This window comes from Oceanobacillus saliphilus (genome assembly GCF_023522835.1).
In the GTDB taxonomy this organism is placed as follows: Bacteria; Bacillota; Bacilli; order Bacillales; family Amphibacillaceae; genus Oceanobacillus; species Oceanobacillus saliphilus.
This window is the reverse complement of sequence record NZ_JALCZU010000002.1, coordinates 345,111-460,453: the sequence shown is the minus strand read 5'-3', so window position 1 is coordinate 460,453 and position 115,343 is coordinate 345,111. Positions and strand designations below refer to the sequence as shown.

The window sequence follows — 115,343 nt, the reverse complement described above, 5'->3', positions numbered from 1 at the left end:
TGAAATTACAGTGAGACATGCTGGTCAAAAAATCCTGATTGTTAGTCATGGGGCGTTCATCAGACATATGCTTAGAGTGGTTGTACCTCATTTCAATTTCGGGGAATCCTTGAAAAATACGTCAGTCACTTCTTTGGTGAGAGTTGATGAAAACTGGGATTGCAGTCTATATAATTGCACGAAGCATTTAACTGGAAGCTAGCTATAAGCTCAATTTTTAGAACATACCTACTAATACATTGCTTAAGTTGACTTTGGATTAACTGCTAGGCTTTTATCGTATTTGATATAGAATGCGACGCTGAATAAGCAACTTGTTTCGATCTTAGTGCTCTGGAAATTATATAGCATTTCACATAAACCCAGAGACTTCTAAAGCAACCAATAGTATAAAAGTAGCATTTAGAAAGCTGCTTTACCTATACGAAGGTTAGCAAGGCGATTATTAGCGGCTTACTAAGTTCAACCCAGTTCAACGCTTGAACTTATTTTATTGGTGTGAAAGTTGCGCTATTATAAAACTATAAAAATAAAATAAATGATTTGCTTGTAATTTGTCGGTAAATTTGTTACTATATTATCAAATTTAAAGGTCATGTGTAACTGGCGAAACGCGGATAACCGCGGGGGAGCACATGTATCGAAAAGTCGATCGCCTGGGCAGAGGTAAGGGGAATTATCCCCTTGCCTCTTTATGCTTAGAAGGCGATAGATAAGTAGTCATGTCAGCAAAATTAAATAGTTAGAAGGCTATGATTGTTGTGGGTCACACTATAACAGGAGCAGCTTCTGGAGAGGATGCAGTAATATTGCAACGCCGAAGGGTTCAAAATCTCAGGCAAAAGGACAGAAGATAACAAATGATTATTTGTTATTTTACGTTTAATGAGATTGGGCTACCAGTCTCTTTTTTAGTAGTTAAAAAAGTATAAAAACTTTCTTAACTACATAAGTGCAACTAAGGCTGTCACCGAAAGGCATGGTGACTACCAAGTTTTCTACTATTTCTTTCATGTTAGATAGATAAATTTGAATGAGGATGTGGTGATTAAATGAACAGAGTATTTAATTTCTCAGCGGGTCCATCGATGCTCCCACTGCAAGTATTGGAAAAAGCTCAGGAAGAATTAGTTAATTATAGAAATTCAGGAATGTCTGTTATGGAGTTAAGTCACCGATCTAATTTATTTACAGAGATTATTACCGAAGCCGAACAGCTGCTGCGAGAATTGATGGCTATCCCGGACAATTACAACGTGCTTTTTATTCAGGGCGGGGCTTCCCAGCAATTTGCGATGGTACCGATGAACCTGCTTGGCAATAGTGGAAAAGCAGACTATGTAAATACTGGATCGTGGTCAAAGAAAGCAATCAAAGAAGCGAAGAAATTTGGTGAAATTCGCGTCATCGCTTCCTCAGAGGATGATAACTTTACGTATATACCTGCTATTGATAAAAGTATGATTGATCCGGATGCGGATTATGTGCATATAACAACGAATAACACAATCGAAGGAACTACTTATAATGAGATTCCGGATACTGGTGATGTACCGCTCGTTGCAGATATGTCATCCAATATTTTATCTGAACAAATCGATGTTTCGAAGTTTGGCCTGATTTATGCAGGTGCACAGAAAAATATTGGCCCTGCTGGTCTGACTGTTGTTATTATTCGCGAAGATTTAATCGGACGTGCACTGGATACTTGTCCGACGATGCTAGATTACAAGACACACAGTGAAAGTGGTTCATTGTATAACACGCCTCCTACATATGGGGTTTATGTGGCAAAGCTTGTATTTGAATGGCTGAAAGAAATTGGTGGACTAAAGGAAATGGAAAGTATAAATCGTAAAAAGGCTCAAATCTTGTACGATGCGTTGGAAGAATCGCACATGTTCAGATCACCTGTGCGGAAAGATAGTCGTTCATTAATGAATATCCCATTTGTTTCCGATTCAGATGAACTGAATGCTGCTTTTGTGAAGGAAGCAAAAGCGAAAGGACTTGAGACATTGAAAGGTCATCGTTCGGTGGGAGGCATGCGTGCCAGCATTTATAATGCAATGCCAGTTGAAGGTGTCGAAGCTTTGGTTACATTCATGAGAGATTTTGAGAATAAACATAACTAGAAAAGAGGAGAAGAAATGAACACTCTAACATTGGATAAGGTCAAAACGATAAAAACATTAAACAATATTGCAGAGAGTGGCTTAAACGTTTTTAAGAATGAAAATTATAATATTGATGATGAAAGTGAAAGCCCGGATGCGATTGTTGTTCGCAGTTTTAACATGCATGCAATAGAGTTTGACACTAACTTAAAGGCAATTGCACGAGCTGGAGCAGGTGTTAATAATATTCCGGTTGATAAGTGTACGGAACAGGGGATTGTAGTTTTTAACACACCTGGCGCCAATGCAAATGCTGTTAAAGAAATTGTGTTAACGGCTTTAATGGCATCCTCTCGTAATTTATTTGCCGGAGTTAGTTGGACAAAGACGTTACAAGGAAAAGGAGAGCAAGTGCCAAGTCTAGTAGAAGCTGGAAAGAAACAGTTTGTCGGTAAAGAAATAAAAGGCAAAAAATTAGGTGTTATCGGACTGGGAGCAATTGGTGCACTTGTAGCAAATGATGCACTGAATCTCGATATGGATGTTATAGGCTATGATCCATTCATTTCAATTAATACAGCTTGGGAGCTTTCCCGAAACGTGCAGCGGGCAATGACATTGGAAGAATTGTTTACTGAGTCTGATTACATTACTGTCCATGTTCCTTTAACGGACGATACAGTTGGAATGTTCAATGAGAAAGCATTCAGCATGATGAAGCCTGGAGTACACATTTTAAACTTCTCCAGAGGTGGACTTGTAAATGAAACGGACATGGCAGAAGCGCTTGAAAGGGGCATTGTAGGAAAATATATTACAGATTTCCCTAACGAAAATATACTAAATATGAAAAACGCTGTTCCGGTCCCACATCTTGGTGCTTCCACAAGTGAATCTGAAGAGAACTGTGCAATTATGGCTACTCGTCAGGTGAAAGACTATCTTGAAACTGGAAACATTAAAAACTCAGTGAATTTCCCTAATGCTTCTATTCCATATACAGGGAAACGCCGTATAACTGCTTTCCATCACAACATTCCAAACATGGTTGGTCAGATTAGTTCTGCAATTTCCAACAATAATCTCAACATTGCTGATATGATTAACAGAAGTCGTGGAGAATTTGCGTATACGATGGTGGATATTGATAATAATCTAAATGATAATGTTATTTCTGAATTAGAGGAAGAAATTAAAAAAATCACGGGTATCGTAACAGTTCGTGTAATATAAGCGGCGAGGTTCCTTTTCTCGTTTAATAAACCAAGGCGTCAGCACTCCAATACTCGGAAGCTGGCGCTTTTTGGGGTAGATGAATGGCGCGGAAATTTTGAAAAACGACTTCCTGCTTTCCATTCTTTTTACTAGATGATAAGATTTTATGAGTAATTGTATATAGAGAGGTAGACTTTGGTTTGTGAAGGAGGATATGATGCTTTACGAATATATATTGATATTTATAGGAGCAGCTATCCCTTGGCTGGAAATTGCACTCGTTATCCCAGTGGGAATAATAAGAGGGTTGTCTTCATTCTGGGTCATGATACTGGCCTTTGTTGGAAATTTACTGACAGTCCTTCCTGTTATCATAGGATTTGAGAAAGTGAGAACGTGGTACGAGAAGCGTCAACTGAAAAAAGGGAAGGAACCTTCGAAACGTTCCAATCGTGGTAGAAAAATTTGGGATAAATATGGTTTGCCAGGCCTTGCTATGTTAGGTCCAATATTAACCGGAACACATATCGCCGCATTTATTGGAATGTCCCTTGGCTCGGAGAAAAAGTGGGTCACACTGTGGATGACCATAAGCATCGGCGTGTGGACATTGATTTTTGGAATAGCTACAATCTTAGGTTTAGATATTTTTCTTTAGAATAATAAATAACTATGGAACTATCAGACGATACGATGCTTGCACATGTTAACTTAAAATGCTCAAACAATAATTTGACCAATTGCTGAATGTCCTTTATGATATTCAAGAAGAGAATACCCGTGCAATAACGGGAGAGGTTCATAGCTGATACCCTCTATAAAAAACTATGGATACTTGACGATTGCGCCATGTCCATATTCGGATGTGGCTTTTTAATTTTTATCCGTTTGTTTACATAGATGGCTGATGCTGCTCTCCTGCTAAATTGTGGGTACACATTTTATAAGGGGGATTTTTAATGTCTGGCCGTAATCATAAACAAGGATTGAAGGATTTAACACTACTCGGAAATCAGGAAGTGAACTATTCATTTGATTATGCACCACAAGTTTTGGAGGCAGTCGACAATTTGCATTCAGACCGTGATTATTTCGTCAAATTCAATTGTCCGGAGTTTACCAGTCTTTGTCCAATAACGAAGCAGCCTGATTTTGCGACCATGTATATCTCCTATATTCCGAATAAGAAGATCGTGGAATCTAAATCATTGAAACTATACTTATTCAGTTTTCGAAATCATGGGGATTTTCATGAGGATTGCGTGAATATCATTATGAACGATTTGATCGCGCTACTTGATCCTAAATATATCGAGGTATGGGGAAAATTCACACCTCGTGGTGGGATTTCCATTGACCCGTGGTGTAACTATGGAAAACCAGGAACCAAATATGAGGAGATGGCAAATCATCGTTTAATTAACCATGACCTCTATCCGGAAAAAATTGATAATCGGTAAAGGGGGCCTGGTGAGATGATTTTATATTTAAATGGAATATTCGTTGGACTATTAATTCTATCCAATATTGTGGCTGTGAAGCTTTTTGGTATTGGAGATTTTGCAGTACTGCCAGCCGCCGTCATCATTTATATTTTTACGTATCCGATAACAGATATCATTGTGGAAGTCTACGGGAAGAAAGAAGCAAGAAGGACCGTACAGGCGGGCTTGATCACACAGGTAATGGCACTTATATTTATTGCCATTACGATAAATCTGCCGGCAGCTCCTTTCTTTGAAAATCAAGTGGAATTCGAGACTATTTTAGGAGGCAGTTTTCAAGTAATTGTTGCCAGTCTAATATCATATACGATAAGTCAGCACCTGGATGTTACGGTGTTCAATAAATTGAAGGTGAAACATGGTGAGAAAAAGTTATGGCTGCGAAATAATGCTTCGACCATGCTCAGTCAACTGGTGGACACCACGTTATTTATTACCATTGCTTTCTTTGGGACGATGCCTCTCGCTGCGTTGGGAAACCTGGTTGTAACGCAATATTTATTTAAATTCATGGCTGTCATTGTACTCACTCCGGTTGTATATTTAATAGTAGGAATGATACGGAGACAAAAGCAGGTTGATTCTAGTCCATAATTCTACTTACGCATAGTTAAATTGATAAATAAACCTTAGTAGAATCGATGGTTGAATATATTTTATTCGTACAAAAGTTGAGTCAATAATTATAAAAATATAGAGAATTTCCTTTATTTTGGGAGATGTTTTTAATAATTTTCGTGATTTCTAGTGTAACCCATCTGTAACTGCAATCTCTTACCATTTAAATATTAATGGGAAGGGGTTGTTTTTTTGTTAAAAGCAAAAAGGGTTTGGCTTATGGGGTTATGTCTATTGTTAGCAGGTTCTTTGATTGTTTGGCCTGCTACCACGAATGCTGCAGGGGAAGTTATTTCTGGATCTTATGGCGGGAAGACCTATAATCTATATATTCCGAGTCAATATGAACAAAGTCAAACCTATCCTTTATACGTTATGCTTCACGGTTGTACGCAAGATGCTACTCAATTTGCTACAGGCACAAAAATGAATGCGCTTGCAGAAGAGAAAGGATTTCTTGTTCTCTACCCAGAGCAAAGTTCCAGTGCAAATTCCAGCAAATGTTGGAATTGGTTTGAAACGAGCCATCAATCGCGAGGAAGTGGTGAACCAAGTGTAATTGCTGGTATGGTTCAGTCTGTGAAATCAAACTATGCAATTGTTGATGATCAAGTTTTTGTTGCAGGACTTTCTGCTGGTGGAGCAATGAGTGTAATTATGGGTGCAACTTACCCAGATATTTTTAAAGGTGTTGGTGTTGGATCAGGCTTGGAATATAAAGCTGCAACAAGCGTTATGGGAGCATACACAGCCATGTCCAGCGGTGGGCCAAATCCGGTTCAGCAGGGGAGGTTAGCATACCAGGCAATGGGGAATCGTGCTGAAGTTCTTCCTGTCATCGTTTTTCATGGAACTTCTGATTATACGGTAAACAGTATTAATGGAAACCAGGTTATTTCCCAGTGGGCAGTGACAAATGATCTGGCTGCAACTGGGTCTGAGGATGGCTGGATTGACGATCAGCCCGATTATACAGAAAATCTCCAAGTCCCATCTGGGAAAAGTTATACCGTAAGTGATTATGCCAGTCAAGATGGTCACGTATGGATGAAAAAGGTATTTGTCCAAAACATGGGCCATGCATGGTCTGGGGGCAGTTCACAAGGGAGCTATACAGATCCGAGCGGTCCGGATGCTAGTTTGATGATGTGGGAATTTTTCCAATCCGTGTCAAATGAAGAAGAAGATCCAGATCCAGAACCAGATCCAGATCCAGAAGCTCCTGTAACAACGGCGAATCCGAGTGGTGGAACGTACTATGATGCTGTTGATGTTGAGCTTATTACCGATAAGCCTGCAACAATCTACTATACAACAGATGGAGGAGACCCAACCGTTAACTCTTTTGTTTATAATGGCCCAATAAATATAGCTGAAAATAGAACACTAAAATTCTTTAGTCAAGATAGTGAAGGAAATATGGAATCGATCCGACAAGAAGTATATTTCATCCAAACCGGCACTCCGGAGGAAGAAATAATTCTTGCTTCTAATGGCAATGAAGATGGCTTTGCTGGTCGTTTTATGGCAGATGGGATGAGTAATGCAGTTATTAAGGCTGGAGATAAGGGGATGTATAACACCGATACGTACCGTGGCATTTTATCCTTCGATACGAGTACACTATCTGAACCTATTCAATCTGCAAAGCTTCGTTTATATACGAAGTCGATTCAAGGAACAATTTCGTCAATTAAAATAGATATTAAACAAGGTGTATTTGGAAATAGCTCTATGATTGAACAAGTTGATTATTCAGATCCAGCTACTAAATCCAATATAATCAGTTTTATTCCATCTGGAGGTGACTATATAGACGTAGAGATTCCAGATAACAGCTTATCCCACATAAATCGGAACGGTATAACACAATTCCGTTTAAAAGCAGAAACTACAGCGTCGTTTAATTCGAACATCATCGAGTTTTACGGGGGAGAAACTGTTCCATATGCACCAAAACTTATTATCGGCAGTAATGAGTAGAATAAGCTAATTTAAAACAAGGCTATATTCATTTAACCCTCCATTTTTTGACAGATAGGAAAATATAAAGCTTTCCTATCTGTATAAGTCCAACTCGGCAGTCACCGAAAGGCTCGGTGACTGCCGAGTTTTTCTTTGCTTTGGAAATCTTTTTAAATTATTATATGCGAAGAATGCAGTCATGGCGCTGTTCGAAGTTAAGTGAAAATCAAAATTTTAAAATTTTATGTTTTATTCTTGCTTAAAAAGGTAATAGAGCTTATGTAACCCTAAAATGAAAGGATGAATCAAATGTCTAAGAGCTTAAAGTGGTTAGGAACATTGTTGTTTGCATCTGTAGTACTTGTAGCATGTGGGGATGGTACTGATGAACCAGTAGATACTCCTCCAGCTGAGACTCCTCCAACGGAGACACCAGGTGAGGACCCAAATAATGGTGTAGATGATGGTACTGGAACGGATGGAAATCTGGATGATGGCACTGAAACTGACGACTTTGACACAGATACAGACACAGATACAGATGTAGAAGACGACGACGAATTGTAAATTACCCTACAATTAATAAATCTAGATAAGATAAATAAAAACAGACCTCCACAACAAGAGGTCTGTTTTTATTTGCTTTTGTAAACTAAAGTGAACTTTCACGCACACTATTATAGTTGTAGAAATATTTTAGTGAAAATTAACTGTATACACAGCACTGTTTTATGATAAAATAAGAACATACGTTCAGAACATTAATTCTAATAATCGGAGGTGCAGCATGGAAAGGTTGCTTTTATATTCAATAGAGAATAGAGAGAAGATCGTTATTTTCTACATGGATCGAGATAATAATGTAACACAACGGTTTATTCGGGTGATTGATATCTCTCCAGGTTCTGTCCTTGCCTACTGTTATTACAGAAAGGAAGTAAGGTCGTTCAGGTTAGACAATATCCTCTCATTCGGACCAGTGAAAAGAAGGGTAGGGGCTTAAGGGTGAATGAGAATGACCGCGGAAGTATAAAATGGACTGCCATGATGCTGCCAGAGCATATTCAGCTTCTGAATGATATGTGGAAACAGAAGGAATATAAAGAAAAGCCTGTTCTCGATGAACAGCAGCTTGAAGATATAAATAGGAAGCTCCATCTGGCAATTCACAAAAATGTAACAGTAGAGATCACTTATTATGCTGGACATGATTTTAAAAAGATTACTGGAAAGCTATTTAATATCGAGTCCAGAGAAGGATTTTTAAAAATCGATAATGAAGATCGGACAAAAATTTATTTGAATGATATTTTGGATATTAAAATGGATTAACTACAAAATTAAACATCACAAGTGAAAGACAATTCGATTTATTTAAGTCGAATTGTTTTTTAGTATAAAATTTTGAGAATAATTAATTACTAATTACTCAACTTTCGCACCAATAAAATAGGTTAAACGTAAAAAGCCATTCATAATCTCCTTGCCAACTTGAAAAAGTAAGGCTGGTTTTCGTACTATTTGTTGCTTTTGTAAGCCTAGCATTTTTTGTTAGCTGTGACGTAACATAATAACTATTTGATTTGATAGAAGCTGTGACGCGGGATAGCGGTAACTTGTTTCCATTACCAGCTTAGAGATCTCATTCGAGAAGTTATGTTGCATTTTACAGTGTTTTTCGTCAAAAACAGTATTTTTTCGTGCCATATAATAATAACTATCTTTCTTTTCTTCTTTTCACTGTGCATTATGATGACATGAAATAGCATATTTTACGAGAAGTAAATGCTTTTGTCTATTCATTGTCTGAGTTAGTAACATAAGGTGTAGTAAAGACAGGAAGGGAGGGATTTGAATGTCTATGTATAGAAGCAGACGACGCCGTGATATACTCGATGTGGACAGTGTGAAAATTCGTACAGACAGAGTAAACGTCTTTGAAGATGATAGAAGACGAAGACGTCGATTTCATGATGATCGTGATAGAACGTTAGTAATCAATGTTGACGAAGTGAATGTTTTTGCAGACGAAGTAGTTGTTAGAGATGACCGCCGCAGACGCCGGCGCCGTCATGGCTGTGATTTTGATTAGGAGTTCATGTGATTAAATCCCTATTCTATTAGCCTCGATTTCTATAGATTGTGCTGATGATAATGCCGGCTATTCTTGTGGATGATCTATACCTGGTACTGAAGAATCTTGGAGAAAGCAGTTTTCATAAGGCTGCATGTCACATCCTGTTCATTAAACTAGAAAATGCAGCAGCCAATTTAACGGTTATGTAGGAAATGGAAAGCATCAATATCCGTAAAGCCTGACCTGTATAGTACGACAACCTTACTTCAAAAAAATACCTGAAGTAAGGTTGTCTATTTAACATTTAGGTTAGTGGATGTTAAGAGTACGATAAGAATCTGACAGTGACAATGACACTTGTACTGCGAGGTTTAAATGGATATTATGCTGGAAGAGTTCGGATAAATTGCACGAATTGGAGTTGGTCATATCTCATCGATTATGTTAAGGAATTACCTTTTAAATATTCTCGAGAATATTCCTTTTTTCCGTTTTTCTTCCTGCTTTTTATCCTGAAGCTCACGCATGGCTTCCAGAAGTTTGGCGTCCCGTGTCTTTATACTTTCGTTTATAAAGTTCTGCTGCTCTAATCGCTTTAATAATTCGCGTTGGTTTTCTTCGCGATTTTGCTGATCTGCAGCATGCAGTTTCCGTAATTCCTTTAGTTCTGTCGTTATTTCTTCGTTATGGTGTCGTTGTACCTCCAGAGCTGCAGCGACCTGTTTAAATCCCTCATACATCTGTGCTAACATAGGTGGTTGATTTTCGTTAAAGTCATCATGATCAATTGTAATGATATCGACGGTTTCCGTTAGCATCTTTTCAATCATGGTTGGCGGTTCATTGTCATCCTTCATACGGGCGATAAGTTCAAACAGGGCCAAAGCTTTCTCGTCATAACGAGTCGTTCGCCCATGCGTACCACTGATTGTTGGAAGATACTTTTTGAATTGATCGCGCCACGATTGGACTGTAGTTCGTGGTCGTCCTAACTTTCGTGCGATGTCTGCCAAACTGTAACTACGCTGATATTCATTGTTTGTTGTCATTCGTCGTCTTCCCCTTTCGTAATGTAGTTGTATAATCGTTATTATCTCTAAGCCTATCCGGATGTACTTTCTCGTTATGATTTATATATTCTTTATGAGGACATGAAAATCCTGCTTATTAGACTTTATTTTCTAAAAATTGGATAAAATCATATTGTTGGCAACCTTATTTTGAAAATGGAAGAAACGAATAGTGAATAAAATGAAACAGCCCCCTAAACGGAATCGTTCAAATTAGAGGCTGTTTTGGTTTTAAAATTTAAATTTCTTTAATATCAAAGGAAATAATTCGGTCTGTTATTGGATTATAAATGACGTTTCCCTGAACTCTAATTGTTTCCTGTTGAGATTGCAGAATAAATTCGTATGTTTCTTTCGTTTGAGAAGCAGAAACCACCGTTTTATCTGTTGCAGCATATTCTGTTATATTGAAGCCGGGATATGCAGTCTGTGTAACCTCCAATAAATATTTCCCCCATTTTTCAAGTTCAAGCTCTGGTGACGGAATAATCTCAATATTTAACACTCCTACATCCGGATTTACTCCTAATGCTTGAAATGCTCTTCGATGCAAATTAATCCTGTTTGGCGGGTATCCTACTACTTGATCAACCACCTTTACAAGGATTTCTCTTCCAAGAGGTGCTGATATATTTCTGATTTTGAGTATTTCACCACATTGGTAGGGGGAATCTTCTCCCACGGCTGCTGTCATATACTCATTATCAGACCATGGTATTTCGCACTTTGTTACTTGTCCACCTTCTGTCCAAGTAGCCTGGCCTCTAATTGCTTGTTGGCGATCAAATGAATTGGGTGAGTATAAATTGTAAGTCTGTTGTCCATAAGGGGCTGTAGGATAATGATAATGTTGATTCAAATATCTGATATTGGGTTGATTTGGGTACATCTTTTTTCCTCCTGTCTTAAACTAAGTCTAAATATTCCTGATAATATATGATGATGAAAGGTTGGCTTGTTACAGGGGCCTGATTAATTAACAATCACCTTAAAAAGATTTGATTGGATCATAATTTCATCAGGTAATAGTGAGCAAACGAAAGGGAAGATTTTATATTAATTCATATGTGAAATAAACTAATAAAATTAAATTATAAAAATAAACTGATAAAACCTAAACGCATCAAGGGTTCCGCATAGGTTGAGTTAACATAATTTTTTAAATTTTGAACGATACCTTACTATTCGGTCGTATTCTATAGACATTTGCATCTATTTAAGTTTAAACGTAAATTATCCTGCTTAACTACGCTATATCGCGTTTAATCCATTTTGACGAAATGGACCGTTCCTTATAGGCTATTAAGCGTGATACTTCGTAGTAGAAAGTAAGGGAGGTGTAAACTATCAATATTTCAGAAGTTGCAGATAAGCTAAAAATTAGTAAGACTAAATATTATTTCCGTAAGCCGAATAAAGAGGATGGAGCTGCTGCATGGGATCTCGTGAAACAAACTGGTAATCTTGATTTGAATTCTTCTTACAGTTATCTTATGTGGTGTGAAATCTTCTCAAATACATCTATCGTAGTGAAAAGTAAAGAAACACAAAAGGTTGTTGGCTTTATATCCGGGTTCATTCACCCAGATAAAACAGATACATTATTTATTTGGCAGGTAGCTGTGAGTGAGTCAGAAAGAGGTAATGGATTGGCAACAAAAATGCTTCTTCAACTAATGGATCGTGATGCGTGTGAGGAAGTTCAATTTGTTGAAGCCACGGTATCACCATCCAATACACCATCCAAACGTTTGTTTTTTGGGCTTGCCAGAAAATTTAATACGAATTGGAAAGTGAGTGATTATTTCACAGCTAACGATTTTCCAGATACTGGTCATGAAGATGAGTTGTTATTTAGAATTGGACCGTTAAAATAATAAATTTATTTAAAGGATGAGTTGATGACGACCGCTATCATAAAAGACAATAAAATGAAAACGTTTGAAGAAGTGGAATCCGCAGTTAGAAGCTACAGTCGTAGTTGGCCTACTGTTTTTGAAAAGGCTAAAGGATATAAACTATGGGATGTGGATGGTAAAGAATATATTGATTTTTTTGCTGGAGCAGGAGCATTGAATTACGGACATAATCATGCTGGAATGCAGAATAAGATGATTGACTATATTAAAGAAGATGGGATTTTGCACAGCCTCGACATGGGAACGACACCAAGAAAAGAGTTTCTTGAAAAGTTCCGAGATACGATACTTACACCTCGAAACCTCGACTATAAAATAATGTTTCCCGGACCAACAGGAACCAACACTGTTGAAAGTGCATTGAAAATTGCCAGAAAAGTAACAGGACGTAATACCGTTATTAACTTTACAAATGCGTTCCATGGCATGACAATTGGCTCGTTGTCTGTTACAGGTAATTCATTTAAACGCCATGGAGCAGGGATACCGCTTCATCATACCTCAACGATGCCTTTTGATGAGTATGTGGAAGATCAAGACTCGATAGCATATATTGAAAAATTTCTTGAAGATAACGGTAGTGGGGTTGCACTTCCCGCAGCGATCATCCTGGAAACTGTTCAAGGTGAGGGTGGCATTAATGCTGCAAGGATGGAATGGCTGAAAAAAATTGAAAGTATTTGCAGACGCTGGGATATTCTATTAATTGTTGATGATGTTCAAGCGGGATGTGGCAGAACCGGTACTTTTTTTAGCTTTGAAGATGCTTGCATAAAACCCGATGTTGTTTGTCTTTCCAAATCTATCGGCGGTGCAGGTTTGCCAATGGCAATAACTCTAATTAAGCCTGAATATGATCAGTGGGGCCCAGGTGAACATAATGGGACATTCCGTGGTAATAATTTAGCATTTATCGCTGCAACAGAAGCGTTAAGCTTTTGGGAGACAGATGAATTTTCCAAAGAAATCAATAAGAAAGCAAGCCTATTAAGCGATACGATTGATGCAATTATTACGAAGTATCCTGAATTGAAAGGTGAACCAAGGGGAAGAGGCCTTATGCAGGGCATAGCTGTACATGTTGAGAATCTGGCAGCTGAGATTTGCGCGGAAGCATTCAAACGAGGACTTATTGTGGAAACCTCAGGAGCAAAGGATGAAGTAGTGAAATTTCTGCCACCACTTATTATCGATGAGGAAGGCTTAAATAAAGGTCTTGAGATTTTAATTGATAGTATAGAGCAGGTTCTTGCAAAATAACTATAAAAATTTGTAAAGTAAAGGGGTATACGAATGATCGTAAAAACACTTGATGAAATTATTGGAACCGAAGACCATACAAAAGGAAATACTTGGGAGAGTCGGAGATTTATTTTAAATAAAGATAATGTTGGATTTAGCTTAAATGACACCATTATTAAGGCGGGTACTGAAAGTTTTTTCTGGTACAAAAACCATATTGAAGCGGTATATTGTATTGAAGGGGAAGGTGAAATAGAAAAGACGGATACTGGTGAAGTTTGGCCACTTAAAGCAGGATCAATGTATCTATTGGACGAACATGATAAACATAAGCTTCGTGCAAAAACTCAAATGCGGATGGTTTGCGTATTTAACCCACCTTTAGTTGGAACGGAAACACATAATGAAGAAGGATATTATCCTTTACTGACTAAATAAAGAACAAAAGCGCAAGCGCCTTGATCACCCCCGACAAGCTTAAGTAGAAAAACCAGTGGTGTTCTTTGCCACAGGTAGTTTCTACTTAAGACCTCGAGGGGGTAGGCGCTGGAGCTGGACGTGGCCGTTTATGTAGGGGGAATTAGTTGCTAAGAAAAAATTTATCCTTTCCTATCTGCAAAGGAAAAGGACCAAGGTGATCGAACACATCCCTTGGTCCTTTAAGTTTTCTAATAACCTATCTTGACATACTGTTGACGATTTCTTCTTTACTTTTATAAGGCATTTCCTGTGTGAGCATATCGAGCGAACCGTTCATATACAGGTCACCTTCTAGCCAATCTGCAGCATTGACTTTTTCCGTACCGAATACATAATATTTTGGATTCAAAGTACTGTCTCTGCTTTCAACGATAATATGAGAAATTTTCCAGTATTCATCATTGTATAGGAAATCAACAACTTGTCCTAGTTTCCCATCATGTGCATGAGCACGGAAACCAATTGTATCATCTTCACTTCTTAGTTCATGTTCAGGTTCAATGGGATCTGGAACAACCTTTGCTGCATTTGGTTCAGGTGGTCTTATTACATTTGTCGTTGCAATTTGTCCCCCGCCATACATAACTGGATCTGATAAATTGGATCCCCAGCCATAGTACTCATCTAACCGCTGTTTGGCCTCCCTTGACAGCTGTGCGTCTTCAGGTACGTCCGGACTGTTTCGAACCGTTTCCTTATCATACTCCACTTCTAGTTTTTCGTCCCCTTCATTTATTCTGATGAAAGAAGACGGAGACAGAAGTACTTTTCTACCTGGAAGCCATTTCCTAGTATCTATACTTGCATAACGTATTGCCCAAGTATTTTCATCAAAATATAAATCTCTAATCTTTCCGAGTTCTCCGTCAGTGGCATGAATATTATATTTTTTCAGTTCAGAAGTATAGAACAACATCTTACATTCCCTCCTTCATTTTATATATAGTTTTTTACCCGTCTCATGTCAAAGTAAAACAAATTGAATGAATTCAAAACTTTACATACGGAACGTAAATGATATGATAAATAATTGGATGTGAATTTTTCTAATTAGAAAGAAGTGATTGGTTTTGGGAGACAGTAGTCAAAGTAAGGCATATAAATCTCCTTCTATTTTTAAACAGGCATTATCGGTAAATACGAAACCGTTCCCATGGTTAAAGGCATTTTCAGCAGGATTGGCTGCAAGTCTGCCCGTGATTATCGGATTACTATTGGGAAATCTGGAATATGGATTAATTGCTGGGCTGGGTGGCTTCACCTACCTCTACGTATTTAATATTCCATATGCACAGCTGGCTAAAAAGTTGTTCTTTGTTGTACTTGGTATGACGCTGGTTGCTGCACTTGGGACACTCGCTGCTCCTTACCCTCTTGCGGTAGCTATTTTAATGGGCATTATTGGAGCCACAGCTATTTTTGTATTTGGAGCATTACGAATTACAGGACCATCGGCCATATTTTTTGTACTTGTTTTCTCAATGATTTCGGGTATGCCGGCAGACCCTGATCAGGCCTTATTGCGTGCTGGGCTTGTATTCCTTGGCGGAAGTTTATCTTGGATCATTGCTATGATTGGCTGGTTCTTTGATCCTCATGGACCAGAAACAGATGTTGTAAAGAGAGTCTATCTAGAGCTGGCTGCTTTTCTAGAATCTGTTGGTACCGAACAGACCTTTACTGAGTCCAGACAACGCATGATGGACGTCTTGGCTGAAGCGGAAGAAACTCTCGCTGCAGGGTATATTCCTTGGCGGAAAACATTATTATTTAAACGGTTATTTATATTAAATGAACACGCAAACTCCATATTCATATATGTTATCGATCATTTTTCTGAAAGTAGGGAACCATTACCTTCCGAATTAGGCGATACGGTTCGCGAACTTGCTTTTTCGCTTAACCAAAAGGGAGGAAAGCGGGCATCTAAGAGTATCCTCCAACCAGATGAAATAAATGAGAATGTCCGTCAGTTATTTGCAAAAGTTTACGATGCGGATGCAATTATGAATGAGCCGTCAAACAAAATAAATCAAGTCGTCAAAATATCTAAATTATCTCCGAAGACTATTTTTGGAGGAGCATTTGACAAGAACTCGATTGTTTTCATAACAGCTTTACGTTTTGGTTTTGTAACAATTATCGCTGCAATTATAGCATTTGAATTGGATTTGGCACGTTCTTATTGGGTACCATTATCATGTGTGGCGGTCATGTCAGGTGGAACGATTGTTGCAACCTACCATCGTGCAATTCAAAGAGGAATCGGTACAGTGATAGGCATTGTCATTGCAAGTTTGATTCTTGCTTTGGAACCATCCGGCTACATTATCGCATTCTTTATTTTACTTCTGACCTTTATTACCGAGTTGTTTATCGTGAAAAATTATGGGCTGGCTGCACTGTTTTTCACGCCGAATGCTCTACTTATGGCGGAAAGTACGACAGCGGGAAGCTACAGTTTTTCCTATTTTGCATCAGCCAGAATCATTGATGTTCTAATCGGTATTGCAATTGGTCTTATTGGAGTGTTTTTGATAGGAAGAAAGTCTGCCTCAAGTCGTCTACCACATTTAATAACCAAGACCATACGTAGTCAGGCACAATTTTTAGTAACCCTTTTCTCTAAACAAGGAGAAGATTTTAATGCAAGGGAAAGTAGAGAATTAAGAAAAATGCGTACGAATATAATTAACTTAAAAACATTGTACAGTACGGCATCGGGCGAGATTCCGATTAATCATAAAGCACTGGATTATTATTGGCCGGTGACCTTTTCCATTGTACAATTAGGCTATCTTCTGGAAGGGTGTTCCAAAATGGAAAAACGCCCGGTCGTTTCTGACGAAGATCTTGCACAATTGCTTTATGTTTGTGAGACGATGGCAATTGCCGCAAATCAGAAAAGGTCGCCATCCATCCAAAACATACCAGAAATAGATGGATTTTCCAGTATCCAAAATCAAATAACCAGCCTGCAAAGGGCATTGCAAATTGATAAAGGTGTTACCTTATACTGATTGGAAAACAAAAAATACACGCGCCTATAGTGGGTGTGTGTATTTTTTGTTCTTTTCGATAAGCAGCCATAGTGAGTACTATAAAAGCAAAGAATTGTAGAGGGGCGAATAGTAAACCCTCCACTGGGCAAGGTTCTACATTATCAAACTTCCTTTACCACTGTACCGGAAAATCGGTCATGCGGAAGTATCGCACCTTCCCTACTTTCAAACGCTTTAGGGTTTTTTAAGTAGTCAAAAGTGCTTATGGTATCCCGATAAGTCATACGTTTGATGATTTGACTGGTAGACAGCTCTGAATTCTCTTCATTTTCCAAAACGAGGCCCAGTTTTTTGTAACCGATTGTCTGGCCACTATTTCGCAATTGTGCGTATTCAAGAGACCACATTATGATCGTGGGAGTAACTAAAGCATGGACGGCCTCGTTTTTTACCTTTTTCCGAAGAAAATATTCAGCCCCGGCAATAACGACAGTTGAAATAGCAATGTCTATCATATAAGCTTTCATACGTTTTTTTGTAATGGATTTCATCAGAGTTCCTCCTCCTGTTTTTACCTGCTAATCGTAATACGAATATCCTACAAAATAGTTTCAATAAGTTACATGCGAGATACAACATTAAACTATTTAGAAGATGAATAGAGTGAGTAGGAATTAAGAATGAAATGATTTGTTTGCAGATAGATGCTTTTGTAAACGGAGATGCATCTTTTTTAATTTAACGGGTACATACTTGAATATGGTTTATCTTTAACTTAACATGAAAACTAGCCACAAACCAAATGAATGATATGAATAATACCTTTCAACTAACAAAAAATAGAATGAAATTCACTTTGTTATTAATTCAATAAAAAATATGATGATAGAAGAGGAGATACGATGAAAAATGAAATAAAAGATACAGGATGGAATTTGGACAATAGTTATGCACGTCTACCGGAGTCATTTTATAAAAACCATCATCCAACAGAGGTACGATCACCAAAATTGATTATTTTCAATGACCTTCTTGCAGCATCATTGGGATTAAATGTTCAAGAACTGCGAAGTGAGAATGGGATAGCGGTGTTTGCTGGAAATAGTATACCTGAAGGAGCTTTTCCTCTTGCACAAGCTTACGCGGGGCATCAATTCGGCCATTTTGCGATGCTTGGGGACGGCCGGGCATTGTTACTTGGCGAACAAATCACGCCTTTGGGTGAGCGGTTTGATATTCAGCTTAAAGGATCGGGCAGAACGCCGTACTCCCGCGGTGGTGATGGTCGGGCGACACTTGGTCCGATGCTGCGGGAATACATTATTAGTGAAGCAATGCATGCACTTGGAATTCCGACCACCCGCAGTTTAGCCGTGGTTACAACAGGCGAGTCTGTTATGCGAGAAACGCATTTGCCGGGTGCCATTCTTACCCGTGTCGCAACTAGCCATCTGCGCTTTGGTACTTTCCAATATGTATCTCAATGGGGTACAGCCGATGAACTAAAGGTATTGGCCGACTATGCAATCAAAAGACATTTTCCTGAAATTGAAGCAGATGAAAACAGGTATCTTTCCTTATTGCAGGAAGTAATCAAGCTTCAGGCCGGGTTGATAGCGAAATGGCAATCGGTTGGCTTTATACACGGAGTGATGAACACAGACAATATGACGATCAGTGGAGAAACGATTGATTATGGCCCTTGTGCCTTTATGGATGAATATGACACATCAACAGTATTCAGTTCCATTGACAGACAAGGCCGTTATGCATATGGAAATCAGCCTGTTATAGGAGGTTGGAATCTTGCACGATTTGCGGAATCCCTATTACCGATCCTGCATGAAGATCGGGAGCAGGCTCTTAAATTGGCCCAGGATTCCATATCAGGTTATTTGGATTTGTATCATCAGAATTGGCTCACCGAAATGCGGTCAAAATTGGGTATTTTTGGGGAAGAAACTCAGGATGAAGCACTTATTGAAGAACTTCTCGGTATGATGCAGAAGTATCGTGCTGACTTCACGAATACCTTCCGGGCATTAACTTTTGGCGAGCAAGAGAATACGGACATGTTCGGCACGAAGGAATATGTACAGTGGGAAGAACTTTGGAAGGCTAGACTAGGGAGGCAGCAGGAATCAACGGAGTCCTCTAAGGCGTTGATGAAAAGCAGCAATCCTGCTGTAATTCCTCGTAATCACCGGGTGGAAGAGGCACTGGAAGCGGCGGTGGAAAAAGGTGATTACAGTGTGATGGAGCGGCTGCTGGATGTTCTTTCAGATCCCTATGCACTCGCTGTAGACCATGAAGATTATTGCAAACCACCAGAGCCATCCAACCGTCCTTACCAGACTTTCTGTGGTACATGAGAATAAAATAATGCAAAATAAAACATTCTCTCCCGATTTGGGGAGTTGCTCTCCCGTTTGGTTGGAGCTCTCTCCCGAATTGGGGAGTTGCTCTCCCGTTTGGTTGGGATTCTTTCCCGAGTCGAGTTTGTTGGTTGTACCGATCCTCCCGTCATATAGTCACACGACTTTCCCCTCATAAGCAGACAACTATCTAAGCATTCTATCTCATTTTTACAAATTTTGCAGGAATTTTATAAATATAGACAGAACATATAGACAAAGTATTAAATATAAGGGGGATTTTTCTTGAAGAAAAAATTAATGACGTTTACTGTAGCTGGAACATTAATCTTGGGAGGTATTTCTGTCGGTTCTCCAACCGTCAATGCTGTTGGTAATGGCCCAGAGTATAGGGGGAATGAAACAATTAATACTTCCATTCTCACAACCTATGATGAAATGAAAGATTTCCTCCAAAAACAGGATATCAAGCAAGAACAGATGGAGCTTGAAGTTATCGGGCAATCGGTAAAAGGAAGGGACTTATATTTGGTGAAATATATTTCAGACCCAGATAATCCGACCATTCTTTATTTAACCCAGCAGCATGGGAATGAACAGTTAACAACGGAAGGAACACTGGAATTCATTAAACATCTAGGTACTGGTAAAACAAAAGGGATACTAGATGGAGTGAATATTTTAATTGTACCAATGTTGAATCCAGATGGAGCTATGGGGGATGTTAATTTCTCATTAGATGATTATATTGCCAGTGGCGACCGCAATTTGACACGTTATAATGCAAATGAAGTGGATTTAAACCGTGATCATATTGATAGAATACAGCCGGAAACCCAGGCATTGCACCATAATGTATTAGGCCAATATGATGTTGATTATATGATTGATTTACATCATCAGGGAGCACAAAGTGAGCGCGATGGAGAACTAGTGTCTGGTTCTATTCTTTATCCAACAACAGAAAATGCAGATCCTGAAGTTGTTCATAAATCCAAACAATTAGGCGCAGTTATATTCGATGAGATTGAGCCGACAGGATGGGGACATTTAGGGAAATACAATGGGGGATCTGCAGAAACAATCAGCAGAAATGGAATAGCAGTGGAATATGGAATCTCCACCCTATTGTTTGAAATGCGCGGTATGTCCGATCATTTCTATGAGTCCTATGTACTGGGACAGAAAAGTAATGGATATCTTATCAAACAAACCGTAAACACTCTAACTGCAACAGCTGAGGCAATTTCAGATGGGACAATAGAGGAAAAGGATGTCTCTTTCTGGGATACACTTTCCTTTCAGAACACACGCCCTTCAGAATAAAATCGGCCGTAACCTTAGCATAGAGAATATGTAATTAACGGAACAACCTCCATCAAATAAGGACGGAGGTTGTTTCATTTATAAAACACATAAAGTTTTTGGAGATATCATGATTTTAAAAGGTGTTTCACCTAGAAATTCTCCATCGCCGTGAGCCATCATAGGGGTAGGGGAAGAGATTTCTAATTCCTTTGCTTTTAGAATGGTAACGGATGGATGTTTAATATGTTTCCCTTTGAAAACGGAAGGAAATATGCGTAAAAGCTGCCACCTTGATATTCCTTTGACAATACAAATATCAAATAATTGGTCGTTATTTTTTGCACCAGGACAAATCATCATTCCTCCTGCATAAAAGGGTGAATTAGCGATTGCAATCAACCATACATGTTGATGGTTGGATTGTTCCTGATTCATGATTAAATCGACATTTGTTGGCTGATAATAAAGCAAAACCTTTAATACATTAATAATATAGGAAATCCTCCCCAAGCCTGCCAAACTTAGTATTCTTTTGTTTTGTGATTGATTCGTCTCTCGGGCGACCTTTCCATCAAATCCAATCCCGACTATTGTAGCAAAAAATTCATTGTTAATACTTCCAACATCAATTAACTTTCGCTCATCTTTAAAAATACGTTCCAATGCATGAACATAGTTGAGTGGGATTCCCATACCTCTGCAAAAATCATTTCCAGATCCAGCCGGAATGATTCCTAAAGGTATATCCGAACCAACCATTCCATTAATAATTTCATGTACGGTCCCATCTCCGCCAACAGCAATGATTGCCTTGGTTTCCCTTTTTTGACTAAGTTCTCGAGCTAAATCTGTGGCGTGGTGTTGTCGATTTGTAACATATACTTGGTAGGAGATATCCTTTTCTTTGAGTGTATTTTCCATATGCACCAAAATTTTTGAAGCTTTTCCACCACCCGAAAATCTATTTACAATAAAAGCATACAACTTTATCACCTATTATCGTTTTCTTAAGAATATAGCCTTCGAATCATGCAAATATACGTATATAATTTTTTAAGGTGCGAATACAGCAAGATGATGCGGCAGTACCTTAAACTCCGTACTAGTTACTTCCACTTGTTCTCCATCAAGATTTATATATAATGATTCCGGTACTATAAAGGAACCTGAATCAATCTGCAAATATTCAATCGATGCTATTGTTTCGGTAAGATGAAGCATTTTCGCAAGTAAAGCAATAAATAATTGGATGCGATTCGTTTTTTTGCATGTTAGTAAATGAAAATATCCATAATCAGGGCCATCAGCATTCGTAATCAGTCGTTCCAATGGTCCAACCGAATTTCCATTCATAATAAGGAAAATGGATAAATCCCGTAGTTCCTTCTCCGGGGAGACAATAACCGAAATGTCATTTGGCTGTTTAGCCATGAACAGTGCTTTGATGAAAGCAAGACTATAAGCGAATTCACCAATGTAAGATTTTAATAAAGGAGAAGTCTTATAAGTAATATCCGTTAACCAACCTGCTGCAGCAATGTTTGCGAAATAACGGCCACCAAATTGACCAATATCAACCTTCTTTGTTCCACCTCTTTCGATGACCGATAAGGCTTTCAACGTATTGCATGGCAATCCGATAAATTTGGCAAATTCGTTACTCGTCCCCAATGGGAAAATTCCAATCTTTGGTCGATGTTCTTGTACTGCCAAATGTTGAAGCGTATGGTTGATCGTGCCGTCACCACCAGCAATAAAAATGGCCTCCCATTTTCTTTCACATGCTATTTGAATCAAATTTTCATTGTGTTTTAACTCATCCAAAGAATGAATGGTGATGTGGTAACCTATTTCGGAAAGCTTTTTCAATAGAAGTTCAACCGTTTTATGGTTGTTTTTTTTTCTGCCTGAATAAGGATTATAAATCATCAAAGCTTGTTTTTCCATATCGATACCTCTTTTTCAATCAAGCATCCAGCTATTATTTATACGAAGTTCTCTAATTCTGTTCATCACGAGTAAAGATAAGGAGGAATAGTTTAAATTATAATTGTTCACCTCAATTGCTGAACCAATTATAATTTTTACCGGTGTTCGATATCCTTTCTTTACCCCCACAATGGCAACAGGCAATATGGGGACATTTGCTTTACATGCGAAAAAGGCTACACCTTTCTTAGGTTGAATTATTTCTCCATTCCTGCATCGTTTGCCCTCTGGGAAAATTCCTAACATCTCCCCACGATTAATGATTTTTAGGGCTTTACGAACGGGCCTTATTACAATCCCTGTGTTACGGTCAACTGGAATAGCGTGGACTGCAGAAAAGAAATAATTTAAAAATTTGCAACGGAATAATTCAGCTTTTGCCAAAAAATGAATTTTTCTTGTGAAATTACAAGAAAGCAGCAGAGGATCATAATTGCTACTATGGTTGGCAGCTATAATAAAAACCTGATGATCCGGGATATTTTCTTTTCCAATAACGGTTACTCTAAACCTCGTACCAATTAATAGTTTTACGATGGGTTTTAATGTTGTATATAGCATTGCATGTTACCCACCTTTATCATGAGATTTGTTTGAAATATGATGTTTATTGATTTTTTGTCAGTTCAAGTATCCAATCCTTAAAATCGATTACACGATTATATTCAGGGACTGTGTCAGCACCAGCTATGATTAGTGGTGTAAGAGAATCGTCTTTGTGTAGTGAACCGTGGCCACCTCCACCGACATGGGTAGGAGAATGTTCTCCGATGAATTCATAACCAGGTTTTGTATCGACAATAAGGTAACGTCCTTGATGGGAATGAAGCGCCCCATAGAGCCGTGCAAGTGCATCAGGGTAATCCCAGTACGAAATATTTTTTTGTTCATCCACGTACAGATCCAATACGGAAAAATCTCCATCTAATGTCCAACGTTGCCCGTATTGATCGCTATATTCACCATCCGGTTGAAATGTAAATGGATCTTCTGAACTTGCTGACACAACATGATTTCCTGCATCGTCTTTCCAGGCGATAAAACCTATTCTTGGATCTTTGATAAAATGTGAAATGATCTCTTCGTATGGTATGTTTTCATCCAGTAAATTGATATAAGCCATACGAGAATTTACAGCTAGCACAATCTGATCATCTTTTTGGATAGGATCGCCAAGTTTAGGGATATTGTATATTTCGGATAGTATTTTTAAATCTACAAGGGCTTCCTGTTCGATATCGCCAATCTTAGCTTGTCCACTGTCACCATAAACAATGAACGTTATTTGTTCGAGTGCTTCCTCCCATGAAGGAAATTCATTCAAAATAGTTTGAAGTACCTGATCAACTTGCTCCAGTCCGTCAAGGGTCATTGGGCCCTTCTCATGAACCGGTTTATCAAGCTCTGGAAAATAAGCGAGTGTAAAGGAAGGCAGCGTATCGTTTTGAATAAGATTTCGAATTTCGTTACCGGCAAAATTGTCATTCATTCCAAGACTTTGCCATACGTTATTGTGCTTATTATTTTCTGAACTGAACTGCGATAGCCTGCCTAACGTCAATATGGTTGGTCCTTTTACGTCAATCGTATCTGGCAATAAGTTAAATAACGAAATTACCTTTGGGACATGGAAATTATGCTGGCTATTTCCACGATATAGCATGCCGTTAATAGAAGCAGAATCATCTCCCCTATTATCTAATTCTTCAAAGATGGTACTTGTATCTTTACTCAAATGCTGTTGATTCAAGTTGAAAATAGTGTCATGGAGAACTTGCTCCACTCCCAATTTATAAATTTCCATTGCACTGCTTCCATAGTTTACTAAACGATCTTCTTCTTTATGGAACCATGCAAGTGCCGGAACCTGATGCTGATTGGTGTAGGTACCTGTTAACAATGTGCTGTCGATCGTTACGGACATTGTTGGATAAGAACTAACTATTTCAGGGAGATACTGCCCGTTTTCAGCTAAAAATTCCAGGGCAGGTACGCTTCCCTCATCGATGGCATTCTGCAATGGTTCATCCATAAGCGAGTCGATAAGCAGAAATAAAACAGGCTTGGAGGCAGAGGTGACCTCTACATCTGCCAAGTCCTTTGTTGGTGTCGAAAAACCATACCAAATGAACAAAGCCAAAATCAAAATAAGACCTATTAGTACGATAACCAATTTTTTAATCATTTAATGATCATCCTTTTAGAAAACTTGGGTTGTCATCGTGCAAGCCTTCGTTGCAAGGTAGGTAAGTATATCCGTCTCTACGTGCTAAAGAAGATTGTACGAGTTTTGTTTTTCATTTTAGTCGGTATTAGTCTCGGCTAAAATGGTTCATTTTATTAACTTAGTGTAAATAAATGTTAACTGCCATGTATAGGAACTCTATTTTTTGTGTAATTTAATGACTGAGTACATAGTTGAAAGGAGAATGATGGCATTGATTCAATATATAAAAGGTTTCGGTGCGAACATTTATCAATTAATTGAAGCGCTAGTAGAATTTGATTATGATGAGGCCTTAAAAGAAATGGATCAGACAGAGTCGACTGTTAAAGAAGAACTTCCATATTTAAAAGATTAGAAAATAAGGCATTCGCCTAAGACTTTATGCGAATGCCTCGTCGTTACAGATAGGAATCCAACATGTTTAGGCTTGCGGAGCTACCAATTACAATGAAAACAGCAAAAAGATCATCTTTTATTCGCTTTGGCTGTACGATATTATTTTTTATGCCAAACTAAATTGTTTCATGCAAATATTAGTATTTACTTGTCCGCTACAAAATCACCAACTTTCATTTTTGTGGATAGTAATGAATATTTAGGGACGTATTCGGCTAACATGGTTCTAAAACAGTCAAAGAAAAAAGGTGTTATAGATTGAAAGAGTTGCAGTTCGATTATACGTTACCGCGATATGTTTTCAGTAAAGTAGCAGGGAGGTTCATGCCATCACAATTCTGGAATACAAAGCTTTCCTGTCTACGTTATACGGATGGGCCAGAACCAGAGCTTCCGAATGATCAGTGGGTCAAGGTAAAAGTTAAATTTGGAGGGATTTGTGGCAGTGACCTTAATCTCATCTATCTGCATGACAGTCCAGCGATTTCGTCTTACGCTTCATTCCCTTTTACGATTGGTCATGAAATCGTAGGGGAAATTAAGGAAGTCGGTGCTGATGTTTTGGAATTGGATATTGGTGAGCGGGTAGTGATAGATCCGATTCTTTCATGTGAGCCAAGAGGGTTTTCAGAACCGTGCCCTGCTTGCCGTAAAGGATTTTTCAGTTTATGTATACACAAAACAGAAGGGAATGTAGCACCAGGTTTATTGATAGGTTCCTGCCGTGACACTGGTGGTGGGTGGAGTTCCTATGTGGTTGCACATAAAAGTCAGCTCTTCAAGCTTCCTGATGAAGTGGAAGATTTAAATGGTGTAATGGTGGAACCTTTCAGTTGTGCCTTACATAGTGTCTTGCAAAACCCGCCAAGTAAGGATGATACCATTCTCGTTATTGGAGGAGGGGTTATCGGGATTTGTGTCATTGCAGCTATCCGATCACTCGGTATAGATTGCAAAATTGTCGCTTTAGTTAAACATGATGTCCAAGCCGAGTATGCTTCTCAATATGGTGCAGATGAGATTATCTTTTTGAGGAATTCCATTTACACGCAGGATTTGGCGAAGTCTCTGAGCGGGAAGGTTTTAAAACCAATATTCGGACCGGAAGTTATTCAGGGTGGGGCTGATATTGTCTATGAGTGCGTAGGAAGAAAGCAAAGTATCAATGATGGAATTCGTTTTGCAAAAAGTGGAGGCAAAGTCGTCCTCGTAGGGCTTGCTGGAATTATTGACGGTATTGATTGGTCGATGGTATGGCTCAATGAGTTGGATATTAAAGGAAGCTTTGCTTATAGTACGGAGGATTATCAAGGGGAAAGGGTGAGGACCTTTGATATTGCAATCCAATTAATGCGTCAGGGAAAAGTTGATCTCTCTTCTTTAATTACACACCAATTCTCTCTTGAAAATTATAGAGACGCTCTACTCACAGTATCAAATAAGGGCAGTCGGGCAGCGATGAAAGTAGTATTCGAGCCGTAAAATTTATCTATCAAATGAGGAGGAATAAAGATGGATCCGTTGAACCAGTTTACAGTAACAGGTGAACCAAAAAGTCCTTTTATTACATGGTTTATCGATGGATTAAAGAAGAAGTTTTCCCAGGAAGGATATGCGTATTCTAAGGAAGCGGTAGATAATATAAGGGTAGTATTTAATATCCTTGATGAAGAAAAACCACGTCCGTTTCGCAGGAAAGCACAAGCTACTTTTGTGGTTTCAATCATAGAAAAAAATAGCGTACCAGATAATACATTCGAATCAGCGTATCCCTATTTAATCAGATCTTTATCAAACCATTTAATGTACATTCTTCATCATCCGGATAAAACGGAAATTTATTTTGTAACACCTGAACAAGGTTTTTATAAAATAATTTATGAACCTGATGCTGAGGAGTCCTTTTTCCAGAATGTCTATGAAAGACTTGAACCGATTGCGTCTTCCCAATTAGTTATTAATAATAATTTCCATGATAATCTTCAAAAAAATTTATGGAATGGAAATCAAAAAACCAAAAAAATGTATACATCAGGAAAAAGACTGGATGCGATGAATTTATTGCCTGCACCTTTTCCAATAGATAATTATTTAACTTCCCGTGACATGCGGCAATTGAAAAAACTATATGGGATTGGTGGGTTGAGTTACGGTAATCTCAGTCATAGGGAAGATGAGAATAATTTCTGGATGAGTGCAAGTGGTGTGAACAAAGCGAATTTACAGGTAGTTGGTAAGGATCTGTTATATATAACCGGGTTCAATTCAGAGAATAATGCAATGGAGATTAGTATTCCTTCCAACATTTCACCGCGAAGAGCCTCTGTTGATGCGATTGAACATTGGATGATTTATAGGGAGCATGAGAATGTTGGAGCGATTGTTCATATTCACGCATGGATGGATGGCATAAAAGCAACAGAAATTAATTATCCTTGTGGAACAATTCAATTGGCCGAAACAGTTGCTGAATTAATACGAAAGTCAGAAGATCCATCTAGAGCGATCATTGGACTTAAAAATCATGGTCTTACAATTACAGGCCGAGATTTGGATGATATATTCGAACGAATTGAGGGACGAGTTATTTCGCAGGTGCCAATGTCGAGTTAATTAGGATGAATATTTTTAAAACCCCCTGTCTTATTTTTGGACATGGGGGTTTTTAATTGTTTCAACGAAAGGCATGGGGACAACTAAGTTTCCTATCTGCCTTCGTTTTTTAATAGGATCTCCTTAGGTCTATCATCTATTTTTCTCTGTTGTCCGGTCTCATCAAAGCCATCTTTTCACCTAATGCAATATAACCTTTGTAGAAAATGAAAGATAACCTGAGAAATAGTGAGCATTTGATAAATGTTCGCGTTTACTTGCGGTTTTGGAATTATCCATTTTTGTGATATGATTCGATTTGTTAATAACGGAACTTAACTTTTGTGAGAGTCGAAAGTTACTATATACAAAAATAAATTAGAAAAGGGTGCTAGCTAAATTGAAGGTTGAACAATTAAAACAAGAATGGTTTGGCAATGTTCGAGGGGATGTGATGGCTGGTCTCGTTGTCGCACTGGCTCTTATACCAGAAGCTATTGCCTTCTCGATTATTGCTGGCGTGGACCCGATGGTCGGTCTTTATGCTTCATTCTGTATAGCGGTAGTCATTGCTTTTGTCGGTGGACGACCTGGGATGATTTCTGCTGCAACAGGTGCCATGGCATTGGTAATGGTAAATTTAATAGCGGAGCATGGGCTGCAGTATTTATTGGCTGCAACGATTCTGACAGGAATTATACAAATATTGTTTGGTGTTTTTAAATTGGCCAAGGCTATGAAATTCGTCCCTCGTTCAGTCATGGTTGGATTTGTAAATGCGCTTGCTATCATGATTTTTACAGCACAAATTCCGCATTTTGCAGGCGAATCATGGATTATGTATGCTCTAGTAGGATTGACGTTGGCAATTATCTATTTATTACCAAGAGTCACGAAAGCTATTCCATCCACACTTGTTGCGATCGTCGTAGTTACAGCAATCGTCATATACGGAAATATCAATATTGGAACAGTAGGAGATATGGGAACCATTTCTCAAGCGTTGCCTGTGTTCTTACTACCTGACATTCCATTAACATTTGAAACGTTTATGATTATTCTTCCATATTCTTTGTCCTTGGCAATTGTTGGTCTAATAGAATCGTTATTAACAGCCAATATTGTCGATGATATGACAGATACAGAGAGTAATAAAAATAAAGAAAGCCGCGGTCAGGGAATCGCTAACATTGTATCAGGATTCTTTGGTGGTATGGCTGGTTGTGCGATGATCGGACAATCTGTCATTAATGTAAAATCCGGTGGAAGAGGCCGTTTATCAGCACTTGTGGCCGGAGTATTTTTAATGTTCCTGATCGTTGTTCTGGGTGGTTTGGTTGTTCAGATTCCGCTTGCCGCATTGGCAGGGGTGATGATTATGGTCTCAATCAGCACATTTGACTGGTCATCGGTTAAGAACTTAAATAAACTCCCAAGAACAGATGCAATTGTGATGGTAACTACGGTAATTATCGTACTTGCTACCCACAATTTGGCGATTGGTGTCTTTGCAGGTGTATTATTAAGTGCCATTTTCTTTGCAGCTAAAATATCCAAAGTAAATGTTACAGAAGAATTTGATTTACGTAAACAGAAAAAGGTATATCATGTTCATGGCCAGTTGTTCTTTGCATCGGTCAGCGATTTCCCAGGAAAATTTAACTTCGAGGATTCTGTAAAGGAAGTGGACATTGATTTAACAAATGCCCATCTCTGGGATGATTCTGCTATTGGATCCTTGGATAAAATTGTAATGAAATTTGCTCAGAACAATATCAAAGTGAATTATATTGGATTAAATGAAGAAAGTAAACAACTGAAAAATCGAATGGACGGTCTTTCGAATGCTTCAGGGCATTGATCCGATTTTCGTTCGCAACGAAACAAAATACTGTAAAAAGAGCTTTTCCTGAGGGAAAGCTCTTTTTTTTGAGCAGTGAAATCAACTTGGTAATTGCATAGATAACTGAAATCTGCTAAAGCTAAGGAAAAAATATAGGGAACGAAGAAAGACGGGAAGGAGATTTGGTTTGGAATTACATTTTATTTGGAAAGCTGTCGTGATTATATTTGGCGGCTTACTTATACTGCGTTTGGCTGGAAGAAAATCAATATCACAGCTTACCGTGGCTCAGACTGTATTGATGATTGCAGTTGGTTCCCTGATTATTCAGCCTGTGAGTGATAGAAACATCTGGATAACGATGGTAATTACATTGTTACTTGTACTTACACTAATTATAATTGAGTATCTTGTACTTAAGTCAGACATTCTTGAAAGCTTGTTGTATGGAAAGTCGATCATCGTAATTGAAAATGGAACGATTCAGGAAAAAAATTTAAGGAGAATGCGTTTGACGGTCGATATGCTTGAACTCAGGCTGAGGCAGCAAGGGGTTCAATCTATCGGTGATATACAGTGGGCTACAATTGAATCAAACGGACAGTTAGGATATATGCTGAAGCCTCAGAAACAATATGCAACAAAAGAGGATATTGAACAGCTGAAATTTATAATACAAGGGAAATATTCCACTCCAACAATTCAAACGCCAATTAACCAATCAACCACAGGCAATCATTTATTTACCGAGGTTAAAAATAAACAACATGCAGAAAAACCACCGGAACATTTGGAATGAGGGAATGAACAAAATGAATGAAGAAAGTAAATATAGGAATCTTTTTTTAATTCTATCCAAATGGGTTTTCTTAGGGGCAATTATTGGCGTCATAATAGGTTCGACAACAGCATTTCTGTTAAATACGAATGATTTTCTGGGAAATACGAGAGAAGATAATTCCTGGTTAATATTTTTTCTTCCTCTTGGAGGTCTCGTTATCGGGTACATCTATATGAATTTCGGCATTAAGTCTGGAAATGATGCTGCTCAGGGAAATAATCTAGTTATCGATGGAGTTCATGGGAAGGCTCGGGTACTGCGGAGAATGGGACCAATGGTTTATCTTGGTACATTTATCACAATCCTTTTTGGAGGTTCAACTGGAAGAGAAGGTGCAGCCATCCAAATGGGCGGAAGTGTTGCGGAGACCCTAAATCAGTTTTTTAAAATTAAGCTGATTGATCGAAGAATTATTCTGATGAGCGGAATAAGTGCTGGATTTGGGGCCGCATTTGGCACACCTATCGCTGGGGCAATTATTGGCATGGAAATAGTAGCTTTGGGAAAATTAAAATTTGAAGCAGCGGTAGCTTGTCTTGTATCTAGTTTTATTGGCCATTATATAACAAGCGCAGCATGGGGTGTTGAACATGAAGAATTCATCATTAAAACGGTTCCTGAATTATCTGTCATTTCGTTCACGAAGGTTATCCTAGTATCTGCAGTTTTCGGTCTTGTCAGCCTTTTATATTGCCAGTTGAGGCACGGGATACAACGAATTTCAGAAAAATATACCAACAAAAATCATATGGTAAGGGCTTTTGCAGGAGGAATTATAATTGTAGCGATGACTGTCTTAATCGGTTCTGTAGAATATAATGGTCGCGGACTAGACATGCTGGAACAATCCTTTACGGAAGAAGTTCCTCCTTTAGCGTTTCTTGCCAAGCTGGTTTTTACAGCAGTTACAATGGGAACTGGTTTTGTGGGAGGAGAGGCCATCCCTTTATTTTTTATGGGTTCCACTTTAGGTAATGCATTAACCGATATCATGAATTTACCGATGTCTTTTCTTGCTGCTCTTGGAATGATTGCTGTGTTTTCTGGTGGTACCAATACACCGATAGCAGCATTTCTTCTTTCCATCGAAATGTTTGATGGAAAAGGAATCGAATATTTTTTTGTAGCATGTCTCATTAGTTATATTTTCTCAGGTCAGCATGGAGTGTGGCCATCTCAAACCGTTTATGGTCCGAAGAGTAGATTATATGGAATTAATAACGGGGAAACGATCGAAATAAATGAACGAACGAAGAAGAATGGGAGATGATTTTGATTGCTTCGTTTATAACCCTCGGTGTTGATATATAGTGGGAAATTCTATTTAAGTTAAATCAAGTTTACTGATAATGGAAAATAGTTTCACAGAGCTGGTTAGAAGATTGCTGCAATTATTACCTATACAATAGCTCACCCTCTTTTAGCGCTCCAAAATCAAAATAAGCGCTCGCCAACCGTCTCTGAGCAATCCATATTCAAAATAAACGCTCCAAACCTGTAATCAAATACATTTTTCAAAAATAACACCCCTCAAACACGAATAGTTCAATTCAACTGTTAAACGTTCGACCATTAGGTGATATACATCATTTCATTATTTTTATAGAGTGTCTGGAAATAACGGGTATATTTACATAAGTATTCCGTTATTTTATAATAGCCTTATGGATTTTCCGGAAGGGGAACGTTTTTGTGGAGATGAGTAATTATGAAATCATTCCTGTTATGGTGGATGTTTCATCAAATTTAAAGTCGATTAATTTCTATATAATCAAAATGGAGAATTCTGTCGTCCTAGTTGATGCTGGGTTGGACAATGATGATTGTTGGACAGCACTCCAACATACATTAAGTGAAAATGGTTTTACGGTTCAAGATATAACAGAAATCGTCTTGACCCACAACCATGGTGATCATATTGGGTTAGTAAATCGTATCACTGCAATGCATCCTATACCCGTCTATGCACATGAGGCTGCAGTTCCACGTTTGAAAAGAGACCGTGACTTCTTTAGGATGAGGGTTGAATTTTTTGCTGAAATTTATGAGCAAATGGGTTGTGGAGAAGCAGGCCACAAGCAAGTGGAATATTTAAAGCAAGCAATGTTAAAAGGAAGTAACAGTGCCATACATACAGACATTTCTCCAATCGGCAGAAATCATCTTGGCTTCCAGGTTATTCATGTGCCTGGGCATGCTGAGGACCAAATTGCTTTGTATCATGAAGCAGACCGGATTCTTATAGCGGGTGACTTACTGATTCAACATATTTCAAGCAATGCGTTAATCGAACCTGATATTACAGGGAAGCGTATACCAACTTTAATACAGCACAAGCATTCACTGGAAAAAGTCCGTGATTTACCGCTTGATCTTGTTTATCCGGGACATGGCAAATTAATTGATGAGCCTAAATCATTAGTTGCTCATAGGTTAGCCAGTATGGAAAGGAAGGCAGAAAGGTTTAAGAATCTTATTCGGGACGGTATGACAACGGGAAGTGAGATTGCCCGGAATTATTATAAAAAACTATACACTACACAATTCTCACTCGTTATGTCTGAAGTGATCGGCCATCTGGATTATTTGGAGCAATCACAACAAATAAGAAAAGAAAAACGTAACGGAATCTGGCATTATATGATTGTTGAAAGTAGTAAACACTAAAAAAGCAGCATATACCAAAATTGCGGTATATGCTGCTTTTTAACTATTTATTTCTTTTCAGTTGTTTCCTTGTCTTCATAAAATAGCACGATGTTTGGATCAACTTGACCAATGCCTAAATATCTTGCCTTATAATCATTCAATAAAACAAAAAATTGCTTACTTAAAATCAAAATGACGACGATATTGATGAAAGTGGGGATGGCAGAAGAAATATCTGCAAAATACCATACCGTTTGGCCAGGTAAACCATAGCTTACAGCATAGACGACCATAAGTGTTCCCGGAATCGGATATAACCAGATAAATGATTTCAAAAGCGTATTTTTGACTTTTGGTTTTCTGTTTTTGAATAAGTGACGCAGTAGTATTTCATAGTATAAAAACCAGCCGCTTAGTGTCGTTAAACCGAATAGTAAAATGGATAAAGCAATGATGATTCTTCCTGTTTCACCGATCCCAACTTCAAATGCAGTGAGTGTTAAGTCGGCTCCTGATAAGCCCGAAGACCATACCCCAGTAATGATGATGGTAAAGGCTGTAATTGAACTAACGATAATCGTATCGACAAATACTTCAAAAGCTCCCCAGAGCCCTTGTTTAACCGGATGATCTACTTTAGCTGTTGAATGTACCATCGGGGAAGTACCCCATCCTGCTTCATTACTGTATACAGATCTTGCCATCCCCATACGGATAACCATGGCAACAGCTGCTCCCGCGAAACCACCAACTGCAGCTGTACCGCCAAATGCTCCTGTGAAAATGAGAGAGAAGACGTCGCCGAGTTGACTGAAGTTACTTAGAATAATATAAAGACCAGCCACGATATAAAAAAGTACCATAAACGGAACAATTTTGGCAGCTATTTTTCCAATCCGTTTAATTCCACCAAAGACAACTAAATAAATTAATATGGAAAATAAGATGGACGCAGGAATCATACCGATATTAAACGTTGAACTCATCGCTTCAGAAATAGTATAGTTTTGCATCGTAATAAAGAATGTGGAAAAGATTCCAAATCCAAAAATGACAGCAGGAATCATCCAATATTTAAAATTACGTTCTCCCCCGAGCCCTTTTTCCATGTAATAGGTTGGTCCACCATATGGATCTCCATTTTCATCCGTATTACGATAATAGACGGAAAGGGTAACTTCTACTGCTTTAATTATCATCCCAATTAATGCACAAAGCCACATCCATAAAATTGCCCCGGGTCCACCAACGGCAATTGCTGTGGCAACTCCGCCAATATTAGCTACCCCAACAGATCCTCCAATTGCAGTACTCACCGCTTCAAAAGAGGATAGGATTCCTTTTCCGTTATTATCTTTCTTTTTCTTCCGGAATAGGCTTAGCAATGTTTCTTTTAATATATGCGGTAAATGGACAAATTGGAAAAATCCGCTTCCAATCGTAAAATATAATCCTACAAATACAATTGTCAAGATAAGGGGGAGGCCCCATAAAAATGCTGATAATTCTTCTAGTATTGTTTCCATAGATTTCTCTCCTAGTATGATGCGTAGTTAGTTATTCTGGTATTTAATACTTCCGCCAATGATTGTCATGTCTATCGCTGTAGTCAATAATTCGTCAGCGTCGTCCATTTCAAATGGATTTTTGGAATAGACGGTCATATCTGCTAATTTCCCTCTTGCAATTGTCCCTTTAATTGTTTCTTCATTTGTTGGATACGCACCCATTTCAGTAAATAACTTGAAAGCATCGTACATCGATAACTTCTGTTCAGGATAGACGCCGTTATGGGACTCACCAGGTGTTTTTCTTGTTACGGCCGCATGGATTCCCAGTAATGGATCCACAGGTTCCACTGGGGAATCAGATCCACCGGCACAAAGAACTCCGGCCTGCTGCAATGACTTCCATGCATAGGAAAGCTTCATTCGTTCTTTACCCAGTCTTTCTTCGACCCATGGATAATCACTGGCCAAAAATCGCGGCTGGATATCTGCGATTCTGCCAGGTTGGGCGAGACGCTTGATTAAATCTTCGCGAAGCACCTGGACATGAATCAGCCGGTCTCGATATGAAACAGTAGGGAATTGATCCAATATATCTAGTACATTTTCCAATGCTTTGTCGCCAATGGTATGAACTGCTATTGGCATGGATAAATCACGTGATCGTTTAACGATATCGTAAATCGTAGCTTGATCAAACATTGCTTCCCCATAGTTTTTCGGATCATCACTGTAAGGTTCTGACAACAAAGCAGTTCTTCTTCCAAATGCACCATCTGCAAAAAGTTTTACCGCACCAATTTGCAATGTTTCATTTCCATATCCTGCATACATTCCCATATCTCTTAAGTCATCGAGAAAATCATGGTTGATTAATAGATTTGTTCGTAGACCGAGCTGTTCCTCATTCAGTAATTCATCATAGATTTGGTAAGTTTGACGTAATCCACCTAAATAAAGAGGATCGTTAGAGTGTACGCTCGTTAAGCCCTTTTCCATTGTAAAGTTGATTGTTTGTCGCATGCCGTTTTTCAGCGTTTCATAGGACTTTGCCGGGATATGCTGTTTAATGAGTTCTGAAGCAGATTCCAAAATAAGTCCTGTTGGTTTTTTGGACATTTCATCAAGTACGATTCTTCCGCCTTCTGGAACAGTCATCGATGGATGGTAGTTACTTCTTTCCAAAGCCTTACTGTTTACAATGGCAGCATGCTGACAAATTCTTGATAATAATAAAGGATTGTGGGGTGCGACATGGTCGAGTTCACTGATTGTTGGGATTTTTCCGTCTGTAAACAGGTTTTCATCCCATCCGCCACCAAGCAACCATTCTCCGGGTTGAAGCGTTGCTGCATGTGTCTGTATACGTTGCAGTACTGCCTGTTTCGTTGTAATCCCAGTTACATCCAAGTCGGTGAAATTTTGTGCCAACATGGATAGATGGAGGTGACTATCAACCAGTCCAGGTGTAACCGTTTTTCCTTCCAGATTAATTACTCGATGATCTGAAGTTGCCCAGTGGAGCAACATCGCCTTGGATGACCCCATATCAATAAAACGGCCATTTTCCACTACTACAGATTCAACGATAGGTTTTATTGGATTAAATGTATAAAATTTACCATTCGTAAAGATTTTTCTCATTGGTTAACTATCTCCTCGTTGATAAAGTTTCAGAAAACAATTCGAATAGTTAAGGGTAATGGACTGGTAATTGACATGATGGGAAGTACTGTCTATGGAATATAGTAGATTTAGGAGAAAACAAGCTGAATGAAGGTTTTTTGAGGTATCTATTTAAGCATACAAAAAAACAATGATAGAAAATAACCTATCATTGTTTTCTTACAATATACGTTATCCTCCATTTCGATCAGTAGTTCTCCATGCATTGTTCCATTGCATGACAGTACATTTCCTATTCGAAAACATACCAGCGATAATAAGCTGGACCCTTACTATGCTTCGGCAAATAATCCTTTCAACAATCATCACAGATGTCATACTCCGATTGAATACTCATATTAATTGCGCCTCTACCTCACCGATCTGATAAGGTCTGTTTATTTAATTTACGGTAATCGTATCAAAACATTGAAGATTATACAAGGGGAAATTTTAAATACCCTGAAATTTCGACAAAATTCGGAGAGTGACAGTGAATCGTACCCAGTTACATTTCCATTTATTACCTGAAATATTAGGAGTTTATTACAAGTTTACGAATAGTATTTACATACTTATTCCATATATTTAACCTAAAATAGTACATGGCTTAAAATTCGATTATGGAGTAGTTAATATGAAAAAATCCGTTCTATTAATCACAATAACACTTGCTTTTAATATGATGTTTGGTACACACGCCCTTGCAGAATCCCCTTCACAAGCTCCTCTTACGCACAGTGAGTCAGCTTTTTTAATGGAAGCAAATACAGGGCAGGTTCTCTTTGACAAAAATGCGAATGTACCGATGTATCCGGCGAGTGTAACGAAAATCGCTACAGCCATTTTTGCAATCGAAACTGGGAATCTGGAAGATATTGTAACCATTAGCAATGAGGCAAGTGCGAAAAATGTCGTAGGAACTACTGTTTTCTTGGACGAAGGTGAGAAAGTAACGTTAAGAAAGCTCATTCAGGGATTGCTGATCAATTCTGGCAATGATGCAGGGGTTGCGATTGCCGAGCATTTGAGTGGAAGTATGGAACAGTTCTCAGAAGAAATAAATACCTATTTAGAAGATGTAATCGGTACGGAGAAGACAAACTTTGAAAATCCTCATGGGCTCTTTGACGAAGATCATGTAACAACAGCTGAAGATTTAGCGAAGATAACACAGCATGCAATGAGAAACGATACATTTATGGAAATTTTTGGTGCAAAAGAATTGAAATGGAATGGAAAAACGTGGGACACTATTATTCATTCCCACCATAAAATAGTGAAAGGGGAAATTCCTTACGATGAAGTCACTGGAGGAAAGAATGGATTCGTATCGAAGTCCGGTTTCACGCTTGTAACAACTGCGGAAAAAAATGATTTAAGTTTAATTGCTGTTACTTTAAAAAGCAGTTTTGATAGCGAGGCATATGAAGACACTATAAATCTACTAGACTATGGATTTGAAAATTTCACTATTTCCAGTATTGACGAAGGAACTATTTTTACTGTTGAAGGTCAGGAATACACCGCGCCTGAAAAATTATCTTTTGCACATTCACTAGATGATGAGCTTGATCAAAAAGTGGAGGAAGATGGGATCGTAACTATTTCAAATGAAAATGACACAATTACGTCTTTTCAGCTGGAAAAACTTGATAATGGCAATCCCGCTGAGGGTATGGACAAACCCTCTCTGAATTCACATGAGACATCGATATTGGATGATATTTTTCCTGTTCTGCCTTCGATTACCATCGGGTTTGTATTAGGTGTTCTGTTCATGATAATGATACGTATGATCAAAAGTTATAAAAGGAAATTCGTGAAGAACGATAAGTATTTTTACTAATTAAGAAAACTTAAATTCGGTAACCTATGATCACCTTCCTGATACACATCGGGAAGGTTTTTTTGCATGTAACTTGCAGTAGATACCACCTTAAAAGTCTGACACAGTGTAGTAAGTTGACATTGTTTGAATATTTATTATATACTATATTCAACAATGTTGAATCAAAAGAAACATAATTGAATACACTAATATAAACGTTAAAATCCACGTATAGTGCATCTGAAAGATACAAGAATCAAGAAAGAATAGTCGTGTGTAAGCGCACTTATTACTGATCACTGCTGGCTGCAGGTTTTTCCAAAACGAACGGAGGGTTTAATATGACGCGATTGCCGAGTTTTGTTCAAATTAAAGAAGTTGGACCTCGTGACGGACTGCAGAATGAAAAGAAATGGATTTCAACCGCAGATAAGGTTTCCTGGATCAATATGATTTCTGAGTCAGGAGTGAAAGAGATAGAATATAGTTCTTTTGTTAACCCGAAAATGATCCCAGCCCTATCGGATGCCAGGGAAGTTGGAAAACAAATCAACCGTAATCCCGATGTACTTTATTCAGCACTTGTACCGAATATGAAAGGACTTGAATATGCACTTGAGGCTGGAATTGATGGTGCATCCGTCTTTATGTCGGCCAGTGAAATGCATAACCTGAAAAATATCAATAAAACAATTGAAGAAACCTTTCCAATACTAGATAAAGTAATCCAAGAAGCAAAAAGCGCTGGGAAAAGGGTAACAGGTTATATTTCCACTGTATTTGATTGTCCTTACGAAGGTAAAATCTCTCCCGAACAGGTTTTTAGAGTATGTGAAAAACTGCTTGATTCAGGTGTCGATGATCTTTCCTTGGGAGATACGATCGGAACAGCGGTTCCTACACAGGTAGAGCAACTGCTTGAACTGCTGCTGAAGCACTATCCAAAGGAAAAGCTGATTCTTCATTTTCATGATACGAGAGGAATGGCAATTGCAAATATCATGACATCCATGCAATATGGAATCAATCGTTTCGACAGCACAATCGGTGGCCTCGGAGGCTGTCCGTACGCTCCGGGTGCAGCAGGGAATGTGGCAACAAATGACGTGCTGTATCTCTTGCATGGACTTGGAATTGACACAGGCATTGAAGAGAAAAAAATACAAAATGCCGGAATTTATATCCAAAGCAAGCTTGGCAAAACCCTGCCGAGCAGGTCACTGGCTTATTTTGCAAATGCACAGTAAGCAATTAGAAACCGTCAAATCAGTATTTTAAATTGCTGGTAGGGCGGTTTCTTCGTGTATTTCGTATAAACGGACATATTGACTTTTTTCAAAAAATCGGGAGAAGCAAAAATTGTAGTTGGGGATAATTATTATCGAGACCGAGTGAAGTTTCACTTTATTACATATGCAGTATTGGTTAAAAGAGCAGATAATTTTAATGGACGGGAGCTATGTTGGAAAGTCGATATGCAGTTAATTTTGTAACAGGACATGATTATTGGATTATAACCTTTTCTTGACTCCTACCATCGCCTAATCTATGATTAAAAAACATACAGATGATTTCAGATGGAAGGACTGAGTTCCAATCGATCTTCAACATATTGGAAAAAAGATAAAATTAATTCGTTTAAGAAATAAAAAAACGCAGCAGCAGGTTGCTGATGAATGTGGAATTTCTAAAAGTTTACTATCAAAAATCGAGAATGGACAAACGGCATCAGCGATTGCTACGCTATCAAAAATAAGCGAAGCATTGGGAGTGCAATTGTCCTGGGTTCTGGATGATAAAACGGAAGAAGACCTTGTACTTCAAAGAAAATCAAGCCGGCAGTCCAAAGTAGGGGACGAGAGTATGGGTTATTCTTATGAACTACTGGCAAACAGGTCTAAGTTCAGCGGTATTGAACCTACAATTGTACATGTTACCCCTAGAAAGATGAATCAGCGTCTGAATCAAACATACACCCATTCCCAGGATGAATTTATTTACATACTCGAAGGAAAAATTAATTTGCTTTATGACGGTGAAAAGCATCTTTTGGAAAAAGGAGACAGTGCTTATTTTCAAGGATCAAAACCTCACTTGTTTGTCCCAGTTGATGACGAAGAAGCACAAGTACTGACCTGTTTTATTGATCGAATCTAAAAAAAAGAGAAGGTAGACCCAGCATACATACTGAATGTATGCTATTTTTTTGAAAGAAAACAGAAAATGACAGTCCCTTTCTAAAACTGATTTGTTAAGGATCCTCCAATTTTGAATAAAACAGGGATTAAGCCTAACAACATAACTCCTACTAGAAGTGTCGATAAGATGACCCCATTTAATTCGACATCTCCGTTTTGAAAAAATTTAACAAGGATAAGGCTATTAATAGGAATATTTAGTAAAACACCTGTTAAAAGTCCTGGTGCATATCTTTTTAATACGATTGTTGCAATGAAGTGTGGAAAAATGGCATTGATAATCATGGAACCTAGGAAACCAATCAGAACATATTTAGCGATAGTCGAGTCTGGAAAAAATAAATAAAAGAAAGCTGAAAGATAGGCTAAAGACGTAATGAAAATGGCAGCGAAATAAAATTCATTTTTCCTCACCGGCTTATGGAATTTTGAAATCGAATTTGACCACTCAGGCAACCATAATGCCTCTTCTAAATTATGGAGTGTTATTGCAAATAAAAATAAAATAACCAATCCTTCCAAGTTAAACCCCTCCTTTAAAGCTATTCAAACTAACTTTATCATGGAAAACAGAAGAATGAATTAAAAAGATTTGATTATTTGAGAATTGTGAAATGCATTTCAAGGCATTACCTGTAGATGTTGATGATATAGAAACGATTTATATGCATCCCAAGAGTCAGATTGCTGCGCGCTTGCATAAGAAAAATTATTATCTCAGAAACAGATTGATTCTCGAGGTGTTTTTAATTCAACATAAATCGACAAAAACCGGGGAGTGACAGGCACCTGTTCACTCTTTTGTCATATGTTTTTTGTTTTGTGTTGAAGGTCACAGGCATGTTGTGATTTGCATCACTGGGAGAAAACGGATTCAGGAATAAGATATAAGTAAGAAATAACATGAAAGGGTGATTCTCAAATGGAAACAACAAAGAAAATAGCTCAAGAGGAAAATATAGATACGCATGATGTTGGTTCATTAAAAGGAGCGTTATTTTCCTCAATCGTATTTGTTGGAGGCGGGATTGTCAGCTTTATTTTATTGTTATTCATTACGTATATGGTAAGAATTTAGGGAGGTAATGATATGAAAATGCATCGCTTTGAGGAGATTTGGTTAGTTATTGGTGTTGGAGTCCTTATTCTGTCCATGGTCGTAACAGGGTATCAGACATTCGCAATGGAAATGGGACCACCTAGTAATATGGAAACGATCGATCCTCAGAAAGTAGATGAAACAGCGCCATTTGATGAGCCGGGTGTTTATAAAACAGGTGAAAATGAATATGAAGTAGTGATGACACTACAAATTTTCAGTTTTACTCCTAATAATATTGAAGTACCTGTTGGTTCTAAAGTTACATTTACAATGACTTCGAAAGACGTTATTCATGGTTTTCAAATTGCTGGAACAAATGCAAACGCAATGGTAGTACCAGGTCATATTCAAAAGATCACAGAGACGTTTAATGAACCAGGTGAATATTTAGTTTTATGTAATGAGTATTGTGGTGCCGGCCATCAGGCAATGGCAACAACAATTACCGTTAAATAAGGAAGGAGGCAATAAAATGGAAGCTTTAAAAAATACTATTTTAGAAAAAACGAATAAATCCTTAGGAGTCAATGCAGAAGATGCACGTCTAACATTAACCTATCTTTCACTCGCATTTATCGTATTATTTATTGGCGGAGCTTTAGGACTGCTGCAAGGACTTAATCGTGCCGGGCTTTTAGAATTACCTGTTTGGCTTAATTATTATCAAATTTTAACAGCTCATGGTGTATTATTGGTCCTTGTATTTACAACATTATTTATGATCGGTTATTTCTATGCATCACTTTCCCATACGCTTGGAGGTCTTCTTCCTAAAGTGAGAAAAATGGGGTGGGTTGCTTTTGGACTTCTCGTTACAGGTGTTGTCTTCGTCGTTACAACTATTATTATGGGTGAAGCATCCGTCATGTACACCTTCTACCCACCAATGCAAGCATCACCGTGGTTTTATATCGGATTGGTATTTTTGGTGGCAGGATTATGGGTTTCCGGAATTGGAGTGTTCATTAACGCTGCAAGCTGGAAGAAAAGAAATCGTGGTAAGCATTTACCATTATTGTCATACTTTGCGGTAGGGGCTTTCGTTCTTACATTATTGGGAAGTCTTGGTGTGACAGCAGAAGTGCTTATGTTAATCCCTTGGGCCTTCGGATGGACAGAAACAATAAATGTCATGCTGAGCAGAACATTGTTTTGGAGCTTTGGTCATACAATCGTAAACGTTTGGTATCTCGTAGCAGTTTCAGCATGGTATGTAACTGTTCCAAAGATAATCGGTGGCAGATTATTCAGTGATACATTAGCACGTCTAGTAGTTATTTTATCCGTCGTGTTGAACGTTCCGGGTGGATTTCATCATCAAATCATCGATCCAGGATTCACTCAAGGATTGAAATTCATGCACGTATTTATGAGTTTATCTATCGCATTACCATCCCTTATGACAGCATTCTTCATGTTTGCAGTGTTTGAACGTGCTGGAAGAAAAAAAGGTGCAAAAGGTTTGTTAGGCTGGTTTAAAAAATTACCTTGGAATGACGTAAGATTTCTTGCACCAATGATTGCAATGATCGCCTTTATTCCAGCTGGCGCAGGTGGGATTGCGCAAACAAATAACCAATTGAATCAAGTTGTCCATAATTCATTATGGGTTGTAGGTCACTTTCATTTAACATTAGGTACAACAGTTGTATTAACCTTCTTTGGAGTCATGTATTGGTTAATACCTTATCTGACAAAACGTGAGATGACAACAAAAATAAATAGATTAGGTATCATACAAACAATCGTCTGGGCTGTAGGTATGCTGTTCATGTCTGGAGCAATGCATTGGGTTGGAGTTTTGGGCTCCCCAAGAAGAACTTCCTATACAACCTATGGAGACAATGCAACAGCACTTGGTTGGGATCCATACCTGTTCTTCCTGGCAATAGGTGGTTCGCTCTTATTCTTAGGAGTTATCCTCATGGTATATATTGTTTTCAATCTCATGTTCTTCGCACCAAAAGGGAATACAGCGTTTCCGATTGCTGAACCGGAGGATAATGCTTCGGTAACACCAAGGTGGACGGAACGCTGGGGACTTTGGGTAATCGTAGCAATAGCAGTTATCTCTATGGGTTATGTTATACCATTAGTAGATCTCATCCTAAACGCACCTCCAGGTTCACCACCATTTAAAACTTGGTAAGCGAGAAAGCGTATGGATTTAAACATCACATGAAGGAGATAGTCTCACCCATAGTGACTGACTATCTCTTTCTGCCTAAAAAGTAAACAAATCATATTTAGGACGTGATCATAATGATCAAAAAAAAGTCAAATAGGTTAGCTGTTAGTATCGTTATTCTATTTGGTTTTACTTTATTCTTCATAGGAACGGATGGATTTCAAGCCTACACAGTGGAAACAGCCAGAATCAATAAATTAATGAAAGAAAATCCCGTCTTCCCTGATGTAACGCTGGAAGATAGTAAAGAGAGGGTATATCCATTTACAGCGTTCGAAGGAAAATATGTGATGATAACCTTTATTTATACAGAATGTACAGATGTATGCTTGGAACTGGAAATGAATATGGCGCAAGTCTATAACAATATCCCAGATAAATATATTGGTGAAGATATTGTATTCCTCAGTATCAGCTTTGACCCGGAAAGAGATGATCCAGCCACATTGGAAAAATACCGTTTCTATTTTAATAGTGATGGTGAGACATGGAGGATGGCAAGAATTCAAGACCAGGTGGAACTTGATCATTTACTGGATGAATTTGGTGTTATCGTCATTCCTGACAACAATGGAAACTTCCAGCATAATTCGGCCTTTTATTTAGTAGACCCTAATGGAATTTTAGTTGAAGTCATGGACTATACAGAAATTGAAGCTGCAACAGAAAAAGTAATATCAATCTTGGAAACAGAAGAGGGGGAATAGATTATGAAACAGGCAGCCTATGGTCTCGTATTATATATCTTTCTAATGCTTCCCCCAGTCACTGCACTCGCAGAGTCTATTATGGCGATTCACATGCATATGCAGATGCCTTTGTTTGTTATAGCAGGTATGCTCATGACACCGTTTTTCCAAAAGAAGTTCCCAAACCTTTTTTCAAAGTGGAACAGTAATGGAATTCCTGGAATTATATTATTCATGATTATTGTACTATACTGGATGCTTCCGAGAACAATGGATGAAGCACTGACTATACCGGCAGTAGAAATCTTTAAGTTTGTAAGCCTACCATTTCTTGCTGGGGTACCGTTACGGGATAGTTGGAAAAAACTCGAAACCCGGGTTAAAAATATTATCTATATTAGCTTAAGCGCTATTTTTGGCTTTATGGCTTGGTTATATATAGCTTCACCAAATCAACTATGCAATAATTACCTGATTGTTGAGCAAAAAACACTAGGCTGGGGATTTGTATTCCTCGCAGCATGTATCTTTATCTACTTTATTCAAACGCTATTTATCGATGAAACGGAATACGAATAGCAAACAGATAAAAAGGTGTTTGTGATTGTTATATAGGGGTGGATCGAATGATTAACGAAGGAGGAGCTGGTTTTTTATATTACGATTACGATTTGAAAGAGCCTGAACCAAAACAAATTGTAAAACATCCTACAAACTGGGAGATAGGTGATAACAAATGAATATGCTGAACCTTTCTATCCTCGCTGCCGCTGAAAGTCCATTCGCCAACTTTGCACAGGAATACACGGTTATTTTTTATTTGGCCATCATGACATTCGCACTGTCTATCGTCCTCCGATCAACAAAGTTCTTTCTCACACAACTGGCATTGGTTCTTGTCGTTCTTATCCTAAATGAAACTGCAATTATTGTTTTACAATTCTTGTTTACTGCGATACAAGTGCTGCTAACGGCAACGATTCTCTATAAAATGAAAAAGGCTATCGATTATAATTATGCACTTATTCTTGAAAAGACACACGAGACACCTCGTAGAATAACAACGAGTGGATATAACGGAACGAGATCTACTTTTTAATCATTATGCAAGCGGGTTCATCAATGTCATTAAAAAGGACTAATCAGTCATGCTCTGGGAAATTCGTTAACTGTTATTGAGCATCCATATATTTTTAGCAATCGTACGCTTTGAGGAGATTAGTGGATGAAGTGGATAGGCACACATCATTGGATTGCTTTTTGCTATCGGGTTATGGATAGCAGGTGAATCCTTAAGTAGAAAAACCGCATGATAAGCCACTGTTATCATACGGTTTTTTCAGACGTTAAAACAATTCATCTTGTAATTCCTTTACCTTTACGATGATATTTCCATTTTTATCATTTTTGATTAAATTACTCTTTTTGAGCTGTGTTAATGTCCTGCTTACTGTTTCACGGCTAGATCCTATCATGTTTGCCAAATCTTTATTGGTGAATTGGGTAGTTAAAGAAATCTGATTGGCTGCAGTTCCTTTTCCATTTCCATGACTTTTTGCTAGACGTAATAACAGTAAAATGATTTGCTCATACGTATTATGCAAAATCTTTTCTTCCAGACGTTTCTGTAAATCGACAATTTTATCTCCGAGAACCTTGAATAATTTAACACAAATTTCAGGGTTTGTTATGAGAAAGTCTTCAAATAGATTGATAGGAATATAAATTAATATGGTATCCTCCAATACTTCAGCATGAGCTGGATAATTATCGTTACGGAAAAATCCCTGATGTGGAAACATTTCCCCTTCATTTAGAATATTGACAATCTGCTCTTTTCCATGCATATCTGTTCGATAGATTTTTACCTTCCCTTGATGGATAAAGTATACATTCGTTAAAGGGTCACCTTGCATAAAAATATGGCTGCCTTGACGAAACATTCGATTTTTCGCTAAGTTTACGATTGGTTCCATTTCATAATCTGTTAAATTTTTGAATAATGAAAAGCGCTGCAGTAGTTCTTTTATTGATCCAGGATACATTGGTTCACTCCTCTCAACTATATAACCTGTCATGTAATTCTATCATTTTTGGAAAAGCTCGTAGTGTGATGAAAATCACAGCTATCTATGCTTGCACTCACATACATACTATCATATTAGCATTATGATATAGGTGTAGCAAAAAAGATTACAGGAGGGAATTATAATGAAAAAAGGTCTATTCGTAAGCATTTTCTTAAGCATGGTCTTAATTCTTGCGGCATGTGGAGGAGAAGACAGCAGTGCTGTAGATAACACCGATGAAAACACGGATACAGAGAGCACAGAAGCAGCTTCAGAAACTGGCTCAGAAGTGGCATCAGAAGCAACTAATAATGTTTCTATTACGTTAACAAACTTTGACTTTGACCAGGATCAATATGTTGTTCAGTCTGGTGAAGAAGTTACCATAACGCTTGTGAATGAAGAAGGCAACCATGGAATTTCCATTGATGAATTAGATGTAAATATGCAGGGCGCGGGAGAGGCGACCTTTATACCGGAAGAGCCAGGAGAATATATCATCTATTGTAATATATTCTGTGGTGATGGGCATGACGAAATGACGGCAACATTGGTCGTATTGTAAAAATGATAAAATTTAATTTAATGAAATAGTCACTAACTATATTTCCTCACATCTGTATGATCAGATACCATTCATTTTATAGATGTCAACAAAATGAAAAAGGAGGTAGACATGATGAATGCTATTCAATATACAGTAAAAATACATGCACCTGAAATAGCACCGAGAATCCGTCATCCGCGAATTCTGGAAGCATTTGATAGATTGAAAACAGGTGAGTATATGCATCTTTCCAATGATCATGATCCAAAGCCATTACAATATCAATTTATGATTGAAAGAGAAGGATTATTCACCTGGGAATATCTTGAAAATGGCCCTGAACAATGGCGCGTCGCAATTGGCAAAAAATAAAAACAGAAAAAATCCTTAAATGCAGATTTAAGGATTTTTTCCCTATAACATAGTGAAACCATCACACCTTAGTGGACGATGGAAGAATAATAGACAGATACAGAGTAGGAGGGATCCGATGTTTAACCGAGATTATAACGAAAATCCGTTTATTGCAATTTGGGAACTGACCCGTGCATGTCAGCTGCAATGTTTGCATTGCAGGGCGGAGGCTCAGCATCACCGCCACCCGTTAGAGCTGACCTTTGAAGAAGGCAAGAAACTAATCGATGATATATATGATATGGATAATCCAATGCTTGTTTTTACCGGGGGAGATCCATTGGAGCGTCCGGATGTATTTGATATTGCTGAATACGCTGTTAAAAAAGGTGTTCGTGTTTCCATGACACCATCCGCTACCCCAAATGTTACAAAAGAAGCAATGAAAAAAGCAAAGGATATTGGGTTATCCAGATGGGCATTTAGTATAGACGGACATTGCAAAGAAATACATGATCATTTTCGTGGTACCGATGGATCTTTTGATCTGACGATGAATGCCATTAACTATTTGAATGAATTGGAAATGCCGCTTCAAATAAATACGGTCATATCGAAATATAATTACGAATACCTTGATGAAATGGCCGAAATGGTGGAAAACTTAAACTGTGTGTTATGGAGTGTATTTTTCCTTGTTCCAACAGGAAGAGGCAAAGAATCGGATATGATTTCCCCGGCTGAACACGAAAAGGTTTTCAGATGGCTATATAAACTGTCAAAACGGGTCACATTTGATATTAAGACTACAGCAGGCCAACATTATCGACGTGTCGTCATTCAGCAAAAAATTCGGGAGAACAAAGAAATGAGTGATAAGGAACATATCTTTTATGAAGATGCGATCAACGAAGGAAAAACAGGTCAAATCGACGGACTTGGCCGTGCTCCTAAAGGTGTTAATGATGGAAATGGTTTTGTTTTCATCTCCCACACTGGAGATGTTTATCCTAGTGGCCTCCTGCCCATTAAAGCCGGTAATGTCAGACTTACTCCGTTAAAAGAGATTTACCGGGAGTCTGAAGTATTTAAAAATTTACGTAATCCGGATAAATATAAAGGTAAATGTGGTGTGTGCGAATTCCGGAATGTATGTGGAGGGTCAAGGTCAAGAGCTTATAATGTAACGGGTGACTATATGGAAAGTGAACCATATTGCGTCTATATTCCAAAAGCAATGCGCAAGAAAAAGCAAACTGTATGATCGGATGGGAAAAGCCAAGCGCCTGCAGCTTGGTTTTTTTGGCAGATTGGAAAGTATAAACCTTTCCGATTTGCATAAGTACAACTAAGGCTGTCACCGAAAGGCTTGGTGACACCAATTCTAAACAAGTAAGTCATTCCTCCAAATGCTTTGCGTATGCCAAGTTTTCTAAGCAGATAGGAAACCAACATGGCTATCACCCGTGATTGTCACATCTATAATGAAATAGGCAACCTAGAAAGTAACTAGAATAAATCCGTATTACAATGGTATACTTATAATTTCATTACGGCTTATAAATGTCTGTTTTAAAACAAAAGTATAAAACGTTGCTATTTGTAAAAATACAACTAAGCTGAGTGAAGTTCACTTTATAATTGATGAGGAAGTACGATGTAATTGCTGAAACTTCCAGCTAAATAAAGGTAAAAATACAAAGAACAGTAAGGAACTGCTTTTTTAATTAATGGAGGAAGAAGTATGAGCTATTGGTTTTTTCTTAATTTCATTTTATTGATTTTGGCAATATATAAAGTTGTTACTCATTTTTCATTTCCAGAGCTCCATGTACATATTATTCTTGGATTTATTGGATTTATGTTTTTCCTATTCAACTGGACAAGGAATGCTGTTTTTTCAACCATCCGGAACATTCCAGATCGAAGGAAAAAAATTATGCTGGCAACGATGTCAAAAAAAGTAATGCCGTTTCATCGGTGGACAGGTATGCTGGCACTGTTGTTTATTTTCATGCATGCATGGGTCATTATTTATCGGTACGGGTTTTCAGTACAAAATGAAAAGATGCTTTCTGGACTGTTGGCGATGATTACATTAATGTTATTAGTTGCTACTGGTTGGATGCGGCTAATAAAACCTACAGGCAGGTTGCGAAGATTACATTTACGATTAGGCATGCTTTTGTTTTTGTTACTTGTACTACACATCATCTTGTAAGAGAATGTTCAAAAAGTCCGGTAAACATGACACTTTGAATATCAAACTCTCCTGAAGGTTGCAAACTTAGCTGATCGGCCGTTTGGACCCTCCTTACTTAATACGCACTGTAAGAAAACCTAAAGTTCAGTTGAATTGGCTCTTCAAATAATGAAAGTCGCCAATGGCAGGAAGATATAGTGAACTTCCCTATTTGCATAGTTTAAGCAAAGACTAACCATTTCCCATTTTTCAACAGTTATTAAAGAAATTAATCAGTGAATATGATAAAGTGTAGGTAAATTATAAAATGTTAATATTGGCAAATAGAGACAAAGGTAAGGGGTGATGAGATTGAACAGTAAAGACAGTTATCATTCACAAAAACATCCTGAAATTAATTCTCCGATACAAAATACTACACTGATTAAAGACATAAAATCACTTATCAAATTTCGTGTTTTAATTGCCAACGTGCTGCCAGTGTTTGTTGGTTTTTGGCTTGCGCTTTATTTCTCGGGGGGGTCCTTTTCAGAAAATATCGGAACATTTATCCTAGCCCTGGGAGGAAGTACATTCTTAATGGGTGGTGCACTGATCCTTAATAATTGGTATGATGCAGATATCGATAAAATGATGGAGAGGACCAAGAATCGTCCTACTGTCACGGGGAATTTTCCTCTAAAAAAAGTATTGGTGATCGGAATTATGGCTTCTGCAGCCGGGGGGATCCTGCTGCTCTTTACTACGGTCGAATCAGCGATTTATGGATTCATAGGCTGGTTTACTTATGTCGTATTGTATACGATTTGGTCCAAACGAAGATATACGATGAATACATTGATTGGCAGTGTTTCTGGTGCAGTTACACCTTTAATAGGCTGGGGAGCAGTTGAAACAGCTATTCACCCAGTTCCAATCGTACTGTTTCTCCTCTTATTCATTTGGCAGATTCCGCATACGTTTACGATAGCTATAAAAAAGCATGATGAATATAAGGCTGCCGGTGTTGCGATGCTCCCAGTTGTGCATGGAATAGAAATTACAAAGCGCCAGATGGTCGTGTATATTATTTGCCTACTTCCACTACCATTTCTGCTTGCCTCACTTGGTCTTGTTTTTGTGGTAGCGAGTACGATATTAAATATTACCTGGTTAATCATCGCGGTCAGAGGCTTTTTTACGGATGATAATTGGAAATGGGCACATATGAACTTTTTATACTCGGTAAATTATTTAACGGTAATCTTTCTCATGATGGTACTTGTGACATTACCGATTCTTTGAAACTTATAAAAGGAACAATCATGTCATTCGTCATTCGATTGTTCCTTTTTATAATTGTACTACCATTTAGATTTTATTAGAGACTGTTTCCCGTGTTTACCTGGATAAACAAGGTTAAGAAACATTTAAAAAGGATAGCAGGAGATTGTTAGAATTTGTCAAAGTAGTAAAATAGTAAATGATCTCACCGATGCTCTATCTCAGCTTTATAATCTAGGAAAGCAGAGGGCTGTTAATAATCCAGACAATGGATGTGTCAAACCCTTCGTAAAAGCCTACCAAAGCTCTATTGGTAATTCATGCTCTAAATGAATTGCCCGAAATATTAACTTTATATTGTGAGGCGGTTATAATTTGAGGTCGATTAGAAAGAGAAAATTACTAATGGTTATTGTATTCTTTATTTTTACGGTTGTTTATTTACACTATCAGAATAACTCACTATCGACGACAAAACATACGATACGTTCCAATCGAATCGCACAAGGTTTTGATGGATATCAAATCGTTCAGTTATCAGATGTACATAATAAATCTTTTGGTAAAAATCAGAGCAGGCTGATTAAAAAGGTGAAAGAATTAAATCCTGATTTGGTTGTTGTTACGGGAGATTTGGTAGATCGGAGAAAATACAATGACACTCCAATTCTGGTGCTGATGCAAGAAATGGTGGAGATTGCTCCAGTATATTATGTGACAGGGAACCATGAATGGGGCTCCGGAAAATTTGACAACTTAGAGGAAAAACTGATTCATTTGGGAGTACATGTCATGAGAGATTCGCATGTTGTCATTTCAAAAGGAGAAGAAGAAATTCAAATCCTTGGAATTGATGATCCTTCTATAAATGCCGATGAACATCACGCTGAATATAGTATAGCGAAATGGGCTATTGAGGATTCTCTTAAAGGAATGAAGAATAAAGATAGTTTTAAAATTCTTTTGTCACATCGACCAGAGTTGTTATCATTATATTCACAGTTTGATATGGATTTAATTTTTTCTGGACATGCTCATGGCGGGCAATTTAGAATACCAATGGTTGGTGGATTGGTAGCACCTAATCAGGGCATTTTACCTGAATATACATCCGGTAAGTATTCGGAAGGAAATACTACGATGGTTGTTAGTAGGGGATTAGGCAACAGTATTATACCTCAACGATTATGGAATCGGCCGGAAATAGTCTCCGTAACGCTATCATCATTAGTAGACTAGTGGATTTAATTGTCGAATACGTAAAAAGGAACAATCTCCAATAGATTGTTCCTTTTTCAGCAGATAGGAAAGTATAAAACTTTCCTATCTGCATAATTGCAACTAAGGCTGTAACTGAAAGGCTTGGTGACAAGCAAGTTTTCTAATAAATTCTATCTTTTACTCTCTGCATTGCTTTTTGCTAGTCTGCTATCTTCAACATCCGATTCATACTTAATACGATTGATATCGAGATCATTTGGTAATTGATTTTTACCTGTTATATTTTCCAGTAATTCTTTAACGTCGATTCCTGAAGATGCTTTTAATGATTCCTGCAGCGTGGACATCAGATTTGTTGCATAGCCGGTTACTTTATTGGCTCCACCATCAGGTCCACTGCTTCCAGTATCAACAACTGTAATCTTATCAATATTGGCAAGTGGGCTTGCTACTTCTTTTGCATATTCAGGTAGCATTTTCATGACCATATCAAGGATTGCTGCCTGGCCGAACTGTTCGAATGCCTCTGCGATTTTCTCTTTTGCTTCTGCTTCTGCAAGACCTTTTAAGCGAATGATTTCTGCTTCGGATTCCCCTTGTGCTCTTGTAGAATCTGCTTGTGCAAGACCAGCTGCACGAACTTGTTCAGCCTCGGCACGTGCTTCCGCTTCAATACGATATTGATTTGCATCTGCTGCTGCAAGCTGTTTTGCTTTATCAGCGATAGCAGCCTGTTCGACTGCATAACGGTCGGCATCCGCTTTCTTTTTGACTTCAGAGTCGTATTGTTTCTCGCGACGAAGAATCTCTTTTTCTTCTAATTCAATTTGTTTTTGACGCTCAATGATTTTAATTTGCATTTCCTGTTCGGTAACCTGTTGTTTCGCTCGTGCGGTTTCATAATCATATGCTTGGTCGGCACGGGCTTTTGCAATATCCTGTTCACGTCTATATTCTGCAGTTTTAAGTTGATTTTCTTTTTCTGCTTCGGCAATTTCAGTAGCTCTTTCCAATTCAGACTTTTGAGCTTCTTTTGCTGCTTGAGCACGTTTAATACGTGTTTCTTTATCCGCTTCCGCTGTAGCAATATCAGCATCACGCTTTACTTGAGCAATTCTTGGTTTACCCAATGAATCAAGATAGCCGTTTTTATCCCGTACTTCTTTAATGGTGAAGGATACGATCACAAGTCCCATTTTTGCTAAATCCTGAGACGCTACTCGTTGTACTTCCTGAGAAAATTTATCGCGGTTTTTATAAATTTCTTCGACGGTCATTGACCCAAGGATGGAACGAAGATGACCCTCGAGTACTTCTTTTGCTTCATTTTCACGGTCTGCTTTTGATTTACCTAAAAATTGTTCGGCAGCAGTGGCAATCTCACTGATAGAACCACCAATTTTTATGATTGCAGTTCCGTCGGCCATGACGGGAACACCCTGTTCGGTGTATACTTCCGGGGTTGTTACCTCTAACTTGCTTGATAACAAACTTAATGGCTCTGCCTGCTGGAAAACCGGTAGGACGAAAGTACCTCCACCGCGAATAATCTTAATTTTGTTACCGGATTCATCAACATGAACATTTTTCCCGCCGAGATAGCTTCCTGTAACAATCAATGCTTCATCAGGACCTGCAGTACGATATTTTGTAACAAAAACACCGATAAGTGCAATTAATAAAAATGCTGCAATCCCAATTACAATCCAAAACTCTGTCATTTTGTTTCCCCCTTAACATTTTATTAAAAATACCTATCTTGGATAAGTATCATTAACCAGAATAGTTGTAGTCCAAATCAAATTCATAAGGTACTACGTATAAAATCCCTTTCTCCACTTCAATGACGAGCACGTGCTGTCCTTCATCGATGATCTCATTATCATAGCTCGCGGCGGTCTTTGAAATCATACCGCTTTTGTTTTCAATGACGATTTCTCCAAAACCATCCTTCGGGACAGGAATGATGATTTTCCCGACCCTTCCTTTTAATGACTCTTCAGTATAGCCGAGTGATTCTTCTGCAGACGACATGGGAATAAGGATAAATACATTTAGAAGCGTAACCAGAACGAAAGCAATCAGGATTGAAATGATGATAATCATAATACTTGAAAAAGATGTAATGAATTCCAATACGTATCCTGACGCAGCGAATAATACAATAAATGCCAATATCACCGCAGGATTCAGGAAAAAGACGGATTCACTGATTCCTTCAGCGATATCGCCAAAAAAAATATATAGAACAGTCAATAGTCCCGCAATAACAAGCAGGATTAAATAAAGGCTTTCCATCGGATAACCAAAAATTGTCATATGTATCAGTCCTTTATCACGCATTAACGGGCTGTAAACTCCCAGCTCTAAGCGTGAGAAGATTAAAAATGAGAAGGTGGTGAACAGCCTGTAAACTCCTGATTCTGTTCAAGGGCCTTTAGGTCATACCCTTGTGGCTAACATTCAGGGGGGAAGAAAAACCTCACTGAATGAATTTTCACTTTATGCTTAATCTAAAAGACCTTGTATTCTATATACGAATTACTTATCTAAATGGTTTCATAAGAATCAAAAGATTTATAGTTTTGCTTGAATTATTTTCTCTATGAAGGAAATCGTGATGGGGATGTGATTGTACGTCAATTTTAAAAGTAGTGCATATCAACTATATTCTAAACATTCGATAATATCAATACAAATAAATACATGAAGAAAAAGACACCATAAAATTATATTGTGATGCTGTGAGATGATATTTCTTCATAATAAAAGAGTTACTTAATCAATTTTCGTAAAAGTGAAATTGACAAATAAATCTTTGTACAATTACGAGGGATAGAGAAACACTGCTTAAGATGACTTTGAATTAACTGTTAGGCCTTCATCGCATTTGTTATAAAATGCGACATTACTTCTTTTTATGTTAAACCTAAAACACCTGGCAACGGAAATTAGTTTCTCAGGCCGTCGCTCTGGGAAATACACTGCGCTTTTCGCGGGCGGCTGGCGAGCCAACTTGCGCTAAAGCGCTGCGTTGTCTCACCGATGCCTCTGCTCCCGCAGAAGTCTCCGTGTATTTCCCAGAGCTGGTAAGAAGATTGCTACGTAAAATAGCATTAAACAGCTCCACTAGTCAAGTTGAGTTACATAAATAATAATCTATATGTTTACAATCCCAAACTTCTTCATTTTGTTATACAGGGTTACTCTGGAAATACCTAATCTTTTAGCTGTTTCAGATTTATTTCCATTTGTTTGATTAAGTGTTTTCTCAATAAGCTGCTTTTCCATCATCTCTTTTTCCTTTGGCAAGGAGTTGTTAGTGGTTGTGATAGTGCTTGCCCGTATTGGCGATAAGGTAGGCAGATAGCTTAAGAGATCGTGTTGTGTAATGAAGGATTTTTCAGTAAGGATGATCATTCTTTCCATCAAGTTGCGTAATTCCCGAATATTACCTGGCCAATTATAATGCAGAAGTAATGGGATAGCATCTTTTTCTATTATAGGAACTGGCACCTGATAATGAGATGCGAATTGTCTCAAAAACATTTCTGCCAATTCATTGATGTCGTCAATTCTGTCACGAAGGGGAGGCATGGTCACTTGAATGACATTCAATCGATAATATAAATCCGATCTGAATTTTTTTTCTTCCATCAGTCTTTCCAGATTTTGATTTGTAGCTGCGATAAACCGTACATTAACTTTCCTTCCTCTCGAGTCTCCAATCCGATAAATATTGTTTTCCTGTAGTACACGCAGAAGTTTAACCTGCATCTCCAGAGGAAGCTCACCAACTTCGTCGAGAAAAAGAGTTCCACCATCGGCCATTTCAATTTTACCTGCTTTTCCTTTTTTCTCGGCACCAGTAAATGATCCGCCCTCATAGCCAAAGAGCTCACTTTCAAATAGCGCATTCGGAATAGCACCGCAATTTACAGGTATAAATGGACCGTTATTTCGGTCACTTGCTTCGTGAATAGCGCGTGCGCATATTTCTTTCCCTGTTCCACTTTCTCCCAGCACTAATGTGGTAGCGTCTGTCCTAGCGGCTTTACGGGCAATATGAACTGCCTTCTGTAAGGATGGACTTTTTCCTATTAATTTGGAGAAGGGGCTCTCATCGGTATTTGTGTAAACCTGTTGCCTGAGTTCATTCAATTCAGCAGAAGTTGTTTCCAAGTTATCATTTAATTTGACAATGTGAGTAATATCCCTTTCAACAGATAACGCTCCAATTAGTTGATTTTCTTCATTACGGATAGGAACTGCAGTAACTACCACGTGCTTGTCTCTGCGGGGGCGATGATAGGCATTTTTAACAGGTTCTTTCGTTTCAAGTACGTTGAACACCATTAAATCATCGTTATGAAAAAAATCGTTTATCGGCTTATTGATAATATCTGTGCGGCTGATGTTGTACGTTTCGACAGCTGCATCATTCCAGAAAATTACTTCCATTTTATGATTGACAATCGTAATCGCGTCATCTTCTGCAGCTAATACTGCCTCTAAGTAATGAAGATTATTAATCATCAGGTTCACCTCATCAATCTGTAAAGATCATTTAAATATAGTGTATAGTTTATTAACAATATTGTAAATAAACTATACACTATATTTTCAGATAGTTTCTCCGATTCATTCTATTGATGAAGTCTAAATTATACACAACCTAATGTATACAAGGATTGTGACGCTTTTAAGTAGATTAAGTGAAAAGTTGGCATAAGTTTTGCTTGTAAATAGTGAAGAATGATTTGCAGTTCGAATAATCAAGGAGGTTTTTTATATGGTTTTACCATTTAAACATGAACCATTTACAGATTTTAGTGATGACAGGAACCGCAAAGAATTTGAAGCAGCTTTAGAACTTGTAAAAGGTGAATTGGGGAAGGAATACCCATTGGTAATTAATGGGGAGAGAATCTTCACACAAGATAAACTTATATCCGTCAGCCCTTCCGATAAAAATCAGGTAATAGGTAATGTTTCAAAAGCTACAAAGGAACACGTAGACCAGGCGTTTGAGGCAGCACTGGAAGCTTTTAAAACTTGGAAAAAGTGGACTGCCAAAGAACGTGCTGATGTTCTGTACCGTGCTGCGGCAATGGTTCGTCGTCGTAAACACGAATTCTCTGCTTGGCTCGTATACGATGCCGGCAAACCTTGGGATCAGGCAGATGGTGACACAGCGGAAGGTATAGATTTCCTTGAATATTATGCAAGGCAAATGATTGAACTGGCAGAAGGTAAAAAATTGGTCGACCATGAGGCAGAGCATAATGACTATTTTTATCAGCCAATGGGTCCTGGTGTAACGATTCCACCATGGAACTTCGCATTCGCAATCGTTTGTGGTACTGTGGCGGCACCAATTGTAGCCGGTAACCCTGTGCTATTAAAACCTTCTGAAAATACGCCGGTTATTGCTTATAAACTAGTTGAAGTTCTGGAGGAGGCAGGATTGCCAAAGGGTGTCCTTAACTTCGTCCCTGGGGATCCAACTGAAATAGGAGACTACCTTGTAGACCATAAAGAAACACGCTTTATTAACTTTACTGGCTCACGCGCTACGGGAACACGTATTATTGAAAGAGCAGCGAAAATTCAGGAGGGACAACAGCATCTTAAACGTGTAGTCGCTGAGATGGGTGGTAAAGATACAATTATTGTCGATCATGATGCAGACCTTGATTTGGCTGCCGATGCGATTGTGAACTCCGCGTTTGGTTTCTCTGGCCAGAAATGTTCTGCGTGCTCAAGAGCTGTCATTCATAAAGATGTATATGAAGAAGTATTGGAAAAATCAATTGAACGAACGAAAGAATTAACCATTGGCAACCCATCGGAAGAGAACTATTATATGGGTGCTGTCGTTAACCAGAAACAGTTCGACAAGATCAAAGATTATATTGAGATTGGCAAAAATGAAGGTGAGCTTGTGTACGGCGGGGATGCCGATGATTCAAAGGGTTTCTTCATTTCTCCAACCATCTTCAAGAATCTCGATCCAAAAGCTAGAATTATGCAAGAAGAAATCTTTGGACCAGTTGTTGCGTTTGCGAAAGCGGAAGATTTTGATGAATTATTGGAAATTGCCAACAACACGGAATATGGTCTTACAGGTGCGGTTATTTCCAATAATCGTGAACACCTGAATCGTGCACGCCATGATTTTCATGTAGGTAATCTCTATTTCAATCGTGGATGTACGGCTGCGATTGTTGGGTACCAGCCATTTGGCGGATTCAAAATGTCCGGTACAGATTCAAAAGCTGGCGGGCCGGATTATCTGCAGCATTTCCTTGAAGCAAAAGTTGTTTCTGAAAAATTCTAACGCCATCTTTCGCGGTAAGCAGATTACTTACCGCGAAAATAGATTGCTATTTAAATGGATGGAATGTGATTCAGTTATTTTTTCTAAGAAGTCACATTTTAAAGGGGAAACGAACATGGCAAATCTAACAAAGGATTTTTTTATTGGTTTATCAAATAACAAATTATTGAATGCTCAAGCAAAAAAATGGGGATTCCGTTTAGGAGCAGATAAGTTCGTAGCAGGTACCAACATGGATAGTGTTATTGAAACGATTAGAGAATTGAACAGTCATCATATTAGCTGCACACTTGATAACCTTGGTGAATTTGTCTCTGATCGAGAGGAGGCAAGCACTGCGAAAACGGAAATCATCCAGATTTTAAACAAAATCCATGAAGAAAAACTGGATTGTCATTTGTCGGTAAAACTAACACAGCTTGGTCTCGATATCGACTATGATTTCTGTGTTGAAAATATGAAGGAGATTTTAAAAAAAGCAGATGCCTATCATATTTTCATCAATATCGACATGGAGAAATATATCCATTATGAAAGGACATTGGATGTCCTGAAAGAGCTTCGCAACCAATACAGTCATGTCGGAACGGTTATTCAATCGTATCTTTATCGTGCCGAGGATGATCTTGAGGAATTGAAGGGTGTTCGATTACGGCTTGTAAAGGGTGCATATAAAGAAAATGTATCCGTCGCTTTTCAATCCAAACAAGACATCGACCGTAATTTTATCGAACTTTCCAAAAAACGGCTGCTTGGGGATGCGTTTACTTCCATCGCTACACATGATCATCATATTATTCATGTGCTAAAAGAATTTGTAAAAGAGAACAATATAAGCAGAGATAAATTTGAATTCCAAATGCTTTATGGCTTCCGGACAGAAATGCATGATGACCTGGTAAAGGAAGGATATAATTTTTGTACGTATATTCCGTTTGGAACGGACTGGTTTGGTTACTTCATGCGCCGTCTTGCAGAACGTCCGCAAAATATGAACTTGATTGTGAAAGATGCTTTCCTTAGTAAGGACAATAAATTGAAAAAAGAACCGATTATACTCGGTACATTGGCAATCACTTCATTAGTGGTATGGAGAAAAAAGAAAAATAAAAAAGAAAAAGTTAGTTGATTATCCAGTGAACTGCTGTTTGAATGCTAGTAAAGAATGAAGCGACACCTGCTGTTGGCAAGTAGTCGCTTTTTATGTTGTAACAAAATTAATGTCCAGCTACATCTCTTTTTGTAAAGAATAACCATGAAAAAAGTAAAAACAGAATATAGTAGACGATTAAAACGGTTATGGAAAAGCCTAACGTCATTCCCTCAATCCATGGTGTATTTCCGTTAGTATATTGACTCAAGTCCGTATTGGCAAATAGAATATATTTTGCCCAAGAACGCTCCATGAAGAAAAATACAATTTGGTTTCCGACCATCATAAGGAAAATGGCTGTTCCAATTGCAAGAGCACTATTGCGAAAAACGGTGGAAATCATGAAGGCAAAGGTTGCCATCATTACAAGTGTGACGATCTGAAACCCATAGCCAGTTATGATTTCTCCTATAATCGATACATATTCGAGTCCAGTATGCTTCTCCAGAACAATATAAGGATTTACTCCTTCGATACCAAAGAAAACTGCACCGACAAGCCAGGAAAACAGTAATACAAAAAATAGAGTGAACAACGAAAATAATAAAACTGCTGTATATTTTGATGCCAAGATCTTAGTTCTTGAAATAGGGCGGATGAGTAAAAGCTTGATTGTCCCCCATCTGAACTCATTGGCTACGATACCGGCAGCAACAATTATCGTAAGTAAACTGACAATGGATAATAGCATTTCATTTTCCATGACGAATTGCCAAGCGTCGTATCCAGCCGGTTGAATATCGTTTTCCAGGTAATAATTATTGATTTCAATAAAACTATTATTAAAGTCTTGAAAAAATGGATCTTGTTCCGACTCTCTTGTCAATTCCGCATTCTCTTCCTGCAATGCCTCCCGCCAACTATTCTGTTCATAGCCTTCATTCACTTCCCCATAAATGTTTACCATGATTGCTAGTCCAAGAATTATTACGCCTAGCAGGATATACATAATCCAGGTTGATTTTCTGAAATATATTTTTAGTGATTCATTATAAATAAGTTTAAAAAAGTTATTCAATTGTATTCTCTCCAATCAAATCAAAGAATTTATCTTCCAGAGTAGATGTTGCTATTCCGACCTGAAATACGGAAACATTATGACCTACCAAGGTTTGAATGAGGGCAGGGATGTTTTCTTTTTCACTTTTAAAGGAAATTTGCTCCTTTTCTTGAACAGCATGTATGTCATGCTCTGTTTTTAAGAGCTGAATGGCTTGTTCAATTGGTGTTGCTTCGATTTGAACCTGTTTCAAATGGTTGTGCTCCGTTTTTTCATTAACTTGTTGAATGGCGACAAGCTCGCCATTTTTTATGACACCAATGCGATCACACATCAGTTCAATTTCAGATAAAAGATGGCTTGAGATGATTACGGCCACATTCTTCTCTATTGCAAGTCTTCTAATATACATGCGAATTTCCCTAATTCCAGCAGGGTCCAGACCATTCGTAGGTTCGTCCAGAATTAATACAGAAGGCTGATGTAATAGAGCCTGAGCGATACCTAGCCGTTGGCGCATGCCTAATGAATATCTGCCCACTTTTTCTTTCATAGCTTTTTCAAGGCCGACAAGCTGTACAACTTCCCTTAATCGTTCATTCGTTATTCCGGGTATCATGCGGGCATACTGATTCAGATTCTGGGAACCTGTCATAAATGGGTACATTTCGGGATTCTCAACAATCGCTCCAACTTCGCGTACTGCTGCTTTATAGTCTGATTTTATGCTTTTCCCAAGAATTCTTACATCCCCTTCAGTGAGTTGCATTAACCCAACCATCATCCGGATGGTCGTTGTCTTGCCGGCGCCGTTTGGTCCAATAAGACCGAAGACTTCTCCTTTATGAATGGAGAATGACAATCCCTTAATGATTTCCTTCTTGCCAATTTTTTTCCTGACATTGATCAATTCCATTGCCAATTCTTTAGACATATGTAGTAACCTCCATTATTAGACTGTATTCATACTTACGGATGGAGGATTGGAAATGTTTCATATATTTCATACTATTAGCTCTTGTAAAAAATGTTTAATCTATAGTTCAACGGGAAAATACACACTAACTTAGTAAATGAGTTTTAAAAATTGAAAGGAGTTTTTACATTGGAAACTACTCTACAAAAACAGAAAAAGGCGAAAACAGGTTTAATCGTGGCAGGGGTTCTTGCAAGTACGTCGCTGATTTTGCTGAACAGTAATGCACGTACAAAGGTAAAAGATACATCAAAATCAATGAAGGACTCCGTGAATAAGTATACGGCATCGATTAAGGAAGATCCGAATGGAACAAAAGAAGCGCTGATTACACGTGTTCAAAATGCAACTGAAATTTCAAAAGAAGCTATCAATAAAATACAGGCAATCCTGGATACGCAAGCAAAAGAAATGAAAGATACGACAAAAAAAATTGCGGATGATTCCAAAGAGGTGGTATCTTCAGCAAAGGACGCAAAGGGAGATATCAAGGATGTAAAAGATAAAGCTTTAGAAGCAAAAAATGAATTGCTTTCAGCGAAGGAAGATGTAAAGTCAACATCTCCATCTAGTAAAAACAGTAAATCAAAACCAACAACAGATCATACCATTACAAGCACACCAGTTAATTAAGAAAGCATAAAGCTGCTTCAACTCCCCCAGATCAATTCGGGCTGTTGAAGCAGCTTTTTTAAGCTAATTTGATAGATGATTATGTCCCTTAAATATTTAAAAACCATTTTTTAAAGCGTATAGACACCTTCTAGAAGCGACTCAATGGTGGCCAGTTCCATTCGTATATTTATGATATCCTCTTCTTTTATTGCTGCAATCAGTCTCCGAATGCTTTCATCAATACCTTCATACTCTCCTTCATCACCTATTAATTGTACTTTCCATTTATTTTTATCATACATGTCCTTTAACGCTTCCACTTGTGTAGCTATTTTCTTCCAATCAGGATTCTCCAGGGACTGCTCGAGCATATTAATTTGTTTGAAGAAGTAATCCCCACCGACTTTGTTCGTGCAACCTGAAAGCAGGATTAATAACGCCATAAAAATAAAAAGAAATTTCTTCATGAATGCTCCGACCTCCTGAAATATGAATGCTTAAACTTAGATTGTCCAATAATAAAGAAAGCTTACATACCAAAACGAAGAAGGGGGAGTTTGTCCATGTCAGAAACAGTATTAATTCTGATTCGCTCGGTAGGTGCATTTCTATTATTGTTTCTTATGGCCCGCATAATGGGGAAGAAACAAATATCACAGCTTACTTTTTTTGACTATTGTGTTGGTATTACAATAGGTTCCATCGCTGCAACCTTGTCAGTTGACCAGAATGTGAAAATTTCCAACGGATTAATGGCATTGCTTATTTGGGGGCTATTTCCACTTATTCTGGCTTATGGAGGTATTAAGTCAAGAGTTTTCTCGAATCTAACAGATGGTAAAGCAGCGATATTGATCCAAAATGGTAAAATTCAGGAGAAAGAACTGAAAAAGAATTTAATAACGATTAACGAATTAATCCTGTTATTAAGAGAGAAAGATGTTTTTAAGTTTTCCGATGTGGAGCTGGCTGTACTGGAAACGAACGGTGACCTTAGCGTTATGCTCAAAACAGATCAGCAGCCAATTACACCTCATTCAATAGGACTGAAAGTAGAACAGGAACATTCACCATCCATCCTGATTATGGATGGAGAAATACTTGAAAAAGGCCTTGAAGATAAAGGGTATTCTAAAGAGTGGCTATTAGGTGAGGTGCAAAAACAAGGAGCAGAGGATTTTAAAGATGTATTTGCAGCACAAATTGATTCGCGTGGCAACCTGTATGTCGACCTATATGACGATGCAAGTAAGCGGCAAACTTTAGAGGAAAAACCCCTGCTGGGAGCTACATTAAAGAAAATACAAGCAGATTTGGAGAGCTTTTCTCTGCAGACAGACAATCCTGATGCGAAGAAACTCTACGCAGAACAAGCATCCGAATTGAAGAAAACGCTTGACTCTATTTTGCCTTATTTAAAATAATCAAAGCATTTTACATTTGGCTTTGATGAAGGCTTCAAGTGACGATTCTGTTTTCATTGAGGTTGTAAAACTATCATCTATTTAAAAATATTGCTCTTTTTGAAACCTTTAGAATGGATAGGTCGTATATAAAAGTGAGATTAATTTTAGGAGGAAGTTATGATGAGAAAGTGGATGTTATCATTTGTATTCGTACTAACGGTAAGTTTGGCAGCGTGCAACAATGATGATATGGAGGATGTGTTTACGAAGGCAATGGAAGTTTCAGAGGGGATGGAAAGTGCAGAAGTAGTTATGGACATTAGTCAGCTATTGTCATCGGGTGAATCAATGAATCTGGAGATGCAAAGTGAAATGAAAGCTGAAATGATTGTAGATCCAATTGCTATGTATCAATCTGGAACGATGCATATGGAGATGGATGGTTTCCCTATGGATATGGAAACAGAAATGTATATGACAGAAGAGGGACTGTTTACATATGATTCCATGTCTCAAAGTTGGATACGACTGGATAATGAGATGTATGCTGATTTGGCTAATTTGGAGCAACAGGATCCTTCCGCTCAACTCGAGTTGCTGGAGCCGTTTATGGATGATGTGGAATTCGAGGAAACAGCTGATGGGTATATCTTTAGGTTTGCTGGTGAAGGTGAATCACTTAACCAGTTTTCCGAAAAAGTACTTGCAGAGTATATGGATACTGAAATGTTTGCTGATTTTGGAGCTGACATCACGGAGATACTTGAGAGCATGACAGTGAACAAGTTGAACTATGAGATGGTAATAGACAAACAAACGTATGAAACGAAGACCTTTACGATGGATCTAGATATGACTGTAGCAGCAGAAGGTGAAGAATTGTCAATTTCCCAGCAAGTTAATGCCGAATATACTGGTATTAACACAGTGGACTCGATTGAGGTACCACAGGAAGTGTTGGATAATGCAGTAGACATGAGTTACTAGATTGTCAGCATTGTAGGAACAAAAGTGCAGGGCGCCCGTTTAGGGACGTACGGACTGCGCCCCGAACTGTGGGGTGGTTCGACTTGTCGAACATTCCTACGTAGGAGATAAAGGAAACATGCCCCTTGGACTTTAGGGGTATGCCGACGTTGGCGTAGCCTGTTCTTAGTCGGCCCTCCTTATACACCCGAGTCGATGTTGATTTAGATTGTCATGAGGTGAAGGAAGTCTCGCTAGTCCCTGGGCGCTGGAGCTATACGTGGCCATTTAGGTGTAAGTATTAATTGCAGCCAAAATTTTATACTTTCCTACTCCTGAACAATAGAAGCCCGGATGATTCGTCATTCGGGCTTCTTTCATGCTGATTTCTCGGGTATACGGAAAAATTACTGAATAACAACCGACCTTTGCTGAATAATTAGTTTGGTTTCTCGGATAAATTATTCAAATTGTCGGATAAACCACTGAGATTCGTATAAATATATATATATTCAAAATATTCCCTGCTATAATTGAGGGTAAGCTTTTTGTTTACAAGATAGAAAACCTTATGTGAATAGAGGGATATATGATGAATGAATTGAACTGGGATACTCCGTTGAAGTTGCGTGCTTTACTTGATGAACTAGTAAGCTGGAAAAGTATGACATTGTCAGAAGGGGAGAGGCAATTTCCTGCAAAATTACGTGCCAAGCTTCAGGATTTGGAATATTTTCGGCAGTTTCCAAACCATTTAACAACCCATGAAGCTGATTTAAGAAGGAAATTTCTAACGGCATTCTATAAACATCCTGATGCAAAAGAAACAATCTGTCTCATTAGCCATTTTGATACTGTCAATACAGAAGAATATGGTGTTCTCGAACCTTTGGCAACCCAGCCCGAGGAGCTTACGAAGGTGCTAAAGGAAAAGTTGGATGAATTTCAGGAAGAAGTACGAGAGGATATTGAATCAGGAGAATTTCTTTTCGGACGTGGTACGATGGATATGAAAATGGGGCTCGTCATGCATATGAGTCTAATAGAAAAAGCCAGTGTGGAAAAGTGGCCAATCAATTTACTATTATTGACTGTACCAGATGAAGAAGTAAACTCGGCAGGAATGCGTTTTGCTGTGCCTGTTCTTCTGGAACTTCAAAAAAAGCATCAATTTACATATAAACTATTTCTGAACAGTGAACCTACTTTTCGACAAGATCCTACAGATGTATCCCATTATATGTATACTGGATCGATTGGGAAAATGCTCGCTGCTTCGTTATTTTATGGGAAAGAAACCCATGCAGGTGAGCCACTCAGCGGGATGACGTCACCTTATATTTCCTCATTCATGACGAGGGAAATGGAATGGAATGATTTATTTAAGGAAACGGTTTTTGGAGAGACGACACCCCTCCCAATAACATTGCAGCAGACTGATTTGCGACTGCATTACTCAACACAGACTCCGTATCGCTCATCAGCACTGTATAATATATTTCTTATGGAGAGAAGTGTTTCAGAGGCCTTTCATTTATTTGAAAAGGTAGCGGAAACTGCAGCCCAAAAATGTAATGCATCCTATGAACTTATTTGCAGAAAGCATCATGTGGAACCGATAGGAAAAGTGAAGGTTATACGTTATAAAGATTTATTAACCTATGCGACCAACAAGCTTGGTGAAGCGTATATTCATGAAGTGAAAGCAGATATTCATTATAATGAATCATGGGATAATCGGGAAAAGTCACTTCGGATTACCGATAAACTGATGATTCAATGCCAGGAACTTGCCCCTGCAATTATAATCTTGTTGGCACCTCCATTTTATCCAGCGGTCAATTCTACCGGTAATGAACTGGTTGAAGCATGTACTTCTTTTATAACAGATTTTGCACAGAAGAAATTTAACTTACCAATAAAACGAATTCATTATTTTAATGGAATCTGTGATCTTAGCTATGTAAGCTATTCAGGCTCAGCAGACGGCTGGAGTGCGTTTGAGGAAAACACACCAGTATGGGGGGATAGTTATATCCTACCTTTTCATGAAATGCAAGAGCTGAATGCCCCTGTAATGAATGTTGGTCCATTTGGATACGATGCACATAAACGTACGGAGCGTTTGAATATTAAAAATGCTTTTGAGGAGTTTCCTGTTATTATGGAAGAATTAATTCATATGGTCAGTAAAGCTTAGGAAACGAATAAAACAAAGAACAGCCCCTTTTCTATGGAGAGAAAAGGGGCTTCCTACCTGCATAAGTGCAAGTTTGTTTTCTAAGCAATATCAAAAGTATAAACTTTTGGCAGCCATTAATTTTTACACTACAACAGCCACGTCTGCTTTTGTCTTTTACTTTGATTTTAAAATTTTATTTGGATTTAAGATGGTATTCGGGTCCAGAACTTTTTTTATCTTTTCCATTACTTTCAGAGCTTCACCGTGTTCTTTTTCCTGATATTTTTGCTTTCCGATTCCTACACCGTGTTCACCGGTACACGTACCACCGCGGGAGAGAGCATATTCAACAATTTGTTCATTTAAATCCTTCGACTTTTCAACTTCTATCGGATCATTCATATCGATCATCAGGATAATATGATAGTTCCCATCCCCGACATGGCCCGTGATACCTCCAGGAAGCCCGAGCCTGTCGACTACTGTTCTTGCATGGTGAATCGCTCCTGATAGTTCTGAGATTGGAAGGCATACATCGGTTACCATCATCTTTCTTCCTGGATAACTATGAATAAAGGCATATGCCAAGTTATGTCTAGCATCCCAAAGTTGATTGCGTGCGGCTGTATCCGTTTCAAACTGGATATTCAGGCAATTGTAGTCTTCAAAAATTTCCTTGGTAAATTCAATATCCTGCTTTAATCCTGCTTCGTTTCCATGAAATTCAAGGAAAAGTGTTGGGACTTCTTCATAGGTTGACTCACTAAACTGGTTGACTTGTCTTACAGAAGTTTCATCCACAATTTCAATTCTTGCTATCGGTATCCCTGCCTGCAAAACGGCGACAACGGATTCAACTGCATCATCGACTGTTTTGAAAGTTGCCCTGGCAGCAGATATAAACTCAGGTATTCCAAAAACTTTCAAAGTCAATTCTGTAATGAAACCTAACGTACCTTCCGAACCAACAAAAAGTCCATTCAAATGATAGCCAGAGGATGATTTTGCCGCTAATGTACCAGTATGAATCGTTGTGCCGTCAGCCAATATAACTTCCATATCTCTAACATTATCCCTCATTGTCCCATATTTTACAGAGAGTGTACCACTGGCATTTGTTGCTGCCATCCCGCCCAATGTTGCATCCGCACCTGGATCGACTGGGAAGAAAAGTCCATATTTTTTTAACTCTTTATTCAGCTCTGTGCGGGTCACTCCAGGTTCAATTTTGACAAGAAAGTCCTTTTCTTTTATCTCAATAATCTTATTCATTAAAGAAAAATCAATCGTAATTCCGTTGTCATATGGAATCACATGGCCCTCAAGACTTGTCCCCATCCCAAAAGCTTGAACAGGAACTTTATTGTCGTTAGCAAGCTTTGCAATTTTGCTGACCTCTTCGGAAGTTTCGGGATAAACAACGACATCAGGCTTGCTTGGTATATGATACGATTCATCTTTGCTGTGCAATTCAAGAATTGTATCGTTGGTACTAATTTGACGCTCGTTCAATATTTTATGTAATTCCGCCACTACATTTGACACGGCTGCATCCAATTTAATCGCCCCTTAATAAAATAATTTCTACTATTTAAATTATTAGAATTTACAATGTAGTATATCGGATTTTTTGCTGGAAGTCCATGATATCCGATGAAGAAAGCGCGAACATGGTGATGTGTTCCTAAAAACATTCAATCATACTGTATATTTATACGAATATATTTAGAATAGGTAGTCCAAAAGAAATAGAGGGGGTTTAAAATGCCAGAAAAACATGAATCTGAAAAAAATAAGATTGTATCCAGGCGCTCGTTTCTTAAGAATACAGGGATGGTAACAGGGGGAGTTGTTGGTGGTGCAGTGCTTGGTGGTTTATTGGGAAATCCATTTAAAACAGAAACGCCTCAAGGAGATCCTGAGAAAAAAACAGATTTCCATGAACAAACTCCTGTTGATTACAGTGAAACAAGGCAATTCTTTAAAAGAAAGGAAGACTTCGATGTACTAAGCATGGCAACGGAACGGATATTTCCTGAGGACGAGCACGGTCCAGGAGCAATCGGTTTAGGTGTTCCTTATTTCATTGATAAGCAGTTGGCTGGACCTTGGGGCATTAATGCAGATGACTATATGAAGAGACCGTTTCTAACGCCAGAACTTAATCAGTTGCCACAAGTTCCACTAAATAGAGCTGATATTTTTATTCTTGGTGTCCGTATGTTAAATGAAGTGAGCAAGACTGACTACGGTGATGCTTTTTACAATTTGGAAGAGGAAAGACAGATAGAAATTTTGCAAGCATTTGAAAGTGGAGAAGTGAAAATGAATAAGGTATCTTCCGCATTCTTTTTTGGTCTTTTAAGACAGAGTACATTAGAAGGTGCCTATTCCGATCCAATGTACGGGGGAAACAAGAATATGGAAGGCTGGAAAATGAAGGAATTTCCAGGAGCGCAGATGTCGTATACCAATGTCGTTGAAGAAGAAGAATTTCTTCTGATAGATCCAGTAAGTCTTAAAGGTCACCATTAATATTTTATAAAGGGGGGGTCACATATGGTTACGAAATTACCAAAAGTTGATGTTGTAACAGTTGGTGTTGGTTGGGCAGGGGGAATTGTAGCTGCTGAGCTCTCGAAAGCTGGCTATCAAGTAGTTGGTTTGGAGCGTGGAGGAGAGAAGGCTACTGAGGATTTCCTTCATGCCCATGATCATTTAAAATATGAACAAAGGCAAGAAGTAATGCAGAAATTAACAAATAATACGATAACAATCCGAAATAATCTTCAGATGACTGCTTTACCAGTTCGTAGCGAAATGAACTATACAATCGGAACAGGTGTTGGTGGTGGCGGGAGTCATTGGGCAGCACAAACACATCGATATTTTCCTTATGATTTTGAAATCCGTAGTAAAACAATTGAACGGTACGGTGGAGAAAAAATTCCGAAAGACATGACGATCCAAGATTGGGGTATCACTTACGATGAGCTGGAACCTTATTATGATAAGTTTGAGAAAATGGCAGGAATTTCTGGAGAGGAAGATCCGTTAGCTGCAAAACGTTCCAATCCTTATCCAAATCCTCCCTTAAAAAGAACTCCAGCAATGAAATTATTTCATGACGCAGCAGAAAAACTTGGTTACCATCCATATGTTATTCCTGGTGGTAATATGTCACAAACTTATACAAACCCAGATGGTGAGACATTGAATGCTTGTCATTATTGTTCATTCTGTTCAGGAAATGGTTGTGAAATAGGCGCTAAGTCCGACCCAGTTGTAACTGTAGTTCCAACAGCTTTAAAGACTGGAAATTTTGAACTTCGTACGTATGCTTACGTAAAACGGGTTATATATGATGGAGATAAGGCGACAGGAGTCTTATACGTCGATACACAGACAGGTGAAGAATTCGAACAACCAGCAGAATTGGTAGCATTGACAAGTTTTACCTTAAATAATGTTCGATTACTGTTATTATCAAATATCGGTGTTCCCTATAATCCTGAAACTGGTGAAGGGGTAATCGGAAAAAACTATACTGACCATCATAATTATCTTGGGGCAACCGGTTTTTTCAATGAAGAAAAGTTTAATCTTTATGTAGGGTCGGGAATACTTGGGGAAACGTTCTCTGATTTCGTAGCAGATAATTTTGATCACTCCGATGTTGATTTTATTCACGGTGGTCAAGTGGAGATAAGACAATTGGGACTATCACCTATTGTTAATAATAATGTCCCAAGCGGTACTCCAATGTGGGGCAAAGAGTTTAAAAAGCAATCACTGTTTTATTTTAATCGTACACCATTAGTGATGACACAAAAAGCCTCGCTTCCTTGGAAACAGCATTATTTAGATTTAGATCCAACTTATAATGATGATCATGGTGATCCACTTTTACGGGTGACATTAGATTACACGGACCAGGACCGTAACTTGAATAAATTTTTAACAGGAAAGTGTGCAGAAGTATTGAAAGAGATGGGAGCAGATATTATCGAGGAACATGTCATGCCAGATCACTTTTCAGGTGCTGCCAATTCAGAACACAGTGGAGGAGGAGCCATTATGGGAGCAGATCCAGAAACTTCTGCACTTAATAATTATCTTCAAATGTGGGATATGAATAACTTATTTGTCTGTGGTTCTAATGCATTTCCACATTTTGGGGCGGCAAATCCCACCTTAACAATGGGAGCTTTAACTTATAGAGCGACTGAAGGAATGATAAAGTATCTACAAGAGGGTGATGGATTATTAGTGAAAGCTAAATCAACCAAACAAAATTCATAAAATGTAAGCGTTATTAAATTTGCGTTGGAGGTGTTACTTATGGGATTATCCAATATCGGTATTCCAGGTTTAATCTTAATTCTAATTTTAGCATTAATTATTTTCGGACCAAAAAAATTACCCGAAATTGGAAGGGCTTTTGGGCAGACGCTTCGAGAATTTAAGAGATCGACTAGTGAATTGTTGGAAGATGAACCTTCCAAGGCAGAGGAGGAGAGTACTCAATCAAAAAGCACCTAGCCATTTAGTGTGCAAATAGTTTTGAACAATCAATAATAGTTTTCGCATATTAAACTTGGCTGTCACCGAAAGGCTTGGTGACAGCCAAATTTTCAAATAAATAAGTTTCTACTCGTTACGTTCTCATTTCTGATTTTATTCTGACCATGGTGAATGTAAAATACATTGACAGAAATTTTTATTTCTATATTCAGGTTGAAAATGTTGAATAACATCTTCTTTCATATTGCCAAAGGTCGTTTCTGGTTTATGCTTAAACCCTTCATAAAATGCTGGAATAATATCCTTTTTGAAATTGTTTCGTGGAAAAGCTTTTATAATCTCTTCACGCAAGTCGGCAGGGAATTGCTCAAAGCCATCTCCCATTACATCTAAGCCAACACCATGGAATAATAGTGCTACTTCTGACTCTTTATGTTCTGCAATTCCTGGCGTTGTATGTAAGGCAATCGCATCCCATACAAGACGAACAGATTCATCCGGAATTTTATAATGCTTGAGGAAGCTTCTTGCTGCATTTGCACCGTCTACTTCAAATCGTAAATCTGGACTACTGAACTTTTTCGTTAAGCCTAAATCATGGAATAATGCACTAACATAGAGCAACTCTAAATCATAATTCTGCTTTGCTTCTATTCCATTGACTGCACCGAATAGAAACACACGATTGGAATGATTCCACAACAAGTCATTCCCATGCTCACGTAAAATATCCGCTGCATCCTTAGCCAATTTAGAATCTGGAATTTTAATACCCGCTATTTCTTGTATCATCATTCAAAATCCCCTTTACAATTTGATAGATCTTCATGATCTTGGTCCCATTGTATATAAGACTCTATCATTTATCAATGAAATCAATTCAATGATAATGATAGATGAAATCTATGATAAAGCGTTTTGTAAAGAAGCTATTGCATCTTCTTCTGTATGATATCGCAGCCTTTCAATTTTACCTAGTAATAACTGAATAAATTTAAAAATAGTAGAGGCTCATTCGTTTAAGCAAAAGAAATAATTCAAAATGCTTAAAATTGTTATTAAAGTAGCGTATAATTAATAGAGCATGGAGGTGACACCTAATGGGTTTTGCAAATATAGGAATTCCTGGTTTAATTCTTATCGTAATTTTAGCCTTAATCATTTTTGGTCCAAAAAAATTGCCAGAGATTGGTAGAGCTGCTGGACAGACGCTTCGTGAATTCAAGACCTCTGCTAATAGTTTGATGGATGATGATACTTCAGACGTCGATAAAGATAGAGAAAAAACCAAAAAAGAAACAGAAAAGGTATAAAGAAAAAACACCAGAATCTATTACGGATTCTGGTGTTTTTTAACCATTATTGACGGAACAATTCGGTGATTTTATTGTTTTCGATTGGTTTGCTGAAATAATACCCTTGTCCTTCATGGCATTTTTGCCTTTTTAGGTAGTCGAGCTGTTCTTCACTTTCTATCCCCTCGGCTATGACTCTGAAATTTAAATTTTTGCCCATGCTGATAATCGTATTTGCAATAATTTCTCCATCTCTATCAAGATCGTCGATAAATGACTTATCGATTTTTAGTGTATCAATCGGCAGCTGTTTTAGGTAGCTTAAAGATGAATATCCTGTTCCAAAATCATCAATGGATACTTTAACACCTAAATCTTTCAGTTCATTGATAGTTTGTGAAGATGTCTTAATATCGAGAATCGTTCCTTCAGTAATTTCAATTTCCAAATAAGATGCATCCAGCATTGTTTCATTCAAAATTTCCTTCAGGTCCCGAATGAAGTTTTCGTCTTTGAATTGAATCGGAGAAACATTGACACATATTCGCTGCATGAATATCTTTTTCTCCTGCCAGAATTTCATTTGGCTGCATACTGTCGCCAAAATCCATTTTCCTACAGGGACAATTAAGCCATTCTTCTCAAGGATTGGAATGAATTCATTAGGCCCAACCGCTCCCAATTTCCGATTATTCCAACGGAGGAGGGCTTCAACTCCAACAATTTTATTGTTCTTCAGATTTACGATAGGCTGATAAACGACCTTAAATTCGTTTCTAATCAGTGCTTCTTTTATTTCTGAATCCAATTGATAGTTGCGCTCGAGGACTATATTTTGATGATCATTATTAAAACAATACTGATTTCCGCCTTGTCTTTTTGCGTGAAACATAGCAGTGTCTGCATTTTTAATTAACTTCTTTAGAAAAACATCATAGGAATCGTTTTCAGAAGGAATGGAATCTCTGCTAATACCTATGCTTGCAGTTGTGAACACTTGTTTATCATTTACTTTATAAGGTATACAGAGCTGCTCTAGAATAGCAGAGGCAATAGTCATGATCGCTTCTTCGTTGTCATTATTTTTCAATAGGATAATGAACTCGTCTCCTCCTTGCCGGGAAACAAAGTCTGTCTCGCGCAGGCAATTCTTTAGCCTCTTTGCTACAGTCTTCAGCACAATGTCACCTACATCATGGCCAAAATTATCATTGATAGCTTTAAATCGGTCGAGATCGAGAAATAGCGCGGTTACTATTTCGTCCGTCTTTTTCGGCTGGCTTCTAACCCATTTAGTGAATTGGTTTCTGTTTGGCAATTTGGTTAATGGGTCTGTATAGGCCATCATTTCGATTACCTCTTCGTATTTTTTTCGGGTCGTGATATTATATCGGATTGCTATGTATTGATATGGCTTACCTGCTTCATTCAGGAAAGGGACAATGGTCGTATCCACCCAATAATAGCTGCCATCTTTTGTCTTGTTTTTAATTTCACCATGCCACACATTTCCTGTCTCAATTGTTTTCCACATTTCTTTAAAGAAAGACTTTGGATGGTGTCCAGAGTTAACGATATTTTGATTACGTCCTATTAATTCTTCACTGCTGTATTTTGATATCTCGCAAAATTTTTCGTTTGCATAGGTTATAATCCCTTTGTTATCCGTTATCGCAACGATAGATGATGCATCAAGGGCAAATTCGATGTCTTTCAGTTTTTGATATGCCTGGTCCAACTCAGTTGTATCGTTCATCGGGAATCCCTCTCTCACAAACTTATGACCTGATACCATTTTACTCGATTTTTATGATACTATCTATGACAAATATCGCAATTATTTACAAAGTTTATAAAATATATGCTTCAATGGAGAGAAAAGAAAGCCCCATTGAATCAAGTTCACTTTATCTTTCTTGCTTGTCAAAAAAAAAAGAAACCGGCACAGGGCACGGTTTTCCTTTAGTTATTGATTTTATTTGGTTCCGGATAATCGTATCCTTTTGTGTCTACTTCAACAGTTTTCATGATTTGATCTTCCAATGGCTTTTCTCCTGCAGTTTCTTGAGCAACAATGGCATCTACTACTTCCATGCCCTCTGTTACTTTTCCAAAGGCCGCATACTCGCCATCAAGATGCGGGGAGTTGTCCACCATAATAAAGAATTGGGATCCTGCTGAATCGGGATGTCCTGATCTTGCCATAGAAATGACGCCACGTTCATGTATCAGCTCATTTTCAAAGCCATTGGAATTGAATTCCCCAGCGATTGAATACCCGGGACCGCCAGTACCATCTCCTTCAGGGTCTCCACCTTGAATCATAAATGCTGGGATAACCCGATGGAAAATCAATCCATCATAATAGCCGTCCTCAATTAAGTTAATGAAGTTAGCTACAGTATTTTGGGCAACCTCCGGATAAAGCTCAATCAATATTTGTTCATCATTATCCATGGTTATCGTAACAATTGGATTTTCTTCTACCTCCGGATATGACGTTTCCTCACTTGATGTTTCACTGGATTGTTCTGCCGGTTCATTTTCCTGTTCGGTTCCACATCCATTTAAAACAATAATTAGAAATATTAATACAGCAACTCTTGCAAAGGTTTTTAAATTTAAACCCATGTTTCTCACCCCCAAAAATTAAAAAATGAAGCAAAATCATTATAGCATGTCTATTGGATGAACTACCATTATATAAATTCGCTATGCAGTTGCGAAAATCCTTCTCTATATGATTTTGTGAGGAGATAAGGGGTGGTATGTCAGCTTCATCATGCATAGTGACCACCAATCTTCTTACTTCTATCCAATGTAACACCTGCATCGGTATAGCTGGAGGCACGGAGTATTGCGGTAGAACCGTATTTATCACGAATAGCGTCCATGACATAGCCGATATCATTTTTCTTTGCACGGTCTTCAAATAAATCGAGTTGCGTTTCTCCTTTTTCCACTAAATTAGTGAGGGTAACGTATACATGCCGTATATTACTCTTTCCATCATAAAATTCTTTGAATAATTGCATGCATACATGATAGACATCCATTGTTACATTGGTAGGAATATCAATGGATCTAGAGCGGGAAAAACCACCACCGGTTTCCTTTGCATAGGAAATTCCAAGATGAATTGTTCTTCCCGTTTGATTTGCTGTTCGTGCTCTGCGACATACTTCCTCACAAAGATCGAGAATACAATAAGCAACCTCATCTTTTGTATAATCCCGAAGCAGAGAAATTCCATGTCCGAATCCCTTTTGTTCTGTCTTTGTAAAATTTCCGAATACGGGACTTAAATCCACACCCCATGCATGCCAATATAATTGTTCACCCATTATCCCAAATCGTTTTTTCAGGTGTTCCAGTTTATAATTGGCAAGCTGTCCTAGCGTAACAATCCCCATACGATTAAGGTTGCGCTTCATTCTACTGCCGATTCCCCAAATGTCTTCAATCGGAAATGGCCAGAGCTTTTCCTCCACATCCTCATAGGTGCATTCGGCAATTCCAACCTTTTTGGCATGCAGGTCCATCACAACTTTTGCAAGAAATTTATTATCGCCAATACCGATGGATGAGGTGATTCCAAAGCTTTCCTGAATATCATGTTTGATTTTCTTTGCAACTTCCCAGCGATTTCCGAAAAGCTTTTGCAATCCATTTACTGTTACCCAAACCTCGTCTACCGAATACTGATGAATTGCTTCTTGAGGTACATATTGATTGATCAGTTTTGTTATTTCCACGGAAACATGGAGGTAATCAGCCATATGGGCAGGGACGATATGAATATCGGGATCGTCCGGCAACTCAAAAAAGCGACTGACATTACTGATGCCGTGTTTTCGTTTTAGTTCAGGAGAGGCTGCTAGAACAATACTTCCAGACCTATTGGGATCGCCAACTACCGCAAGCAGTGTTTTCATAGGATCCAGCCCCAGCTTCACAGCTTCCACACTTGCATAAAATGAACGCATATCGATGCAAAGTACATCATTACGAGGGTAAGAAGAATAATCCACAGAGACACACCACCTAATAGAACGTTTGTTCCTATTATATGCAGTTTCCTAAAAAATATCAATGGAAATTTCTCCCCGCATGAACGGATATTTTCCTTCACTTCAACTATGAGAGAGAAGCAAAGAATGAAGAAGCGGGCATGAAAGAAGCTCATAGCCTTGAGTCGAGGTTCACTTTATCATACATATAACACTTGCAATAAGACACTGCCCTCAGGAAGACCGGGAATCCGATAGTTTTATTTATGTAACCCATATTGGAATTGGTAATAGAAAGGGGATGCCCAGTGGCATCCCTTAAAGAATTCCGTTATCAGTGAGAGGAGGAAAGACGCTGCGGTGAGAAAAGATTTCACCTAAATAGGTTTTACCATTTAACGAAAGCAGTTCCAACAATAATTAACAAGATGAATAGAACGACAATCAAAGCAAAGTCGCTGTCGCGTTTTTTACTAATACCACCAACAAAAGCACTCATAATTTCACCCCCTATGTTCTCGTATACAAACATTATATGGAGGTTGATTCATTTAGGAAGGGCGCTAATCTAAAAAATAGAAAAAATGGAGCAAATATGGTTAAAAATAATCCAGTTAAAAAAGGAGTTTTCTAAGGTTCTGCAGAATTAAGTTAATTAAGAAAAGAGTATGGGTTAAGTACGGGAGGAAGCGGAATGATGAAAGAAAAACTAGAAGCGTACATAAAAAATGATGAAAAACTAAAAGGTGGATTAATTGGCATCAGTATCCGATCTGTATCTACAGGAAAGGTTATCTATGAACATAACGGTGATATCCGCCTGCATCCAGCTTCGAATATGAAGCTTCTGACTGGTGCTGCAGCACTGGAAGTACTCGGAACAGAATACAAATTTGAAACGGAAGTTAGAACTCATGGTGTAATAAACGAAGGTAAACTGGTAGGAGATATTTATTTGATTGGAAAAGGGGATCCGACCTTATTAGTTAAAGATTTTGATGCATTTGCGGAAAAACTAAAAGAGGAAGGAATCCATACGATAACAGGGGACATTGTTGGTGATGATACATGGTATGATGATGTCAGACTTTCCAGTGATTTGGTATGGACGGATGAACAATATTATTACGGAGCTGAGGTGTCCGCGCTCACAGTATCTCCCAATGAGGATTATGATACGGGGTCTGTGATGATTGAGGTTAAACCCGTAGCTATTGGAGAGAAACCATCCGTTGAATTTTTCCCAAACAATGACTATATAACTATCCGAAACGAAGCAGTAACAGTTAGTGAGGTTGTAGAGGATGAGTTGATTATAGAAAGGGAGCATGGAAGCAATCTTATAACAATCAAAGGAAAGATTTCCTACCATTCAGAGTCAATTAAAGAATGGATGGCAGTTTGGGGGATTAGTGAATTTGCAACCATTATTTTTGGTCAGTCACTTAAGAATAAAGGAATAACCTGGAACGGAGAAATGAAACAGGGACAGTCTCCAAAAGATGCGAATTTACTAGTTTCCAGAAGTTCCATTTCACTTTCGGTACTGCTGATACCGCTTATGAAATTAAGCAATAATGGTATTGCTGAAATTCTAGTGAAGGAAATGGGGAAAAAAATCCATGGTGAAGGAAGCTGGGAAAAAGGGCTGGACGTTTTAGAACGGGAGATGGATAAATTTGGGATAGATAGGACGAGCATCGGAATCAAAGATGGTTCAGGTATATCCCATAGTAACCTCATTCCTAGCAATGAAATTACCCATCTATTATACGAGGTTCAGACAAAAGAATGGTTTCACGCATACTTGCATTCACTTCCAATTGCAGGAAAAGAGGACCGAATGATAGGTGGTACGCTTCGTGAACGGATGAACGGCCTTCTAGTTAAAGCGAAAACGGGAACGATTGAAGGGGTCAGTACACTATCAGGGTATATGGAGACTGTCGGTGGAGACGAGCTGATCATTTCCATTATGGTAAACAACATGCTTGATGAAGAAACAGGAAAAGTGATTGAGGATGAACTAGTAGCTATTATAGCGGCAGGTTGACAGGAATGGATAAATTAAAGTAAAAGAATAAAAGCAATCATCCTTTTTAGAATGATCGCTATTCCGTTTTACTTTTTCCCATCGTTCAATCTTCTGGCCTCTTCAGGGCTTGACATTTTTGTTGCCCCTTTATAGCGAAGACCTACATCTCGGTCTGACTCCACGCGTCCACTTTGTCTCAGCTTTTTTTCTTGACGGTCATTTCCCATTTTTTAGCACCTCCTAATATTAACATGAGTCTTAGATGAAAGATTATTCATATAAGAAAGCGTAAATGTAAAATGCTTAGCGAAAAATGGTAAGATGAGCTCACGAAGAAAAGGAAAACAATTGCCACAGGATTCCCATAAATTTACCACATTTAAATGTTAAGGTTACCATATGAAGTGACACAGCGTCGTCAAATTCTTTGACAAGTGACAAGGTGTCATATAATATCATTATATAGATAAATGACACCTTGTCACTTCATGAGAATTTGGAGGAAGAACATTGCCAAAACAAACATTTTTTAACCTTCCTGTTCATAAAAGAAAAACATTGATGAAAGCTGCCGAGAAAGAGTTTGCAAGGGTACCTCTATCAAAAGCATCCATTGCCAGTATTATAAGAACAGCTGAAATTCCAAGAGGGAGTTTTTACCAGTATTTTGAAAATAAAGAGGATCTCTATTACTACATATTAGGGGAACAGACAAAAGAAAGGAAATTGAATTTAATTTCCTTATTGAAGAAGCATAATGGGGATATTATTGAAGCGACAATCGATATGTATTATGACTTCCTCGTACAAATGCCTGATGAGGAAGAACAAAATTTTTTAAAAAATGCGATGCTTCATGTCACCCATAAAGTCGAGAATGTATTCACCGATCTGTTTAATCCCGGTGAAAGCGAGCAGTTAAAAGAAATTACAGCATTAATCAACAAGGAATACCTAAATATTAAAGAAGATAAAGACTTGTTCCATATTATGCAAATAGTCACTGCTGTAGCTTTTCGCAATTTTGTAGAGAAGTTTTCAAAGGAATTGTCCGATGAGGAAGCATTGGAAAGTTTTACGATTGAGATGAATCTTTTAAAAAATGGCTTGTATAAACGAGAGTGAAGCAAAAGGATATGATCAATCAATTATAGGAAGGAGAATGTCTATTATGACGGTTAGAATATATGGAGCGGCCTGTGCATCAACGAGAAAAGCAAAAAAATGGTTCGTTAGAAATGAAGTACCATATGCGGAGCGGAATATATTAAAAGAACCATTGACTGTAAGTGAACTCCAAGGCATTCTGCGTATGACGGTAGAAGGTACAGATGAAATTATTTCCACCCGATCAAAGATTTACAAAGACCTTGACTTAAATGTTGATAATCTGTCACTCCCTGAGTTGCTTGAATTATTTCAAAAACATCCCCGATTACTCAGAAGTCCAATTATTGTAGATGAAAAAAGACTTCTGGTTGGGTACCATGAGGATGATATTCGTCAATTTCTGCCAAGAAAAACGCGAGAATATCAATGGTTGAAATGGCGATTGAATCATCTAAGTTTGGCTGAAGGCTAGTCAGGTCAGATGCAATGTGAAAATCTATGTAATCCCTTAGTATCTCTAACCTGAATTGGTAGAATAGGCACGTTCGACAGATAGCTGTTATCAGCATTTGCTGAACGTGCTTTTTTACTTTCTCAAGTTAATACATACAGCTTTGTTTCATACGAAACCAACACGGGAAGTAACCAGTAAAACGGGAGGGAGAGACAACATTGAGCGTTCACCAAGTATGGATTTTATTGGTTATTGGTTACATTATTTTTTCCGTAGATAAAAAGCAAAAATTCTTTCCAGTTCCAGTTGTTTTGGTGCTTTTGGGATTAGTTCTAACTATCATTCCTTATTTTGATGATATAGCAATCACTAAAGAGATGATATTTAATGTTTTCATACCTGCGTTGATGTTTGTTTCTGCATATCGTTTTCCACTTGGACATTTTAAAAAATATAAATGGATTATTTGCACATTAGGGACGTTTGGATTGCTCCTTACAGTATTAATACTTGGGACAACTATCTATTTAGCAGGAAATTTGTTTATACAGTTACCCTTTATAGCAGCATTGCTAATTGCTTCGATTCTTGCTCCTACAGATCCAGTTTCAGTCGTTTCCATTTTGAAACAATCATTAAGTGACGAGAAAATTGCGGATATTGTAGAGGGGGAATCGCTAATCAATGACGGGACAAGTATCGTAGTATTCACTGTATTACTGGAAATGTTTACTCATCATAAAAGCTTTTCATTTGGTTACTTTATTGCTGAATTTTTATATGTCACGATTGGAGGAATTATCCTTGGCATACTATTTGGCTGGATTTTGAGTAAAGCGGTACACTACTCCAAGCATCGAGAATATCAAGTGATGCTGAGTATTATTGTCGCATATGGGAGCTTTTATCTGGGGGAAGGGATAGGTGTCTCCGGAGTACTGTCCACAGTAACCGCGGGTTTCATGTTATCATTTGAGTTTGGCAGAAATATCAAAGAAGACCATTTCCGGGATTCGCTCGATGGGTTTTGGAATGTAGTTGAACCTTCTGTATTATCACTCATTTTTTTGCTGATCGGGATTCAGGCTGCAGATTATTTATTGTTTTCTGAATGGATATTAGCTATTATTATTTTCATTTTCTCATTAATAGCGAGGCTTATTGTACTAAAGGGACTTACGGTGGCAGTCCCAGTCTGGAGACATAACATTTCATCAAAAGACACTGCGCTGGTTACATGGTCTGGCATTAAAGGTACGATGTCTGTGGCACTGCTACTTGGATTTGAAGCTGTAGCTGATCATGATGCTATTCTTGTTTCATTAACCTTTGCCGCAGTGCTCTTATCATTGGTTATACAAAGTCTGGGTGTCTACCCACTCGCCAAAAAATTAAAGCAATAATAATGCTCTTGTCCTATTGCAGTAAAAAGTAAACTTACAGAGATAGATGCTATTTTCATAGATAAGCAATCGAACGAATGTTTGTAACGGAGTAAAGTTATGCAGAATATTAAAGGAAAGTCACTCCTCTGCCATAACTATTTTCCTCCTCCATATCTCAAGTAGAATTGGTGATTACCAAATGAAACTAATACTCGCAGAAAAACCATCCGTTGCAAAAAAAAAATTGCAGACGCATTGAAAATTAAAACGAAAAAAGATGGCTATTTTGAAGGGAACGGCCATATTATTACAAAGGCATTCGGCAACCTTGTTGAACTGTATGATGCCAAAGACTATGACAGTAAATTGAAAAGCTGGAAAATGGATAACTTTCCTTTTATCCCTTCAGAATTCAAATATAAAGTGAAAAGCAACCCCCGAAATAGAGCACAATCAGATTCAGGGGCAGCGAAGCAGTTGCAGACAATTCAATTTCTCATGAAACGAAATGATGCAATGAATCACTTCTGCATGTGATTATAATCGTTAAGTTATCATTAGTTAGATAACTGTGTAACTAATTGTTGTTGTTGCTATAAAATCCTAAAAAACACTAGACTTTCAAGCTATTTTTACGATTTTCTTTATTAACCGTATGTCTAACATAATTGTAAGGTACAAATAAGAGAGATAGAATAAATTTGGTCTTCTATTTGCATTAATAAAATTTATGGGATATTGTTCATAAAGCAGATAACAGTTATCCGCTTTAGTTATTTGATTGGCACTTAAGAAAGTTTTGATATACTTCTTTCTTAATAAGTGCAACTAAGGCATTCACCCAAAAGCATGGCGAATGCTAATGTCTCGTCAACACTTCTTGTTTGGTGCTACAACTGGGGATCGGCCCATTGAATTTCCGGCATTTAAAGTGGACCGTGATGACAGGGCGGCATAATTTCGTGCTTGTATTATTGTCCGAATTATTATAAAATATCAACAACCTCATAACTCCCTATAAATAGACCTTCAATGAAATCTTCTCTTTTGAAAGTGATCAGTGGAAATCCCCATTTTTTTGAATCTTATTTTCTAATTCCTAAAAATATTAAAAGGAGCGAATGCAATGGCATCTACTTATTCAGCAATCTCCTGTCCCCATTGTAATTGTTGTGCGACGAAAGATGATTATTATAAAACAGGTGAAAAATTCATTTTATGTTATCGTTGTGGCTACTCTTGTAGTAGAACATTTGATTACTTGAATGGAAATGAACCAGTATATCAGGAAAATGAATATAAAGGTCATGGTGTATGTCTAGTGAGAAAACAGGACGGAACAGGAACGCGCAATTTTTTTCAGCGTCACTTATCAAGCGAAGAAATAACTAAAAATATTGAAGCACTTTCTGAGGAAGGTGTCGATATAGAAAATAGTTATTTTGTACTTTTTAAGAATGGTGTTTTTAAAACTCTTGCCGGCAATCCTCCGGAAGATTTCTATCTTTCATTTGAGGATTATAAAAAGAAAAGAGAAGAGAACAATCAACAGCTTGAAGTAATCGTACCGTTTAATTAAAATTTCAGGTGTTTACTTGTAAAGCGTATTAATCGGTCGGAAAACGAAGGTAGTAACTTGGTTGATAATATAATAGTGTCGCCCTTTCTGGAGAAAATGCCACATAAAATAGGGAGTTATGGAGTTATTATTGATACCACTAATGCCCATGGTACCTTTAGAGTAAAAAGTATTATAACCGAATATTTTTAAAGTGCAATGCGTAAAAAAGGCAGTGGCTGTGGGGGATTTCCTGCATGTAAGCTAAGACAAAGAGGTCTTGAACAATGATGTAGCAAATATACCCTGTTACACCACACCCCTATAATTATGCATTCTCCGCACTTCCCTTCCCAAGCAAATCAGATTAGAAAAGATTCCACATATATGAGAATGAAAGAACAAACGTTTTAATTGATGAAAAAGAAGGGTTATCATGAAAACGATAATATTATTGTGAGTCTATTGTTTAGCATTTTTCTCCTAAACGAGAGGAATATAGTTGATTGAGTAAAAGAAATATAGGGAAATGCTGTTTCAAAAACACACGCCATCGTTTATAATTAAATAAACGAACGTGCGTTTTTTATTTGGAGGTTGACTTATGAAACTAATACTCGCAGAAAAACCATCCGTTGCAAAAAATATTGCAGACGCATTAAAAATTAAAACAAAAAAAGATGGCTATTTTGAAGGGAACGGCCACATTATTACATGGGCATTCGGCCACCTTGTTGAACTGTATGATGCCAAAGACTATGATAGCAAAATGAAAAGCTGGAAAATGGATAACTTTCCATTTATCCCTTCAGAATTCAAATATAAAGTAAAAAGCAATCCTCGAAATCGAGCCCAGTCAGATTCAGGAGCAGCGAAGCAGTTGAAGACAATTCAATTTCTTATGAAACGAAATGATGTCGATGCGATCATTTCTGCATGTGATTATGATCGTGAAGGTCAGTTGATCGGGGATAGCATTATTTACCGTGGTGGGTTAAAACCAAAGGCCGAAGTGTATCGTCTTCTGTTAAATGAATGGACGCAAACGGAAGTCTTACAAGGACTGGAAACAATAAAATCAAATACGTCGATGAAACCATTGCGGGATGCGGGAATCAGTAGGCAGTGGGCCGATTGGGTGATTGGTATTAATTTAACTTCAGTAGCTACCTTGAAATATCAAAAAGGAAAGGGGAAAGCTTTGAACATCGGCAGGGTCTTATTGCCAACGTTAAAAATAATCTATGACCGGGATAAGGAAATTGAAAATTTTAAGCCGGAGGATTATTTTAAGTTAAAAGCTACCTTTCAGACAGAGAACAATAAGGAATACGAAGGTACCTATATAGAAGACAAAGAAGAAAAATTCAAGAAACGTGCCATACTCGATGATATTCATGAAATCATTCAAAACAGGCAGGCACAGATCACCGATAAACAGGTGGAGAAAAAGAAAGAATTTCCGCCGTTCTTATTTAATCTTTCTAACCTGCAGGGATATATAACCAATAAATTTAAGGGATGGACATCGGACAAAGTATTGAAAGTGGCACAATCACTTTATGAGAAAAAGTTGATCACATACCCAAGGACTTCGAGTATGGCCCTGGAAGAAAGCCTTGTTGGTAAGACAGCGAATGTTTTGAAAACCCATACGGAAGATTTGCCTTACAAAGATGAAATAAAATTTATGAAATCAAAAAGAATCTTTAACAATGCAAAAGTGGAGAGCCATAGTGCCATTATTCCGACTTACATAAAGCCGAAACGGCTTGCCGCTGATGAAAATATCGTTTATACAGCCATTAAGAATCGTTTTATTATGCAATTTATGCCAATTGCCGAATATGAAGAAACAAAGCTGATTACTAAAATGGAAGGTGACGAGCTGCGGGGTGTTTTTGTTTCAAAAGGAAAAGTGCAGCTTATAGAAGGATGGAAAAAGGTCGAAAAAATTCAGTCAAAAGATACATTATTACCACTCGTTGAAGTGGATGACAATGTCAGTTTGATAGATTCAGAAGTCACGTCTCATGTAACAAAACCCCCAAAGCACCATACGGAACGAACACTGCTTCGAGTTATGGAAACATGCGGGAAGAGCTATAAGGAAGATGATAACGAAGACTTAATGGGTAGTATTTTAACCGGATTCAGTATCGGCACTCCTGCAACAAGAGCAGAGACAATCAAAAAACTCAAGGATGTTGGCTATATTGATACAGAATCTAAAAATCTATTATGCACGGATCTTGGAAAACGGCTTGTAGAGACATTCCCTGTAAAGGATTTATTTGATTTGGAATTTACCGGGCGTCTGGAAAAAGCACTGTCAGATATCCAAAAAGGAAAAGCAAGCAAAAAAGAATTTTTAAATCTAGTTTTCCAATTTACAACGAAGTCTGTGGAAACAATCAAAAATGGTGAAACTATTACTATTAAAGAGGTCAAATCGACTAGAACAACCAATGAAGTACTTGGAACTTGTCCGCAATGTGGTGGTAAAATAACAGATGGATATAAAAGCTTTGGCTGCAGTAATTGGAAAAACGGCTGTAAATTTGTAGTATGGAAGAATGATAAATTCCTTGCAACAATGCGGAAGAAGCCGACAAAAACAATGGTTAAGGATCTGTTGAAAAATAATAAAGCATATGTTAAGGGATTAACAAGCAAAAACGGTAAAAAATTTAATGCTTACTTAAGCTATGAGAAAAATTCCGAAAATGATTATTATAGTTGGAAAATGGATTTTTCTAAATGATTATCTAGTGTAATGAAAGTGTATCGGGAAAGTTTTTAAGTTTTTACTTTGAAATTGGTGTATACTTAATAGTAGAGGTAGCATAATTCAATAAACGGATATCTTGAAGAATTATATTTACGATGCTAATTCTCCTCAAAATAAGGATGATACATTCATGAAGAAAGTTATCGTAAGTACGAAGGAAAACTTAGTTTATGGTACATTGATTTGGATCTATGCAAGTAACAAAAAAGTATATCACAGTAGTAAGTGCATCGATAGCGATGCTGCATTCGGAGATTACAATTCAAATTATATGGGAAAAGTCCACGAGCTGTACCGAAATCAGGATAAGCAGCCTGCAATTTTTGATCGTATGCTTTCAAAATCAGATAGAATCTTTGGCGTCTGCTTAAATAATAGACGTATGGATGACGGCTCGAAAGAAGTAAAGGTTCTCTTTTTTTCTAACTGGGAAAAAGTTCAGGATTTTGCTGAAAATGATTTTCCTGCCCTTGCTGAAACAGAGTTAAACAGAAGGAAAGAAGCAAAGCAGAAATGGATGGAAAGAGGAAAAGCATTTTCCAACAAGAAAAAGACGGTGTAAGCATAAATCTTTCCATAGTCTAATAATGAAATGCACCAGCAAGTGTAAATTTGCTGGTGCATTTTTTTGGCAACTAAGGCATTCGCCCAAAGCTTGGCGGATGCCTTAGTTTTCTAGCATATAGAGAGGGATAGATTTTTTCCTATAGGATAAGTGACATTTAATCTATTTAATTTTATAAATTTACTTAGAAGGACGATTATCTATGAAAAAGGATTGAAATATATGTCGAGTAATGCTTACAATAGAGTAAATGGTAAATTTTGATAGTAACTGATAAAATAATTATATAGGAGCGGCGAGATGAAAAATAAAAAACTGATCATTATTAATCTGTTAACACTAACTGCATTCCTTTTTGTCGTCAGTGCAGGTATTCAACATGCTGAAGCTACAAAGGATGAGTATGGGGAAAACGATAAGAAAGTGGGAGAAGAAGAGGATGTAGTGTTAACCGAAGAGAACGTGGAGACGTTGGAAATCACGCCATACGATGAAAATATGAAAATACATACACCCACAGCTTTTGTAAAAAGAGGGAATGCTGGGGCCTTAGCACTTAAGAATTTGGATATGCTTTCAATAGAAGTAGAAGCCACAGATCAGGATGCAATCATAGAAGAATTAACGGAAGTAATGGAAAACGACGAGGATACAACTGATTTTTCCATCGATATTCCCGAAAGTACGACTACTTGGAAGCCAGGCAATAAATCGACGGGCACTAATGAAACCGCCAGAGAACCGGTAACATCTCAAGATTCAAAAGGAGATAAGAAGAAAGAAACAACGAAACAAGAGTCGGCTAAGAAACCAAACGCAGAAAAGCCGCGAGAGGAAGAGTCAACCGAAAAGAAACAAACAGTGGAGAATTCAAAAGAAGATAAGGAAACAGAAGAGAATAAGGCAGAGGAAAAACTGGATGATCACGAACAACCAACTAAACCGACTAATCCGGAACCGGAACCTGTGCCCACACCTGAACCAGAACCTGAAACCGAATCCGAATCTAATGTGCCACCCGCGGTAGGATAAAATGCTTTAAAATCCAGAGAATAAAGGAGGATGAACGATGCCAAAACTGAGCGGGAAAACAGCAATCATAACCGGGGCAAGCAGTGGGATTGGATCTGCAATTGCCAGGCATTTAGCAGAAGAAGGTGCCAATGTTATTCTTGCGGCACGCAGAGAAGAGAAGCTGATTGAAATAGCCAACATGATCAACAAATCTGGTAAAGGAAAAGCATATGCAATAGCAACAGATGTATCTGTCCAGGCAGATGTAGATTCCATGGTAAAGAAGGCGTTGGAAACTTTTGGGGACATTGATATATACGTCAATAATGCTGGCATAGTAGGAAATGGGGAAGTAAGAAATGGGAAAGTGGAAGAATGGGGTCAAATGATTGATGTGAATGTTAAGGGTGTATTATATGGGGTAAATGCTGTTTTGCCTCGGATGCTTGAAAAGTCTGAAGGCCATATTATTAATATTGCATCTGTTTCCGGCATGGAAGTTACAAAATCAAGCACCGTATACAGCGCTACTAAATTCGCCGTTCGTGCAATTTCAATGGGACTGGAAAAAGAATTAGCGAGAACAGGGGTCCGAGTAACCAATATATCTCCAGGATTGGTGGAAACGGAAAGGAATTCTGATAGACTTCCGACCGATCGGGCTCCATTACAAACGGATGATATAGCGAGAGCCGTTGTCTATGCAGTGACACAGCCTGATTATGTTAATGTAAATGAAATCACTGTGCGACCACTATAACGAATTTCTTGAGAATGTAAACTCGATAGATTTTTGGAGAAAAAAGTTGTGATTATTAGCGTATTCACACAAAGTTTGATATTATATTGATGTAAACACTATACTAATATGGTTTAAGCGATTTTTATACTTATTTTAAATATCTTTACGAGTTGAAAACGCTTGTAATCCTTACAATTACCGATCAGTATAAAAATGGAAGGTGGAAAATGATTTATGAGTAAACCAAAAATCGTTGTTCTTGGTGCTGGTTATGCAGGCCTTGTTACAACAAGAAAACTATCGCAAAAACTATCACCTGAAGAAGCGGAAATCGTACTAATCAACAAACATAATTACCACTATGAAAGTACATGGTTACATGAAGTGGCTGCAGGGACAATTAATCCAAATCAGGCACGTTTCATGCTTACAGATGCAGTTAATCCTAAGAAGGTCCGTTTAATCTATGATAGCGTACTTGAAGTGAAGCGAGACGAACAGCGTGTTGTCCTAGAGAATAGTGAAGTTACTTATGACTATTTAGTAGTCGCTCTTGGATTCGTATCAAACACTTTTGGAATTCCGGGAATGGAAGAACATGCTTTTGCAATTACGGATATTGAGTCAAGCCGTCTGATTGCAGAGCATATTGAATATCAGTTTGCTAAATATGCTTCAGAAGAAAATCCAAGTGATGACAGCCTCACAATTCTTGTTGGCGGCGGTGGATTCACTGGTATTGAATTCGTAGGTGAATTAGCTGAAAAAGTTCCTCAACTTTGCAAGAAATATGATATCGATCGTAGTAAAGCACGTATTATCAATGTGGAAGCAGCTCCATCTATCTTACCAGTGTTTGATGATGATCTTGTTACATATGCGAAAAAATCGCTTGAAGATCGTGGAGTGGAATTCAGAATTGGAACTCCAATTAAAGAATGTACTGCTGAAGGATTTATTGTTGGTGATGACAAAGAACTGATCAAAGCTGGAACAGTTGTGTGGACAGGCGGTGTAACTGGTAACCCAGTACTTGCAAAATCAGGCTTTGAATTGGTAAAAGGTAAAGTGAACGTTGACGCTGACCTACGCGTACCAGGCGAAGAAAACATCTTCATTCTTGGAGACTGTTCATGGGTTATGGATAAAGAAGCTGGAAGACCATATCCTCCAACAGGCCAATTGGCTACACAAGAAGGTGCCGTAGCTGCAGATAACATCGCTGCACTGATTCGCAATCAACCTTTGAAAGATTTTGTATTCCACAACAAAGGAACTGTTGCATCTCTTGGAATTAAAGATGGAATCGGTAATATCCTTGATGGTAATAAAATACGTGGAAAAGCAGCAGCTGCTATGAAAAAAGTGGTTGATGACCGTTCCCTATTTATGGTTGGTGGACCAAAAATCGTACTTAAAAAAGGTAAATTCCGTCCTTTCTAATATACAATAGAAGCAAATTTGTAATTAAAAAATAAGCTCCAGACCAGGGAGGTAACTATTAATGAAAAATTTTTTCTGCGCAGTGTTACTTGTATTGGCATCGATTGTAGGATATCGTCTTGCAAGTGATTATTTAGAAGACAATCGGGAATTTAGATAACAGAAGAGCACGTACGACAAGGTGTTTGCACCCCAGCAGTTCGAGTGATATCGGACTGTTGGGGTGTTTTTTATTGCTTAGGAAACTATAAAATTTTAATGATGTGGATAACTTAGTTACCGAAACAGCCACGTCCAGCTCCAGCGCCCAGGGACTAGCGAGACTTCCCTCACCTCATGACAATCTAAATCAACATCGGCTCTGGTCCTTAAGGAGGGCCGACTAAGAACCGGCTTACGCCAACGTCGGCATACCCCTAAAGTGCAAGGGGCATGTTTCCTTTATCTCCTACGTAGGAATGTTCGACAAGTCGAACCACCCCACAGTTCGGGGCGCAGTCCGTTCGTCTCTAACCGGGCGCTTGCACTTTTGTTCTGCTTTTAGAATTGTTCAGCATAAGTATCCTCTTATGGAATGAAACATCAAGTTTGATTCATACTAGTATGAGGAGGTGTCTTATTGCTTATGTTCTTATCCATTTTACTTATGATGGCATTACATGTGAATGCACAGACAGACAATGTTCAGATTTATAATAAGGAAATTACACTCGATAAAGTTGAAATAAAGCAGTATGGATTATCATTAATCGATACGGCATTCATTGATACATTTAAATTGAATAATCTAATGGACAATCTGGAAGATACCATCTATCAGGATGCACAGGATGCCCACTTCGATGAAAATGGTACCATCGTGGAGGAGAAGCCTGGTATCACATTAGATAGACAAGCGTTTGTACATTTATTCAGAAATTTATATTATAGTGAAGATAAAGGGAAGCTAAAAGTTCCTGAAGCATCCGTCTATCCTAAGGTAGATAGTGGTCTGCTAAAAGAAATCAGTGTGTATGAGCTTGGAAGGTATGTTACATTTTATAAAAAAAGTAATGCTGAAAGATCTCACAATATATATCTCGCTGCGGAAGCTATCAATAATACGGTGATTTTTCCTGGAGAAACATTCTCATTTAATGATGTGGTTGGCGAAAGAACAACTGAGAGAGGGTACAAACGGGCACCAGTCATTGTTAAAGGGGAGTTGTCTGAAGATATAGGAGGTGGAATCTGCCAGGTTTCCTCGACACTCTATAATGCAGTGGACCTTAAAGGAGTTCAGATAGTTGAAAGATATGCACATAGCAGACGGGTACCCTATGTTCCCCCGGGGAGAGATGCAACAGTAAGCTGGTGGGGGCCGGACTTTGTATTTAAAAACCTTTACAATGAGCCGATTTTAATTCGTGCTAAATCAGCAAATGGACAAATGGTTGTTACAATCCACTCTTCAGAAACAGTTGAATATTTTAGCGGGAACGGGGATTAATCTGACATGATTCTCCCTCTGAACAATGGTTGACAGGTACGAGTTTTCTATTTTTAGCTACCAATTTATAGATGAAGTCTCCAAATCCAATGAGTTTAAACAAATACAGGAGCGGTACGAACACCCATAGTAATGGAAGCATTTTTGCAATCTGGATTATTGCTGAATATCCCTTATACCAACGATGATTATGGAACACATGAAGACTTTTCTCCATTTCGGGTGGATAATCCTTTATATTGCGAAACGAATCGAAGGTAAGCTTGTTTTTCCAGTCTAGTTTCTTCCAAATGGTTGAGGAATTGGTACAAATCTTACAGTAACTATCGTAATAAATAATCATGCTTAAATACCTCCTTGTATCAGTATATGATAACATTAAAAAAAGCTGTATTCCACTAGGAAACACAGCTTTTGATTAGGTTAATTATGCTTGTTTATGAAGTTCAAGTTCGAAATGGATTTTAACATCTTCACCAACAAGTACGCCACCAGTTTCGACTGCTGCGTTCCATGTAAGGCCAAAGTCTTTACGGTTGATGGACGTTTTACCACTGAATCCCGCTACAATATTTCCGCCCATTGGATCTTTACTTTGTCCTTCAAATGTTACGTCAAGTGTTACAGGTTTTGAAGTGCCTTTAATTGTTAGATCCCCATTTACTTCATACTCATTAGCTGACTTTTTCTTGATATCAGTAGCAGCAAAATTCATGGTAGGGTATGTTTCAGAATCAAAGAAATCTGCAGAGCGTAAATGATTGTCGCGGTCTTCGTTACGCGTATTAACGCTAGCTGTTTCAATCGTTACTTCTACTTTAGCATCTGTTAAATCCTCTACATTTGTTTCGATTACTGCATCAAACTTGTCAAAAGTACCTTTAGCTTTTGAAATCATCATATGTTTTACTGAAAATCCAACTTCACTGTGTACCGGGTCAACTGTCCATAATGTTTTTGTCATTAAAATCCCTCCAATTAATTTAGTACGGTAGTTACTTTCTGTTACCTAGTATAGATGGATAAAATTTTTATGTCAAGTGTTTTTAATTAAAAATAAATGAATTAAAATAAATAAACTTTACATATAGTTTATATTCCCACGGCAGTGAGAATTAAACCTGTTATTCTCAAAATAGGTAATTGATCACCGGATTATTGATGAATATTTTCCAATATTTAGATATAATGTAAAGATAGGGTAAAATTTAAAACATTTATTTAAGGAGCGATTTGATGCAAGTAGCGTACAATCCAACATGGGATTTAGACGTATTATTTCCTGGGGGTAGTGAGTCAGAGGCATACCAACTATTTGTTACTAATTTAAAAGGTGAAATGGACAAACTATCATTATCGGTGGGAAATTTAGATCCGAAAGCAGAATCACTGGATTCCATGTTACTAAATATTGTCAGCCAGCTAGAAAGTGCAATGAAGAAATTACGTGAGGCTTCAGCGTTTGTAAGTTGTTTGAGTGCACAGGATGTTAAAGATGAAAGAGCAGATTTATTAGTGGGCGAGCGTAGTACCTTATCAGCTGAAATGGGGGTCATCCGTACACATTTTCAACAAAAATTAGTTTCGATAGATGATGATGTATGGGAAGAACTTTTAAAACATCCCAAACTGCAGGAAGTATCTTTTGTTCTAAATGAAAATAGAGAAGAAGCAAAGGAATTGCTGTCTGGTGAACAGGAAATTTTAATAAATGATTTGGCAGTTGATGGATACCATGCATGGAACCAAATGTACAGTACAATTGTAGGAAGAATGAGCGTGGATATAGAAGCGGATGGACAAGTGAGATCTTATTCTGTAGGCCAGGCTTCAAATAAATTAAGCGATCCTGATCGGACAGTCCGTAAACATGTTTTTGAGAAATTAAGTGAAGCATGGAGTGATCAGTCGGATCTTTTTGGGCAGACACTCAATCATCTAGCTGGTTTCCGATTACAGAAATATAAACATCGTCAATGGGAAAATGTTTTAAAGGAACCATTGGAAATAAACAGAATGAAGCAAGAAACGCTCGATGCTATGTGGGAAGCCATTACGAATCATAAAAAACATTTTGTTGCTTATTTGCAAAAGAAAGCAAACATTTTGGGCTTGGAAAAACTAAGCATCTATGATATTGGGGCACCATTGACCAATCAAGTAAAAAAATCGAGTTACACAGAAGCTGCAGATTTTATTGTCGACCACTTCCGTGAATTCAGTCCGAAGATGGCTGACTTTGCACAGATGGCCTTTGATAAACGTTGGATTGAGGCTGAGGATCGTGCTGGAAAACGTCCAGGTGGATTTTGCACAAGTTTCCCGGACAGTGAACAGACACGTATATTTATGACATATTCCGGTACATCATCAAACATTTCTACATTGGCACATGAACTAGGGCATGCGTACCACCAGCATGTTATGAATGATGTAAATGGATTAAATCAAGGATATGCAATGAATGTTGCGGAAACTGCCTCAACATTTGCTGAAATGATTGTTGCAGATGCTTCTGTAAAAAGTTCCCAAAACAAGGAAGAAAAGTTGGCATTGCTCGAAGAAAAAATACAACGCAGTGTTGCATTTTTTATGAATATACACGCACGTTTTCTTTTTGAAACACGTTTTTATGAAGAACGTAAAAAGGGGATGGTATCGGCAAACCGTTTAAATGAATTGATGGTAGATGCTCAAAAAGAGGCTTATTGCAATAGTCTGGAAGATTATGACCAGAATTTCTGGTCATCCAAACTTCACTTCCATATTACCGGGGTTCCTTTTTATAATTTCCCTTATACGTTTGGATACCTTTTCAGCCTTGGTATATATGCTTACGCAAAGAAAAAAGATGGAAGCTTTGAGGATGATTATATTGCGTTGCTGCGTGACACAGGTCGAATGAGTGTCGAGGACCTGGCTAGGAAACATTTAAATGTAGATTTAACGCAACCTGATTTCTGGGAGAATGCGATTTCCCTGTGTGTACAGGACGTTAAAGAGTTTGTCGCTCTATAAGTTTTGTTATTATATGAATAATCAGGTACAATACAGGTAGCAAATAAGTAAATAGAAAAAGCCTACAGGGGGAGTCATATTGGCTGAGAGTGGACATTAATTGGTCCAGACCCTTTGAACCTGTTAGTTAATTCTAGCGTAGGGATGGTAGACTTTTTGATGGAAAAGTAATGTGAGCGAAGCAGGCTGCAGTGATGCAGTCCCATCAAGAAGCTTCCCCTTGGCATTGCTTTTTTGTGTTGTTGTAAAATATTTTATAGCTTAAAAAGGGGAGGTACCACAATTGAGATCAAAACGTATTTTATTTTTAGTTGAAGTATCTATATTTACTGCATTGGCATTACTTTTGGATATATTACCATTATCTTTTAAAATTTGGGCGCAGGGTGGATCTATCTCATTTGCGATGATTCCAATATTCATTGTGGCATTCCGCTGGGGATTAAAAGGTGGACTGCTTTCAGGGTTCCTATGGGGTCTATTGCAGGTTGCTACAGGAACAGCATATATCCTGACACCTTTGCAGGGATTTATTGATTATGCTGTTGCCTTTACGGTGATTGGCTGTGCAGGTATTTTTGCAAAGCAGATCCAGCAAGCTGTTAAGGCTGGGGAAACGAATAAATATCTGACATATATTACACTTGGTGTATTTGTGGGGTCAACATTGCGATTTTTTGCACATTATATAGCAGGAATCGTATTCTTTGGTTCTGCAGTAGAAGGACAGCCTGCCTGGCTTTATTCCTTACTCTATAATGGGTCATATATGCTGCCGTCCTTTATTTTATGTACGGTAGCTGTGTTCTTCTTGTTCCATAAACAACCTAGAACGTTACTGAACGCTGCATAAAATTAAATTTATATTTTTCGCTCACAAAAAAGGGTAAACTTACTAATCTGTATTAGTAAGAGAAAGGCTATCACCGAAAGTTTGGTGATAGCCTTTTTTTCGAATATAACTCGTTCAACAAAGTAAATGAAGGGGGATAAGAAGTCATTTGAAATTATCTACAATGATTAAAATGAACCGTGAGCGAAAAAATACTAGAGCCCATGTAACTCGGGGAGCTCTAGTATTTTGATTACATTAAATAATGATTTACTTGCTCATCGTTCGTAACCATTAAAAGAATTTTACCGTCATCGAGGTCTTCCTCGTAATTTTCTGCCTCCGCTTTGGAAAAGCCCATTTCCTCAAGTTTGTTTCGAAGTTCATCACCTTGGCTGTTGAACATATTTCCAACGGCACTTGAAAAATCCATTTCCTTCATGCCTATTGTATTTGTGTCCGCGCTATCGGCCAGACGGCCAGTTCTTTCATCATCGTGAGTTAGAATATAAATATCATCTTTAGGAACTCCTTTGGCTTGTAATTTATTTACATCCGTTTTAAGTTGTTGTTCATTTACATATTCTCTAATAAAAGGTTTCATATGTGATTCCTCCTTTGTTGTTACTTTTTTTATTCCCGCTCATTAAAGAAATAAACATCTCGTCTTTTGTAGCGTTTCTCCTCTTGGGTGCATAGGCTATAGCACAATCGAAGAGAGGAAGTGGACTAATGGAACTAACAATTCCCCATCTTCTATACGGAGTGTTTACATTAATCATCATTGTGACGATGATTTTCCGTAAAGGTGTGGTTTTCCCGACGCTGCTTGGCACATTCGTCATTGCGTTTGTTTATAAAGGAAATATGGTAGATGGGTTTACAGCAATATTTAACGCGAATTTGGTTGCAGCCCAGGAGCTCTTTAGCATTTTTCTAATCATTACATTCATGCTGGCTCTTTTGCATTCATTACGTGATTTAGGAGCAGATGTAAGAATGATTCAGCCAATCCAGAAAATGATGGTGAATGGGCATGTGTCTTTTTTTGTATTAATAGGAATAACATATGTTATTTCATTATTCTTCTGGCCAACTCCTGCGGTTCCTTTAATCTGCGCATTGCTTGTTCCAGCAGCGGTAAAAGCAGGATTACCTGCAATGACTGCAGCGGTCGCGATAGCCATAGCCGGACAGGGAATGGCACTATCATCAGATTATATCGTCCAGGTAGCGCCGAGTTTATCTGCAGCATCAGCAGGTGTCGATGTTGCTTCAGTTGCGGATAAAGCGTTGGTCTTATCGCTTATCGCTGGTGGGGTTGCGATTCTTTTAGCCTATTTATTTTACCGGAAATCAATCCGTTCAAAGGATGATCCGTTAAATGAGGCTGAGCTGCAATTATTGCAGACAGCAGACAGCTCGACAAACAAAGTGAGAACGACCAATCTAGGTACCTGGAGTAAAGTGTTTGCGATTGTTGTTCCATTGTCACTTCTTGGAGTTGTAATTTTTATGATGTACAGTAAGCTCTTTTCCGGCAGCGGTGACCTCGTTGGTGGAGATGGGGCAGCATTTATCGGTGGAGTCGCGGTAATTTTATTATTACTATCGACAGTGGCTTTTGGAAGGCAGCACGCGTTAGACTATGTAAGTAATCATATTACAGATGGTTTTGTATTCGCTTTCAAGGCCATGGGTCCTGTTATTCCAATTGCTGGTTTCTTCTTTTTGGGAAGCTCTGAGTTCTCTGGATCAATTTTAGGTGTTGAAGAAGGACCTGCCTTGCTCTTTGACCTTGTTGCATCAACACAGGAGTTCTTGCCGCAGAGCGCATTGTTTGCCGCATTGAGTGTGCTGATCATCGGAATTATTACAGGGCTTGATGGCTCCGGATTTTCAGGGTTGCCACTTACAGGTGCACTTGCCGCATCATTGGAAACTGCTTCCATTGATGCCGCTACCCTTGCAGCAATTGGCCAAATGGGAGCTATTTGGACAGGTGGAGGTACGATAGTGGCCTGGTCGTCTTTAATTGCCATCGCAGGTTTCTGTGGCGTATCGGTTATGGACTTAGTAAGAAAGAATTTCCTCCCAGTCATCGCTGGTTTAATTATAGCAACACTAATTGCTGTATTTGCACTATAAGAAATGCTGTTTTCTAGAAGATAATAGTTATTGGCCACTATCTCTAGACTGCGACGAAAGAAACATCCTATTCGATATAAAATGTGGCGCGTAATATCCGCTTCGGCTACCGAAGTAATTTTTCATTAGCAACCCCTACAGATTTACCATCGATTTATTTAGTTCATATTTTATATCTACTACGAAGGTTGAAAAGCAACATAACATACGAAGAGAATCTAGGAAATTGATTGGAAACGTTGATTCATCTGGAAAGTGTATGAGAAAAGGCAAAATTGCCTTTTCTATTTATGTGAATCAAGGTAATATTCCGCACATTAAAAGACATATTGTGACACTTTAAGAAGTCGGGTAAGTAAAGGATTGGATGTGATAGATGAGTTCCATCCTGACTTGAGTTAATATTCGACTTTATATTATAAGATTCTTAATATTTTACTTTTTTCTGCAAAGTGTATAAAATGTAATTGTGCTAAAATGAAGCGTTTTCACATAGCTTGTAGAGAAGAAAAAAGGGGAGGTATAGAAAATGAGTGGTATTTTGGTAGCACTGGTAGGTATGGTTGTTTTCGCTTTAGGCTATCGCTATTATTCTAAATTTGTAGCAGAAAAGATTTATAGACTGGATCCAAACTATGTGACACCGGCACATAGGTATAATGATGGTGTTGATTTTGTGCCAACGAACAAATTCGTTCTTTGGGGGCACCATTTCACATCAGTAGCAGGGGCTGCTCCTATTCTGGGGCCTGCAATCGCAGTATATTGGGGATGGCTTCCTGCTTTTCTTTGGGTTATTATCGGAACAGTCTTCGCAGCAGGTGTCCATGATTTTGGAACGCTTGCTTTGTCTGTCAGAAATAAAGGGCAGTCAGTAGGAACAATTGCTGATAAACTGATAGGGAATCGTGCAAAGCTTTTATTTTTATTTATTATTTTAATTCTTGTACTTATGGTAAATGCTGTGTTTGCATGGGTTATCGCAAATCTTTTCATTAATTATCCAGCAAGTGTTCTCCCGGTATTTATTCAAATTCCGCTGGCAATCTGGATTGGATATGCAGCATATAAACGCAAGATGAAGATGCTGATTCCTTCGATAATTGCATTGGCAATTATGTATTTGACAGCAATATTTGCCAGTAGGTTTGAATTTTTGCAGATTAATTTGGTACAGTATATGGGAGGAGCCGATGGTGCAGGTTTATTCGGCTTAGGAGCAGTTTCCACCGCCTTTTTAATTTGGATTGTTATATTAATGGTTTATGTATACATTGCATCCACGTTGCCGGTCTGGAAACTGTTGCAACCGAGAGATTTCATTAACTCACATCAGCTTGTAGTAGGACTTGCTATTTTATATCTTGGTCTAATCTTCTTGAATCCTGAAATGACAGCACCATTGGTAAATGAAAATCCAGATCGGAATTGGCTGCCACTTTTGTTCATTACCATTGCATGTGGGGCAATTTCAGGTTTCCATGGTTTGGTGTCATCGGGAACCACTTCCAAACAATTGGATAAAGAAACCGATGCAAGATTTGTTGGTTACTTTGGTGCAGTTGGTGAAGGTATTTTAGCTTTGGTATCCATTATTGCTGTAGCTACTTTTTTTGCAAATACAGATGCATTCCTAGCAACTTATACAAGTTTTACACAAGCGAATGCAGTAGGTTTAGGAACATTTGTTGAAGGTGCAGCAAAACTTGCAGAGGGGATAGCGATTCCAGCTGACATAGCCAGAACAATAGTATCCATCATTGTAGTGAGTTTTGCGGCTACAACCTTAGATACGTCAGTAAGGTTAATGCGCTATATTATCGCTGAACTTGGTGTTGAATACAATGTTCCAGTAATTACAAAGAAACATGTGGCAACTTCAATTGCTGTTGTCTCCAGTTCCGCATTGGTACTGATTCCTGAAGGTCCTAATGGGTTTGGTTCAGGGGGTTACTTAATATGGCCACTTTTTGGAACAGCAAATCAATTACTGGCCGGAATCAGTTTAATGCTGATTGCGATCTGGCTCAAACGGCTCGGAAGGAATTATGCAGTCGCGCTTATTCCGATGATTTTCCTTATGTTCATGACAATGTATGCCATGTTCCAACAGGTCTTTTTTGAATGGTCATGGTTTGGAAGTAATTCCAATACCCTCTTATTTGTACTTGGTGCAATTATATTCGTCTTTGCGATATGGATAGCATTGACTGCTTTCTCAACATTGACGAAAAAGTATGATGAACCACTTGATAAAGATAATTAAGCTAACGAGAGGGGTCCTGATTTCGGTGACCCCTTCTCTACATATTTGTCAACAGAAGGTGAGATGGGATATGCTTGAAAAATTAAAGCAATTGATTGCATTTTATGAAGAGGTATTGAGTATGCCGCACCGTCAGGAAATAGCCAGGGAACTCAGAAATGAGGATGATTTCTTTCTTTTGTTGCTATATTCAGAAATGATAGGAATTCCCAATCCAGTTTATTATTACACCCTTGAATTATACCCTTACATGATTGAAAGATTCCACGATTGGCATTTGAGGATGGGGATGGAAAAGTCGCCGATGACAGGAATTCGCTGTTGCTAGCAATATGGTAACAGAAAGGATGTGAATACAATGCAGGATTTAGAAAAGAAGATACTTTTTATAGGAGGTAAGGGAGGTGTAGGTAAATCCACATCTGCTGCTGCAATTGCCTGGGAATCTGCCAAAAAAGGCTATAAAACATTATTGATTTCAACAGATCCGGCTCATAATATCGGAGACATCTTTGAACAGGAAATCGGTGGAACCACAAAGCAGGTTACGGAGAAACTGTTTGCGCTTGAAATAGATCCCGATCTGGAAACAGAAAAATATATTAATAGTGTGAAAGAAAATATTAAGGGAATTGTACAGTCAAGTATGATGGAAGAAGTCCATCGTCAACTCGATACTGCCAAAGCTTCTCCTGGAGCTGATGAAGCTGCTTTATTCGATAAATTGATAGCAATTATTCTGGAAGAGAGAAGTAATTTTGATAAACTTATATTTGATACGGCTCCTACAGGCCATACAATCAGACTGTTGACGCTTCCTGAACTAATGGGTATATGGATAGAAGGGCTATTGCAGAAACGGAAGAAAACGAATGACAACTACACCCAGTTGTTAAATGATGGAGAGCCGATTGAAGACCCTATTTATGATGTACTGAGGGAAAGGCAGGAGAGATTCTCAAAAGCAAGAGAAGTACTGCTTGATAATCATCAGACAGGCTTTATTTTTGTTTTGAATCCAGAACGCCTTCCCATTCTGGAAACGAAAAAAGCGATTGAATTGCTCGATAACTATCATTTACATGTCAAAACACTGATTGTAAATAAAGTTTTGCCTGACAATGCTGATGGAACATTTTTCGAAAAAAGAAAAAAACATGAGAAACAGTATATCACGATGATTGAAGAAATGTTCAAGAAGCAGAAACTAGTTTACGTGCCATTGTTTTCCGGGGATATAACAAGCAAACAGCAATTGGAAAAGATGAGTCACTATTACACGGAAGGATGAATAAAATGAAGGCATTTGTATTGGAATATGGAGAGTTGAAAATGAAAGAAATGGAAGAGCCTGTTGCAGGACCACATGACGTGGTTGTTGCATTGCGCACTGCCGGTTTAAATAGAAGGGATCTATCGATTCCTAAAAGAGTGGGAAATGATAAAAAAGCATTGATACTTGGTTCTGATGGAGCTGGAGTCATTGAAGCGATAGGAGAAGGCGTCAGCAGATTTCAGGTAGGTGATGAAGTAATCATTAATCCTTCCTTGCGCTGGTATGATAATAGCGATGCTCCACCAGAAGGGTTTGATATTTTGGGTATGCCCGATCATGGCACATTTGCAGAGAAAATTGCTTTGTCGGAAGAACAAGTGGAGAAAAAACCTGAGCATTTATCATGGGAAGAAGCCGGTGTATTTACCTTGGCGGCATTGACCGGATATCGTGCACTTTTTACAAAAGGTCAGATTAAAAGGGGAGAGACACTGTTTATTCCAGGGGCTGGAAGTGGGGTGGCAACCTATCTGATTACTTTTGCGAAAAACGTAGGTGCACGCGTCATTGTAACATCCCGAAGTGAAGAAAAGCGGAAGCAGGCGAGAGAACTTGGAGCTGATTTAGTACTGGATACGAATAGTGACTGGGATGAAGAATTGAAGCATGAAACAGTTGATTTGGTTATTGACAGTGTAGGAGAAGCCACCTTTAATCGTTCATTGGGTGTTTTGAAGAAGGGCGGCCGGATTGTAATATTTGGCGCAACTACAGATGACAATGTAGATCTTGATTTACGTAATTTCTTCTATGGGCAATATCAGTTAATTGGAACAACGATGGGGAGCAGACAAGAATTACATGCAGTACTTGATCATGTTAACAATTTTGGCATGCGTCCGGTTGTAGATCGTACCTATACACTTGATCATGCGCAGTCAGCTTTTGATTACTTAAAAGAAGGGAAGCAATTCGGAAAGGTTGCAATCCGTTTGTAAAGGTCAGCCAGCATTTCTATGCTGGCTGACTCTGTTTAAAAGATAAGAAACCAACACGGATCTGCTATGCATAGCTTTTTGTACAGATGCAACACGTGTTAACCGAATCTTCACTAAGTAGCTCTCTTTCTTCTGTATAAGAGGACAATATAAAAGGCCTCACCATAATAAGTGAGACCTGGTTTATAATTCTTAGTTAGCTTCAGCCATCTCCATCCAATCCTTGCCTTCCATATGTCTGGTGACAAGCATACTGGATACGGTGTCTCCTGTAGCGTTAACCATTGTTGCTGGAGGGTCAACGACAACACCGATTGCAGATATGATAGGTAGTGCTTCTATAGGCAGGCCATATAGAGTAATAATCATTAATTCACCTATAAAGCCACCGCCGGGAATGCCACTCATGACGATCCCTGATAATAAGCATACACCGATTGCTGTTAAAAATGTATCAATTCCCGAGAAATCCATATTGAACACGCCAAAAACAAAAGCAATCTTTAACATTGCTGACAGGCAGGATCCATCCATATGAATCGTTGCTCCAAGTGGCAGCACTGTCTCACGTATGTCTTTTGGTACCCCAATTCTTTTAGCAGCCTGTAAATTAACAGGAAGTGATGCTACACTGCTTCCGGTTCCCAGCGCAGTTGCGGCAGGAGAAAGGATATTTTTCCAAAATCGGGTAACCCCTCTTTTCCCACCAGCTATAAATGCATATAGAGTAAACCCGATGGCAAAGTATATTACAGCGACAGGGTAGTAAATTATAATTGCTCTGGCATAATCGCCAATCAATGCTGTGCCAAATTCACCAATCAATGATGCAAAGTAAGCTCCTAATCCGATCGGTGCATAATACATAACAAGCTGAATGATTTTCATAAATACTTCTGAAGCACTTGTCAAAAATCTGGTGAATGGACGCCCTTGCTCACCAGTTAATCCAGTAGCCACCCCTACTAATATTGAAAAGATGATCAATGCAAGCATGTTCGATCTCGATAATAAATCGGGGAAGTCGGAAACTGTAAATGTATTGACCAATTGGTCCCCCAGGCTTATTTCGTCAACTTGTTCAGGTGTCGTTAATGGAATATCCACACCTGATCCGGGTTCGAAAATAACTGTTGCAGTTAACATAAATACAGATGCTATAAGTCCCGTAACAACAAAAACAGTCATCATCGAACCCATTATTTTCCCAAGCCGCTTCATACTGTTCATATTTGCAATCGCTGATGAAATCGTAAAGAAAACAAGTGGGACAACGATCATAAATAACAGATTTATGAAAATATCGCCAAGAGGTTTAATTATAGTTGCTTGTTCACCAAAAATTATTCCAATAATAGAGCCCAGAATAATAGATAAAAGAAGCAGAATCGGGAATCGATAGGCTTTAAGTTTTTCTTTCACTGCAATTCATTCCTTTTCGTGTTTTATTTTATAATAACTTCATTATAGTACACGAAATAGGAAAAATTTAAAAGAAAATTATTTTAGATAGGGAGTAATTGAATCGATTGCATGCTGTAGTTTTTTGCTGTTTCTTTCGTACATTTCCTTGGATTCGCTATTTTCCGTAGAGAGAGAGAACAGCTCCAAATCAGCTTGGCATTTTTTCATTGTTGCAAGAATCAGCGGTTTTTCTACCGGTTCAGCAACTGCTATCTTATCGTCGTATAAGTCAACGGTTAGTTGCCCATCACTATCTACTTGTCCCAGGAAAACATTTTCTATGCTGATATTCATTTTATCCAATTCGGTCTCAAGCCAATTCGTATTCAGGGACAAATTGGCTAAAGGTTCCAACAATACTTTTCCGTCCATAACAACTGTTTGTGGTTCCTTTGTTGGTGCTAGTTTAATGCCCAGATCCTTAGCAGTCAATGGTCGGTTTTCCCGTTTTGGGAGTACACTCAATGTTCCGGATGGCTCCAGCACTGCAAATTCCACATCAGATGCAAGGTATACGTTATTGTCCCGTAGCTTTTCCAATAACTCGTCTGTTGAGTATCCTTCTTTTTTTAAGTTATCTTCCATGATTTTCCCGTCTTGAATAAAAACGGTACTTTTTCCCTCTGTAAAGTCACGAAAAGCTTTGCTCTTTAATGAGATTTTTTCGACTCCGAAAGGGACTATGAACCAGATTGCCATAGCGATGATAGCATAACCGAAATTAGTGGTCGGATCCATTGTATGAATGGCAGCAATACCTCCAAGTACAATTCCGGAAATCGTTTCGAAAATATTCAATTGGGATAATTGTTTTGTTCCCAGCCATTTTACTAGGAAAAATAGGAATACTATCAATGTGAGGGATCTAACAATAACGTTAATCCATTCCGGCACCTAGATCAATCCTCTCTATTTGTATTGCGGTTCTTGTTTGGAAAGTTCGATTACTTGTTTTTGCAGGTCGTTCTTAATTTGCGAAATTATTTGTTCGACATTTACAAAAGCCTGTCTTGATTCTGCATCCTGGGTTTTATGTGCCAGTATACCAAGACCCGCTTCAATACTTTTAATGGATGAATAGCATCCTTTAACTTGAGAACCGACTGTCATTTAATCATCTCCAGTTATCCTTTTGGTTTGAAAATGAGCGCTCCAATTACTCCAAAAATAATTGCAGAAGAGATACCTGAACTGGTAACTTCAAACATGCCAGTGACTACCCCGATAAGCCCGTGTTTCTCGGCTTCCTGCATGGCACCGTGAACCAATGAATTCCCAAAGCTGGTTATTGGTACGGTCGCACCTGCCCCTGCAAAGTCTATCAATGGCTCATACAAACCCAATCCATCAAGTACTGCACCGCTTACTACGAGTATGGTCAACGTATGTGCAGGTGATAGTTTGAAGACATCAAACATAATCTGGCCAATCACACAAATAAGCCCGCCTACTACAAATGCCCAAAAAAATATCATACATTATCACTTCCTGATTCAATTGATACAGCATGTGCGATACATGGTATTGGATCACTTTGCTGTATACTTAATGTTGAATGCAGTGATCCGGTTGCAACGACCAGTATTCGTTTCAGTTCACCTTTGGCCATCTGCTTCAAGAAGTGACCATAAGTTACTACTGCAGAACATGCGGAACCGCTTGCGCCCGCTAAAACTGGCTGGCCCTCTCGATAAATAGTAAGACCGCAATCAACATAGTTTTTTTCCTCTAATGAAATATTTCGTTTATGCATGTAATCTAAGGAGACTTCTCTACCGACATGCCCAAGATCCCCTGTAATGATCAAGTCATAATAAGAAGGATCAACATTTCTCTCCTTTAAATGAGTTTCAATCGTATCTGCCGCAGCCGCAGCCATCGCACCCCCCATATTGAAAGGGTCGGTCATACCCATGTCCACCACTTTTCCGATTGTAGCAGACGTTATTTTGGGACCATTACCCTCTTTTGCTACAAGGGCACAACCTGCACCAGTTACCGTCCATTGAGACGTAGGAGGCTTCTGTCCACCATACTCAGTAGGATAACGGAACTGTTTTTCCGTCGCTGCATTATGGCTTGATGATCCGCTTAGGATATAGTTTGCTCCATTTCCATTGATAATTGCCGCTGATAAAGCAAGGCTTTCCATCGATGTGGCACAGGCACTAAATAACCCGAAGAAAGGAAGACCCATTGTACTTGCAGCAAAACTAGTTGGTGTAATTTGATTTATTAGATCACCGCTGATGAAAAATTGAACTTGTTCTATTTCAATAGAGCTTTTCTTGATGGCTATTTGACATGCTTCCTCCATCATTTTCTGTTGTGCTTTCTCAAAGGAGGCTTGTTTCAGCCACATATCATCATGCAGCGTGTCGAACGCTTCCGGTATATTTCCTTTGGCTTCGAAGGGACCACCAACGGTACCAGTAGTGAGAATGACCGGGCTATTATTAAATATCCAAGTTTGATGTCCAGCAAGCATTAGAAGCCACCCCACTGAACGAGAATTGTTTTTATTATAGCTATTACAAATGCTGCAAATACACCATACACAATGACAGGACCTGCAAGTTTTAACATGTTACTTCCAACACCAAGGATAAACCCCTCTGTACGGTACTCAATGGCTGATGCGATAACGGCATTACCGAAGCCAGTTACAGGCACTGCGGAACCGGCTCCGGCAAATTGTCCTATCCGATCATAGAATCCGAAACCAGTTAATAGCATGGTAATGAAAATAAGTGTTGCCACAGTAGGGTTACCAGCTGTTTGTTCTGTGAAATTAAAGTTGTATATATAAAAGGTAGTAATGATTTGCCCGATAAAACAAATGAATCCACCAACAAGAAAAGCCTTTAGGCAGTTTTTCAGTAAGGGTCTTTTAACTTCTCTCTTTGATTGAAATTCCTGATACTCTTGTGCCTCAGGTGGTAAGTTTTTCTTTTTCTCATCTGCCATAACTTATTCACTCTTTCTTTTAGGTCTGTTCCTTTGTCAGTTTTATTATTTGCTTTACTTTCTTTTCCAATTCTTTTTTTGTGATGGTATTGTTAGTTATATCCTGCTCGAGTTTTTCCAATTCAAGAACGATTTTTTTGTCGGTGGAAAATTCGACTTTCTTATCCTTGAATTTATCTTCCATTTCCTTTTTATATTTTTTTCTTGTTTCCGCCAATGTGAACCGTTCATGATGTTCAACCTCTATTGCAATTACAATGCTGTCCTCTGTATTCACAGCTCTTACTGCTGTTATTTCCTCATGTTTCCTTAACATCTCTTTTGCTTGGTTGGAAGGCTTCTGACTTATTAAATATTCATTAGATATTTTGGTTATATCAGCAAAATCATCCGTATTTTGCCCAGTATCCATTGGTTGCACATTACCACAAGCAACCAATAATAGCGTGGTACAAAAGTAAATAATACTAGTTGTTTTTCGCATGTCTCACACCCGTCTCTTCCGTTAGAGGTATGTAAGAGGCAATATTGCAGCCCCTTTTATTCGTACCTGTACAGTCGCTATGCTCGGTTTCTAAAACTGTCGCCTGTGCTTTAATTGGTTCGTTTATTGTTTGTATTGTGGTTCCTCTTGTTCTATTTGGGTAACTCGTGGTTCTACATTTTGCAGGATAGCCATCGTTTGTTGTGCTGCATCCTGATAAAGTTGTTTTGCCTGTTTATTTTCAGTCTGAAGTGCAAACTGTTCAAAGCTCGCTTGAGCACTTTTTAAACCAGCTATTGTTTGTTTAACTTGAGCTGCTACAGTCATTTCATCCCTCCTCATATATTTACACTATATATATTGCAATTAAATTGGGATAAATATACGGTTCTATTTATCCCATATATTGTTAATATAAATAAATATTGGTATTTTTGAATCTTTTTACCATGCTATTACGTCTTAATAAATAGGGATTAATAGTATACGGGGGAGGGGCGATTATTAAGAGGAAGCGTGTCATTTTTACAATCATTTTAGCAATTAGTTTTATTGGACTGTTTTATTTTATGGAAGTAAAAGGAAAAGAGACACTTGTAACTGCTACGTCCACGATCAATGGGGCTGAAGATTTTCTGCTCCATTTACGTGTCGAAGAAGCTAATAAAGGTATTCAAATTCAACGTTCCCTTCAATATATTGGCAAAGAGAAGGTCTTAATTGAACACCGAACACCATTAGTATCTGTATCATACAATAAAAGTAATCATGATTTTACAGGTAGTTTTATTTCAAAGGAACTGAACAAAGGGGATATTTATGATGCGCATGATGTCACATTGCCATATCCTGAATCTAAAGATAACAACATTTACATTCATGCAAGCTTTATATCAAATGGCAAACAAATAAACATAGATCACGTAGAACAATTAACATTCCAATAGAAAAAGGAGTTTTTTAGATAGAAGTTAAAAAAACTGGTTTTGATGCAAATTATAAAAATAAAGCCGCATGAAATCAAGGTTTAAAATTGATTTCATGCGGTTTATTCGTTTTTATAGCTTTTTGCCCAGCCCGGTTAATCATCTCTTATTTAAATTTTTGCTTTTTATAAATGGTGTGACATCCATGCGTGTCGGATTGCTGAATTTGCGGACCATCTGATCAGACCATGTGTCCGCTTTTGTGTTGGAAGACCTGGTTTTATAATAATTGCTCATTTCATTATCATATGCTTCAATAAATTTCTGCTGTTTTGCAAATGGCTTGTACTTATCTTCGTGATAAATTGTTTCAAGTGGAAGTCGTGGTTTAATATCCGGCATATGATCTGGATAACCTACAACTAATCCGAACAGTGGGATAACATATTCAGGAAGCTCAAGTAATTCATTTACCCGATTAATATCATTCCGCAGGCTTCCTATGTAGCAGATACCCAAACCCATTGATTCTGCGGCAATGGATGCGTTTTGGGCGGCAAGAGCGGCGTCAACAGTTGCTACAATTAATTGCTCTGTACTCTCCAGATTCTCCTGTATGTGCTGATTGTGCTCTGGGTTGTCCAGGTGATTGATTCGGTGGAGATCACCACAAAAGATAAACATGTGTGCATTATCTTTAACATGTTGATGACCTGATACGTTATAGAGTTCTTCTTTTAAATGTTCATCCTTTACCCCAATAATGGTATATGCCATTACATTGCTAGAAGTGGATGCTTGCTGTGCTGCTTTTACAATCGTATGAATTTGTTCTTCTGTTAATTTCTTATCTTTAAATTTTCGTATGGATCGGTGATCAAGTAGTGCCTCAATAATTTGGTTCATTCGTTAACGTACCTCCTCATTTATCTTCTTTCTGTTAAGTAGGTATTGATAATTACATTACCGCCCACCTCATTCCACTCAGAAATATGTTGGCTCGTTGGTTCGATTATGTCAGGAACACTGACTGTCAGCGTTTCGTCATCCATCCATTGAACGCCAACATATGGCCACGTATAATTCAAAAAATTGTCCTCGCTTGTTTCATTATTCAAAGATAAGACTTTCCATTCTATTAAATCTATAACGACAATATTGTCCAATTCCAGATTTTGTTTCCCATTACGACTGAACTGTATGGCAACTTTGGATTGGTCAGGAGAAATTAATATATTTTTTGACTTGGCTAAATCAGCTATAAGGTAAGCGGCGTTATTTCCAGACTGATTAAATAATAAATAAGAACAGGAATCATGGAAGCAGGAAAACTCCAGTAAATAAATTTGATGATCTTCTAAAGGTAATCTGTCTAATTTCATATCATTAATTGCAGATTGACGATGTTTACTTCCACTTAAATATTCCTTCAGGATAGGTACCATTTGCAGATTGACGAGTACTTGTTCATCGTCTAGAAAAAACTCTATGTATTGCTCCATTTCCTCCTCTTCATGTTGTTCAATCAATGCAGGTTCTTTTTCGGTCTCGATTGGAACCGTATCCACTTTTTCTATAACGTTGGACGAACTAGTAGAGCAACCAGCAATAATAAGGAATAAGCTTATCACCCTTAATTTTTTAATCATGCATAACGCTCCAATTTGAAATTTCATGGGAATATATTTAATTATACAATAATGAAGGAAAATTTATTAGTAATTTGCCAAGTTAAAAACTTCGCTGGCACCGAACGACTTGTTGACAACCAAGTTTTCTAAAACAAAAAGAGACTGCAATGCAGCCTCTTAGATATCTTCTCGATCTTTTCTATTATCCTTTGTGCCGTGGGATAGATAATCTTCATCCAATGCTGTTTTTTCCTCCATTGTTACTGATGCATCATGGTTTGGGTCTCTTCCTTTCCTTTTGAAAAAGAGCAGTATGGTTGCTAAAATAAAGATAACAATAGCTATATAAATCCAATTCACTGCTATTCGCCCCTTATCGGATTTCCCCTGGTATGGTACATAACACTTAGAATAATGGGAAAATGTAATTAATCAGGAACCATAGTATTCCAAAAAATATGATTAAATATGTTACGTATTTAATTACTGCCACGCCTACCTTACTAGGATCCGATTTTTTTTCAGTTCTTTCAATTTCTTTATGTTCATCCATGATTAATTTCACCTCGTTGATTTAGTTAGATTACAATCGACTCATTATCACTTGCTTGATAATCAACTTTCAATAGTACATTCAGTGATTCATGATCAAGAAAATCCATGATTTTTGCTGGATTCTCTTCCGGGGGGACGTCATTGAGTAATGTAAAGATTTCGTCATTCTTGATAGTAAGGAAGAAGGATAATAGTTTTGGTAAATTTTCTGCATCTGCTATCATATGGTTGCGATATAAATAGATAGATGAGCTGCTGTTTGAAGCAATTTGATGTAAATTCAGTAAGTCTTTCATATGCAATTTGTCCCTAAGCTGAACTTTATAGGATTCAATGATTCCCATTTTATCACCTCATCATTGTCAATTTTATTGTTTGGTATTAAATACCCGGAGGATATAAGCGCTAAACATTTTTGCATAATCGAAGAGATACATATTAATTATGTACTTTTTTTGATAAACTCTATTTAGCTGATTAAAAAAGAGGGGGCGAATGCAATGAAAACATTTAAACTGAAGAAGTTAAAAATTGTTGATCATAACGAAGAAGTAGACCAGAAAGAAATTCATTTACTCGACGGTTTGATTATAAATAGAGAAGATGATAATAGTCAGTGGCTTATAGAAGCATACATAGAGAAGTCCCATTACGATTATTTCAATACGTTTTATGAGAACAAAGAAGAAATCATGCTACAAGCTACAATCACAAAAGAAAGCAATGAACCGGCCACGTTTATTACTGTAGTCCTTGGTGTAAACGAGATTGGTGACCATATGAATGTGTTGTTTATTGGAAAGATTATTGACAGAAGAAAAAATATCGTCGAAGAATTACTAACGAATTTAATAAATCAGGGCTATCAGGGGAAGGAATTACTTGAAAAATTTAAAGAATTGGCGTAATGAAAAGGTAGATTAAATTAGCAATTAGGAGCAAAGATATGAAAATGTTTTTTTCAAAGTACCGCATAATGAATCAATTGACACCAGTGCAAATGTTATTTATTTTCTATTTTATTGCAGTTATTATATCAACCATTATTCTGTCGTTGCCAGTGGCCCATCAGGATGGTGTTGATATACCCTTCATAGATATTTTGTTCACTGCGGTAAGTGCAATAAGTGTAACAGGTTTAAGTACGATTACGATAGCGGATTCGCTAAGTACAACTGGGATTATTCTACTCGCTCTGATTATGCAATTGGGTGCAGTCGGAATCATGTCAATGGGTACTTTAATCTGGCTTATACTCGGTAAGAAAATTGGACTGAAAGAAAGAAGCCTCATTATGACTGATCAAAATCAGACCAGTTTCCAGGGCATGGTTCGGCTTATAAAAGAGATTGTATATGTACTATTGGTTATAGAACTGATTGGTTTTCTTGTTTTGGGAACTTATTTTCTACAATATTTCCCTACAGCAGGTGAAGCGTACTTACATGGTTTTTTTGGTACGATCAGTGCAATCACGAATGGTGGATTTGACATTACTGGTGCATCTTTAATACCGTTTCGAAATGATTATTTCGTGCAGTTTATTAATATACTGTTAATCATTTTCGGGGCAATCGGTTTCCCGGTATTGATTGAGGTTAAAGAATATTTGTTTCAAAATAATGAGTCGCGACAGCTTTTTCGCTTTAGTTTATTCACAAAGGTAACTACCACAACTTTTTTTATTCTGGTAGCTATTGGGACAATCATGATTTTCCTGCTGGATATGAATCGTTTCTTTGCTGATAAGTCCTGGCATGAATCCTTTTTTTACGCATTATTTCAATCCGTAACAACGAGAAGTGGTGGATTATCTACAATGGACGTCAGCTTGCTCTCTGAACCGAACCATCTGTTTATGTCATTTCTAATGTTTATCGGAGCTTCTCCAAGCAGTGCGGGAGGGGGAATTCGCACGACGACTTTCGCTCTTGCCTTTATTTACATTTATACTTATATCCGGGGAAGCAAAGGTATACGGATTTTTAAAAGGGAAATATATGATGAAGATTTGGCCAAGGCGGTTGCAGTGACGTTGGTTGCATTGACAATCGTCTTCAGTTCCGTATTAGTTATGACTGTTGTAGAACCTTTTTCATTGGGTCAAATTCTCTTTGAAGTAACATCAGCTTTTGGAACTGTAGGACTATCCCTCGGAATAACAGGAGAATTAACTACGTTTAGCAAGATTTTGCTTATGTTACTTATGTTTATTGGTAGGGTTGGAATTATAACAATTCTGCTTATCTTTAAGAGCAAGAAACATAAGAGGAATTACCATTATCCAAAAGAAAAAATTATTATTGGTTAAGATAGTTAGTGAAAACTGAAAAACGGCTTGTGCTACATTACTAGCACAAGCCTGTTTTGTTAGCAGTGAAATGCTGCACCTACAATAATCAATAAGATAAAAAGCACAACAATCAGTGCAAAGTTGTGTCTATATCCTCGGACCGGTGCAGTGTATCCACAGTCGTATCCGCCATATCCATAGCCATAGCCCATGCTTTTTCACCTCCCGAATGGTACAGTATTACTTTATGCAACTGGTGATATTGTGTATAGACGTTTGCACTAGAAAATCATGGAATGCATAGAAAAACTGTCCCCCAAAATATTGATGGGTGACAGTTTAAGTTCTACAAGGGATTCCCCTCCCTATGGAAGTTCACTTGATCAGCTGTCGGCTACGGAATAGTCAAGAATTTTTAACTGATCATTTTCATAGCCAATCGTAAATTGGAATGATAATGTTTCTTTCATCGTTTCTAGTTCATTTGGGACATTTCGCTCTACAGTAACTTCAGTGGTTGTTTTTAGTCGATTGTTTTCAATGACGGAACTGTCTAACTCTGCAAATTCAAGGTTAATAATGTTGATATATTTATTTCTGAATTCCTTATAGGTCAACTCCAACTGTAGTGAGCTGCCTAAAAGGGTATATGCTCCAACATAATCCCTTACAGATATGCTTTCAAGAAAATAAGAAGTTAAGTATTCAGCAGCTTCTATAGCCTGATCGGGATCTGAAAAGCTAATTAGGTCTGTAACACTTGGAAAATCCAATTGTTCATTTTGTGCTTCATTGGACCAACGGGTTATCTGATCGAATACTTCTACGATTGGAATGCTGAATCCAATCGTGCCATCTTGTGTTCCAACGGAGTTGATCCCAATAATTTCACCTGTGTCTCTCTTAATAAGTGGTCCACCGCTGTTGCCTTGTGATATTTGTGCGGATATCTGATAAACATTTGAGTAATTAAAACCATCAATCGAAAAATTACGATCTGTTCCTGAAATAATTCCCAATGTCACTGTATTTTGAAACCCATGGGGACTACCGAGGGCAATTACTTCATCTCCGATTTCCGCAATGGATTCTTCTGCAATAGGGAGAGAAGACAGCCCGGCAAGCTGAGGAACCCTTATTACTGCAATATCCACTTCTTCACTAATTCCTATCACAGCTGCTGGATAAATTTCGGCATTTGATGTTCTGACGTTAATGGCGTCTGCGTTCTGAATTACATGTGCATTTGTAATGATGTCACCTTTATCATTATAAAGAAACCCTGATCCGGTGATGTTACTAAAATCATTTTGTCCTTCAATTTGAATGACGCTTTTTTCAGCATCATGAATAATTGATTTTAAATCGAGTGAAGTATTTTCCATAGTTACTTCGTGAACGATAGGATTATTTATAGTTATTTCCTCTGACTTCCAATTATCATATATATTTAATACTACAATGAAACCTATTATCAATATAAGGATAGAAATGATAATCGGAGGATAACGTCTGATGCGCAAGTTCTCCACCTCTTTAATGCAACCATTTCTGATTACTATTCTGCTGTATACCAAGTAATTTTGTTGACTTCCAGTGTGAGTTCTTTAGGTTCTCTTACTAAATCGTAATGTGTAAACTCAAATTTACCTATTTCTTCCGGATAAAGCATATCAGGAAATATTACTACCTCATTGGTCAATATTTCTGTTCCATTAGCAGAAAGAATCGAATATTCGACTACTACAGAGTCGATAGGTATGGTAGCAACACTCTTCACTTTACCGTTAACAATTATGTTTCCTTGATCGTTTTTATCAAGACTTGCAGATACGAGATCAACAGCATCATTTTCATTTAACTCCTGTTCCTCAGCTGCACTATTGATTGCTTGTTCAATTCGTTGCTGCTGAGCAGTTTCAAATGATAGCTTCTCTTTATCAATTGTAGCTTGAAGACTTTCAAGTTTTTCTGAAAGTGGCGCATATTTCAAACCATCCTCAACTAATAGTTGGGCATCGTTAAACTGTTTCTGGTTTAGTTGTTCGCTCGCCTTAGAAAAAGAAAAATCTATTATTTGATTACGAATGTTCTCTGTAATTTCTTCCGCCTCTTCATGATTAATAGATTCCGCTTCCCATAACATTACTTTCAATTCTTCAATTGCTGGTTCCTGCTCCAGAATATATTTTAGTTCATCAACTTTTATATTGCTTCGCAGTTCTTCCATTTCTGATATCAGTTGGTCGACCGCAGTTCCATCATAATTTCTTAATGCTTGAGAAGCTTCATTTATTATGGAAGCCGCTTCCTGGAAATTTTGTTCTTCTTTTAATTGGCGTGCTTTATTTAAGGAGACTTCGATTGAAATTGCCAAATCGACAAACTCGACTGAAGTTGCCGCTAAAGTAAAATTGCTATGATGGTCCAACGCTTGAGAAAATAAATCTCTGGCTGATTCGTAATGATTATCCATCAATTGCTGTTCGCCCTGACTGTAAAGGTCTTTTGCCTCGGCGGATTCATTCTTTAGAAAAAGATGAAACACACCTGCAACGGAGGCAATAATTACTGCTGAAACAAAAGGAAAATACCATAATTTGTTAAAATTTTTTTTATTGTATATACGAGACATGAAGTCTTTAGGTAATTGTTTACCACACTTTATGCAATATTGTTCATTTTCTTTTACGCCTGTCCCGCAATAAGGGCAGTGAAACATAATCATAACCTCCAAAACCTTTTTCGATCCCTAAAATCCGTTTCGGAACTAACGCGATCGTCTTTTTTCTGTGTCGCTTGGTGAGCCAACTATACATTTCTTTGTCCAGCTTTGGCTCCTAGAAGCGGACGCATAAGCAATGGACTCTCCAAGCACCAGACCCATGCGCTTTACGGTCCCTTGCTTATGCGTCCGCTTCTGAACAGTCGCCGCAGCATTTCTTTGTCCAGTGTCGCGTGGGCTAGCGACTCCAGTCATAAGCATGAGACACTCCGAGCGCAAAACCCATGCGCTCTGCGGCCTCCTGCATATGCCCTACGTCGCTGGACAAGCCCGCTATACTTTTCTTTGTCCAGTGTCGCGTGGGCTAGCGACTCCAGTCATAAGCATGAGACACTCCGAGCGCAAAACCCATGCGCTCTGCGGCCTCCTGCATATGCCC

General features: G+C 38.1%; 113 protein-coding genes, 1 pseudogene and 5 riboswitches (1 of these 119 only partly in view). Of the genes and pseudogenes, 71 read left to right on the top strand and 43 right to left on the bottom strand.

The window, feature by feature from the left end:
• From MN204_RS05365 to MN204_RS05315, 11 genes are all read left to right on the top strand, one after another.
• On the top strand, positions 1–202 hold the 3' portion of the coding sequence (locus tag MN204_RS05365; RefSeq protein ID WP_249870045.1) for a histidine phosphatase family protein. The gene continues 377 nt to the left of window position 1, outside the view; 202 of the gene's 579 nt are visible here — the last part of the coding sequence; its start codon lies off the left edge, out of view; its stop codon occupies positions 200–202.
• 387 nt (positions 203–589) lie between these two features.
• Positions 590–669, top strand: a riboswitch (ZMP/ZTP riboswitch).
• A gap of 110 nt (positions 670–779) precedes the next feature.
• Positions 780–860: riboswitch (glycine riboswitch) on the top strand.
• A gap of 192 nt (positions 861–1,052) precedes the next feature.
• Positions 1,053–2,135, top strand: coding sequence for a 3-phosphoserine/phosphohydroxythreonine transaminase (gene serC / locus MN204_RS05360; RefSeq protein ID WP_249870044.1), 1,083 nt, complete (start codon positions 1,053–1,055; stop codon positions 2,133–2,135).
• 15 nt (positions 2,136–2,150) lie between these two features.
• Complete coding sequence (locus tag MN204_RS05355; protein ID WP_249870043.1) at positions 2,151–3,350, top strand: phosphoglycerate dehydrogenase; 1,200 nt, start codon at positions 2,151–2,153, stop codon at positions 3,348–3,350.
• Positions 3,351–3,549: 199 nt separating this feature from the next.
• Complete coding sequence (locus tag MN204_RS05350; protein ID WP_249870042.1) at positions 3,550–3,990, top strand: small multi-drug export protein; 441 nt, start codon at positions 3,550–3,552, stop codon at positions 3,988–3,990.
• A 130-nt stretch (positions 3,991–4,120) separates the two neighbouring features.
• Positions 4,121–4,167: riboswitch (PreQ1 riboswitch) on the top strand.
• A 124-nt stretch (positions 4,168–4,291) separates the two neighbouring features.
• Positions 4,292–4,792 carry a preQ(1) synthase gene (gene queF / locus MN204_RS05345; protein ID WP_249870041.1) on the top strand — a complete coding sequence of 167 codons (501 nt, stop codon included), beginning with the start codon at positions 4,292–4,294 and terminating at the stop codon, positions 4,790–4,792.
• A 15-nt stretch (positions 4,793–4,807) separates the two neighbouring features.
• Complete coding sequence (locus MN204_RS05340; RefSeq protein WP_249870040.1) at positions 4,808–5,431, top strand: queuosine precursor transporter; 624 nt, start codon at positions 4,808–4,810, stop codon at positions 5,429–5,431.
• A gap of 216 nt (positions 5,432–5,647) precedes the next feature.
• Positions 5,648–7,438, top strand: a complete 1,791-nt coding sequence (locus MN204_RS05335) for an extracellular catalytic domain type 1 short-chain-length polyhydroxyalkanoate depolymerase (protein ID WP_249870039.1) — start codon at positions 5,648–5,650, stop codon at positions 7,436–7,438.
• A gap of 291 nt (positions 7,439–7,729) precedes the next feature.
• Positions 7,730–7,987 carry a DNA primase gene (locus MN204_RS05330; protein ID WP_249870038.1) on the top strand — a complete coding sequence of 86 codons (258 nt, stop codon included), beginning with the start codon at positions 7,730–7,732 and terminating at the stop codon, positions 7,985–7,987.
• Between the two features lie 220 nt (positions 7,988–8,207).
• Positions 8,208–8,423, top strand: coding sequence for a hypothetical protein (locus tag MN204_RS05325; RefSeq protein ID WP_249870037.1), 216 nt, complete (start codon positions 8,208–8,210; stop codon positions 8,421–8,423).
• 2 nt (positions 8,424–8,425) lie between these two features.
• Complete coding sequence (locus MN204_RS05320; protein WP_249870036.1) at positions 8,426–8,752, top strand: YolD-like family protein; 327 nt, start codon at positions 8,426–8,428, stop codon at positions 8,750–8,752.
• A gap of 523 nt (positions 8,753–9,275) precedes the next feature.
• Positions 9,276–9,512, top strand: coding sequence for a hypothetical protein (locus MN204_RS05315; RefSeq protein WP_249870035.1), 237 nt, complete (start codon positions 9,276–9,278; stop codon positions 9,510–9,512).
• Positions 9,513–9,949: 437 nt separating this feature from the next.
• Here the strand turns inward: MN204_RS05315 and MN204_RS05310 are convergent, their stop codons facing one another.
• Both MN204_RS05310 and MN204_RS05305 read right to left on the bottom strand, forming a co-directional pair.
• Positions 9,950–10,546 (bottom strand): MerR family transcriptional regulator, encoded by a 597-nt coding sequence (locus MN204_RS05310; protein ID WP_249870034.1) that lies wholly within the window; start codon positions 10,544–10,546, stop codon positions 9,950–9,952.
• Between the two features lie 259 nt (positions 10,547–10,805).
• Positions 10,806–11,456: a DUF3889 domain-containing protein gene (locus MN204_RS05305; RefSeq protein ID WP_249870033.1), complete on the bottom strand. Its 651-nt coding sequence runs from the start codon at positions 11,454–11,456 to the stop codon at positions 10,806–10,808.
• 457 nt (positions 11,457–11,913) lie between these two features.
• Between MN204_RS05305 and ectA the strand changes: the two genes are divergently transcribed.
• The 3 genes from ectA to MN204_RS05290 are packed head-to-tail and all read left to right on the top strand — an operon-like array spanning position 11,914 to position 14,166.
• On the top strand, positions 11,914–12,444 hold the full coding sequence (ectA, locus tag MN204_RS05300; protein ID WP_368858650.1) for a diaminobutyrate acetyltransferase: 531 nt from the start codon (positions 11,914–11,916) through the stop codon (positions 12,442–12,444).
• Between the two features lie 24 nt (positions 12,445–12,468).
• A complete protein-coding gene (gene ectB, locus MN204_RS05295; RefSeq protein WP_249870031.1) occupies positions 12,469–13,746 on the top strand; it encodes a diaminobutyrate--2-oxoglutarate transaminase in 1,278 nt (425 codons plus the stop codon).
• A gap of 33 nt (positions 13,747–13,779) precedes the next feature.
• Positions 13,780–14,166, top strand: coding sequence for an ectoine synthase (locus MN204_RS05290; RefSeq protein ID WP_249870030.1), 387 nt, complete (start codon positions 13,780–13,782; stop codon positions 14,164–14,166).
• A 238-nt stretch (positions 14,167–14,404) separates the two neighbouring features.
• On the opposite strand, the gene MN204_RS05285 is transcribed toward MN204_RS05290, so the two are convergent.
• Positions 14,405–15,124, bottom strand: a complete 720-nt coding sequence (locus tag MN204_RS05285; RefSeq protein ID WP_249870029.1) for a PRC-barrel domain-containing protein — start codon at positions 15,122–15,124, stop codon at positions 14,405–14,407.
• A gap of 154 nt (positions 15,125–15,278) precedes the next feature.
• Between MN204_RS05285 and MN204_RS05280 the strand changes: the two genes are divergently transcribed.
• Positions 15,279–17,228, top strand: coding sequence for an FUSC family protein (locus MN204_RS05280; protein WP_249870028.1), 1,950 nt, complete (start codon positions 15,279–15,281; stop codon positions 17,226–17,228).
• A gap of 143 nt (positions 17,229–17,371) precedes the next feature.
• On the opposite strand, the gene MN204_RS05275 is transcribed toward MN204_RS05280, so the two are convergent.
• Positions 17,372–17,761: an RDD family protein gene (locus tag MN204_RS05275; protein WP_249870027.1), complete on the bottom strand. Its 390-nt coding sequence runs from the start codon at positions 17,759–17,761 to the stop codon at positions 17,372–17,374.
• A 351-nt stretch (positions 17,762–18,112) separates the two neighbouring features.
• On the opposite strand from MN204_RS05275, the gene MN204_RS05270 reads away from it, so the two are divergent.
• Together MN204_RS05270 and MN204_RS05265 are read left to right on the top strand one after the other, a co-directional pair.
• The gene (locus MN204_RS05270) at positions 18,113–19,582 is read left to right on the top strand and encodes a protein adenylyltransferase SelO (RefSeq protein ID WP_249870026.1); all 1,470 of its coding nucleotides are present in this window, start codon (positions 18,113–18,115) and stop codon (positions 19,580–19,582) included.
• Positions 19,583–19,870: 288 nt separating this feature from the next.
• On the top strand, positions 19,871–20,911 hold the full coding sequence (locus tag MN204_RS05265) for a M14 family zinc carboxypeptidase (RefSeq protein ID WP_249870025.1): 1,041 nt from the start codon (positions 19,871–19,873) through the stop codon (positions 20,909–20,911).
• 78 nt (positions 20,912–20,989) lie between these two features.
• Here the strand turns inward: MN204_RS05265 and MN204_RS05260 are convergent, their stop codons facing one another.
• Genes MN204_RS05260 through MN204_RS05245 form a run of 4 tightly spaced genes read right to left on the bottom strand, consistent with a single transcriptional unit; the run spans position 20,990 to position 25,067 of the window.
• Complete coding sequence (locus tag MN204_RS05260; protein ID WP_249870024.1) at positions 20,990–21,886, bottom strand: diacylglycerol/lipid kinase family protein; 897 nt, start codon at positions 21,884–21,886, stop codon at positions 20,990–20,992.
• 60 nt (positions 21,887–21,946) lie between these two features.
• Positions 21,947–22,840, bottom strand: coding sequence for a diacylglycerol/lipid kinase family protein (locus tag MN204_RS05255; RefSeq protein WP_249870023.1), 894 nt, complete (start codon positions 22,838–22,840; stop codon positions 21,947–21,949).
• Between the two features lie 15 nt (positions 22,841–22,855).
• The gene (locus tag MN204_RS05250) at positions 22,856–23,443 is read right to left on the bottom strand and encodes a lysophospholipid acyltransferase family protein (protein ID WP_249870022.1); all 588 of its coding nucleotides are present in this window, start codon (positions 23,441–23,443) and stop codon (positions 22,856–22,858) included.
• A 46-nt stretch (positions 23,444–23,489) separates the two neighbouring features.
• Positions 23,490–25,067, bottom strand: coding sequence for an alkaline phosphatase family protein (locus MN204_RS05245; protein ID WP_249870021.1), 1,578 nt, complete (start codon positions 25,065–25,067; stop codon positions 23,490–23,492).
• 253 nt (positions 25,068–25,320) lie between these two features.
• Here MN204_RS05245 and MN204_RS05240 point away from each other — a divergent pair, with 253 nt between their 5' ends.
• The 7 genes from MN204_RS05240 (at position 25,321) to MN204_RS05210 (ending at position 33,448) form a co-directional block, all read left to right on the top strand.
• A complete protein-coding gene (locus tag MN204_RS05240) occupies positions 25,321–25,464 on the top strand; it encodes a hypothetical protein (protein ID WP_249870020.1) in 144 nt (47 codons plus the stop codon).
• A 299-nt stretch (positions 25,465–25,763) separates the two neighbouring features.
• A complete protein-coding gene (locus MN204_RS05235) occupies positions 25,764–26,987 on the top strand; it encodes a zinc-dependent alcohol dehydrogenase (RefSeq protein ID WP_249870019.1) in 1,224 nt (407 codons plus the stop codon).
• A 39-nt stretch (positions 26,988–27,026) separates the two neighbouring features.
• Positions 27,027–28,118: a class II aldolase/adducin family protein gene (locus tag MN204_RS05230; RefSeq protein ID WP_249870249.1), complete on the top strand. Its 1,092-nt coding sequence runs from the start codon at positions 27,027–27,029 to the stop codon at positions 28,116–28,118.
• Between the two features lie 379 nt (positions 28,119–28,497).
• Positions 28,498–29,958, top strand: a complete 1,461-nt coding sequence (locus MN204_RS05225) for a SulP family inorganic anion transporter (protein WP_249870018.1) — start codon at positions 28,498–28,500, stop codon at positions 29,956–29,958.
• 169 nt (positions 29,959–30,127) lie between these two features.
• The gene (locus MN204_RS05220) at positions 30,128–30,739 is read left to right on the top strand and encodes a DUF421 domain-containing protein (RefSeq protein WP_249870017.1); all 612 of its coding nucleotides are present in this window, start codon (positions 30,128–30,130) and stop codon (positions 30,737–30,739) included.
• A gap of 4 nt (positions 30,740–30,743) precedes the next feature.
• Entirely contained in the window at positions 30,744–32,051 is a 1,308-nt protein-coding gene (locus MN204_RS05215; protein ID WP_249870016.1) for a voltage-gated chloride channel family protein, read from the top strand.
• A 428-nt stretch (positions 32,052–32,479) separates the two neighbouring features.
• The gene (locus tag MN204_RS05210) at positions 32,480–33,448 is read left to right on the top strand and encodes an MBL fold metallo-hydrolase (RefSeq protein ID WP_249870248.1); all 969 of its coding nucleotides are present in this window, start codon (positions 32,480–32,482) and stop codon (positions 33,446–33,448) included.
• Between the two features lie 47 nt (positions 33,449–33,495).
• On the opposite strand, the gene MN204_RS05205 is transcribed toward MN204_RS05210, so the two are convergent.
• Entirely contained in the window at positions 33,496–34,956 is a 1,461-nt protein-coding gene (locus MN204_RS05205; protein ID WP_249870015.1) for an alanine/glycine:cation symporter family protein, read from the bottom strand.
• Between the two features lie 27 nt (positions 34,957–34,983).
• Positions 34,984–36,582, bottom strand: coding sequence for an amidohydrolase (locus MN204_RS05200; protein ID WP_249870014.1), 1,599 nt, complete (start codon positions 36,580–36,582; stop codon positions 34,984–34,986).
• A gap of 225 nt (positions 36,583–36,807) precedes the next feature.
• A riboswitch (Lysine riboswitch) is annotated at positions 36,808–36,985 on the bottom strand.
• Positions 36,986–37,240: 255 nt separating this feature from the next.
• On the opposite strand from MN204_RS05200, the gene MN204_RS05195 reads away from it, so the two are divergent.
• The 3 genes from MN204_RS05195 (at position 37,241) to MN204_RS21450 (ending at position 40,591) form a co-directional block, all read left to right on the top strand.
• Positions 37,241–38,452, top strand: coding sequence for a D-alanyl-D-alanine carboxypeptidase family protein (locus MN204_RS05195; protein WP_249870013.1), 1,212 nt, complete (start codon positions 37,241–37,243; stop codon positions 38,450–38,452).
• A 323-nt stretch (positions 38,453–38,775) separates the two neighbouring features.
• Positions 38,776–39,681, top strand: coding sequence for a hydroxymethylglutaryl-CoA lyase (locus tag MN204_RS05190; protein WP_249870012.1), 906 nt, complete (start codon positions 38,776–38,778; stop codon positions 39,679–39,681).
• Between the two features lie 349 nt (positions 39,682–40,030).
• Positions 40,031–40,591 (top strand): helix-turn-helix domain-containing protein, encoded by a 561-nt coding sequence (locus MN204_RS21450; protein ID WP_368858649.1) that lies wholly within the window; start codon positions 40,031–40,033, stop codon positions 40,589–40,591.
• A gap of 80 nt (positions 40,592–40,671) precedes the next feature.
• Here MN204_RS21450 and MN204_RS05175 read toward each other — a convergent pair whose 3' ends face one another.
• Complete coding sequence (locus tag MN204_RS05175) at positions 40,672–41,154, bottom strand: HXXEE domain-containing protein (protein ID WP_249870010.1); 483 nt, start codon at positions 41,152–41,154, stop codon at positions 40,672–40,674.
• Positions 41,155–41,554: 400 nt separating this feature from the next.
• Here MN204_RS05175 and MN204_RS05170 point away from each other — a divergent pair, with 400 nt between their 5' ends.
• The 6 genes from MN204_RS05170 to MN204_RS05145 all read left to right on the top strand — a co-directional run bounded on the left by MN204_RS05170 (position 41,555) and on the right by MN204_RS05145 (position 45,710).
• The gene (locus tag MN204_RS05170) at positions 41,555–41,710 is read left to right on the top strand and encodes a hypothetical protein (protein WP_249870009.1); all 156 of its coding nucleotides are present in this window, start codon (positions 41,555–41,557) and stop codon (positions 41,708–41,710) included.
• Between the two features lie 12 nt (positions 41,711–41,722).
• Positions 41,723–42,190 (top strand): cytochrome c oxidase subunit II, encoded by a 468-nt coding sequence (locus MN204_RS05165; RefSeq protein WP_249870008.1) that lies wholly within the window; start codon positions 41,723–41,725, stop codon positions 42,188–42,190.
• Positions 42,191–42,206: 16 nt separating this feature from the next.
• Positions 42,207–43,883 carry a cbb3-type cytochrome c oxidase subunit I gene (locus MN204_RS05160; protein WP_249870007.1) on the top strand — a complete coding sequence of 559 codons (1,677 nt, stop codon included), beginning with the start codon at positions 42,207–42,209 and terminating at the stop codon, positions 43,881–43,883.
• Positions 43,884–43,996: 113 nt separating this feature from the next.
• A complete protein-coding gene (locus MN204_RS05155) occupies positions 43,997–44,629 on the top strand; it encodes an SCO family protein (protein ID WP_249870006.1) in 633 nt (210 codons plus the stop codon).
• A gap of 3 nt (positions 44,630–44,632) precedes the next feature.
• Positions 44,633–45,190, top strand: coding sequence for a hypothetical protein (locus MN204_RS05150; RefSeq protein ID WP_249870005.1), 558 nt, complete (start codon positions 44,633–44,635; stop codon positions 45,188–45,190).
• Between the two features lie 157 nt (positions 45,191–45,347).
• Positions 45,348–45,710 carry a hypothetical protein gene (locus tag MN204_RS05145; protein WP_249870004.1) on the top strand — a complete coding sequence of 121 codons (363 nt, stop codon included), beginning with the start codon at positions 45,348–45,350 and terminating at the stop codon, positions 45,708–45,710.
• 247 nt (positions 45,711–45,957) lie between these two features.
• Here the strand turns inward: MN204_RS05145 and MN204_RS05140 are convergent, their stop codons facing one another.
• Positions 45,958–46,656, bottom strand: a complete 699-nt coding sequence (locus MN204_RS05140) for a Crp/Fnr family transcriptional regulator (protein WP_249870003.1) — start codon at positions 46,654–46,656, stop codon at positions 45,958–45,960.
• A 166-nt stretch (positions 46,657–46,822) separates the two neighbouring features.
• Here MN204_RS05140 and MN204_RS05135 point away from each other — a divergent pair, with 166 nt between their 5' ends.
• From MN204_RS05135 to MN204_RS05110, 6 genes are all read left to right on the top strand, one after another.
• The gene (locus tag MN204_RS05135) at positions 46,823–47,245 is read left to right on the top strand and encodes a cupredoxin domain-containing protein (protein ID WP_249870002.1); all 423 of its coding nucleotides are present in this window, start codon (positions 46,823–46,825) and stop codon (positions 47,243–47,245) included.
• Positions 47,246–47,359: 114 nt separating this feature from the next.
• Positions 47,360–47,599: a DUF2249 domain-containing protein gene (locus tag MN204_RS05130; RefSeq protein WP_249870001.1), complete on the top strand. Its 240-nt coding sequence runs from the start codon at positions 47,360–47,362 to the stop codon at positions 47,597–47,599.
• 118 nt (positions 47,600–47,717) lie between these two features.
• The gene (locus tag MN204_RS05125) at positions 47,718–48,845 is read left to right on the top strand and encodes a TIGR04053 family radical SAM/SPASM domain-containing protein (RefSeq protein WP_249870000.1); all 1,128 of its coding nucleotides are present in this window, start codon (positions 47,718–47,720) and stop codon (positions 48,843–48,845) included.
• A gap of 480 nt (positions 48,846–49,325) precedes the next feature.
• Positions 49,326–49,802, top strand: a complete 477-nt coding sequence (locus MN204_RS05120) for a hypothetical protein (protein ID WP_249869999.1) — start codon at positions 49,326–49,328, stop codon at positions 49,800–49,802.
• 333 nt (positions 49,803–50,135) lie between these two features.
• Positions 50,136–51,068 carry a heme o synthase gene (cyoE, locus tag MN204_RS05115; protein ID WP_306798587.1) on the top strand — a complete coding sequence of 311 codons (933 nt, stop codon included), beginning with the start codon at positions 50,136–50,138 and terminating at the stop codon, positions 51,066–51,068.
• A 384-nt stretch (positions 51,069–51,452) separates the two neighbouring features.
• A complete protein-coding gene (locus tag MN204_RS05110; RefSeq protein ID WP_306798602.1) occupies positions 51,453–52,286 on the top strand; it encodes a metallophosphoesterase in 834 nt (277 codons plus the stop codon).
• A 152-nt stretch (positions 52,287–52,438) separates the two neighbouring features.
• Here the strand turns inward: MN204_RS05110 and floT are convergent, their stop codons facing one another.
• From floT to MN204_RS05095, 3 genes are all read right to left on the bottom strand, one after another.
• Positions 52,439–53,989, bottom strand: coding sequence for a flotillin lipid rafts scaffold protein FloT (gene floT / locus MN204_RS05105; protein WP_249869998.1), 1,551 nt, complete (start codon positions 53,987–53,989; stop codon positions 52,439–52,441).
• 52 nt (positions 53,990–54,041) lie between these two features.
• Complete coding sequence (locus tag MN204_RS05100) at positions 54,042–54,587, bottom strand: NfeD family membrane protein (protein ID WP_249870245.1); 546 nt, start codon at positions 54,585–54,587, stop codon at positions 54,042–54,044.
• Positions 54,588–55,427: 840 nt separating this feature from the next.
• Positions 55,428–56,804 (bottom strand): sigma-54 interaction domain-containing protein, encoded by a 1,377-nt coding sequence (locus tag MN204_RS05095; protein ID WP_249869997.1) that lies wholly within the window; start codon positions 56,802–56,804, stop codon positions 55,428–55,430.
• Between the two features lie 256 nt (positions 56,805–57,060).
• On the opposite strand from MN204_RS05095, the gene pruA reads away from it, so the two are divergent.
• On the top strand, positions 57,061–58,608 hold the full coding sequence (pruA, locus tag MN204_RS05090) for an L-glutamate gamma-semialdehyde dehydrogenase (protein ID WP_249869996.1): 1,548 nt from the start codon (positions 57,061–57,063) through the stop codon (positions 58,606–58,608).
• A 115-nt stretch (positions 58,609–58,723) separates the two neighbouring features.
• A complete protein-coding gene (locus MN204_RS05085; RefSeq protein ID WP_249869995.1) occupies positions 58,724–59,737 on the top strand; it encodes a proline dehydrogenase family protein in 1,014 nt (337 codons plus the stop codon).
• 88 nt (positions 59,738–59,825) lie between these two features.
• On the opposite strand, the gene MN204_RS05080 is transcribed toward MN204_RS05085, so the two are convergent.
• Together MN204_RS05080 and MN204_RS05075 are read right to left on the bottom strand one after the other, a co-directional pair.
• On the bottom strand, positions 59,826–60,779 hold the full coding sequence (locus MN204_RS05080; RefSeq protein ID WP_249869994.1) for an ABC transporter permease: 954 nt from the start codon (positions 60,777–60,779) through the stop codon (positions 59,826–59,828).
• Complete coding sequence (locus MN204_RS05075) at positions 60,772–61,695, bottom strand: ABC transporter ATP-binding protein (protein ID WP_249869993.1); 924 nt, start codon at positions 61,693–61,695, stop codon at positions 60,772–60,774. Before MN204_RS05075 ends, MN204_RS05080 begins: the two co-directional genes overlap by 8 nt.
• Before the next feature lie 171 nt (positions 61,696–61,866).
• Between MN204_RS05075 and MN204_RS05070 the strand changes: the two genes are divergently transcribed.
• A complete protein-coding gene (locus MN204_RS05070; RefSeq protein ID WP_249869992.1) occupies positions 61,867–62,370 on the top strand; it encodes a hypothetical protein in 504 nt (167 codons plus the stop codon).
• A gap of 110 nt (positions 62,371–62,480) precedes the next feature.
• Here MN204_RS05070 and MN204_RS05065 read toward each other — a convergent pair whose 3' ends face one another.
• Complete coding sequence (locus MN204_RS05065) at positions 62,481–62,819, bottom strand: DUF4363 family protein (protein WP_249869991.1); 339 nt, start codon at positions 62,817–62,819, stop codon at positions 62,481–62,483.
• 96 nt (positions 62,820–62,915) lie between these two features.
• On the opposite strand from MN204_RS05065, the gene MN204_RS05060 reads away from it, so the two are divergent.
• From MN204_RS05060 to MN204_RS05050, 3 genes are all read left to right on the top strand, one after another.
• Positions 62,916–63,776, top strand: a complete 861-nt coding sequence (locus MN204_RS05060; protein ID WP_249869990.1) for a DUF421 domain-containing protein — start codon at positions 62,916–62,918, stop codon at positions 63,774–63,776.
• Positions 63,777–63,938: 162 nt separating this feature from the next.
• Positions 63,939–64,745 carry a DUF6612 family protein gene (locus MN204_RS05055; protein WP_249869989.1) on the top strand — a complete coding sequence of 269 codons (807 nt, stop codon included), beginning with the start codon at positions 63,939–63,941 and terminating at the stop codon, positions 64,743–64,745.
• A 571-nt stretch (positions 64,746–65,316) separates the two neighbouring features.
• Positions 65,317–66,924, top strand: a complete 1,608-nt coding sequence (locus tag MN204_RS05050; protein ID WP_249869988.1) for a M20/M25/M40 family metallo-hydrolase — start codon at positions 65,317–65,319, stop codon at positions 66,922–66,924.
• 156 nt (positions 66,925–67,080) lie between these two features.
• On the opposite strand, the gene MN204_RS05045 is transcribed toward MN204_RS05050, so the two are convergent.
• Positions 67,081–68,463 (bottom strand): FAD-binding oxidoreductase, encoded by a 1,383-nt coding sequence (locus MN204_RS05045; protein WP_249869987.1) that lies wholly within the window; start codon positions 68,461–68,463, stop codon positions 67,081–67,083.
• 207 nt (positions 68,464–68,670) lie between these two features.
• Here MN204_RS05045 and MN204_RS05040 point away from each other — a divergent pair, with 207 nt between their 5' ends.
• Genes MN204_RS05040 through tatA (MN204_RS05030) form a run of 3 tightly spaced genes read left to right on the top strand, consistent with a single transcriptional unit; the run spans position 68,671 to position 71,448 of the window.
• Positions 68,671–69,441, top strand: coding sequence for a gluconate 2-dehydrogenase subunit 3 family protein (locus MN204_RS05040; protein ID WP_249869986.1), 771 nt, complete (start codon positions 68,671–68,673; stop codon positions 69,439–69,441).
• 24 nt (positions 69,442–69,465) lie between these two features.
• Positions 69,466–71,208, top strand: a complete 1,743-nt coding sequence (locus MN204_RS05035; protein ID WP_249869985.1) for a GMC family oxidoreductase — start codon at positions 69,466–69,468, stop codon at positions 71,206–71,208.
• A gap of 39 nt (positions 71,209–71,247) precedes the next feature.
• Positions 71,248–71,448: a twin-arginine translocase TatA/TatE family subunit gene (gene tatA / locus MN204_RS05030; protein ID WP_249869984.1), complete on the top strand. Its 201-nt coding sequence runs from the start codon at positions 71,248–71,250 to the stop codon at positions 71,446–71,448.
• Positions 71,449–71,583: 135 nt separating this feature from the next.
• Here the strand turns inward: tatA (MN204_RS05030) and MN204_RS05025 are convergent, their stop codons facing one another.
• Complete coding sequence (locus MN204_RS05025; RefSeq protein ID WP_249870244.1) at positions 71,584–72,222, bottom strand: HD domain-containing protein; 639 nt, start codon at positions 72,220–72,222, stop codon at positions 71,584–71,586.
• A 308-nt stretch (positions 72,223–72,530) separates the two neighbouring features.
• Between MN204_RS05025 and tatA (MN204_RS05020) the strand changes: the two genes are divergently transcribed.
• Positions 72,531–72,743 carry a twin-arginine translocase TatA/TatE family subunit gene (tatA, locus tag MN204_RS05020; RefSeq protein ID WP_249869983.1) on the top strand — a complete coding sequence of 71 codons (213 nt, stop codon included), beginning with the start codon at positions 72,531–72,533 and terminating at the stop codon, positions 72,741–72,743.
• Positions 72,744–72,789: 46 nt separating this feature from the next.
• Here the strand turns inward: tatA (MN204_RS05020) and MN204_RS05015 are convergent, their stop codons facing one another.
• From MN204_RS05015 to MN204_RS05000, 4 genes are all read right to left on the bottom strand, one after another.
• The gene (locus MN204_RS05015; protein WP_249869982.1) at positions 72,790–74,481 is read right to left on the bottom strand and encodes a sensor domain-containing protein; all 1,692 of its coding nucleotides are present in this window, start codon (positions 74,479–74,481) and stop codon (positions 72,790–72,792) included.
• A 206-nt stretch (positions 74,482–74,687) separates the two neighbouring features.
• A complete protein-coding gene (locus tag MN204_RS05010) occupies positions 74,688–75,356 on the bottom strand; it encodes a peptidylprolyl isomerase (RefSeq protein ID WP_249869981.1) in 669 nt (222 codons plus the stop codon).
• Positions 75,357–75,505: 149 nt separating this feature from the next.
• Positions 75,506–76,756, bottom strand: a complete 1,251-nt coding sequence (locus MN204_RS05005) for a DNA polymerase IV (protein WP_249869980.1) — start codon at positions 76,754–76,756, stop codon at positions 75,506–75,508.
• A gap of 367 nt (positions 76,757–77,123) precedes the next feature.
• The gene (locus MN204_RS05000; protein WP_249869979.1) at positions 77,124–77,234 is read right to left on the bottom strand and encodes a YjcZ family sporulation protein; all 111 of its coding nucleotides are present in this window, start codon (positions 77,232–77,234) and stop codon (positions 77,124–77,126) included.
• Positions 77,235–77,429: 195 nt separating this feature from the next.
• Here MN204_RS05000 and dacB point away from each other — a divergent pair, with 195 nt between their 5' ends.
• On the top strand, positions 77,430–78,788 hold the full coding sequence (gene dacB / locus MN204_RS04995; protein WP_249869978.1) for a D-alanyl-D-alanine carboxypeptidase/D-alanyl-D-alanine endopeptidase: 1,359 nt from the start codon (positions 77,430–77,432) through the stop codon (positions 78,786–78,788).
• Positions 78,789–78,856: 68 nt separating this feature from the next.
• Here the strand turns inward: dacB and MN204_RS04990 are convergent, their stop codons facing one another.
• Positions 78,857–78,997: a YpzI family protein gene (locus MN204_RS04990; RefSeq protein ID WP_249869977.1), complete on the bottom strand. Its 141-nt coding sequence runs from the start codon at positions 78,995–78,997 to the stop codon at positions 78,857–78,859.
• A 283-nt stretch (positions 78,998–79,280) separates the two neighbouring features.
• Between MN204_RS04990 and MN204_RS04985 the strand changes: the two genes are divergently transcribed.
• From MN204_RS04985 to MN204_RS04935, 11 genes and pseudogenes are all read left to right on the top strand, one after another.
• Positions 79,281–79,895 carry a TetR/AcrR family transcriptional regulator gene (locus MN204_RS04985; RefSeq protein ID WP_249869976.1) on the top strand — a complete coding sequence of 205 codons (615 nt, stop codon included), beginning with the start codon at positions 79,281–79,283 and terminating at the stop codon, positions 79,893–79,895.
• A gap of 46 nt (positions 79,896–79,941) precedes the next feature.
• Positions 79,942–80,352, top strand: a complete 411-nt coding sequence (locus MN204_RS04980; protein WP_249869975.1) for a Spx/MgsR family RNA polymerase-binding regulatory protein — start codon at positions 79,942–79,944, stop codon at positions 80,350–80,352.
• A 200-nt stretch (positions 80,353–80,552) separates the two neighbouring features.
• Positions 80,553–81,737 carry a cation:proton antiporter gene (locus tag MN204_RS04975; RefSeq protein WP_249869974.1) on the top strand — a complete coding sequence of 395 codons (1,185 nt, stop codon included), beginning with the start codon at positions 80,553–80,555 and terminating at the stop codon, positions 81,735–81,737.
• Positions 81,738–81,918: 181 nt separating this feature from the next.
• A pseudogene (locus tag MN204_RS04970) lies at positions 81,919–82,266 on the top strand (type IA DNA topoisomerase); the annotation flags it as partial.
• Between the two features lie 579 nt (positions 82,267–82,845).
• The gene (locus MN204_RS04965) at positions 82,846–83,298 is read left to right on the top strand and encodes a hypothetical protein (RefSeq protein WP_249869973.1); all 453 of its coding nucleotides are present in this window, start codon (positions 82,846–82,848) and stop codon (positions 83,296–83,298) included.
• A gap of 583 nt (positions 83,299–83,881) precedes the next feature.
• Positions 83,882–86,041: a type IA DNA topoisomerase gene (locus MN204_RS04960; RefSeq protein ID WP_249869972.1), complete on the top strand. Its 2,160-nt coding sequence runs from the start codon at positions 83,882–83,884 to the stop codon at positions 86,039–86,041.
• A gap of 157 nt (positions 86,042–86,198) precedes the next feature.
• Entirely contained in the window at positions 86,199–86,630 is a 432-nt protein-coding gene (locus tag MN204_RS04955) for a hypothetical protein (RefSeq protein ID WP_249869971.1), read from the top strand.
• Positions 86,631–86,933: 303 nt separating this feature from the next.
• Entirely contained in the window at positions 86,934–87,665 is a 732-nt protein-coding gene (locus MN204_RS04950) for a hypothetical protein (RefSeq protein ID WP_249869970.1), read from the top strand.
• A gap of 37 nt (positions 87,666–87,702) precedes the next feature.
• Positions 87,703–88,407 carry an SDR family oxidoreductase gene (locus tag MN204_RS04945; RefSeq protein ID WP_249869969.1) on the top strand — a complete coding sequence of 235 codons (705 nt, stop codon included), beginning with the start codon at positions 87,703–87,705 and terminating at the stop codon, positions 88,405–88,407.
• A gap of 216 nt (positions 88,408–88,623) precedes the next feature.
• On the top strand, positions 88,624–89,832 hold the full coding sequence (locus MN204_RS04940) for an NAD(P)/FAD-dependent oxidoreductase (RefSeq protein WP_249869968.1): 1,209 nt from the start codon (positions 88,624–88,626) through the stop codon (positions 89,830–89,832).
• 625 nt (positions 89,833–90,457) lie between these two features.
• On the top strand, positions 90,458–91,321 hold the full coding sequence (locus tag MN204_RS04935) for a VanW family protein (RefSeq protein ID WP_249870243.1): 864 nt from the start codon (positions 90,458–90,460) through the stop codon (positions 91,319–91,321).
• On the opposite strand, the gene MN204_RS04930 is transcribed toward MN204_RS04935, so the two are convergent.
• Both MN204_RS04930 and MN204_RS04925 read right to left on the bottom strand, forming a co-directional pair.
• A complete protein-coding gene (locus MN204_RS04930) occupies positions 91,302–91,664 on the bottom strand; it encodes a thiol-disulfide oxidoreductase DCC family protein (protein WP_249869967.1) in 363 nt (120 codons plus the stop codon). The genes MN204_RS04935 and MN204_RS04930 overlap by 20 nt on opposite strands.
• Before the next feature lie 84 nt (positions 91,665–91,748).
• On the bottom strand, positions 91,749–92,285 hold the full coding sequence (locus MN204_RS04925; protein ID WP_249869966.1) for a YceI family protein: 537 nt from the start codon (positions 92,283–92,285) through the stop codon (positions 91,749–91,751).
• Positions 92,286–92,557: 272 nt separating this feature from the next.
• On the opposite strand from MN204_RS04925, the gene MN204_RS04920 reads away from it, so the two are divergent.
• Complete coding sequence (locus MN204_RS04920) at positions 92,558–94,339, top strand: M3 family oligoendopeptidase (protein WP_249869965.1); 1,782 nt, start codon at positions 92,558–92,560, stop codon at positions 94,337–94,339.
• Between the two features lie 57 nt (positions 94,340–94,396).
• A riboswitch (TPP riboswitch) is annotated at positions 94,397–94,502 on the top strand.
• Positions 94,503–94,622: 120 nt separating this feature from the next.
• On the top strand, positions 94,623–95,192 hold the full coding sequence (gene thiT / locus MN204_RS04915; RefSeq protein WP_249869964.1) for an energy-coupled thiamine transporter ThiT: 570 nt from the start codon (positions 94,623–94,625) through the stop codon (positions 95,190–95,192).
• Between the two features lie 232 nt (positions 95,193–95,424).
• Here thiT and MN204_RS04910 read toward each other — a convergent pair whose 3' ends face one another.
• The gene (locus tag MN204_RS04910; protein ID WP_249869963.1) at positions 95,425–95,775 is read right to left on the bottom strand and encodes a YflT domain-containing protein; all 351 of its coding nucleotides are present in this window, start codon (positions 95,773–95,775) and stop codon (positions 95,425–95,427) included.
• A 128-nt stretch (positions 95,776–95,903) separates the two neighbouring features.
• Between MN204_RS04910 and MN204_RS04905 the strand changes: the two genes are divergently transcribed.
• From MN204_RS04905 to MN204_RS04885, 5 genes are all read left to right on the top strand, one after another.
• Entirely contained in the window at positions 95,904–97,319 is a 1,416-nt protein-coding gene (locus tag MN204_RS04905) for a hypothetical protein (RefSeq protein WP_249869962.1), read from the top strand.
• 529 nt (positions 97,320–97,848) lie between these two features.
• The gene (locus MN204_RS04900) at positions 97,849–99,585 is read left to right on the top strand and encodes a carbon starvation CstA family protein (protein ID WP_249869961.1); all 1,737 of its coding nucleotides are present in this window, start codon (positions 97,849–97,851) and stop codon (positions 99,583–99,585) included.
• Positions 99,586–99,655: 70 nt separating this feature from the next.
• A complete protein-coding gene (locus MN204_RS04895; RefSeq protein ID WP_067730122.1) occupies positions 99,656–99,913 on the top strand; it encodes a cory-CC-star protein in 258 nt (85 codons plus the stop codon).
• A 30-nt stretch (positions 99,914–99,943) separates the two neighbouring features.
• A complete protein-coding gene (locus tag MN204_RS04890; RefSeq protein ID WP_249869960.1) occupies positions 99,944–100,876 on the top strand; it encodes an ArsA family ATPase in 933 nt (310 codons plus the stop codon).
• A 5-nt stretch (positions 100,877–100,881) separates the two neighbouring features.
• Complete coding sequence (locus tag MN204_RS04885) at positions 100,882–101,859, top strand: zinc-binding dehydrogenase (protein WP_249869959.1); 978 nt, start codon at positions 100,882–100,884, stop codon at positions 101,857–101,859.
• 192 nt (positions 101,860–102,051) lie between these two features.
• Here the strand turns inward: MN204_RS04885 and MN204_RS04880 are convergent, their stop codons facing one another.
• From MN204_RS04880 to MN204_RS04845, 8 genes are all read right to left on the bottom strand, one after another.
• A complete protein-coding gene (locus MN204_RS04880) occupies positions 102,052–103,281 on the bottom strand; it encodes a dicarboxylate/amino acid:cation symporter (RefSeq protein ID WP_249869958.1) in 1,230 nt (409 codons plus the stop codon).
• Between the two features lie 78 nt (positions 103,282–103,359).
• On the bottom strand, positions 103,360–104,217 hold the full coding sequence (locus tag MN204_RS04875; protein WP_249869957.1) for a DUF421 domain-containing protein: 858 nt from the start codon (positions 104,215–104,217) through the stop codon (positions 103,360–103,362).
• Between the two features lie 15 nt (positions 104,218–104,232).
• Positions 104,233–104,433, bottom strand: coding sequence for a DUF1657 domain-containing protein (locus MN204_RS04870; RefSeq protein WP_249869956.1), 201 nt, complete (start codon positions 104,431–104,433; stop codon positions 104,233–104,235).
• 14 nt (positions 104,434–104,447) lie between these two features.
• Positions 104,448–104,798, bottom strand: coding sequence for a stage V sporulation protein AE (gene spoVAE / locus MN204_RS04865; protein WP_249869955.1), 351 nt, complete (start codon positions 104,796–104,798; stop codon positions 104,448–104,450).
• Positions 104,795–105,811 (bottom strand): stage V sporulation protein AD, encoded by a 1,017-nt coding sequence (spoVAD, locus tag MN204_RS04860; RefSeq protein WP_249869954.1) that lies wholly within the window; start codon positions 105,809–105,811, stop codon positions 104,795–104,797. The genes spoVAE and spoVAD overlap by 4 nt, the downstream gene beginning before the upstream one ends.
• A complete protein-coding gene (gene spoVAC, locus MN204_RS04855) occupies positions 105,811–106,290 on the bottom strand; it encodes a stage V sporulation protein AC (protein WP_249869953.1) in 480 nt (159 codons plus the stop codon). Before spoVAC ends, spoVAD begins: the two co-directional genes overlap by 1 nt.
• Before the next feature lie 19 nt (positions 106,291–106,309).
• Complete coding sequence (locus MN204_RS04850) at positions 106,310–106,774, bottom strand: hypothetical protein (RefSeq protein ID WP_249869952.1); 465 nt, start codon at positions 106,772–106,774, stop codon at positions 106,310–106,312.
• Between the two features lie 123 nt (positions 106,775–106,897).
• The gene (locus MN204_RS04845; protein ID WP_249869951.1) at positions 106,898–107,101 is read right to left on the bottom strand and encodes a DUF1657 domain-containing protein; all 204 of its coding nucleotides are present in this window, start codon (positions 107,099–107,101) and stop codon (positions 106,898–106,900) included.
• A gap of 242 nt (positions 107,102–107,343) precedes the next feature.
• Here MN204_RS04845 and MN204_RS04840 point away from each other — a divergent pair, with 242 nt between their 5' ends.
• Positions 107,344–107,721: a hypothetical protein gene (locus MN204_RS04840; protein ID WP_249869950.1), complete on the top strand. Its 378-nt coding sequence runs from the start codon at positions 107,344–107,346 to the stop codon at positions 107,719–107,721.
• Between the two features lie 138 nt (positions 107,722–107,859).
• On the opposite strand, the gene nfsA is transcribed toward MN204_RS04840, so the two are convergent.
• From nfsA to MN204_RS04820, 4 genes are all read right to left on the bottom strand, one after another.
• Positions 107,860–108,606: an oxygen-insensitive NADPH nitroreductase gene (gene nfsA, locus MN204_RS04835; RefSeq protein ID WP_249869949.1), complete on the bottom strand. Its 747-nt coding sequence runs from the start codon at positions 108,604–108,606 to the stop codon at positions 107,860–107,862.
• 20 nt (positions 108,607–108,626) lie between these two features.
• Positions 108,627–109,349: a hypothetical protein gene (locus MN204_RS04830; RefSeq protein WP_249869948.1), complete on the bottom strand. Its 723-nt coding sequence runs from the start codon at positions 109,347–109,349 to the stop codon at positions 108,627–108,629.
• Between the two features lie 159 nt (positions 109,350–109,508).
• Positions 109,509–109,691: a hypothetical protein gene (locus MN204_RS04825; protein ID WP_249869947.1), complete on the bottom strand. Its 183-nt coding sequence runs from the start codon at positions 109,689–109,691 to the stop codon at positions 109,509–109,511.
• Positions 109,692–109,909: 218 nt separating this feature from the next.
• Positions 109,910–110,230 (bottom strand): hypothetical protein, encoded by a 321-nt coding sequence (locus MN204_RS04820; protein ID WP_249869946.1) that lies wholly within the window; start codon positions 110,228–110,230, stop codon positions 109,910–109,912.
• A 156-nt stretch (positions 110,231–110,386) separates the two neighbouring features.
• On the opposite strand from MN204_RS04820, the gene MN204_RS04815 reads away from it, so the two are divergent.
• The gene (locus MN204_RS04815; RefSeq protein WP_249869945.1) at positions 110,387–110,794 is read left to right on the top strand and encodes a YwpF-like family protein; all 408 of its coding nucleotides are present in this window, start codon (positions 110,387–110,389) and stop codon (positions 110,792–110,794) included.
• Between the two features lie 44 nt (positions 110,795–110,838).
• Entirely contained in the window at positions 110,839–112,197 is a 1,359-nt protein-coding gene (locus tag MN204_RS04810; protein WP_306798599.1) for a TrkH family potassium uptake protein, read from the top strand.
• Between the two features lie 59 nt (positions 112,198–112,256).
• Here MN204_RS04810 and MN204_RS04805 read toward each other — a convergent pair whose 3' ends face one another.
• From MN204_RS04805 to MN204_RS04795, 3 genes are all read right to left on the bottom strand, one after another.
• Positions 112,257–112,391 carry a YjcZ family sporulation protein gene (locus MN204_RS04805; RefSeq protein ID WP_249869943.1) on the bottom strand — a complete coding sequence of 45 codons (135 nt, stop codon included), beginning with the start codon at positions 112,389–112,391 and terminating at the stop codon, positions 112,257–112,259.
• A 171-nt stretch (positions 112,392–112,562) separates the two neighbouring features.
• On the bottom strand, positions 112,563–113,702 hold the full coding sequence (locus MN204_RS04800; RefSeq protein WP_249869942.1) for a S1C family serine protease: 1,140 nt from the start codon (positions 113,700–113,702) through the stop codon (positions 112,563–112,565).
• Between the two features lie 35 nt (positions 113,703–113,737).
• Positions 113,738–114,901, bottom strand: coding sequence for a zinc-ribbon domain-containing protein (locus MN204_RS04795; protein WP_249869941.1), 1,164 nt, complete (start codon positions 114,899–114,901; stop codon positions 113,738–113,740).
• Between the last annotated feature and the right edge of the window lie 442 nt (positions 114,902–115,343).

Bases quoted from the DNA above. Each gene is read 5' to 3' on its own strand.
- serC (WP_249870044.1), top strand. From the start codon at position 1,053: ATGAACAGAGTATTTAATTTCTCAGCGGGTCCATCGATGCTCCCACTG.
- MN204_RS05355 (WP_249870043.1), top strand. From the start codon at position 2,151: ATGAACACTCTAACATTGGATAAGGTCAAAACGATAAAAACATTAAAC.
- MN204_RS05350 (WP_249870042.1), top strand. From the start codon at position 3,550: ATGCTTTACGAATATATATTGATATTTATAGGAGCAGCTATCCCTTGG.
- queF (WP_249870041.1), top strand. From the start codon at position 4,292: ATGTCTGGCCGTAATCATAAACAAGGATTGAAGGATTTAACACTACTC.
- MN204_RS05340 (WP_249870040.1), top strand. From the start codon at position 4,808: ATGATTTTATATTTAAATGGAATATTCGTTGGACTATTAATTCTATCC.
- MN204_RS05330 (WP_249870038.1), top strand. From the start codon at position 7,730: ATGTCTAAGAGCTTAAAGTGGTTAGGAACATTGTTGTTTGCATCTGTA.
- MN204_RS05325 (WP_249870037.1), top strand. From the start codon at position 8,208: ATGGAAAGGTTGCTTTTATATTCAATAGAGAATAGAGAGAAGATCGTT.
- MN204_RS05315 (WP_249870035.1), top strand. From the start codon at position 9,276: ATGTCTATGTATAGAAGCAGACGACGCCGTGATATACTCGATGTGGAC.
- MN204_RS05310 (WP_249870034.1), bottom strand. From the start codon at position 10,546: ATGACAACAAACAATGAATATCAGCGTAGTTACAGTTTGGCAGACATC.
- MN204_RS05305 (WP_249870033.1), bottom strand. From the start codon at position 11,456: ATGTACCCAAATCAACCCAATATCAGATATTTGAATCAACATTATCAT.
- ectB (WP_249870031.1), top strand. From the start codon at position 12,469: ATGACGACCGCTATCATAAAAGACAATAAAATGAAAACGTTTGAAGAA.
- MN204_RS05290 (WP_249870030.1), top strand. From the start codon at position 13,780: ATGATCGTAAAAACACTTGATGAAATTATTGGAACCGAAGACCATACA.
- MN204_RS05285 (WP_249870029.1), bottom strand. From the start codon at position 15,124: ATGTTGTTCTATACTTCTGAACTGAAAAAATATAATATTCATGCCACT.
- MN204_RS05275 (WP_249870027.1), bottom strand. From the start codon at position 17,761: ATGAAATCCATTACAAAAAAACGTATGAAAGCTTATATGATAGACATT.
- MN204_RS05270 (WP_249870026.1), top strand. From the start codon at position 18,113: ATGAAAAATGAAATAAAAGATACAGGATGGAATTTGGACAATAGTTAT.
- MN204_RS05255 (WP_249870023.1), bottom strand. From the start codon at position 22,840: ATGGAAAAACAAGCTTTGATGATTTATAATCCTTATTCAGGCAGAAAA.
- MN204_RS05250 (WP_249870022.1), bottom strand. From the start codon at position 23,443: ATGCTATATACAACATTAAAACCCATCGTAAAACTATTAATTGGTACG.
- MN204_RS05245 (WP_249870021.1), bottom strand. From the start codon at position 25,067: ATGATTAAAAAATTGGTTATCGTACTAATAGGTCTTATTTTGATTTTG.
- MN204_RS05215 (WP_249870016.1), top strand. From the start codon at position 30,744: ATGAACAAAATGAATGAAGAAAGTAAATATAGGAATCTTTTTTTAATT.
- MN204_RS05210 (WP_249870248.1), top strand. From the start codon at position 32,480: ATGAGTAATTATGAAATCATTCCTGTTATGGTGGATGTTTCATCAAAT.
- MN204_RS05205 (WP_249870015.1), bottom strand. From the start codon at position 34,956: ATGGAAACAATACTAGAAGAATTATCAGCATTTTTATGGGGCCTCCCC.
- MN204_RS05200 (WP_249870014.1), bottom strand. From the start codon at position 36,582: ATGAGAAAAATCTTTACGAATGGTAAATTTTATACATTTAATCCAATA.
- MN204_RS05195 (WP_249870013.1), top strand. From the start codon at position 37,241: ATGAAAAAATCCGTTCTATTAATCACAATAACACTTGCTTTTAATATG.
- MN204_RS05190 (WP_249870012.1), top strand. From the start codon at position 38,776: ATGACGCGATTGCCGAGTTTTGTTCAAATTAAAGAAGTTGGACCTCGT.
- MN204_RS05170 (WP_249870009.1), top strand. From the start codon at position 41,555: ATGGAAACAACAAAGAAAATAGCTCAAGAGGAAAATATAGATACGCAT.
- MN204_RS05165 (WP_249870008.1), top strand. From the start codon at position 41,723: ATGAAAATGCATCGCTTTGAGGAGATTTGGTTAGTTATTGGTGTTGGA.
- MN204_RS05160 (WP_249870007.1), top strand. From the start codon at position 42,207: ATGGAAGCTTTAAAAAATACTATTTTAGAAAAAACGAATAAATCCTTA.
- MN204_RS05155 (WP_249870006.1), top strand. From the start codon at position 43,997: ATGATCAAAAAAAAGTCAAATAGGTTAGCTGTTAGTATCGTTATTCTA.
- MN204_RS05150 (WP_249870005.1), top strand. From the start codon at position 44,633: ATGAAACAGGCAGCCTATGGTCTCGTATTATATATCTTTCTAATGCTT.
- MN204_RS05145 (WP_249870004.1), top strand. From the start codon at position 45,348: ATGAATATGCTGAACCTTTCTATCCTCGCTGCCGCTGAAAGTCCATTC.
- MN204_RS05140 (WP_249870003.1), bottom strand. From the start codon at position 46,656: ATGTATCCTGGATCAATAAAAGAACTACTGCAGCGCTTTTCATTATTC.
- MN204_RS05135 (WP_249870002.1), top strand. From the start codon at position 46,823: ATGAAAAAAGGTCTATTCGTAAGCATTTTCTTAAGCATGGTCTTAATT.
- MN204_RS05130 (WP_249870001.1), top strand. From the start codon at position 47,360: ATGAATGCTATTCAATATACAGTAAAAATACATGCACCTGAAATAGCA.
- MN204_RS05125 (WP_249870000.1), top strand. From the start codon at position 47,718: ATGTTTAACCGAGATTATAACGAAAATCCGTTTATTGCAATTTGGGAA.
- MN204_RS05120 (WP_249869999.1), top strand. From the start codon at position 49,326: ATGAGCTATTGGTTTTTTCTTAATTTCATTTTATTGATTTTGGCAATA.
- MN204_RS05110 (WP_306798602.1), top strand. From the start codon at position 51,453: ATGGTTATTGTATTCTTTATTTTTACGGTTGTTTATTTACACTATCAG.
- floT (WP_249869998.1), bottom strand. From the start codon at position 53,989: ATGACAGAGTTTTGGATTGTAATTGGGATTGCAGCATTTTTATTAATT.
- MN204_RS05100 (WP_249870245.1), bottom strand. From the start codon at position 54,587: ATGACAATTTTTGGTTATCCGATGGAAAGCCTTTATTTAATCCTGCTT.
- MN204_RS05095 (WP_249869997.1), bottom strand. From the start codon at position 56,804: ATGATTAATAATCTTCATTACTTAGAGGCAGTATTAGCTGCAGAAGAT.
- pruA (WP_249869996.1), top strand. From the start codon at position 57,061: ATGGTTTTACCATTTAAACATGAACCATTTACAGATTTTAGTGATGAC.
- MN204_RS05085 (WP_249869995.1), top strand. From the start codon at position 58,724: ATGGCAAATCTAACAAAGGATTTTTTTATTGGTTTATCAAATAACAAA.
- MN204_RS05075 (WP_249869993.1), bottom strand. From the start codon at position 61,695: ATGTCTAAAGAATTGGCAATGGAATTGATCAATGTCAGGAAAAAAATT.
- MN204_RS05065 (WP_249869991.1), bottom strand. From the start codon at position 62,819: ATGAAGAAATTTCTTTTTATTTTTATGGCGTTATTAATCCTGCTTTCA.
- MN204_RS05060 (WP_249869990.1), top strand. From the start codon at position 62,916: ATGTCAGAAACAGTATTAATTCTGATTCGCTCGGTAGGTGCATTTCTA.
- MN204_RS05055 (WP_249869989.1), top strand. From the start codon at position 63,939: ATGAGAAAGTGGATGTTATCATTTGTATTCGTACTAACGGTAAGTTTG.
- MN204_RS05050 (WP_249869988.1), top strand. From the start codon at position 65,317: ATGAATGAATTGAACTGGGATACTCCGTTGAAGTTGCGTGCTTTACTT.
- MN204_RS05040 (WP_249869986.1), top strand. From the start codon at position 68,671: ATGCCAGAAAAACATGAATCTGAAAAAAATAAGATTGTATCCAGGCGC.
- MN204_RS05035 (WP_249869985.1), top strand. From the start codon at position 69,466: ATGGTTACGAAATTACCAAAAGTTGATGTTGTAACAGTTGGTGTTGGT.
- tatA (WP_249869984.1), top strand. From the start codon at position 71,248: ATGGGATTATCCAATATCGGTATTCCAGGTTTAATCTTAATTCTAATT.
- MN204_RS05025 (WP_249870244.1), bottom strand. From the start codon at position 72,222: ATGATACAAGAAATAGCGGGTATTAAAATTCCAGATTCTAAATTGGCT.
- tatA (WP_249869983.1), top strand. From the start codon at position 72,531: ATGGGTTTTGCAAATATAGGAATTCCTGGTTTAATTCTTATCGTAATT.
- MN204_RS05015 (WP_249869982.1), bottom strand. From the start codon at position 74,481: ATGAACGATACAACTGAGTTGGACCAGGCATATCAAAAACTGAAAGAC.
- MN204_RS05010 (WP_249869981.1), bottom strand. From the start codon at position 75,356: ATGGGTTTAAATTTAAAAACCTTTGCAAGAGTTGCTGTATTAATATTT.
- MN204_RS05000 (WP_249869979.1), bottom strand. From the start codon at position 77,234: ATGAGTGCTTTTGTTGGTGGTATTAGTAAAAAACGCGACAGCGACTTT.
- dacB (WP_249869978.1), top strand. From the start codon at position 77,430: ATGATGAAAGAAAAACTAGAAGCGTACATAAAAAATGATGAAAAACTA.
- MN204_RS04990 (WP_249869977.1), bottom strand. From the start codon at position 78,997: ATGGGAAATGACCGTCAAGAAAAAAAGCTGAGACAAAGTGGACGCGTG.
- MN204_RS04980 (WP_249869975.1), top strand. From the start codon at position 79,942: ATGACGGTTAGAATATATGGAGCGGCCTGTGCATCAACGAGAAAAGCA.
- MN204_RS04965 (WP_249869973.1), top strand. From the start codon at position 82,846: ATGGCATCTACTTATTCAGCAATCTCCTGTCCCCATTGTAATTGTTGT.
- MN204_RS04960 (WP_249869972.1), top strand. From the start codon at position 83,882: ATGAAACTAATACTCGCAGAAAAACCATCCGTTGCAAAAAATATTGCA.
- MN204_RS04955 (WP_249869971.1), top strand. From the start codon at position 86,199: ATGAAGAAAGTTATCGTAAGTACGAAGGAAAACTTAGTTTATGGTACA.
- MN204_RS04950 (WP_249869970.1), top strand. From the start codon at position 86,934: ATGAAAAATAAAAAACTGATCATTATTAATCTGTTAACACTAACTGCA.
- MN204_RS04945 (WP_249869969.1), top strand. From the start codon at position 87,703: ATGCCAAAACTGAGCGGGAAAACAGCAATCATAACCGGGGCAAGCAGT.
- MN204_RS04940 (WP_249869968.1), top strand. From the start codon at position 88,624: ATGAGTAAACCAAAAATCGTTGTTCTTGGTGCTGGTTATGCAGGCCTT.
- MN204_RS04935 (WP_249870243.1), top strand. From the start codon at position 90,458: ATGTTCTTATCCATTTTACTTATGATGGCATTACATGTGAATGCACAG.
- MN204_RS04930 (WP_249869967.1), bottom strand. From the start codon at position 91,664: ATGATTATTTATTACGATAGTTACTGTAAGATTTGTACCAATTCCTCA.
- MN204_RS04925 (WP_249869966.1), bottom strand. From the start codon at position 92,285: ATGACAAAAACATTATGGACAGTTGACCCGGTACACAGTGAAGTTGGA.
- MN204_RS04920 (WP_249869965.1), top strand. From the start codon at position 92,558: ATGCAAGTAGCGTACAATCCAACATGGGATTTAGACGTATTATTTCCT.
- MN204_RS04910 (WP_249869963.1), bottom strand. From the start codon at position 95,775: ATGAAACCTTTTATTAGAGAATATGTAAATGAACAACAACTTAAAACG.
- MN204_RS04905 (WP_249869962.1), top strand. From the start codon at position 95,904: ATGGAACTAACAATTCCCCATCTTCTATACGGAGTGTTTACATTAATC.
- MN204_RS04900 (WP_249869961.1), top strand. From the start codon at position 97,849: ATGAGTGGTATTTTGGTAGCACTGGTAGGTATGGTTGTTTTCGCTTTA.
- MN204_RS04895 (WP_067730122.1), top strand. From the start codon at position 99,656: ATGCTTGAAAAATTAAAGCAATTGATTGCATTTTATGAAGAGGTATTG.
- MN204_RS04890 (WP_249869960.1), top strand. From the start codon at position 99,944: ATGCAGGATTTAGAAAAGAAGATACTTTTTATAGGAGGTAAGGGAGGT.
- MN204_RS04885 (WP_249869959.1), top strand. From the start codon at position 100,882: ATGAAGGCATTTGTATTGGAATATGGAGAGTTGAAAATGAAAGAAATG.
- MN204_RS04870 (WP_249869956.1), bottom strand. From the start codon at position 104,433: ATGACAGTCGGTTCTCAAGTTAAAGGATGCTATTCATCCATTAAAAGT.
- spoVAE (WP_249869955.1), bottom strand. From the start codon at position 104,798: ATGATATTTTTTTGGGCATTTGTAGTAGGCGGGCTTATTTGTGTGATT.
- spoVAD (WP_249869954.1), bottom strand. From the start codon at position 105,811: ATGCTTGCTGGACATCAAACTTGGATATTTAATAATAGCCCGGTCATT.
- spoVAC (WP_249869953.1), bottom strand. From the start codon at position 106,290: ATGGCAGATGAGAAAAAGAAAAACTTACCACCTGAGGCACAAGAGTAT.
- MN204_RS04850 (WP_249869952.1), bottom strand. From the start codon at position 106,774: ATGCGAAAAACAACTAGTATTATTTACTTTTGTACCACGCTATTATTG.
- MN204_RS04845 (WP_249869951.1), bottom strand. From the start codon at position 107,101: ATGACTGTAGCAGCTCAAGTTAAACAAACAATAGCTGGTTTAAAAAGT.
- MN204_RS04840 (WP_249869950.1), top strand. From the start codon at position 107,344: ATGGAAGTAAAAGGAAAAGAGACACTTGTAACTGCTACGTCCACGATC.
- nfsA (WP_249869949.1), bottom strand. From the start codon at position 108,606: ATGAACCAAATTATTGAGGCACTACTTGATCACCGATCCATACGAAAA.
- MN204_RS04830 (WP_249869948.1), bottom strand. From the start codon at position 109,349: ATGATTAAAAAATTAAGGGTGATAAGCTTATTCCTTATTATTGCTGGT.
- MN204_RS04820 (WP_249869946.1), bottom strand. From the start codon at position 110,230: ATGGGAATCATTGAATCCTATAAAGTTCAGCTTAGGGACAAATTGCAT.
- MN204_RS04815 (WP_249869945.1), top strand. From the start codon at position 110,387: ATGAAAACATTTAAACTGAAGAAGTTAAAAATTGTTGATCATAACGAA.
- MN204_RS04810 (WP_306798599.1), top strand. From the start codon at position 110,839: ATGTTTTTTTCAAAGTACCGCATAATGAATCAATTGACACCAGTGCAA.
- MN204_RS04805 (WP_249869943.1), bottom strand. From the start codon at position 112,391: ATGGGCTATGGCTATGGATATGGCGGATACGACTGTGGATACACTGCA.
- MN204_RS04795 (WP_249869941.1), bottom strand. From the start codon at position 114,901: ATGTTTCACTGCCCTTATTGCGGGACAGGCGTAAAAGAAAATGAACAA.